The sequence below is a fragment of the Acidimicrobiales bacterium genome (genome assembly GCA_035546775.1).
Taxonomy (GTDB): Bacteria; Actinomycetota; Acidimicrobiia; order Acidimicrobiales; family JACCXE01; genus JACCXE01.
This window is the reverse complement of record DASZWD010000002.1, coordinates 1-83,732: the sequence shown is the minus strand read 5'-3', so window position 1 is coordinate 83,732 and position 83,732 is coordinate 1. Positions and strand designations below refer to the sequence as shown.

Sequence of the window (83,732 nt, the reverse complement as noted above, 5' to 3'; positions counted from 1 at the left end):
GCCGGTGCGGATCCTCGACTGGCGCGAGGTCTACGAGGAGTTCCCGACCGAGGAGCTCCAGCACCAGGCCAGCCGGTGCATGGACTGCGGGATCCCGTTCTGCAACAACGGCTGCCCGCTGGGCAACCTCATCCCGGACTGGAACGACCTCGTGTACCGGGACCGCTGGCGCGACGCCATCGAGCGGCTCCACGCCACGAACAACTTCCCCGAGTTCACCGGCCGCCTGTGCCCCGCTCCGTGCGAGGGCGCGTGCGTGCTCGGCATCAACCAGGACCCGGTCACCATCAAGCAGGTCGAGGTCACGATCATCGACCGGGCGTGGGAGGAGGGCTGGGTCGTGCCCATCCCGCCGACCGTGCGCACGGGCAAGAAGGTGGCCGTCGTCGGCTCCGGCCCGTCGGGCCTGGCCGCCGCGCAGCAGCTCACCCGGGCCGGCCACGACGTCACGGTGTTCGAGCGGGCCGACCGCATCGGCGGGCTGCTGCGCTACGGCATCCCCGAGTTCAAGATGGAGAAGCGCCACCTCAACCGCCGCATCGAGCAGATGGAGGCGGAGGGGACGGTGTTCCGCTGCAACGTGAACGTCGGTGTCGACGTGACCGCGGACGAACTGCGCGCGCAGTTCGACGCCGTCGTGCTCGCCGGTGGCGCCACCAACTGGCGCGACCTGCCGATCCCGGGCCGCGAACTCAAGGGCATCTATCAGGCCATGGAGTACCTGCCGCCGTCGAACAAGGTGCAGGAAGGCGACCTCGAAGATACGCCGATCACGTCCAAGGACAAGCACGTCGTCATCATCGGCGGCGGCGACACCGGCGCCGACTGCCTGGGCACGGCGCACCGTCACGGCGCGGCATCGATCACGCAGTTCGAGATCCTGCCGCGCCCGCCCGAAGAGCGACCGGCGGCCAACCCGTGGCCGACGTATCCGATGATCTACCGCGTCGCCTCGGCGCACGAAGAGGGCGGCGAGCGCCGCTACTCGGTCAACACCGAGTGCTTCCTCGGCGACGACGACGGGTGGGTGCGCGCCCTGCGGGCGCACGAAGTCGAGATGGTCGACGGAAAGTTCCAGAAGGTGGAGGGATCCGACTTCGAGATCCCAGCCGAGCGCGTCTATCTCGCCATGGGCTTTCTCGGTCCCCAGCACGACGGCCTGCTCGACGCCCTCGGCGTCGAGTACGACGAGCGGTCGAACGTGAAGCGCAGCGACGAGTGGATGTCGTCGGTCGACGGTGTGTTCGTCGCCGGCGACATGGGCCGCGGCCAGTCGCTCATCGTGTGGGCGATCGCCGAAGGCCGCTCGTGCGCGTCGGCCGTCGACCGCTACCTCACGGGCGACACCGCGCTGCCGGCGCCGCTGAAGCCCACTGACCGCCCCATGGCATAAATCGCCTGAGTTCCACTCCACTTTGTGGGGGTGTTTTGCCGCCTGCGGGAGCGAATCGCCACCCGAAACGGGCATCAAAGTGATGGCATCGGGCGGCGGCGTGCTTGCTCGATGATCTGCAGCATGCGCCGGCCCGCCCACTTCGGCGCGCGGTAGGCCTCGTGCCACGTCATCCGGTGGCACAACCATCCCGTCGCGGCCACGACCGCCGACTCACGACTGGCGTCGTAGACGGGTTGGCCGCGGTGACCGAGTCCGTCCAGTTCCTTGAACACGCCCAAGTCGGGCCACGAGAGATCCACGCGGGCAACGAATTCGGCGTGTTCGTTGAAGACACGGTGTTGCCTGGTCGGCTCGGGAACGCCTTCGGTGTGTCGCGCGATCTGCACCGCGATCGTTTCGAGCCGGCTCTCGGTTGGTGGCGCTCCGACCGGGCGCAACGCGAGGACGCGCCTCATCCGGGTGACGCCGGGCGTGCGGCGGGCCGACAGGTCACCGAGGAGCGCGACCTCGTCGTCGATCGTGAAGAGCTTCTTGTGCAGCGCCGACTCGTTCGCCTGTTCCCATCGGTCGTCGTCGAGGATGGTCGCCAGGTCGATCATCGTCTGCAGGGGGCTCGCGCACAGGACGCCGTCGACGACGCGGGGTTCGCCGCCGAGGTCCGGCGCGCGACGCCGCCACGGCTCGGGAATCGCCAGATCGTGCACAGCGTCGAGGTCGTAGATGGTGGCGGCGACGAGCCCCCACGCGGGCACGTCGTCACGAATCATGTGCGCCAGCGCGAGCTCTACCGCGGTTCGCTCACCGGGCCCGTCGGCGTAAACCCCGCGGATCACCCGCGGGCATACGCCCCGATCGGTCGCCCATCGCAGCGCCTCGCGGGTGCGACCGCTCGCAATCCAATCGTCGGGCGTAAACAACCTCCGGCGCGGCGCGGGCTCCCACATCTGGTCCTCCTCTAGGACCTATGCCAATTTCCGGGGGTGAATCGCACCCGAAACGGCGGAATCACCACCAGAAAGTGGCGTGAAACGGATGGGGGAAGCGCAGCTGATGACAGCGTACGGACGGGGTGTGACAGCGAAGCCCGAACCGCGATCGCGTCCGTGATCCGGAATGATGGCGTCTCATGACCGACACGTATGTCCATCAATGCCCGGCGTGCGCTGTGATCGACGAGGCCGACGGGGTCGTCGACGGCAACCTGTTCCCGGTGCTCGCCAAGAATCTGGGCAACGAGAACCGCATCCTCGAGAGCCTCAAGCAGACGCAGGACCGCGTTGCCGACGCCATCACCGACTTCGCCGGCTCGCTGAACTTCGTCTACATCCACACCGTCTGGTTCGGAATCTGGATCGCGCTGAACGTCGGTCTCGTCGGCGCGTCGTTGAAGTTCGACAAGTTCCCGTTCGGCTTGCTGACGATGATCGTCAGCCTTGAGGCCATCTTCCTGTCGACGTTCGTCATGGTGAGCCAGAACCGCCAGGCCGCCCGCGCGGACATCCGGGCCGAGATCGACTTCCAGACCAACCTGCGCTCCGAGATCTGGTCGGTCCACATCGGCCAAGCGCTCGGCATTGACACGGCCCACGTCGAGCGCGCCGTGCAGCGCGCCATCGAAGGCGCGAAGCAGAGCCTCGGTTGATCACGTTGCCTGCGTTCACGTTCCTGGCCGACGGCGGCCAGGCCGCGGCGCAAACGCTCGACGCCCTCGTCGGCTTCGTCGACGGCGCGCACACCTCGCTTGACATCGCGGTGTACGACGCCCACCTCGAGCCGCCGTCGCTCGACCGTTTGATCGGCGCCCTGGACGCGGCGGAGGCGCGCGGCGTGCGCATCCGCGCCGTCTACAACGACGAGGCAAAGACGAAGCCCGGCTTCGCGCCACCCGAGGGTCCCTCGGCGTTGCAGCGCCTCGCCGCGTCCGTACCGTCGACGGCGATCCCCGGCGTGCCCGACCTGATGCACCACAAGTACATCGTGCGGGACGCGACCGACGTGTGGACTGGGTCGACGAACTGGACCGAGGACGCCTGGACGCACATGGAAAACGTGATCGTGACGCTGTCGTCGGCTGACCTCGCGGCCGCCTACGCCAACGACTTCGACGAGTTGTGGAACGGCAAGAAGGTGGAAGGCAGCGGCACGGTGGTCGACCAGCCGACCGAGATCGGCGGCGCGTGGGTGCGCGCCATGTTCTCGCCCGGGCGCGGCCGCCAGTTGGGCCAGCGCATCGCCGGGGCCGTCGCCCGCGCCCAGCACCGGGTGCGGATCTGCTCACCGGTGCTGACGTCGGGCCCGATCCTGTCCACGCTCGCCGAGTCGCTCGACGAACGCCGCTGCGACGTCACCGTCACGGTCGACGGCCCGCAGATGGAACAGGCGCTGCGGCAGTGGAGCGAAGACGGACGGGCGCAGTGGAAGGGCCCGCTGTTCGAACGCGTGCGGAGCGCCGGCGTCCTAGCGGAAAAGGCGTCGCGGCCCTACCAAGCCGGCCCACCGCACAACTACATGCACGCCAAGGTCGTCGTGTGCGACGACGTGGTCTTCACCGGTTCGTTCAACTGCTCGCACTCGGGCGAGTTCAACGCCGAGAACGTGCTCGAGATCCGCGACGCCGCGATTGCCGATCAGTGCGTCGCCTTCTGCGACAGCGTGCACGCGCGGTACGCGCCGCCTGCTTAGTGCAGGAGCAGTACCGGATTCTCGGCGGCGTGCACCGCGTGCGTGGCGACGCTGCCCTCGGCCAAGAGATCGAGGCCGGCGCGGGCGTGCGTCGCCATCGCGATGATTGCCGACGGGCGGGCCCGTACGTAGTCGACGATGCCTCGCGCGGGATCGTCGTCGTGCAAGACCTCCCACGACGCCGCGAGGTCGTCGCCGAGCTTGGCCGCGAGCATCGCAACGTGGCCCGTTTCGCGCACGTCGGAGCCCGTGACGTCTGAGGCTTGGGCCTGGAGTACGTCGTCGGGGTCGATCACCTGCACGATCTCCAGCTTGGCGTCGAGCGCGCGTGCCAGCGCGACGGCGGGTTCCATCACGCGCGCCGACTCCGATGACGCGTCGACCGCCGCGATCACGTCGGTGTACGCGTTGACGTCGGTGCGCGCGTGCGGTCCGACGACGAGCACGGGCGCACCAATGCCGCGCACGACCTCCGCGCACACCGCCCCGAACAGCGCTTGACCGAAGAAGCCGAAGCCGTGCGAGGCCATGCACACCAGCGACGGTTCGTGCGCTGACGCCAGCGTGATGATGTTGTCCGGCACGGAACCTTCGGTGGCGATGGTGACTTCGCAGGGGACGAACGCGCTGCGCGCCCAGCCGCGCAGATAGTCGCCCCGCTCCTGGACGAAGTCGGGTTGCACCACCGAGAGCAGCACGACGTGGGCGCCGGTTTGCGATGCGATGGTGAACGCGGGATGGAGCGCGGCCTCGGTGTGCTCCGTGCCGTCGAGCGGGACAACGATTGCGCCGAACATGGTCGTACCGTGCACCGCCGACCGCGCGCCGGCGTAGGGCCGGTCGCGAGTTTCGGTGGGACCTTTGGCAGGCTTACACGCGTGACACGCATTCCGGGTCCCGGCCTCGGCGGGAGCGTCTCGGTGGCGCTCGGCATGGCGCGCGACGCGCCCAACACGCTGCTGGGCCTCCAGCGCCGCTACGGCAACGTCTTCCGCTTCGGCCGCGGCCCGATGGCCTACACCGTGCTCTGCGGTCCGGACGCCAACCGTTACCTGCTGTCCGAGCACCCCGTGAACTTCACGTGGCGCGAGGCGATCAAGGGCCTGATCGTCGTGGACGGCGACACCGCCCTCGTCGTCACCGACGGAGCCGAACACGACCGGCGCCGCCGCCTCGTGCAGCCGGCGTTCTCGACGCGCGCCATCAAGGGCTACGGCGAGATCATGGAGGAGGAAGCCAACCGCACGATCGACGGCTGGCGCGCCGGCGACGAACTCGACCTCTACGACGAGTGGCGGCGCTGTATCCGTCGCATCGCCATCCGCACGCTCTTCGGCGACACGCTCGGCGATCGCGCCGAGGAGTTCGGCGACGCGTTGGGCGAGGCGCTCGAGTACGTCAACCGGCCGCTGTCGATGATGTTCCAGTGGCACGGCCCGGCGTACCGCCGCGCCGTCCGGTCGCGCGATCGCGCCGACGCGATCGTCAACGCGGAGATCGCGCGGCGCCGCAGCCGGCCCGCCACCGACGACGATCTGTTGGACCGTCTCCTGCCGGAGCTGAGCGACCTCGAGGTACGCGACCAGGTCGTGTCGTTGATCGCCGCGGGCTACGACACGACGAGTGGCGCGGCGGGCTGGGTCATGCACGAGCTGCTGCACAACGACGGCGCCTGGGCGCGTGCCGCCGCCGAAGTCGACACGCCCCACCTCGACCACGTCGTCAACGAGACGCTGCGGATGTGGCCGCCCGGGTTCATCAGCGCCCGCAAGGCGACCCACGACTTCTCCTTCGGCGGCTACGACATCGCCGGTGGCTCACTTGTCGTGTACTCGGCCTACGTCACCGGCCGCATGCACGACGTGTGGCCTGAACCCGACGTGTGGGACCCCGATCGCTGGGTCGACCTCGAGGTCGACCCCTACGCCTTCGTGCCCTTCGGCGGTGGCTACCGCCGCTGCATCGGCTTTCAGTTCGCCACCCAGGAGCTCAAGGCGATCACCGCCGCGGCCGTGCGCCGCTGCGAGTTCGCGTCGTTGCGCCGCGATCCAATTGCGCCGGCGGGCGTGGCTTCGATGATGCCGAAGGGCGGCGTGCGCGTTCGTGTTGTTTCCGTGCGCTGATTCGCCACCGCGGGCACAAAATCGCCCAAAACTTTCCAAAGCCGCTAAGGGTTCGCAGGGCACCGCCGATCGATCGTGCGTGGACCAGGCCTTCGTACTCGCACTCGTCGTCTTCGCCGGCGCCCTCGTCGGCACGATCGCTGGTCGCCTGCTGAAAGCGCACGAGCCCCAGCGCGAGGTCCTTGTGCTGCCCGACCCCGAAGCACTCCACGTCGACCTCGAGCGACTGCTGGCGATGTACGACGCGCCCGCCCACGCCTGAGCGCGGGCAATAACGTCAGCGGCCGTGCGCCGCATCGTCTGCTCCGAGTACGGACCGCCTTCTCTCCTGCACGTCGTCGAGTCCGACGACCTCGTACCCCGTGAGGGACAGGTCGTCGTCGACGTCGCCGCCGCGGGCGTGAACTTTGTCGACGCCCTCTTCGTGCAGGGCACGTACCAGATCAAGATCCCGCCGCCCTTCACTCCGGGCAGCGACTACGCGGGAGTGATCTCCGCCGTCGGTCCGGGCGTCGAGGGCTTCGCCGTGGGCGACCACGTGCTCGGGAGTGGCTTCGGCGCCTACGCCTCGCAGCTGGCGGTGTCGCCGTTGTCGTTGACGCGCGTGCCGTCCACCATCGGACTCGACCAGGCCGCCGCGCTGCTGCAGAGCTACTGCACGATGTGGTTCGCGTTCACGCGCCGCATGTCCCTGCGACCCGGCCAGCGCGTGCTGGTGCTCGGCGCCGGCGGCGGTATCGGCCTCGCGGCGATCGACGTCGCCTGCGGGCTCGGCGCCACCGTGATCGCCGCCGCATCGTCGGAGGACAAGCTGGCGGCGGCACGCGGCGCGGGCGCGAGCGAGACGATCAACTACACGACCGAAGACCTCAAAGCGCGCGGCAAGGAGCTCGGCGTCGACGTCGTCGTCGACCCGATCGGCGGCGACCTCGCCGAGCAGGCGCTGCGTGCCAGCGGGTGGATGTCGACCTACATCGTCATCGGCTTCGCGTCGGGGCCCATCCCGCGCTTCCCCGTCAACCTCGTGCTGCTCAACAACCGCACGGTGGTGGGCGTCGACTGGGGCGCGTGGACCGGCCGCGACCCCGAAGGTCAGCGGGCCCTACTCGCCGAGTTGATGACCGCTGTCGGCGAGGGGCGCCTCCACCCACCGATGCCGGCGCGCCGCCCCCTCGACGACGTGGGCGCCGTCCTCCAGGAAGCCCTCGACCGCAAACTCGTCGGCAAGACGGTGCTGGTCCCCTAACCCCCGCGTTTCGGTCCGTCTCAGACAGAAAGACCCTGGCTGAGACGGACCAGAAGACCCGTTGACCGGCCCCAGGGCGGCGCGCGACGCTGCGTTTCCCTTCCCTCTGCAGTTGGCTGACGGAAGGAGTCGGCGTTGTCGACCCTCGACGAACGTCTCGCCGCGGTCGCGGCCAAGCAACACAGTGTCATCACCCTCGCCGATGTGAAGGCCGCGGGCGGGAAACGCCATCACGCGGACACACGCGTCACGGCCGGTCGTTGGGTGAAGGTGCATCCCAACGTGTTCCGTCTCGCGGGTGCACCCTGGACCTACGAAGGAAAGGTGTTCGCTGCGGTCAAGGCCGCCGGGCCCGACGCGGTCGCTTCGCATCAATGTGCCGCGCGCCTGCACGGCGTCGGATTCCGCAAGGCACTGCCCGAGATCTCGGTACCTCGCGACGTACGGATCCGCCCTGCCGGCGCGATCGTGCACCGCTGCCGCGACCTGCGCACGTGCGAGACCGTCCTCGTCGACGGCATCCCGACGACGGACCCGGCCCGCACCATCCTCGACCTCGCCCGCCTGCTCGGTGCCACCTCGCTCCGAAAGGCCATCGAGGACGGGCGGCGGCTCGGGTTGTTCGACTGGCACGACTTGATCGTCTGCCTCGCGGCGCACGCTCGACAGGGACGAGTCGGTGTCACGCGTTTACGCACGGCGATCGCGGCCGGCGCCGTGAACGACGGCATTACCGACACCGACAGCGAACTCGTCGCCGTGGCGCTGATCCGCGAATACGACCTCCCAGAGCCGACGCTGCAGCATCCCGTCCGCGCTCGCGATGGCGAGCTCGTCGCCGAGATAGACATCGCCTACGTCGACAAGCGCGTCGCCTTCGAGATCGACGGGACGGTGCACCTCCAGCCCGAGGTCAAAGCGAAAGACGACGCTCGCGACCACCAGCTGCGGACGGTCTACGACTGGACGGTGCGCCGGATTTGGTACGAGATCCCGCTCTACAAACCCCGCGAGTTCATCCGCATCGTCCGTGACACGCTGCGCCTGCGGCCCTAACCACAGTTTTGGTCCGTCTCAGACAGAAAGACCCTGGCTGAGACGGACCAAAACCGGGGGGGTGGGAGTGGGCCTAACGCAGGAGGGCGGCGCGGGCGACGAAGTCTTCGTCGGTCAGGGCTTGGCCTTCGGCTTCCGCCGCTTCGGCGTCGGCGACGGCGGCGCGCAGGCGCGCGAGCGCCGCGTCGGTCACCGGGGCGTCGATGCCGGTGGTGCCGATGCCCCGGGCGACCGCGGCGGCGAGCACGACCAGTGCGCCGCGGGCGTGGGTGTCGGCGGCGGTGACGGCGAGGCCGTGCGCGGCGGCGTGTTGGAGCGGCACCACGCCCATCGCGCCGGTCATGTCGAAGGCGCGACCGAACGACGCACGCGCGTCGGTGCGGCGCCCGGCGCGGTCGTACACGTCGCCCAGGTTGACGAGGCAGAAGATGGTGCCGACGGCGTCGCCGAAGCGCTCGCGCAGCGCCAGGGATTCTTCGAGGAGCGCCACGCCGGTCTCGAGATCGCCCCGCAGCGCCGCGGCATGACCCGCCATCGCCAGCGCCGGGCCGAGCTGCGCCGGCGAGTGCGTGCGGCGGAGTCGGTCCACCGCGTCCTGGAGCAGCCTCCAGGCTTCGTCGAAGTCACCGAGCGTGAACGCCGCGTTGCCCAGCGCCAGCAGCGCGTTGGCGACGGAACGCTCGTCGTTGCCCTGCGTCGCCAGTTCGAGGCAACGCTCGAGCGCCTCGCGGGCGCTGTCGACCTTGCCGAACATCATGCGCGTGGCGCCGACGGCGTGGAGCGCGGACACGCGGGGCGGCACCGCGTGCTCTTCGAGAATCGGCAACGCGTGCTCGGCCATGCGGCTGGCGCGGAACGGGTCGACGCGCAGCAAGTCGTTGGCGAGGTCCGCCTCGATGACGGCGACTTGCAGGTCGGGCATCTCGGCGAAGCGTTCCTCCAACGCCGCCAGCAATTCGAGGCCGGCCGTCGCGTCACCGGCCGCGAACGCAGCGCGGATGCGATACGCCAGCAAACCGCCCGCCGCGATCGGGATGGCACCTTCGATTTCGGCGATCGATGCGGCGCGTTGCCCCAGCACGGCCCAGGCGCCGTGCGACGTGACCGTCGGTGCGATCTCCAACAGGATGATCGCCGTGCCCGGGTGGCGCACGCGCTCGCCGGCGTCGAGGGCGGCGAAGAACAGCGGCAGGCGTGGGCCGTAGTCGGTCGACGGGCTGCCGTCGTTGTGACGTACCACGCGCTCGGCCATCGCCACGTCGACGGCCCAGTCCACGAGGTTGCGGTCGACGCGCTCGCGTTCGCCCGACGCCTCCAACTCGACCGCGGCGACTTCGCGGAACGTCTCCAGCATGCGGAAGCCGACGTGGCCGTTGTCGTCGTGGCTGACGCGTAGCAGGCCGCGGTCGACGAGCACCTGCAACAGATCGGCGACGTCGCCGCGCTCGACTCCGTCGAGTCCCTCGCCCGTCACAACCGTGGCGATGGCGTCGGCGTCGGCGTGTGCCGCCACCCACGGCAGGCGGCGGAACAGACGCTGCGCCGACGGGCCCAGCAGGCCGTAGCTCCAGCGGATGGCGTCGCCCACCGGATCAGCGCCCGTCGTCGCGGCGTCGAGTTCGGCGACCACGCCGGCCAGGCCGAGTTCGGGCACGCGCGCCGCGGCCAGCTCGATGGCGAGCGGCAACCCGTCGAGCTTGCGGCACAGCGCGGCCGCGGCGACGCCGTCGGCGACGCTGAGGCCTTGTTCGGACACGCCAAGACGATCGAGCAACAACGCCACGGCGTCGGCCGCGCTGTCGATCTCGTCGTCGTCGGGCAGGCCGAGGCCTTCGAGCAGGACGACGCGTTCGTTCGGCGCGGTGAGCGGCCGGCGGCTCGTCACCAGAATGCGGCCCTGGGGACACGCGGCGCGCAACTCCTCCACGACGCGCGCCACACCGGCGGCGACGCGTTCGGCTTCGTCGAGCACGATCAGCCCGGCGCGTCCGGCGGCGACGTCGGACAGCGCCGCCAGCCCGTCGCGGCCGGGCCCGGAGTGCCCGCCGAGGGCGTCGACGACGGCCGCCGCCACCATCCCGTCTTCGCGCAAGGCGCCGAGTTCGACGAACGTCGAGCCGTCGGGCATGACGTCGGCCAGCTCGACGGCGATCTCGGCCGCGAGGCGCGATTTGCCGAAACCGCCGGGCGCCACGATCGTCACGAGCGGTTCGTCGGCGAGCAGCTTCTCGAGCCGGCGACGTTCCTCGCGTCGCCCGACGAAGCGTGTGGGCTGCGGGCGCACGTTGTGGCGCTCGACGCGCATGGCGCGCAGGGCCGGGTGGTCGGTGTCGAGCCCCCCGCCTTCGACCTGGGCGAGCGACTCGGGCTCGTCGAGGTGGCGCAGGCGGAACGCACCGAGGCTGCGCAGCGACAGCGCGTCGGGCAGCACGCCGTCGAGCGCCGCGGCGGTCGCACTCGACACGAGCACCTGACCGCCGTGGCCGGCGCCGGCGACGCGCGCGGCGCGGTGCACGGCGAGGTCGACGTAGTCGCCCGCGATCGCTTCGGCCTCGCCGGTGTGCAGGCCGATGCGCACCCGAACCTTCGCCCCGTGCGGCCACGGCTCGGCGGCCAAGTCGGACTGGATCGCGACCGCGGCGGCGAGGGCCGACTCGGGCCGCGTGAACACCGCAAAGAACGAGTCGCCCTCGGTCTTGACTTCATGGCCGTCGTGGGTCGCCAGCGCCGAGCGCACGATGGCGTGGTGACGCGCCAGCAGCGGGCGGTAGTCGTCGCCGAGTTCGCGGAACAACCGCGTCGAACCTTCGATGTCGGTGAACATGAAGGTCAGTTCGCCGCTGGGCAGTTCAGCGGTCAACGGCAACCGTCCCGATGAAGTCGAGCACCAGCGCGGCGACGCGTTCGGGAACTTCTTCGGGGATCCAGTGGCTCACGCCGTCGAGCACCTCGTAACGGTAGGGCGCGGCGACGTAGTCGCCGGTGCGGTCGGCGGCGGCGCGGCCGAGGGCGATGTCGTCGGTGCCGTACACGTACAGCGTCGGCACCCGCACCACGCCGACCGCCGACGGCGGTGAGAACGGCAGGGCGCGGTACCAGTTCAACGCCCCGCGCGCCGCGCCAGGCTGGCGCAGCAACGCCAGGTACTCGTCGACGAACTCGTCGGGCATGCCGGAGCGCAGCAGCTGGCGGCGGAAGAACGGCCCCCGCACCGCGAGCTCGGGGAGGATCGGCAACTGGAACGCCAGCATGTACCAGCTCTTGAGAAGTTGCCCGCGCAGCAACGACGCGACCATCGCCTTGGGGTGCGGCGTCGCCAGCGACGTCAGCGTGCGCACCCTCTCGGCATGGTTCGCCGCGAGATACCAGGCGACGGCGCCGCCCCAGTCGTGGCCGACGACGTGGAAGCGCTCCACGCCTTCGGCATCGGCCAGCGCCAGGACGTCGCTGGCCAGCTTGTCGAGCGTGTAGTCGCGCCGGCGCGTGGGACGGGCGTCGGCCGCGTAGCCGCGCTGATCCGGCGCCAGCACGCGGTAGCCGGCGCCGGTAAGCAACGGGGTGACGTGGCGCCACGACGCGCTCGACTCGGGGAAGCCGTGCAGCAGGATGATCGTGTCGGTCATCGCTGCCTCTTCACCGGCCGCGCCATGCGCTCGGCCATGTCGTCGGGCACGCCGAAGGGCAGCGCCTGCTCGTGCTTGAGCGCGTCGCGCCGCGCCATCGAGCTCTGCGCCTGCAGCAGCTGCTTGTCGATGCGGTTGGTGCCCGGCGAGTTCGCCGCGATCTCCCGCGCCAGGCCGTCGACGAACGCGTCGAGGCCGTCGTCGCCGACGGCGTGGTCGACGAGTCCGATCTGGCGCGCCACCGCGCCGGAGATCCGCCGCGAGGTGAACATCAACTCCTTCGCCCGCGAGCGCCCGATGCGCTCGGGCAACCGCACCGACATGCCCCACACCGGCACGAGGCCCCACTGGCCGTGCGTGTCGCCGAGCTGCGCCGACTCGGCGGCGACGAGCAGGTCGCAGCCGAGAGCGAGTTCGAGACCGCCGGTGAAACAGTGGCCCTTGATCTTGGCGATCGTGGGCGTGGGCAACTCCTCGAGCTGGATGACGGTGTCGGACTCGTAATGACGCGACGGGGCGCGCTCGTGCTCGGCGATGGCGGTGAGGTCGTGGCCCGCGCAGAACGAGCGGCCCGCACCGGTCAACACGACGCAGCGGACGCTCTCGTCGCCGGCGATGGCCTCGAGGTGCTCGCGCAACGCCATGAACACCGACGGCGTGAGGGCGTTGAGCTTGTCGGGGCGGTTGAGCGTCAGCGTGGTGACGCCGTCAACGTCGGAGCGGAGCACGAGATCGTCGGCCATGCTTCTGAGCATGTCCGCTCAGGCCGTTGCCGTCTACTGCGCTTCGAGTACGGGCTCGGACCCGCGCCACGCGGCGGTCGCCGCCGCGCTCGGGCGCGCCCTCGCCGACCACGCCATCGAACTGGTCTACGGCGGCGGCCACGTCGGGCTCATGGGCGTCGTGGCCGACGCCGCGCTCGCCGCCGGCGGGCGGGTGACGGGCGTGATCACCGAGTCGCTCATGTACGCCGAAGTCGGCCACGCCGGGCTGAGCGAACTGCTCACGGTGCCGACGATGCACGAACGCAAGGCGCTGATGAGCGCCCGCGCCGACGCGTTCGTGATGCTGCCGGGCGGCTACGGCACGCTCGACGAGTTCTTCGAAGCCGTCACGTGGAGCCAACTCGGCATCCACGACAAGCCCTGCATCATTCTCGACCCCACCGGCTACTACGCCCCGCTGATGGCCTTCGTGGACAACGCCATCGCCGAAGGCTTCGTGAAGGAGCGCAATCGCGCCCTGATCACCTACAGCCGCAGCGTGGACGACGTAGTGACGCTGTTGCGGTCGCGCAAGTTGCCGAACGTGTAGCTCGGCGCGGCGCCGAGGTATTCGGGCCGGCTGCGTTCCGACCATTCCTGCGCCGCGGGATCGCGGAACTTGTAGAAGTTGAGCGCAAACCCGTGCTCGTGGACGCGCAGCAGGTGGAAGCCGCCGGGATACTCCTTGACCGCCGCCACCTCCTGGAACAGCACGTGGGGCGCGGCGGGTGAAGAGGCGAGCTTGTTGCGGTGCGTGTGGCCGGCGTGGTGGAGGAACACGCCCGGCGCGTGGCGGTACAGCGCCGTGAGCCGCTTCGCCTGGTCCGCGGGCAGGCCGTAGAGCAGCGGGGGCACGGCGTTGGTGGTGGCGTCGAGCACGACGGGATGGTGCCCGAACACGATCGTGGGTCGCTCGGGATCACTGCGCAATTCGCGGGTCAGCCACGCGAACTGTTCCTCGCCGATCGAGCCATGGAAGCTGCCGTTGCCGATGGTGTCGTAGGTGTCGATGCCGATGACGCGCAACTCGCCGATGCGACGCGAGAAGTACGTCGGCGCGCCGCCGTCGAACTCGTCGCGGAAGCAGTCGTGGCGGTGCGGATGTCCCGGCACCACCGAGCACCCCGCCACCTCGGTGGTGTCATGCGCCCGGTCGTGGTTGCCGCGGGCGACGAAGTAGTCCTGCTCGTAGACGCCGAAGCCGTCGAGCAACTCCTTGGCGCGATGCAGATCGGTGGGCGACGCCTCACTCGACACGTCACCGGCAGCGAGGAGGTATTGCGCGCCGCGCTGGCGCGTCTCGCGGGCCAACGCCGTCGCCATGATCTCGGGGTACGGCGCCTTGCCCGGCAGCTGCGAAATCCCAGGGGGCAAACCCTGCCCGGCCACGGTCTTGACCAAACCCGCGACCGTTTCGCCGAGATGCAGGTCGTTGCACAACGCGATCGTGGTGAGGAGCTTGCCGTGCAAGGCGGCGGAGGTGCGGAAGGTCAGCGCCCCCGGCTCGGCGCTCAGACCGCTGGTGCCGATCGGCGAGCCGTGAAAGCTGTTGGCCGGCAGCGCCGGCACACCGTTGGAGCGGGCGACGACGGTGTAGCGCGTCTGCTCGTCGAGACCCGTGAGCTCGACGTAGTGATACGGCGTCTGGCGGGCGTCGTGGTACACGGTGCGTTCCACGCCGGTGCGCACATCGCGGATCGCCACCTCGGTGTCGGCCGGCATCGGCGCCAGGCGACCGAAGGCGTCGACGCGCGTGGGGTCGCCGGTGAACCACGTGAGCACGACCGAGGACTCAGTCGTGGTGACGATCTCGAGGTTGACGGGCAGCGCCGGGTTGTTCTTGACGGCGTTGGTCAACCCGTAGGCGCGCCCGACGTCTCCGAGCCCGGCCACGATCGGCGTGGCGGCCACGACCGCCGACCAGCGCAGGAACTGGCGACGGCTGAAGTTGCAGCAGGGACGCACGGGTCAGACGGGCTGGCCGTTGCGCAGCACGGCGTACTGCCGGTCGGGCTCGTCGCACGACTCAGCGCCGGTCGGCGCGGCGCCACTCCACCACTCGCCCGTCACCCGCGTCATGCCGGCGGGTCCGTACTGCACGATGTAGGCCTTGCGCGGGGCGTCGGTCACGTTCGGGCCCGTCTGGTGCGGTGTGAGCGACGAGAACACGACGGCGCCCCCGGCAGGGACTTCGGCGGGCACCGCGCCCTCCGGATCGTCAATGCACTGCCAGCCGATCGGGTCGACCCAGCGGTGCAGCAGGGTGCCGTTCACGTGCGCGCCGGGCAGCACCCACGGGCAGCCGTTGTCGACGGTGGCGCCGTTGAGTGACACCCAGATCGTCAGATAGTTCTGCGGCCGCGTGAACGTGTAGCCCGTGTCCTGGTGCCACGGGAACGGGCGGGGCTTTTCCGGCTTCTTGTAGACGGCCTGATCCCAGTACAGGTTGACGTCAGGCCCGAGGAGGTCGTTGCACAGCGCCAGCATCGTCGGGTGTTGCGTGGCGCGGCGCGCCGCCTCGCTGCGCAGCACGCACCACGTGGTGAACGTGATGGCACCGGCCTCGGCGATGTTGACCCGGCCGTTGTCCTGTTTCGCCAGCCAGCGCTCGGTTTGCGCTTCCAGGTCGTCGAGTTCGGCGGTGAGCTGCGCCAGTTCGTCGCCGGCGAAGATGTTCTCGACCACCGTGTAGCCGTCGCGCTCGAACTGGGCGCGTTGGTCGTCGGTCAGCACCGACGCCGCCGGCCGCGGCGGCAGCGCGAAGTCAGAACCGTCGTTCCACGGATGAATCGTCGCCCCAGCTGGAATCCCCACGCCGAAACGGTATTACGCCCAGCGGGCGCGCAGCCGGTCGGCCATCCACTGGCACACGTCGTCGAGGTCGGCAGTGTCGGGGGGTGCGTAGGGCGCGGCGCCGAACTCGGGCACGACCGTGGCCAGGTTGCCCGCTTCGTGGATTTCGTCCCACCACTGCTCGAACGCAGCTAGGGGTGTTCGAGCGACATCCGTTCGAGGATCGGCGACCTGCGGCGCCTCCGGTGTGCCGACGCGGGCGTCGATGTGCAGCACGCGGGGGGCGAAGCGCGTCAACAGTTCGCCTTCGGTTTCGAGATACCGCTCGCACACGACGATCCAGTGGCTGTAGTCGGCGGCGAGCCACGCCTCCGGGAACCGATCGAGCACCCGCGCCGTCACCCACGGCGTGTTGAGAATGCAGCCGCGGTGCGTCTCGTGCGCGATCCGCAGTCCGGACTCGGCCTCGATCTGCGCCGTGGCCGTGAAGTACTCGTCGATCTGCGCGTCGTCGAACCAGTCGGCGCCCGACTGCGCGATCACGAAGGGCGATCCGAACGCCGGCGCCAGTTCGACGACGCGGCGGACCCAGCTGACGTGTTCGGCGACGGTCGCCCCGAACGTGTGGGCGCGAGCCAGCAACCGCAGCCCGTGCTCGTCAAGGACCGCCTTCGCTTCGTCGACCTGCTTGCGCCACAGGAACGGGTTCGTCTCGACTCCGGTGTAGCCCCGCCGTCGGGTTTCCGCGCACACCGCGGGCAGGTCGCTGATGCCGCCGTCGATCGCCATTGGCCCCCACAGCGACCGGAAGAACTCGACGGTCACGCTCGCAATACTTGCAGCCATGCACGCCATCGCCTTCCTCCGGGGCATCAACCTCGGCGGCCACACGGTCAAGAAGGACCAGCTGATCAAGATCTTCGAGTCCGTCGGCTGCGAGGACGTGACGACGTTCATCGCGTCGGGCAACGTCGTGTTCGACGCCAAGTCCAAGCCGCCGGAATCGGCCGCCGAGGACGCGTTCGAACAGGCGATGGGCTACGCGGCGCCCACGTTCATCCGCACGACGGCCCAGCTGAAGAAGATCGTCGACCGCCGGCCCTTCGACGGGCGCGGCCCCGAGACCGGCGGCACGCTCCACATCGGCTTCCTCAAGCAAAAGGCGGCGGCGTCGCTGCTCAAGGCGCTCGAGACCGACAACGACGAACTGCACGTCGACGGCACCACCGTGTACTGGCACACGCACACGCCCCGCATGTCGGACTCGACGATCAACCCGGCCAAGATCGAGAAAGCGCTCGGTCAGCAATCGACGTTCCGGTCGATCAAGACCATCAACAACATCCTCGAGAAGTGGCCGACCTAGTCGCGCAACGGATTCAGGATCTGGACGCCGCCGATGCGGCGCCCGTGTTGCAGGTCTTCCGAATACAGGACCGTGGCGCCGCCCCGACGCGCCGCCTCGACGATCATCGCGTCCCAAAACGAGAGCTTGTGTTGTTCTTCGAGCCGCGACGCCGCGACGACCAAAGTCGCATCGACCTGCACGACTGGCCACGCCGCGTACGAGGCGACGATGGAACGGGCCTCCGCCCGCGACATCGGTGGCGTGAGCTTGCGCGTCGCGACCGCGTAAAACTCGGTGAGTACCTGTGTGCTGACAATGCCGGTTCGGGTCCGCCATAACCCACGCAAGATGAGAGCGGCCCGTTCCTGGCGAACAGAGTCGGCAGCGTCGTGCGCGTAAACCAGGACATTGCTGTCCACGAAGGTCACTCGCGGTTCAGGACCGCGCGGTCATAGATCGCGTCGCGCGTCCAGCGACGACCGCCACGGGGCCTCGCGTTCGACAGCGCCGCTTCCGCACGCTGCCGCGCGGCTTCATACCGCTCGTCGTCGGCGACGAGACGCTGCAGTTCGGCCGCCAACAGGGCGCTCAGCGACGTGCCGCGGCGCGCCGCCAGAACCTTTGCCTCACGGATGGTCTCGCCGTCCAACTGGATGGTGACGTTCTGCTTTGTCATACGTGGAATCCTGTGGAGCACAGTCTAGCACGTGGTCGTCGGCCGGCACCCTGGCTCCGCCGAAGGCGTCACACCCCCTCGCCATACTTGGGCTTAGGAGATGGCGGCTTGCGTCGACTACCATCGCTCGGTCCCATTCGGACCAACTGAATACGAACCACCTGCCCCAGCGTGGGGCTCCGGGCAACCGGATCCAGAGGAGGAGCACCGCCTATGCGGTCTTATGAAGTAGTTGTCATTTTCGACGCCACCCTCGAGGAGGAGGCCATCCGGCCGGTCCTCGACCGTGCGATGGCGCCGATCACGAAGGACGGCGGCAAGGTCACCACCGACCGGTGGGGCAAGCGCCGCTTCGCCTACGAGCTCAAGCACCGCTGGGAGGGCAATTACGTCCTGCTGGCGTTCGAGGCGGAGCCGAGCACGATCGCCGAGATCGACCGTGTCCTTTTCCTCGCCGACGAAGTGCTGCGTCACAAGGTGATTCGTATCCCCGAGAAGGTCGCGGGCAAGGCCCGTTCGACCCGTCCGGTGGAAGCGGCTCCCGAACCGGCGCCGGCGACCACAGGAGCAGAGTAAATGGCTGACAACACGATCACCCTCGTAGGCAACGTCACGCGCGATCCCGAGCTGCGTTTCCTTCCGAACGGCACGGCGAATGCCACCTTCGGCATCGCCGTCAACCGCCGCTGGCAGAACCGCCAGACCAACGAGTGGGAAGAGAAGGTCTCCTTCTTCAACGTCGTCTGCTGGCGTGAGATGGCCGAGAACGCGGCGGCGTCGCTCGGCAAGGGCACGCGCATCCTCGTCACGGGCCGCCTCGAGCAGCGCAGCTACGAGACCCAGGACGGCGAGAAGCGCAGCGTCGTCGAAGTGATCGCCGACGAGATCGGTCCCAGCCTGCGCTGGGCCGAGGCCCAGGTCACCCGCAACGAGCGCCGCGGCGCCGACGGTGGCGGCGGTGGCGAATTTGGCGGTGGCGGCGGGCGAGCGGTCCCGAACGAGGACTTCGCCCCCGCGTACAACGATGAGGAGCCGTTCTAATGGCGCGTGAACAGCGCGACCGCGACCGCAAGCGCAATCCGAAGGATGCCGGTCGCCGCATCAAGAAGAAGGTGTGCCAGTTCTGCAAGGACGGCACCACCTGGATCGACTACAAGGACGTGCACGTCCTGCGGAAGTTCATGTCGGACCGCGGCAAGATCCGCACCCGGCGCGTGAGCGGCAACTGCGTGCAGCACCAGCGCGACGTCGCGCTCGCCATCAAGACGAGCCGCGAGCTGGCGCTGCTGCCTTACGCACAGCGCACGCTGTCCGAGCGCGCCAGCGGGCGCGGCGGTGCCGGCGGCCGCGGCGGCCCGCGTGGGCCGCGGCGTGACGACATCGACGAGGAGACGACGTTCGGCGAGGAAGAGACCGACGTGCTCGACTCGCTGCTCGAAGACGCCGAATCCGCCGGTGATGCCGACGAGGCGGAGGGCGACGAATGAAAGTCGTCCTGCGCTCCGATATCGACAATGTCGGCAAGCGCGGTGACCTCGTCGAGGTTGCCGACGGCTTTGCTCGCAACCTGCTGATCCCGTCGGGCCAGGCCATCGCGGCCACCGCCGGTATCCAGCAGCAGGCCGACGCCATGCGGCGCCGGCGCGACCTGGCCGACGCCAAGGACCGCGAGGCCGCCGAAGTCGTCGCCCGCACGCTCGTGCCCGCCGTCATCCAGATCAAGGCCAAGGCCGGCGCCGAAGGCAAACTCTTCGGCTCCGTCACCCCTGCCGACATCGTCGAAGCCATCAAGGCGCAGACGGGCATCGAGCTCGACCGGCGCAAGCTCGGCCAGCACGAGCCGATCAAGAACCTCGGCACGCACGAGATCCCGGTGCAGCTCCACAGCGACGTGAAGTTCCAGATCACCCTGGAAGTCGCCTCCAGCTAACGAGTCACACCAGCGATTTCAGAGGACCCGGTGCTGCGGCGCCGGGTCCTCTTCGTTGTTACACCCTGTCCGTACATTTGTTCGGCATGGACCTGTGGACGACCGCCGAGTTTCGACACGCCTTTCCACAGGGAAATCCCCGTGTTGTTGTTCTCGTTCCCCACAGGCCCGGTGGGTGAGGATCACCACCCCCATGGTGCAATCCCTCGACGACGCACGCCGTACGCGCAACACGGGGCCGCGCGTGCCCCCGCACGACCTGAGTGCGGAAGCGTCGCTGCTCGGCGCCATGTTGCTCTCACCGATCGCCATCGGGGCGGCCACCGAGGTGCGCCTCACCGCAGCTGACTTCTACAAACCGGCGCACGGTCACATCTACGAGGCGATCGAGGCGCTGTATCACCGCGGCGACCCCGCCGACCCCGTCACCGTCGCCGACGAGCTGCGCCGCGAAGGCCTGCTCGAGGCCATCGGGGGTCCGAACACGCTGGCCGACCTCGCCACCAACACACCGGCGATCTCCAACGCGGCGCGGTACGCCCGCATCGTCGAGGAGTTCTCGCAGCTGCGTCGCCTCATCGGGGTCGCCGCGGAGATCGCGGATCTCGGCTACTCGCTGCCTGAAGACGTGGCGACCGTCGTCGACCGCGCCGAGACGCTGGTGTTCGAGGTCAAGCAGCGCCGCCTGTCCGAAGACATGATGCCGGTGAGCGAACTGCTCACCGACGCCCTCGACAAGCTCGAAGCGCTCTACGACCGCGGCGAGGCCGTCACCGGCGTGCCGACGGGCTTCGATCATCTCGACCACCTGCTCGCCGGCCTGCAGCCGAACAACCTCGTCGTCGTCGGCGCCAGGCCCGCTATGGGTAAGGCCCAGCCGGTCGATACGCCGGTCCTCACACCGAGCGGATGGCGCGCGATCGGCGACATCCGCCCCGGCGATCACGTTGTCGGTGCGGACGGGCGGGCGACCACCGTGCTGGCAATTCACCCGCAGGGCGTCATTCCCGTGTACCGAGTCTCGCTCGACGACGGGACGTCGACTCGGGCGTGCGCCGATCACCGCTGGCACGTGCAGTCCCACATCGACCGCCGCGCCGGTCGCAGCGGCCGCGTTGTGACAACGAAGGAAATTCTCGAGGGCTTGAACGCCGGCCGGACGCGCGACTTCCACATCCCGGTCGTGGCCCCCGTGACGCACGCCCACGCCGAGTTGCCCATTCCGCCGTACGTCCTTGGCCTTCTCCTCGGCGACGGCGGTTTCACACATTGCACGCCGGTGATCACAACGACCGACCCCGAGGTGATCTCGTCAATCGAGACGGCGCTGCCCTATCTGAGGCCGAGCAGCAACGACGGCGTGTCGTACCGCCTCGGGCTCGGGCGACATGGCGGCGCGGTCAATCCGCTGACGGCGGCGTTGCGCGAACTTGGGCTGTGGGGCCACAAGTCCGAGTCGAAGTTCATTCCGACGCCCTACCTTTATGCCAGCGTCGAACAGCGGCTCGCGCTCCTGCAGGGATTGATGGATTCCGACGGGTGGTGCGAGAAGTTCAACAGCTTGCAGTACGCCTCGGCGAGCCCTGCGCTCGCAAACGACCTCTGCATGCTCGTCAGAAGTCTTGGCGGCACGGCGCGTCTTCGCGTTCGCCACACACCTCACCTCGATAGCTACACCGTCACGCTTCGGTTGCCGCGTGAAATGTGCCCGTTCCGGCTTGAGCGGAAGTCGCGTCGATGGAACGGCGATGGCAAATGGGCGCGGCCAGACCGCCGGATCGTTGGCGTGACGGAGGACGGCGAAGCCGACAGCGTCTGCCTGACGGTCGCGGCGGACGACGGCCTCTACGTCACTGAACACCACATCGTGACGCATAACACCAGCTTCGCCCTCGGCATCCTCGCCCACGCGGCGATGGAGGCGGGCGTGCCCACGCTGCTGTTCTCGCTCGAAATGGGCCGCGACGAGATCACGCAGCGACTGCTGTGCATGGAAGCCCGCGTCGACGCCGGCAAGCTGCGCACCGGCAACTTCGACGACCGCGACTGGCAGAAGATCACCGCCGCGGTCGGCCGCCTCGCCGAAGCGCCGATCTACATCGACGACAACCCCAACGTCACGGTGATGGACATCCGGGCCAAGGCGCGCCGCCTCAAAGCCCGCGACGGTCTCGGCCTCATCATCATCGACTACATGCAGCTCATGACGGGCCGCGCCCGCGCCGAGTCCCGCCAGGTCGAAGTCGCCGAGATGAGCCGCGGCCTCAAGATCCTCGCCCGCGAACTCGGCATCCCGGTGATGGCGCTGTCGCAGCTGTCCCGCAACCTCGAACAGCGCCAGGACAAGCGGCCGATGCTGTCGGACCTTCGCGAATCCGGCTCACTAGAACAAGATGCGGACGTCGTGATGTTCCTCTACCGCGACGACGTGTACCACCAGGACTCGGCCGACAAGGGCATGGCCGAGGTGCTCGTGGCCAAGCACCGCTCGGGGCCGACGGGCATGACGCAGCTGGCGTTTCTGCCCCAGTTCACCCGATTCGCCGACATGCCGAGGAACCCGTGACCCGCCGTCGGCCAGCGGCGAGCGCGCACGACGGCTTGTGGACCGCGGGTCTCGGTCGGCGCACAAAAAGCGGTTCCGCGGAACCGCTGTGTCTCGACTGCCACGACGAACCGATCGAGATACCCCCGGCGCCCGAGCTCACGCTGCTGTGGCGCCGCGGCAAGCGCTTCCGCCGCCACCGCACATACCGCTAGGAGCACGTGTGCGACGCCGCGGGCGCCGGTGTGCGTTCGGCGCGTTGCTTGATGCCACGCATCATCTGGCGCGCCATCACGAAGTCGGCGGGGATGAGCAGCCCGCGATACAGCTGGCGCAACCACCACGGCCCGGTGCGCACGCGCGAGCGGAAGTGGAAGCGGGTGCGGCCGTCGCCGAGGTCGCGCAGGACGAAGGCCCACGTGAAGTTGACCCAGGCGCCGTAACGCTGCGCCCAGCCCGGCGGGAGGTGCTCACGCGAGTGCAGCACGAGATGTCGGTTCGGTTCGACCAACGCGACGACGAAGGCGCAGTGCGCTTCCGGTGGGCCGTCGAGCAGACGGTCGCCGACAGCCAGGTGCTGCCATTCCGGCGGACCTCCTCGGCGCTCGGCCCGTTATCAGGAAAGAACAGCTGGTCGACCCAGCGCGCTGTGTACCACTGCCCGCGACCCCAACCCATCTGCGCGAGCCACGGCCACACCGACGCAGGCGGCGCGTCGATGGTGATGGCGTGGTCGGTGACGGCGTGGGGATGCCGGCAGATCTCATCGCCCGGCAGTGGCGTGGCGCGCTCGTCCGGCGTCGAGCCGTAGGTACGTCCAAGTCGGTACAACCAGCCGTACCACTCGGCGGCGATCAGCACGGCGACGAGGCGGCGCGAGCGGCGCATACGGCTAGGCAACGCCGATCACCCGTCGCGCAACAGGGGCGAACGGCCCTGATTGGAAACCGCGGCGGTCGGGTAGTCGGGGGCGATGGACGAACTCGCCGTCGAAGAGCCCGCCGGTGTTCCCGGTGTGGCGTTGCAACGCTCGATCGAAGAGGGCCGCAACCGCCTGCGCCGCACGTGGCCGTCGCTGTTCGCCACCGGCGCGGTCGGTGGCATCGACGTGTTCGTCGGCTTGATCGCGCTGCTCCTGATCGAGTCGCAGACCCACAGCACGCTGCTGGGTGGCTTCGGCCTCGGTGTCGGCTTCATCGCGCTCGTCCTGGCCGGCAGCGAACTGTTCACCGAGAACTTCTTCGTTCCCGTCGCCGTCGTGGTGGCGCGGCGGGCGAGCGTGCTCAGCCTCCTGCGCCTCTGGGTGGGCACCCTGCTGGCCAACCTGGCGGCCGGGTGGGTCATGGCGGCGCTCGTGATGGCCGCGCTGCCCGGGGTGCGGTCGACGGCATTGCATCTCGGCGCGCACGCCAACCACCTCGGCGTCGGCTGGGCGGCGTTCGCCAGCGCGCTGCTGGCGGGCACGGTGATGACGCTCATGACGTGGATGGAGCGCGGCACCGAGTCTGTGCCCGCGAAGCTGATCGCCGCGATGTCGGCCGCGTTCGTGCTCGGCGCCGGACCGTTGCAGCACTCCGTCGTGACGTCGCTCGAAATGTTCTCGGCGCTGATCGTCGGCGCGCCCTTCGGCTACCTCGACTGGGTGCGTACGGCCTCGTGGGCGGCGCTGGGCAATCTCATCGGTGGACTGGGGTTCGTCACGATCCTGCGGCTCGTGCAACTGGGCGCCCGCGGCATCGAAGAGGTCCGCGAGGCCACCGACGCGTCGGATCCGGAGGTGGACACCTAGTCAGGCGTCGAGACGGCGCAACTCCGCCGCGGCTTCGTCGCGCGCGACACGCGCCCGGTCGCGCACCGCCTCCGCCTCCTCGACCGCACGGCGCGCCTGATCGAGGCGTTGCTCGGCGCGCCGCAGACTGTGCGTCGCCTTCTCGAGCGCGGCCTCGAGCTTCTCGACCTGGGCACGCGCCGCGTCGATCGCCGCGTCGATCGCCGCGTCGTCGCGCGCCGGCGCCTCCCTGGGCGCGTCTTCGATCGCCGGACGCGTGAGCACCGGATCGGGCATGTCCTGGAGCCCGAAGCCCGACGGCGACAGCGTGGTCATGAGCCGTCCCGCCTTGAGAACGGCCGCCCACTCGTCGCTGGTGCTCGCAGCTTCGAAGGTGCCGGCGGCGTCGTCGCGGTACTGCTCGCCCGCGTCCTTGGCCACCTCCGCGGCGAGCGACCGGATCTGGCTGCGCCACGCGTCGGTCGCGGTGCGCAAGCCGCCGGCGTCACGACCCTGCACCGCCGCGGCCTGCGCGTCGTGCACGGCGCGCGCCGCAGTGATCAGCGCGTCGACCGCGTCGGGATGGCGCCGCGCCACCTGGTTGACGGCCCACGCCGCCGTGCTCGGCTTGCGCAACGCCTTGACGGCCGCCGCCGTGTCCTTGTCGCCCGCCTGCTTGAGCTCGCGCGCCAACGCGTCGCGGCGCTTCACGAACTCGTCGAGCGCGCCGACGAACAGCGCGTCGACCGGGTCCGTCATGGCAGGCACCGTACCCAGCTACCGTCGCCGGCGTGAGCACGACGGACCAGCCGACGACCACTGACGAGCGCGTCTGTGCAACCTCGCCGCACGCCATCTTCGCCGAGTGCCCGCACTGCGGCGGCGACATGCGCGCCGAGCACGCGCACTACCGCTGCGCCAGCTGCGGCTGGCGCGACTCCTGCTGCGATTGAGCCGCACCCCGTTCGGGGGGTAACCCGTATGCGTGCGAGCCGCGAGAGACAAAGCAAAGGTCGAAGCAAAGACGCGGCGCGAGTCGGGCGTCGAGCGCATCCTGGCGCCCGTCGTCAGCGCCGCGTTGCTCCTGACCGCGCTGATCCAGACCCAGCGTGAGCAGCAGCACGCCGACACGTCGCCGACGCCACCGCCTCCACAACCGAAACAACCGACCGGCATCAAGGCCAAGCTGGCGCGTCTGCCCGTGCTCCGCACGCTCATGCCGATCCAGGACCGCTACGGCGAGGTGAACGGCAACAACCTCGCCGCCACCGTGGCGTTCCAGACGTTCCTCTCGCTGTTCCCGCTGCTGCTGGTGATCGTTTCGGTCGTCGGGTTCTTCGCGTCGAAGGACGCCACCGTCGGCACGCGCATCGTGGGCAACCTCGGCCTCCAGGGCGACGGGGCGCGCATCGTGAACGAGGCGATCACCACCGCGGCGAAGAACCCTGCGGCGACGGGTCCCATCGGCCTCGTCGGCCTGCTGTGGTCGGGACTCGGGCTGGTCGACTCCCTGCAGTTCGCCATGGACCAGGTGTGGCGGGTCGACGAGCGCGGCATGAAGGGCAAGCTCTTCGGCCTCCTGTGGCTCGTCGGCGCCGCGGTGCTCTTCATCGGCGCCGCCGCCGTCACGACCGTCCTGAATTGGCTGCCGGGATTCGTCACACCGTTCGGCATCGCCGTCGGCGTGTCGGTGAACCTGGCGCTGTGGTTGTGGAGCTTCAAGGTGCTGCCCAACCGCAAGCTGCCGTGGCGGGCGCTGGTGCCGGGCGCCATCGTCGGCGCGCTCGGCATGGAGATCCTCAAGTTCGTCGGCGCCTTCTATCTCCCACGCACCATCGCCAGCTCGTCGGCCCTCTACGGCTCGATCGGCGTGGTCTTCGCCGTGCTGGCGTGGTTGCTGGTTTTCTCGCGCCTCGTGATCTACGCGACGGTCATCAACCTCGTGCGGTGGGAGAAGCGGGCGGCGGCGCCGAGCGCCAGAACGCGGCGGCGTAGCTACCGGAACGTCACGGTGCCGTCGAGCACTTCCTCGTCGATGTCGGAGGTGCGCGCCGTCACCTCGATCGTCCACTGACCGCTGAAGGGCACGGTGAAGTTGAGCGACTGGAAGTGGCCCGGCCCCGCGTTCTGCAACGGGACGTCGATCGGCGCGATGCCGCGACCCGGCAAGGAAAGGCTCAGCTTCATCTCGATGACGTTCTCGGGCACGCCCGTCTTCGTCAACGCGTACAGGTGGATCTGGTTGGGACCGGCGCGGCCGGGCGAGGCCGTGTAGTCGAGCAACATCGCCTTGCCGGTCAGTTCGCCTGACTGCGGGCGAGCCGCCAGCGTCTTGGCCGGCGCGGAGTTGACGAGGATCGACGTCACCGCCAGCACCCCGACGGCGATCAGCGCCTCGAGTCCGACCGTTTTCCGCAGCATGCGTGCACTGGCGGGCGACCACCGTTTGTGCACGAAGTTGCGGCTGGCCACCGCGATGCACAGCACGGCGGCGACGAGCAGCGTCTTGATCACGACCAACTTCCCGTAGTCAGTCGACTTCAACGCGTCGAGCGTGCCGATCTGCCGGTAGGCCTGGAACACACCCGTCGCCACGATGGCGGCCACGGCGTACACCGCGTTGCGCGAGAAGCCGCGCACGATGGCGGTCGACTCGTCGAAGTCGACGCGAGGCAACACCGCGGCGAGGAGCACGACCAACCCCCCGATCCACGCGGCGGCGGCACATACGTGGACGACGTCGGCGACCAGCGCGTACGGCTCGTCCGAGCCGATGTAGGCGTGCCCGGCCAACCCCGGCGTCGCCGCGATGCCGACCCCGACGACCAGCGCCGCGGCTTTCCACCACGCTGGTTGCACCGCCCGCCGCAGCAGGACGACCAGCAGCCCGGCGGCGAGGACAAGCAGCGCGAGGCGCAACTCGTAGATGTGACCAAAGCGCGTCTTGAGCACGTCGCCGACCACGGCGCGCGACAGCGAACCGCCGAGGCTCAAGCCGGCGCCGTAGCCGCCCTGCAACACGAGGTTCACGACGGTGGCGAGCGCCAAGACGATCAGCGCGACGACGGCGGTGCGCCGTACCGACCGCTGCTGTGCCCCCGCCGGCCACACCGTGGCCACGAACGCCAGCGCACCGAGGAACACGAGCATCGAGGCGAACGCGATGAAGCGGCCGATGCCGTAGGTGACGCCCACGACGAGACTGCCGCCGCTGGCGCCCAGCAGGCCGGCGACCTCCGTCGCTTTCGCCGGCGCGGCGTTGCCGACGGTGAAGGTGAACGCACCCTGCACCGGATGGCTGTCAGCCGAAATCACCCGCCAGGTCACGACGTAGCCGCCGTCCTTCAGCTTGGGCAGCGCAATCGCGACCTGTGAGCCGACGCCGTTCGGGTGCGAGATGGTGCCGTGGTCGACGCGTTTGCCGGTCGAGTCGAACACCCGAATGCCGCCGAGCGACACCTCGACGCGTTCGTTGAAGCTGAGCACGACCTGCTTCGGCGACGTCTCGACGCGCGCGCCGTTCGACGGGGTCGAATTGTTCAGCGTGGCGTGCGCGAATGCGGGCGTCGCCAGCCCGACGAGCAGGACGAACGCGCCGAGCGACGCGACGACCAGCCGCCGGGCGCGGATCAACCGCGGCGGCCGGAGACCGCGATGCCGGTGGCGACCGCGGAGATGATCACCGCCACGAGGCCAAGCCCGAGTGCGATATCCGCCCGCTTCTTGTTGGCGTTCGACTTCGTCGACGACGCCGGCGTCGTCGTCAGCTTCAGCGTCGGAGCCGGATGCTCGGGCTCGGCACCGCTGGAGGTCGGCACGTCGATCCAGCGCACGACGTCGCCGTTGGCGTAGGTCTGGACCGCCTTGAACACGAGCGACGACGTGTCATCGGGCAGGGCGCCCGCCTCGATGGTGAACTCGGCGAACTGACCGGCGCCGATGGAGCCGCCGTCCCACGTGACCTTCGACACGACGTCGGTGATGTCCCCGTCGTCGGTGTGGATCGCCTTAGCCAGCTTCGTCGTCTCGGTGGTGACGGTCCATCCCGGCGCCGCCTCCACGGCCACACCGGCGATGGGGTGATCGGTCGGCAGGAACAACTCGACCTTACTGGTGGTCGAGTTGTCCTCCTCGTTCGGCACGCGGAACCGCAGCGTGACGTCCGACGCGCCCGACGCGGCGCTCGACGGATCAACCGTGACGTGGGCGAGCGCCGGCGTGGCACCGAGCACCACGAGTCCCAACGCGACGAGACACAAAAGAGATTTCCGCATATCCGTTAGTCGTACGTGGCCCGCTGTCAGTTCCCGAAAATCTGCTCAGACCGCGTCGGCGCGGCGCACCGCGGCCGACAGGTCGGCTCGCGCCCGAGCGACGCGAGAGCGCACCGTCCCGACCGGGCAGTCGAGCGCGACCGCCGCTTCCTCGTAGGAGAGACCGACCAGCTGTGTCATGACAAACGCATCCCGGCGCTGCGGTTCCAGCGCGGCGAGCAGGTCGTCGACGAACTCGGACGGGGCCGCCGCCGGCTCGATCGCGAGGACCCGCAGCCGCTCGAGCACGCGGCGTTGGCGTTGCCGGCGCCGCACGTCGTCGGCGCACACGTTGCGGGCGATTGCCAGCAGCCACGGCAGCACCGGCGCGTCGGCGCGGTAGCCCGCTGCGGCCCGCAACGCCCGCACGTACACCTCTTGGACCAGGTCTTCTTCTTCACCGGGCGAGCCGAGCGCAGCACACAGCCGCCACACCGCCGGCTGCGTCGCGCGGACGAGTTCGGCAACGGCGCGGTCGTCACCCTCGACGGCGGCGTCGAGCAGCGGTCGCAGGGCCTCGTCGTGCACGGGAACTATTCTGCCCCGACCGACGACCAAAAGACGTGTCGTGCGACCCGTGGATCGAAGCGATCTCGGCCCTGGCCGACGGGGAGGACCCCGCCATCGCCCCGCAGCTGGTGCGCCGGCACGTCGCCACCTGCGCCGATTGCCGGGCGTTCGAGCACGACCTGCATGCGACGCGCGCCACGCTGCGTATCCAGGAGGCCGCACCGCAGCCCGACCTGTCGAGCGCGGTCGTCAAGGCCAACGCCGTCGCCGACCGCGCCAGCCGCTGGTTCGTCATACGGGTAATGCTCGGCCTTGTCGCGTGCCAGATCATCGCGTTGTCGATCCCGGCGCTGTTGCTCGGCGACCAGACCGGAGCGTCGCCCCACGGCGCTCGGCACCTCGGCGCCTTCAGCGTCGCCTACGCCGTGGGGCTGCTCGCAGTGGTGGCCCGCCCGGCGCGAGCGCGCACCATGCTGCCGGTGGCGCAGGTGTTGTGTGGCGCCATCGTCATCTCGACGCTCATCGACGTGCTGGACGGGTCAGTAGGCCTACGGCCCGAGATCACGCATATTCCCGAACTGGTCAGCCTGGTGCTCGTGTGGATGCTCGCCGTGCCGCCCCGCAGGGAGCGCGTCACTGGGCGCGGCCTAACGCTGGCGCGGCGGACGGCGGGCGTACGCGACAAAGAGCAGCACTACGACCAGCGCGCCAACTAGCACCGCGGCGATGCCGATGTGGTTGCTGCCGTGGTCGGCGTGGTGCGCCAGCGCTGCGGCCATCACGCCGGCGGGAACCGATCGCGCAGCCAGTCGATGATCGGCTCGCACGCGTCGCGCTGGCGACCGCTGAAGTAGTGCACTGCGCCTTTGATCTCGACGTACTGCTTGTCCGCCGCCGCGCATTGCTCGTACGCGCCGCGGGCCTGATGCAACCGGATCTCCGTGTCGGCGGTCGGGTGCACGAACAACGACGGGATCGTCACCGCCGGCATCGTCTCCACCAGAGCGGCGTGTGAACTGAGTCCCGACCACGTCGACAGCCAGCCGCGCGCCGTCATCACGCGGGCCAGGCCGTAACCGTAGTTGGCGTCGTAGGGGTCCGGGTAGGCGAAGATCGACCCGAGTGGGCGGTCGTCGGGGTCGATCGACGGGTCGAGGTACGCCGGGTCGGCGAGGGTGCGGTACGTCGTGAGGTATCGCACGAAGGCGCGATGACGCCGGTCCTGTGACGTCACTCGATCGTCGAGCGCGGCATTGGCGCGCGCGTCGATGCGCGCCACGCGCGCCCGCTGCGCCTCGCGGTACGTGGCCAACCAGCCGCGGTCGTAGGTGCACGGGTTGGGCCACGGTTGCCAGCCGTTGTCGGGGTTGTACATGTCGAGCGCCGGGTCGCACGAGAACGGATCGTCCTCGTCGGTCACCGAGGGATCGATCACCTGGAGCATGAACACGCCTTCGCCCGGATGCGCGGCGAGGGCGACGAACGCTTCGCCGAGATGCTCACCACGCGCGACCGCCGTCGCCTCGGCCAGCGCCATGAGCGAACCGCCACCGGAGTTACCGAGCAGCACGATGTGGTCCGCGCCGTGCGCGCGCGCCGCCGCGACGAGGGTCTCGACGTCGACGACGCAGTTCTCGTGCAAGCAATCCGAGTCGTTGTTGACGTAGCGCGTGGCGCCGCCCAACACCGCGTAGCCCGCCGCCGCCAGCTGCGGCGCCACGTAGTGCTGCGAAAAGTCGCCCCGCGGATGGGTCAGCACGACGCACGTGTTCCAGTTGCCGACGTGGGGCGTCGACAACACGCCGCGCACCACCGCCCCGTCAGGCGTGACGGCGACGATCGGCTCACGACGCGGCTCGTTGGCTGGTGCCTCCTCGGGGTCGGGCCAGTACCCGAGGAACGGACGCGCCACTACTACGCCGGGCTGTACTCGGCGGCGAGGTGGAAGGAGATCTTGGGGTCGGGATCGTGCGCCGGGATCGCTTCGACGAGGCGCTGCTTCGCCTGCTCGCGGTCGTCGTCGTCGAAGGGACGCGTCGTGCAGCAGAACTCGACCATGATCCCGTTCGGGTCGTCGGTGTAGATCGACACGCAGAACTCGTGGTCGATCTCGGCGACGTCGTAGCCGTTGGCCAGCCAGCGGTCGCGCTTGGCCGCCAGGTCCTCGAGGGTCGGCGCGTCGAAGGCGAGGTGGTTGTAGTGGTGCGCCAGGCCCATGTCGTCGGAGATCGCCGTCTTGGCCTCGACGAGCGCGTTGGCGTCGTCGTGGATCTCCCAGAACGCGATCAGCGAGCCGTCACCGGTGTCGTAGAAGAAGTGCTTGGCCCAGCCGCCTTCGGGCGACGCGCCCACGACGACCTTCTCCAGTCGAAAGCCCATGGCCTCGGTGTAGAAACGATGCGTTGCGTCGGTGTTCCGGCTGGCGAAGGCGACATGATGAAAACCCATGCACCCAACGGTACGCCGACGCGCCACGCTCCTGCTCGCGGCGACGACCACCGGGTGGGGCACCGTGCCCCTCATCGTGCGCAGCGTCCACTTGCCGCCGGCGGCCATCGTCGCCGCCCGCTTCTGGTTCGGCGCTCTCGCCCTCACGGCGGTGCTCGTCTACGAACGCCGCCGCGGCCGGCCCTCCGGGCCCAAGGTGTGGTCGGTCGAGCGGCCGCGCTGCGTCGCCGTGTGCCTCATCCTGCTCGTGCACTGGCTCGCCGAGATCGCGGCGTATCAGCACGCGCCGATCGGTACCGCGCTGTTCATCATCTTCCTCGCGCCAGTCGGCATCGCGGCGTTCGCCCCGAGCGTGCTCGGCGAGCACATCGACCGGCGGACCATCGCCGCGCTCGGACTCGCCCTCGTCGGCTTCGCCTGCATGACGGGCAGCGCCGTGCACGCCAGCGGCGCCGAGGGCCTGGCCCTGTCACTGCTCGCCATGGTGACCTTCATCGCGCTGGTGCTCGTCAACAAGCCGCTCGCCGACACCTACGGCGGCGTACGCGCCGCCCAGATCCAGATGACGGGCGCCGGCGTGCTGATCGTGCCCATCGTGATGCTCGCCGTGCACTTCCCGTCGCCCGAGCCGTCGTGGCTGTGGCTGGTCGTGCTCGGTGTGGTCCACACCGGCGTCGCCATCGCCGTGTACCTCGGTGCGCTGTCGATCGTCGGCGCGACCACCACGGGCGTGCTCGGCTACCTGGAACCGGCCACGGCGGTGTTCTGGGCGTGGCTGGTGCTGGGCGAGTCGCCGTCACGAGGCACGCTGATTGGCGGTGTGGCGATCCTCGCCGCAGGATTACTGGTCGTGAGGAACGAACCGGCCGCGTTGGAGGTAGCGAGTGTTACTGGGTGACGACCTGCTGCCGCTGCTCGTGCTGGCGCTGGGCGCGGCGATGGTGCTGGGCAACGTGATGGCGATCGTGCGACCGCCGAAACGGCACAACGAGGGCGACCTGGACAAGGCGCCGGTCGGGCGCAGCCTGGGCATGGCGACGCTCGGCTTCATCGCCGCCGTCTGGGCCCTGGCCAGCCTGATTAAGGGCTGAGGCGGCGCTTACGCGCCGCCCTTCGGGGCGGCTGAGGACCCGTGCGGCTGCGCCGGTGACGTGAGCCAGGCCCACGCCTCAGCCAGGTTGACGAGCTGGGCAGACGTGGCACCTTCGGCCCGCAACCGGATGGTTTCGAACAACGCGATCCGCGCCTCGAATCCGGCGCGGTTCAGTGCGTCTGCCTGCTGTTCGTCCACCTGCTTGGTCCTCCTTCGCCCTCGCTGCCGTGTCCCCGGATGGATCCACCGGTCAAGAGCGAGCGGGTCATGTTACAAGAGCCCTCAGACGGGATTCACCTCAGATGTGCAATGGGCGCACCGCTTGGCCGCTTTGGGGATGACGCTGAGGCAGAACGGGCAGTCGCGGGTGACCGGATCCTCTTCGCTTTGGCCGCGGTTGCGCCGCGCAATCATCACGTTCATCGGCTTCACCACGAAAAAGAACACCGCGGCTGCGATCAGCAGGAACGCCACGACTTCGTTGATGAACGCGCCGTAGAGGAACGTGCTGTGGCGGATCGTGAAGTGCAGCGCGCTGAAGTCCGACTTGCCGGGAATGGCGATCAGCGGCGTCAGCAGGTCCTTCACCAGCGCGTTGACGACGCTGCCGAACGCCGCGCCGATCACGACGGCAACGGCGAGATCCACGACGTTGCCCTTCAGGACGAACGACTTGAACTCTTTCAACATCGGCTACCTCCAGGTGGGTGGGTGCGTCCCGAGCGGGACGACAGGGGTCGCCCAATGGGCGGGCGTTCTCGAGAGTTGGGTGACGGGGGTCATGTGCACCACCTCGCCGAACGGCGTTGCTTCGGTCGTGAGCCACGAATCGGTGTCACCGAAACCGGTCGCCGTCGACGGGTCGACACACGGACCATCCTGCGCGATCCACATCGCCGTCTGACACAGCGAGACGCGCACGTGGTACGACCCGCCCTCGATGCTGCGGCGGCGCAGCGCCGCCATCACCCCGAGGGCGCCGAGGTACCCGGTCGTGTAATCCGCCGCCGCCGCGGGGATGAGGCGCGGTGCGCCCGGCTCGCCTTGCGCGTCGGCGATGCCGGTCACCGATTGCGACAGTTGCTCCCAGCCGGGGCGCAGCCGCCACGGACCCACGTCGCCGTAACAGTTGATCGTCACGTACACGATGCCAGGCCGCAGCGCGGCCACATCGTCGGGACCGAACCCGCGCCGCGCCAGGGCGTCGCCGCGGTAGCCCTGCGAGAACACGTCGGCGCCGCCGATCAGCGCGCGGAGCGCAGCGGCGTCCTCGGTGCGCCGCAGGTCCAACGCCGCGCTCCGCTTCCCGTGGTTGGTGTCGATGACGAACGCCTCGACGTTGTCGAGGTGCTCGCCGTTGACGTGCAACACGTCCGCACCGTGTTCGGCCAGAACCCGGGCGCACGTCGGTCCCGCGAGCACGCGCGTGAGGTCGAGCACGCGCACCCCGCCGAGCGGTCGCGCACCGGCACCGGCGGGCGTGACGGGTGCATCGCCGATGCGTTCGATCGACACCCGGCCGAGCGGCGCGATCGCGTCGCGCTGAGGATGCGCGACCCACTCGTCGATGCTGCGCACCATGGCGCCGCAGGCGCCTGCGGCGGCGAGCGCGTCTTCGAGTTCGTGGGCGCGGAACTGCTTCACCCGCGCCGCCACCTGCGTGGCGTCGTCGCCGACGGCGCCGCCGATGACGTCGACGGTCAGCTGTGCCAGCTTCGGGAACGCGCCGTGCAGGTGCACCCAGCGGCCGTCGCCACATTCGTACAGCGCGACCAGCGGGTTGCCCTCGGCAGTGCGCAGCGGCATCACCCCGTCGACGCGGTTCAGCATGAAACTCAACAGCGACGTCTCGGCCCGAGTCTGGTCGACGAACACGTCCTGCGACTCGCCGGTGCGGTCGGCGTAAACCGTCGCCGCCGCTACGCCGCACGCCCCGAGAGCCGCGGCGGCACGCGCCCCGATGGGGAACTTCGACGGCAGCACCGGCGGCGCCCCGTCGATCGTCAACGCCGCGGCGTCGCGGGGGAGCCCGACTTCGTCGAGCAGTTCGAACGCGTCGCGCGTCACAGCAGGCCGCCCACCACGTTGACGAGCACGGCGATGAACGCGGTGGCGAACACGAAGGACAGCAACGCGTGGCGCAGCACGGTGCGCCGCAGCGGCCGGCGGGTGATCGCGGTGTCGGACACCTGATACGTCATGCCGATCGTGAACGCCAGGTAGGCGAAGTCGTGGTAGTCGGGCGCGTCGCCGCCGAAGTCGACGCCGTCGCCCGTCTCGTAGAAGAGCCGCGCGTAGCGCAGCGTGTACAGGGTCTGCACGGTGCACCACGCCAGCGCCACGCCGAGCGCACCCAGGCCGGCGACGCCGCCGCGGCTGGCACCGTGGTAGTGGCTCGCCTTCAACAGCACGAAGCCGACGGCCACGAGGCTCGCGCCCGCGGCCGTGAGCAGCGTGGCGTCGGCCAGCACGTGCGAAACGTCTTCGTCGGTAGCGATCTGGCGCGTGCGGGTGGCGTCACAGGTGAGGATCTGCACGCCCACCTGTACGAGAAACGCCGCCGCCCCGGTGATCCAGCCCGTCAGTACCGCGACCTGCCATGGCCCCCGCAGTCCCATCACCGCGCCGAGCACCACCCCGACGAGCGCACTCGCCACCAGGCGGACGTTGGCGGAGTTCACGCTGGGCATCCTCCACCCACGTGGAGCACGGCGCCAGCGTGCGTCAACCCCAAACCCGCGAGCCCACCGACGGGCGTCTCCACCGCGTACGAGAACGGGTCCTTCGCCGCGTACTCCGGACAGTCTTGGCCCGACGGGCACGCCGTCATCGTCGTCGCGTCGACGAGGACACCGGCGGCGTCGTACCACCCGATCGACAGGTCGATCGGCACGAAGTGGTTGGTGAAGTGCACCGTCGTGGCCTCGGGGAAGGCGAACACCATGGCGTCGTAGCCGAGCAACGTGTGCTTGCCCTGCATGCCTTCGACCTGGGCCTCGGGCGTAGCCGCGAGCAACGCGCAGTGCACCCGCGGACTGTCGTCGACGCGAAACCCGACGCGGCCGAACGGGGCCACGGTCGGCAGCACGTTGCGCTCGGCCGGTGTCGCCGCCGGCGCGGACGACGTGAACGACCGGTAGATCACCACCGCAGTTCCGATGACGACGGGCAGGCCAAGCAGCACGGCCAGCCCCAGGGCAATTAGCCGAAGATGTGCGGAGCGCACAGCGCCAAGAGCACCACCGCGGGAGCGAAGCCGGGATCAAGCGGCCGGTTGGCCCCCTCGACGAACCACGCCAGCAAGCCGAGGGCGAACAGCACCCACGCCAACACGCTCAGGAGGCGGTGGTGGGCCGGCGAGAAGTACTTGTTGGTGGCGGGGTCGTCGACCGATGTCACGCCGACATGCTTGCACGCCCGCCGTGGTCCCGTGAAGTGCCGCCGTACAGGCCCAGTTCCTCGGCGGCGTCGCCCGGCAGGCGGTAGCCCTCGTCGGGGCCGGGAAAGGTGCGGGCGCGTACGTCGGCGGCGTAGGCCTTGACGGCCTCGACGCTGTCGGCTTTCACCTGCGCATACCGGCGCACGAACTTGGGCGTGACGCGGTCTTCAAGCCCGAGCAGATCGTGCATCACGAGGACCTGACCGTCACACGCGCTGCCCGCGCCGATGCCGATCGTGGGCACGTCGATGGCGTCGGTCACGATGCGGGCGACGTCGTCGGGCACGCACTCGAGCACGATGGCGAACACGCCGGCGTGCACCAGAGCCTTGGCGTCGTCGATCAGCACACGCGCCGCTTCGGCCGTGCGGCCCTGCACCTTGAAGCCGCCCATGGCGTTGACCGACTGCGGCGTGAGACCGAGGTGGCCCATCACCGGAATCTCGGCGTCGACGATCGCTTCGATGACCGGCACGCGCTTGGCGCCGCCTTCGAGCTTGACGCAGCGGGCGCCGGCGCGAATCAGCTTGGCGGCGTTGGCGACGGCGTCGTGGCGACCCGTGTGGTAGCTCATCCACGGCAGGTCGCCGACCACGAGCGCCCGCGGGTTGGTGCGGGCCACGGCGGCAGTGTGGTGCGCCATGTCGTCGATGGTGACCTGGAGCGTGTCGTCGTAGCCGAGCACGACCATGGCGACGGAGTCGCCGACGAGAATGAGATCGACGCCGGCGTCGTCGGCGATGCGCGCCGTCGGCGCGTCGTAGGCAGTGACCATCACCAGCGGTGTTTGGCCCTTGGACGCGCGGACATCAGGCACGGTGACTGGCTTCAGACCAGACATGAGGTTTCCTCCTTGAGCTCGTCCCGGGCCGGATGGCTCCAGGCGAGTACCGCGATTGTAGATTCGATTCCGTGGACGATGCATCAGCGCCCGACTTTTTGGCCTGTGAGAACTGCGCCCGGTACGAGACGCACGAGGCCAACCTCGTCTCTGTGCATCGCGTTTATCTCGAACTGGACGAGTGGGGCGAAGAGGAGCCAAAAGCCACCGTCGTCGAGGAGGTGGAGCGCTGGTGTATGTCGTGCCGGTCGATCTACCCGCACGAGGTCGTCGAGGCCAGCTAGCGCCGGCTGACTCCGGGCGCCGCTCGGCCCTCGGCCCACAGCACGTCGGCCACCACCGCCAGCACGAACACACCGAGGCCGGCGGCGAGCGAACGCGCCGCGGTGATCGTCGCCGGCGGTAGGTCGCCGAGCGCATGAATGCGATCCGGGGCGAGCGCCAACGCGACCGCCGCGACGGCGCCGAGATACGCGACGGGCGACCCGGCCGTCACCACCAGCGGCACGGTCCGGTTGCGCCACAGCGTCGCGGCGAGAGCCACGACGGCGGCGCCCGCCAGCACCTCACCGCGCTCGCTGGGTTGCGCCGCGACCGTCCCCGCCAACCCCGCCGCCGCCGGGACACACACCAGGGCGTCGAGCAGGACGCGCCAGCGCGCCAGCCCGCGCGCTACCAGCCCGATCTCGGTGCTGACGATCGTGCCGGTGGCGACGAGTAACGGCGCCAGCCCCGCCGGCACCGGGAACGCACCGGCGGCACCGACACCGAGCGCGGCCACGGCCACGCCGCGCTCGTCGAAGACGGCGGCGACGACCGCGACGAGCGACGCCACGGCGACAACCGCCGGACCCTTGTCGGGATTGTGGTGCGCCACCGCGACGCCCGCCGACCCGGCGGCGCCGACGACGAGGGGCAACAGCAGGCGCGTGGCGCCGACGCGCTCAGACAGAGACGCCAACGCCACCCCGCGTGGTCTCGCCGAAGCGGGCGATCTCCTTCGGCAGGTCGAGCGGCTGGACGCCTCGCTCCGCCAGCATCGCGTCGTCGATGAAGGCCGCCGGCACGATCCACGCCACTTCGAACTCGAGGCCGTCGGGATCGTGGGCGTACAGGCTCTTGGTCGTCGAATGGTCCGACGCGCCGACGAGCGCGCCGCGCTGGGACAGCTCCTGCGCCAGCCGGCCGAGCTCGGCGAGCGTGTCGACCTCCCACGCCAGGTGGTACAGCCCGACGGTGCTGCGACCCGCACCGGAGGGGCCCGCCGCCGCGCCGATCTGGAACAGCCCCAAGTCGTGGTCGTTGGTCGACGCCGGCGCTTGCAGAAACGCCGCGCCCGGCATCTCGTTGACCACCTTGAAGCCAAGGGCGTCGCGGTAGAAGGCCACGCTCACCTCCACGTCACGGACGTAAAGCACCGCATGGTTCAGTCGCGTCACAGGCACGACTTAGTGATACCCCGCAGCGATCCCTACGGCCAGCCCGGCCGCGCCCAACACGAGCGCGACGTAGCGCTGCCACGGTCGTCTCTGGTCTCCCGGCGCGGCGACGAGCCCGATCGCCGCGCCCACCAGCGCGCCGAGCACCCAGGTCCCGACGGACTTCACGCCGCCGGCCAGCGACGGCCCGGCAACGAGCAAGCCGGCGGTCAGTCCGAGCACCGCACCGGCGGAGCGCTGGCGAGCCACCAGCACGAGGCTTACGGCGCTGGCCCACGTCGCACCCACGGCGAGCGCCGAGCCGGTGAAGCCCGCGGCACCGAGTACCGCCTGCGCCCCCGCCACGCCGGCCAGACCCGCGGTACCGGTACGGGCGAGTGTCGCGGCCGCGGCGCCCAACACGGCGATAGCGGTGAGCACCGAGCCGTCCGCGACGCCGAGCGCGACGGCGAGGGTCCACAGATCGCCCCGCTCGGTGAGCGCCAGGACCGCGCCGGAAACCAGCGCGCCGTTGGCGATGGCAACGGGAACGGTGCGCGGCGCCGGCCGCGGGTTGCGTCGCGACGAGCGACGGACGTGGGCGGCGCGCGCCGTCAGCGGCGGGGCCGGCGCCCGCCGAGCGGCACCCGTCGTACGAGGTGGTTCCACTTGCACGTCGGGCACACCTCGACGACGTAGCAACTCAGCTCGTCGCCCGACTGGTCCAAGCGGCGCATCTCGGCGGCGGTGTCGACGCAGCGACCCCGCGCCGGTAGGCGCGGCCCGAAGGCGTAGGTGACATGCACGAGCGCGTCGGCCTCACAGATCGGGCATTCCTCGTTCGTCCGGCGTCCGGCCTTCGCCGCCCGCAGCAGCTCCGGGTGGGCATCGCACACGTCCTCGCGCGTGATCCGTTTCGCCCGGTAGTCGGTGATAACCGCGTTGCGGGCCAGGCGGAAGTCGACGGCGGCGGTGCGGTCGTCGTCCTTGCGGGCAACGGACTCAGAACGTGAAGCCATTGGACGCGCACAGTACCGCTCTGTAACAAGGGGCCGAGTCACGACATGATCCAGTCGTGGATGCAGAGGCGCGCTTTCGCGCGCTATACGCGCAGAGCTACGGGCCGCTGCACCGGTGGGCGCAGCACCGCGGCATCACCGGCGCCGACGCCGACGATCTCGTAGCCGACGTGTTCACGATCGCGTGGCGCCGGTTCGCCGACATCCCCGCCGACGCCGCCGTCGCCTGGCTCTTCGGCGTCGCCCGCAACGTGGCGCGCAACCGCGGGCGCGCCGAGCGCCGGCGCGCCGCGCTCCACTTGATGGCGCCGCGCGACGCGTCGACGCCGCCCCCCGACGAGCCATCCGATACGCGCGTGCTGCGCGCCGCCCTCGACGCGTTGCGGTCCGACGATCGCGAGGTCTTGCGTCTCGTGGCGTGGGACGGCGTCGAGCTCGCGGACTTGCCCGTCGCCCTCGGCTGTTCGCCCGGCGCCGCCCGCGTGCGGCTGCACCGCGCCCGCCAACGCTTCGCCGCCGCGGTAACGCGCGCCGAACACGCGACAGGTAGCGGTCGAGACCTACAGGAGGTTCCCGATGTCCGATGAACTGCTCGACCGATTGAGCGCCGCCCGGCCCGTCACCGACGTTGTTGCCCCCGACCCGCAATTGCTCGACGCCATCGTGTCGTCAGCGCCGCGTCCGCCGCGCCGAGTCGTCACGCCGGTGCGCTTGGCGTCGGTCGCGGCGGTGGCGGCCGCGCTCGTCGCCGCTCTCGTCGTCATTCCCCACGACACGACCACCCACTCCCCGTCGCCGTCACACGCCGCGATCGCGCCGAATATGGAGCGCATCGCCGCGTCAACGGCCGCCGCCTTGACGTCGGGAGTCGCCCACGTGACGTACACGTCGAACAACGGCCACTTCGTTCACGACACCGGGACCGTCACGGTCGAGTTCTCCGGTGAGGACCGGTCGTCGTTCGGGACCCAAGACTCCGGCGATATGGGTGATGGGCGCGACAGCTCCTTCGAGTTCGCGAACAAAGTCGTCGACGGCCGGTTTTACCTTCGTGACGGTGTGCCCGGCCACGAAACGTGGCTCGAGGACACGAACGAACACGTCACGGGCTCGGACATCTTCAGCGTCGACCCGCGCAGCCTCGTCACGGACTCTGCGGAGCAAGCGGGCTTCGAAGACGTCGGAACCGCGACCGTCGACGGCGTCACCACGCACCATCTCAAGGCGACGCGACTCGACCAGGTTCCGGCCGTCAATCTCGGTCTCGGCCCAATCGTCGACGCGACGACGAAGGTGACCAAGTTCGACGTCTGGGTCGACACAAGCAACGTCGTGCGCCGGCTCGCCATCACCACGTCGATGACCGAGACCGTCTACCCGCTGGCGCGCACCATCGTCACCACCGACGCCAACGGCAACATCCAGAAGACGCTCGACACGACCGGCGTCGCGCCCGAACAGCGCACGCAGATCAACACGTACTCAGTCACCTTCACCGACATCGGATCGAACATCGTGATCGACGCACCGGCCAACGCCCGCAAAGTCGCCGGCCAGGGGTGACCGGGGTCAGCAGCCGATAGCCGTTACGAGAGCGTCGACGGCCGGGTCGGCGGGCCCGTCGGCGCGGCGGGCGACGACGAGCGAGCGGCGGACGAATGCGTCGCGCCCGACGCGGCGCAACTCGACGCCCGAGCGCTGCACCTGGGCCACCGGCAGCACCGTCCACCCGAGCCCGAGCGCCACCATCTGGGCCAGCACTTCGGGCTGGTGCGACTCGGCCACGATCGTGACGGGCCGCCCGGCGCGTCGCAGGGCGTCGTCGATCAGCGCCCGCGTCTGCGAGCCGACGGGATAGGTCACCCACGGGCCCCACGCGCGGGGCGCGGCGTCGACGGGGGCGTAGACAGCGAGGTCCTCGTCGAGCAGCGGCGCCACGGTAACGCCCTCGGGCACGTCGGCCGGGGCCACGCACACCACGACGTCGAGGCGCGCCGCTGTCAGGTCGCGCAGCAGCTCGCCCGACGGGCTGACCTGGAGCCGCACGTCGACGTCGGGGCGAGCGGCGCGAAACGCCGCCAAGCCCGGCGCGCAGTGGATCGTGGCCGCCGCGTCGATCATGCCGACGCGCACGGCGCCCGCGGTGCCGGCGCGGCGGCGCTGGGCCCAGCGCGCCAGATCCTGTGTGCGGGCGAGCACGGCGTGAGCGTGGTCGAGGACGGTGGCCGCCGCGGCGGTCGGCACCCGCCTCCGGCCGTCGCGTTCGAACAACACGACCCCCAACCGGCGCTCCAGCTCCGCGAGGCCCTGGCTCAGCGCGGAGGGCGTGACCCCGACCGCCGCGGCCGCGTCGCCCCACGTCGGCGCCTCGTGCACGGCGACGAAGTATTCGAGTTGCTGGACGGACAGGTTCGGCAGGTCGCGCATATTGTTTAGTGTTCCTGAACAATCGAACCGAAAGCAACACTTTCGTTTACGCTTGCCGAATGACCGCTCGCACCATCGCTCCCGCCACCGGCAAGCTCGGCGTGCTCCTGCCCGGCCTCGGCGCCGTCGCCTCCACCGTGATCGCCGGCGTGATGCAGGCCCGCCAGACCGGCGTCGCGCCCATCGGATCAATCAGCCAGATGTCGCACATCCGCCTCGGCGAGCGTGCCGAGAACCGCAACCCGTTGATCAAGGACTTCGTCCCGTTGGCCTCGCTCGACGACATCGTCTTCGGCGGCTGGGACCCGATCTCGCCCAACGCCCTCGAAGCGGCTCGCACCGCCGGCGTGCTCGAAGAGCGCGACATCGCGCCGATCTCGGGCGACCTCGAAGGCGTCGTCGCCATGGACGCGGTGTTCGACCACAACTGGGTGAGCCGCCTCAACGGCACCCGCGTCAAGTCCGGCGCCAACAAGATGGAACTGGCGCAGCAGCTGATAGACGACATCGCCCGCTTCAAGGAAGAGAACGGCTGCGACCGCCTCGTGATGGTGTGGTGCGCGTCGACCGAGGCGTACCGCGACGTCACCGCGGTCCATCAGTCGGTCGAGGCGTTCGAGGCGGGCCTCGTCGCCAACGACCCGATGATCAGCCCGAGCCAGATCTACGCCTACGCGGCGATCATGAGCCACGTCCCCTACGCCAACGGCGCGCCCAACCTCAGCTGCGACCTGCCCTGCATGCGTGAACTCGCCGACCGCGAGGGCGTGCCGATCGGCGGCAAGGACTTCAAGACCGGTCAGACGCTGATGAAGACCATCGTCGCTCCCGGCCTCAAGGCGCGCATGCTCGGTCTTCACGGGTGGTTCTCCACCAACATCCTCGGCAACCGCGATGGCGAGGTCCTCGACGACCCGGAGAACTTCCGCTCGAAGGAAGTGTCCAAGCAGGGCGTGCTCGACACCATCTTCCAGCCCGAGGAGTACCCGCAGCTCTACTCGGACATCTCCCACGTCATCCGCATCAACTACTACCCGCCCCGCGGCGACAACAAGGAGGGTTGGGACAACATCGACATTTTCGGGTGGATGGGCTACCCGATGCAGATCAAGATCGACTTCCTGTGTCGCGACTCGATCCTCGCGGCGCCGATCGTCCTCGACCTCGCCCTGTTCATGGACCTTGCCGGTCGCGCCGGCGAGAAGGGCGTGCAGGAGTGGCTCAGCTTCTATTTCAAGGCGCCGATGACGAGCGACGTCGCGCTGCTGCCCGAGCACGACATCTTCATCCAGCAGATGAAGCTCAAGAACACCCTGCGCGAGTGGATGGGCGAAGAAGCCGTCACCCACTCGGAGGCCTAACTCGGTCAGAATCGTTCGGTGCCGACTGACAACGCCGCCGCGTGGGACCGCCACTCCGCCGCGTATCAAGCCGGCGCGCAACTGCCGACCGACGTCGCCCACTACGGCCCCGACATCGGCACCGAGGCCGACTATCGCCTGCTCGGTGACCTGAAGGGCAAACGCGTTCTCGAGCTCGGCTGCGGCGGCGCGCAGTGCTCGATCGCGTTCGCCAAGCAGGGTGCCATCGCCATCGGCGTCGACTTCTCCTCCGAACAGCTCGCGTTCGCGCGGCGCCTGTGCGACCGCGAGAACGTCAAGGTCGAATTGCGCCTCGGCGACCTCGCCGATCTGGCCTTCGCCCGCGCCGAGTCGATCGATCTCGTCTTCAGCGCCTACGCCTTCGGTTATGTCGAGGACCTCGGCCGCGTGTTCCGCCAGGTCCACCGCGTGCTGCGTCCCGGCGCGCCGCTCGTGTTCTCGCTGCCGCATCCCGCCTACGACATGATCGACGACGACTCGGATCAGCCGCTGCTGATCCGTCGCTCGTATTTCGACCGCACGCCGATCGACTACGAGTGGAACGGCATCTCGTTCACCGACTACCGCCACACGATGGCCGATCTCTACATGGGACTGCTGCGGGCCAACTACCGCGTCGACGCGATCATCGAGCCCGAGCCCGTCAGCAACGCTCCCCGCAGCCAGCACTGGCGCGAGACCTACAAGTACGTGCCCCGCACCCTGATCATCCGGGCCCGCAAAGAGGGCATCTAACGCGATAAGCCGGCCCGCCACCGGGTTTTGGTCCGTCTGAGACAGAAAGACCCTTGCTGAGACGGACCAAAACCGAGGGAGGGGCTACCGCGGGGCCTTCACCCACTCGCTGAAGGCGTTGGCGAACAGCGCCGGCATGCCGCCGGTGTGCACGAACACGACCGGACCGTCGGGCAGACGACCGGTACGGGCGTAGTCGACGAAGCCCGCGGCGGCCTTGCCGGTGTACACCGGATCGAGCACGAGGCCCTCGCACGTGGCGAACAGGTGCAGCGCCTCGCGCGCCGCGTCGGTCGGCGCGCCATAGTCGGCGCCGAAGTAGTCGTGGTCGACGCGCACGTCGCCAACCGGCGCGGCGCGTCCCGCCAGCGCGGCGCAGGCCGCGGCCTCGCGGGGCACGACGTCGTCGAGGTCCGGGCGGGTCCCGACGTCGAATCCCACGACGCGCCCGTGATCGCCGAGCCCGGCGACGAGCCCGGCGTGTGTGCCGCCCGAGCCGTCGGCCGTGATCGTCAACGCCGGCGCCTCGCCGAGCTGATCAACGATTTCGTCGGCGGCGGCCAAGTAGCCCAGCGCACCCAACGGCGTCGCCCCGCCGATCGGGATTTGGTACGGGACGCGGCCCGCAGCGCGCTGCTCGTCGCACACCGCGGCGATGCGTTCCTCCAGCGGGTAGTACGCGAGTGGTCCGGCCCACACGAATTCGGGGGCGAGGATGTGGTCGAGCACGACGTTGCCCGACGGCGTCTTCGGCTCGGCGCTCGACAACACGGCGACGGCGTGCAGACCGAGGCGATTCGCCGCCGCGATCGTCATCCGGACGTGGTTGCTCTGGCGTCCACCGCCGGTGACGAGCGTGTCGGCGCCCGCGGCCAGCGCGTCGGCGCACAGATAGTCGAGCTTGCGCGCCTTGTTGCCACCGCCGGCGAGTCCGGTGCAGTCGTCGCGCTTCACGAACAATCGCCCGGCGGGCAAACCGAGCGAAGCGGCGAGCCGGTCCATCGGCTCGAGCGGCGTCGGGCGGTGCGATAGGGCCACGGGTTCGATCACCCAGGCAAGATACGCCCGTGCCTCTCCCCCTCACACCGGCGCTGCGAGCCCTCGCCGACGCGGCCACCGCTGCTCTCGACGCCGACCTGCCGAACGAGCGGGCGCGCTGCGATGCGATGCACGCCGCCATGGCCGCGCTGCTCGCCAGCGGCGACGTACCCGCGGACGCGTGCGCGTCGCTCGACGGCGACGCCGTGGGCAACCTGCTCTACGCCGATCCGGCCGGGCGCTTCCACATCCTCGCCGTCGTGTTTCCCGAAGGCACGTCGTCGGGCGTGCACCACCACGGCTGTTGGGGCGTCATCGGTTATCTGCGCGGCGGCGACGAGGAGACGCGCTACTCCGGCGACGACGCGCCGCACGCCGGCGACGACGCTGAGCTCGCCGAGGTGTCACGCCACGTGTGGCACCAGGGCGACATCACCTACCTCCTGCCCGACGAAGGCGACGGCTGGCACCGCGTGCGCAACCCCGGCCCCGGCGACGGCGTCAGCATTCACGTGCTGTGCATGACGCCGAGCGATCACCCGCACCTGTTCTGGGACCGCACGACGAAGCACATCGCCGGCTACCCCTTCGTCGAGGTCGCGCCCGACCGCTGGCAGGCGACGATCGCTACGAGCGAGTAGCCCACCACTCGTCGAGGCGGCGGTAGGCCTCCTCCTCGCCGAGCGGGCCGTGCTCGAGCCGCAGCTCGAGCAGGAACGCCAGCGCATCGCCGACGGCGCGCGACGGCTTGATGCCGAGGTGTTCCATCACCTGCACCCCGTCGAGGTCGGGACGGATGGCGTCGAGCTCTTCTTGGGTCCGCAGCCGTTCGATCTCGCGCTCGAGCGTGTCCATCCGATCCGACAGCCGCTTCGCCTTGGCCTCGTTGCGAGTCGTGCAGTCGGCGCGCGTCAACGCGTTGAGCCGGTCGAGCAGCGGCCCGGCGTCGCGCACGTAGCGACGGATCGCCGAGTCCGTCCACCCCATCGCATAGGTGTGGAAGCGCAGGTGGAGTTCGACGAGTTTCACCACGGCCTCGAGGTCGTCGGTCGGCCAGCGCAGCGCCATCAGTCGCTTGCGCGCCATGCGGGCGCCGACGACTTCGTGATGATGGAACGACACGCCCTTGTCGGAGAACTGGCGCGTCGCCGGCTTGCCGACGTCGTGGAGCAGGGCGCTCATGCGCAGGATCAGGTCGGGCCGCGTGTTGTTGACCACCGCGATCGTGTGCGCCAGCACGTCCTTGTGCCGGTGGATCGGATCCTGCTCGACCGCCAGTGCCGGCAACTCCGGCAAGAAGACGTCGGCCAAGCCCGTCTGCACGACGAACCACAACCCCGCTGACGGATCGTCGAGCACGAGCAGCTTGTTGAACTCGTCGCGGATCCGTTCGGCGGAAACGATCTCGAGTCGCGGTGCCATCTCTTTCACGGCGGCGACGAGGTCGTCGTCGGGCACGAGGCCATAGCCCGCGATGAAACGCGCGGCGCGCAACATGCGCAGCGGATCGTCGCTGAAGGACTCCTCGGGCGACAGCGGCGTGCGCAACCGTCCGGCGGCGAGATCGAGCAGCCCGTCGAACGGGTCGATCACTTCGACGACCTCGCTGGGCTGGCTCGGCAGCTTCAGCGCCATGGCGTTGACGGTGAAGTCGCGCCGCGCCAGGTCGGCCTCGACATCGGTGGCGAACGCGACGTCCGGCTTGCGCGAATCCGGGTGATACGCCTCGGCGCGGTGGGTCGTGATTTCGTAGGACCGATCGCCCTTTTTCGCCCCGATCGTGCCGAAACGCTTGCCCTGCGTCCACACGGCGTCGGCCCACTTGGCCACGATCTTCTCGGTCTGGTCCGGCAGCGCGTCGGTGGTGAAGTCGAGGTCCTCGGTGTCGTCGAGGCGATTGACGATCGCGTCGCGCACCACCCCGCCGACGAGGTACAGGTTGCACCCGGCGTCGGCGAAGCGCTGGGCGAGGTCGGCTGTAGCCGCGACAAGGCCTTCCAGCCGCTCGGGAATCACCTATCCACCGTATTCTCAGCGCCGGTGACAACCGCGCTCGTAACCGACGGCCCCGAGCGCGCCCGCATTGGGCCCTGGCACGGCGACCCTACGGTCGGCTGCGTCACACCCGCACCGGGCTCGCCGCCGGTGTCGGCGCGGCTGGTGCACAAATGCCTCGACCAGCTGGCGCGCCTCGGCTTTCGCGAAGCCGTCACCGCCGCGATGCCGCCCCAGGAATCGGCCGGCTTCGTCGCCGCGGGATTCCGTGAGTCCGAGCGGCTGCATCTCCTCGAACGTCGCGTGACGGCGCGCGACCGCGACCCCATCGCCATCCCCGACGGCACGACACTGCGCCGAGCACGGCGCGCCGATATCGAGAGCGTCTTGCGCGTCGACTCCCGCTCGTTCGGTGCGTTCTGGCGCCTCGACGCCGACGGAGTGAACGACGCCCGCACCGCCACCACCTATGCCCGCTATCGCGTCGCGCGCGCCGACGGCGCCGTCGTCGGTTATGCCATCACCGGACGCCAAGGTCGCGCCGGCTACCTCCAGCGCCTTGCCGTCGACCCTGACCACCGCGGCGGCGGCATCGGCAGCGCGCTCGTGCTCGACGGCATCAACTGGCTGGCGCGCTGGCGCGCCATCACGGTCGTGGTGAACACCCAGGAGAGCAACGCCACCGCGCTCGCGCTCTACGAATCCCTCGGATTTACGCGCAAACCCGACGGACTGACCGTGTGGTCGACGCGCCTCGACGCGTGAGCGGCCACCGCCGCCTCGCGCCGCGCCTGCTGCTCGTCCTCGGCGCCGTGCTCGGAGGCGTGATGGTCGCGCCCGCGCCCAGCCGGGCGGCAACGGCGAAGACCACGGTCCAATCGTTGGTGCTCCAGAGCCAGACGCCCTGGGTCGGCGCCGGCGGGACCTTCGAGATCCGTATCGCGCCGCCCGCGCCTCAGCGCGACGCGGCCGACGACCTCGAATACGCGGTGTCCGTACACCCGGCGTCGCCGACGCGCAGTGCGTTCACCAACACGCTCACGAGCCGGCCGACGTCCGCCCCTCTAGCGGTCGTGACGACGCCCATGACCGACGCGTCTACCGACGCCGACGGCGCCGTCACCCTTGACGTGGGCGTGCAGGACCCGACGCAGCCCCGCGACCGCACGCGCATCAACCTCCGGGGCGCCGGCGTCTATCCCGTGGCCGTCGAGCTGCGCACCGTGGACGGCGCCGTGCGGGCGCGCCTGCTCACGCACCTGATCTTCGTGCCCGAGACCCCGACGGGCCCGAAGCTCGCCGTGGGCGTCGTCGTGCCCATACGCGCCCCGGTCGCCCTCCAGCCTGATGGCACCGACGCGGTCAACCCACGCGACGTTGCGTCCATCGTCGGCGTGGCGCGGGCGTTGGCGACGCTACCGAGCGCCGGCGTGTTGCTCTCACCCGCACCCGAAACGCTGGCGGCGCTAATGCGGCGTGACACGGCACCGGCCCGTGACGCCGAAGAAGCGCTGCAGGCGCTGGCTCCGACGCACACCATCGTGCCGGCGCCGTTCATGCCGACCGTGGCCGCCGCGACGTCGGATGCCGACCGCGTCGCGTCACGTGATCGCGGCCGCGCCCTCATCGCTGCCACGTTCGGCTCGACCTCCCTCGCCGACTTCGCGTTGGTCGACGACCCCGCGGACGATCGCGTCGCCGGCGAACTACCCAAGCGCCTCGTCGTGCGCGACGACGTGCTGGTGCCGTCGCCGACCCGCCTGACGACAGCCGAACCGATCGCAGTGCGCCACAGCGGCAGTCGCCTCACCACGCCGGCGCTGCTCGCCGATGCCGGCCTCGCGGCCCACCTCCAGAACGGCGCGTCGCCCGTCCTCGCCGCCCAGCACCTCCTGGCCGACCTCGCCACCATCTACTTCGACAGCCCCGGCCGTTTCCGCTCCGTCATCGTGGTGCCGCCGACGACGTGGCGGGCCGACGTGCGCGTGCTGACGCCGTTGCTCGCGGGCTTGAACTCCAGCCCAATCCTGGAGGCTGCCGGCACCGATCGCCTGTTCGAGTTGGCCACGAAGAAGACGGTGCCGCACACGCGCACGCTCCTCACCTCCGCGGCGGCGCCGAGTTTGCCGCGCGCGCTGACGACGACGCGGCACACGATCGACTCGCTGCGCACCGTGATGGCGGACGCGCCCGACGCCCTGCAGTCCTTCGACGACCGCCTCTTCATCGCCGAGTCGACGGTGCTCACCACCGCGCAGCGCCGGAGCTACGTCGACGGCCTCGCCGACGCCGTCGCCGACGAGCGCCACAAGTTCCAACTCCCGACGGGCGGCTCACTCACCCTCACGGCCCGCCGCGGCACCATCCCGATCACCGTGCGCTCGACGGCGGACTATCCGGCGCGCGTCCTGCTCGAGGTCGCCAGCGACCGGCTCCGGTTTCCCGGCGGAGCGACGCGCCACATCCAGCTGACCCGCCACGACACGACGGAGCGCTTTGCCGTGCAGACGCTCGGATCGGGCGCGTTCCCACTCCGGATCCTGCTGAAGTCGCCCGACGGCAAGGTACTGCTCAGCCAAACCCGCCTGACGGTGCGCTCTACGAACGCGTCGGGCGTCGGCATCGGCCTCTCCGTCGGCGCCGGCCTTTTCTTGATCATCTGGTGGTACCGGCACTCCGTTCGCCGGAGAAAGCAGCAGTTACGGTTTGACGCGTCGGCGGGTCCAACCCGTTGACCTTGTGGAGAGGACCCCATGCCAGGCATTCGTATCGTTACCGACAGCGCTTGTGACCTGCCGCCGGCCACCGCCGAGCAGCACGGCATCACGATCGTGCCGCTCACCGTTCGCATCTCCGACACCGAATACGTCGATCGCCGCGACCTGACACCCGACGAGTTCTGGCGCAAGTCCACGGACGCGAAGCAGCTTCCCGAAACCGCGGCGCCCTCCCCCGGCGCGTTCGAGCAGGCCTACCGCGACCTGGCGGCGCAGGGCGCCACGGGCGTCGTCTGCGTGACGATCTCGTCGGAGTTGTCAGCCACCTTCCAGTCGGCGCAGCTCGGCGCCGACGCGGTGAAAGACACGATTCCCGTGCGGGTCATCGACAGCCGCACCGTCACGATCGCGCAAGGACTTCTCGCCATTGCGGGTGCGGAAGCGGCCGCAGCGGGTAAGGGCATTGACGACGTGACCGCTGTCATCGAAGCGAAGATTCCGCACATGCGGGTGTTCGCCGCCCTCGACACACTGGAGAACCTCAAGAAGGGCGGACGAATCGGCGCGGCGCGCGCCGCACTCGGTTCGATGCTCAACATCAAGCCGCTCATCCAGGTCGAGAACGGGGCGGTGGGCGAAGCCGGCAAGCAGCGCACCCGCAGCCGCTCACTTGACCAGCTGATCGAGTTGGCCAAGGAGAACGGCGCCGCCAACGCGAAGTCGCTCGCAGTCATGCACGGCCAGGCACCCGACCTCGACGGGTTCGTCGACAAATTGTGTGCGGCCCTCGGGCGCTCACGCGACGACATCCTCATCGGCGACATCGGCTCGGTCGTCGGCACCCACACCGGAGCGCGCGTCATCGGTATCGCCTACGACGCCGCCGAGGCGTAGAGGAGCGATCGCGACCCGGTGACCAACGACGCGACCATCGTCTCGGGGCGACGGGTCGCAGAGCGCTACCGCCTCGCCGACCCGCGTCCGGACGGCACGTGGACGGCGGTGGACGAAACGCTGCGGCGCACCGTCGTCGTGCACCTGTTGCCGAGCGACGCCGACCCCGCGGCCAAGGAGCACTTCACCGCCGAAGCCCGCTCGCTGGCGCGCCTGAATCACCGCAACATCCTGTGCACCTATGACACCGGCGTCGACGGGGACGGCACGAGCTACCGCGTCGACGAACTCGCGGCCGGCGGTGCCCTCGACCTCGACGCCGTCGGCGACGACCACCGCGTTTCCCTGGCGTTGCAGATCACCCAGGCCGTGGCCGACGCCCACGACGCCGGGCTCGCGCACGGCGCGCTCGGCTCCTCGAGCGTGCTCGTCGACGACACCGGTCGCGTTCAGCTGCGCGGGCTGCGCCTACCCGCCGCCGACGAGTTCGACGCGGCCAAGCAGGCCGACATCGCCGCGCTCACCGACCTGATCATCGGCTTGGCACCGGCACACGCGTCGCCGTTGCGCGACGCCGCCGTGCAGTGGCGCAGCCACCAGCCCGACTCGGCGCGCACGATGTTCGAAGACGTCGCCGCCATCCCCGACGAGGTGCACGCCACCATCCCGCCGCCGTCAAGAGCCCCCGCGACCGGCGTGCCCCAGCCGCGCTCGCGCCGCGGCCAGTTCGTCTTCACCACCGTCATCGTCGGCCTCGTCATCGCCGCGATCGTCATCGCCGTCGTGGTGCCGAGCCGTAAGTCGGCGAACGACTTCCAGGGTGCGCTCGTGCCGATCCACGTCACCGCCAAGTCGTTCGACCCCGAAGCCAAGCCGCCCACCGAGAACGACGCGCTGGCGCACTTCGCGGTGGACGGCAGCACGGCGACGTTGTGGAAGACCGAGCTGTACCACTCGGCGTCGTTCGGCAACCTGAAGTCGGGCGTGGGCCTCGTCCTCACCGCGGAGGGCACCAACGAGTTCGACACCATCACCTTGACCAGCCCGTCGCGGGGTTGGACGGTCGAGGTGTACGCCGCCGCCCAGCCGTCATCGACTCTCGGCGGCTGGGGTCGCGCCCGCGCGTCGCGCAAGGTGGAGACGAGCTCGACGACCCTGTCGCTCAACGGCACGCCCGGCGGGGCCGTGCTCGTGTGGATCACCGACCTCGGGCCGGCCCGCCAGGTCCGTATCAGCGAAGCGACGGTGCGGGGCCGGGTCCCGAAGTGACCGACCGCCCCGACGACGCGGACGTCGAGTCCGCGTTGGCGGGCGACACTGGTGCCCTCGACCGCCTGCTGCGGGCCCATTACGACCGGCTCTTCGCCGTGTGCCGCCGCCTCACCGGCAACGACGCCGACGCCGCCGACGCGTGCCAGGAAGCGCTCATCGCCATCGTGCGCAACCTGCACAAGTTCGATCGCCGCAGCCGCTTCGGCACCTGGGCCTACCGCATCGCGGTCAACGCCAGTCTCGACGAGTTGCGCCGCCGGCGGCGTCGCCCGGCCACTTCGGAGCTCGGCCGCGTTGACCGCGACCGCCTCCCCTACCGACCCGACGGCGCCGCCGACGTCGTGGACCGCCTCGCCCTCGACGCCGCCCTCGCCGCTCTCTCACCCGAGTTCCGGGCCGCCGTTGTCCTGCGCGACGTCGCCGGCCTCGACTACGCCGAGATCGCCCAGGCGCTCGACATCCCACCCGGGACGGTCCGCAGCCGCATCGCCCGCGGGCGCGCCGCGCTCGCCGACACGCTCCGGGAACCAACCCGGCCGCGTCGGACGTCTAAGGAGCAGCAATGAGCCACCCCTCTGACGAGATCCTGAGCGCGCGCCTCGACGGCGAAGCGGTCGCCGCGGCCGACGGCGCCCACATCGACGGCTGCGCCGCCTGCCGCACGCGTCTCGACGAGCTGCGCGCCGTGACCGTGGCGCTGCGGGCGCCGATGCTGCCGCCCGCCCGCCTGCGCGAGGCAGCGGTGGCCTCCGCACTCGTCGAGACGACCGGTGCGCGCGCCGCCGTGCGCCGCCGCCTGGCGAGGCGCCGGCCGCCTGCGACGCGACCGGCGCGTCCCACGCGGCACACGAACGCCGCGTCGGCGGCCGCCGCGCTTGCTGTCGCTGTCGGAGTTGGCGGCTGGCTCGTCAGCCAGAGCGGTAACTCGCCGGCGACCACCACGAACGCCCGCCGGGCGGCGCTGGCGCCGATCGTCAGCGGCCCGCGCGCCGAGTCGGCCAATCCGACACTGGCGAACTCGACGCGGGCCGCCGGGTCGAGGAGCGCCTCGGCGGCCGCCGAGGCGCAGCCCAAGAGCACCACGTTCTTCGACGCCGGAGCCATCGGGGAGTACAACCAACTCGCCGCCATCATCGACAAGGCCAAGGCCGACCTGAGCGCGTCGATTGCGGACGCGCGCGCCGCAGCCGAGGCACCGTGCCCGCCGCCGGCCGGCGAGACAATCGAATGGCACGCGTCGCTTACCTACCGCGGCGTCGCCGCCTTTGCCCGCGTCGTACGGTCTACGAGTTCGGTTCGGGTTCTTGAGGTTCTGGACCAAGCAGACTGCGCATTGGTCGAGAGCCAAACGATCTGACCCACCAGGCCGCGCTCACCAGCGCGCAGAACGAACCGACCCAGCGCATGCCGGCGACGCGACCGAGTCCGTCGCCGGCGTCGATGTAAGCGGCCCACGTCAGACCGACGAACGCGGCGACACCGGCCACGCCCACGAGCACCCAGTCGCTCGTCTTGCCGACGGTGATGGCCGCCTCGGCGACCGCGAGGCCGAACAACACGCCGGCGACGAGCGCCATCACGCCGAGTAACTGGTACTCGCCCATGATGAGACCGCCGAGAGCGGCGACGGCGACAGCAGCGATGGAACCAAGGACTACGCGCACCGAACGGGAGGGTAGCGTCACCGCTCGTGACCGACTCTTCAGTCCGCAAGGACGACTGGGTTACGCAGCTGCTCGACAAGCTCGACGGGTTCATCGAATTCGTTCGCTCGAAGACGACCGAGCCGTTGGCGAAAGTGGCGCGCTATGTGGTGTACCTCGCGCTGTTCGCCGTCGTCGGTGTCGCGCTCCTCACGCTGCTCGTGATCCTGCTCATCCGCGGCGTTGCCTACATCCCAGGCCCGATGTGGACCGGCTATGCCGGAGTCTCCCTGGTGTTTCTGCTGTTTGGAACGTTCTTCTGGCGAAAGGCGATTCGGGCAACCCGATGACTGCACACCGCAACGTCGTGATCGTGGGTTCGGGGCCGGCGGGGCTCACGGCGGCGATCTACACCGCCCGGGCAAACCTGGCACCCCTCGTCATCGAAGGCGAACCGTCTTCGGACAGCGATCAGCCCGGTGGCCAGCTCATGCTGACCACCGAAGTCGAGAACTTCCCGGGATTCCCTGACGGGATCATGGGTCCCGAGTTGATGCAGAACTGCCGGCTTCAGGCCGAGAAGTTCGGCGCCGAGTTCCTCACCGCCAAGGTGACCAAGATCGACGTCAGCCAGCGACCATTCACGATCGAAACGACCGTCGGTGAGACGTTCAGCGCGGATGCCGTCATCGTGGCGACGGGCGCACGCTCGCTCATGCTCGGTCTCGAGGCCGAAAAGCGCCTCCTCGGCTACGGCCTGTCCACCTGCGCCACCTGCGACGGGTTCTTCCACCGGGGGTTCGAGGTGGCGGTGGTCGGCGGCGGCGACTCGGCGCTCGAAGAGGCGATGTTCCTCTCGAAGTTCGCCACCAAGGTCCACGTCATCCACCGTCGCGATCAGCTGCGGGCCTCCAAGATCATGGCCGACCGCGCCCAGGCCAACGAGAAGCTGTCGTTCATCTGGGACACCGTCGTCACCGACCTCGTCGGGGAAACCACTCTCGAAGCCGCGCAGCTCAAGAACATCAAGACGGGCGAAGAGTCCACGCTGCCGATCCACGGCCTGTTCGTCGCCATCGGCCACGTGCCCAACACCGACGTTTTCGTCGGCTTTCTCGACCACGACGACACCGGCTACCTCAAGACGATCGGCAGCTCGACGTTCACCAATGTCGAGGGCATCTTCGCCTGTGGCGACGTCCAGGACCACGTGTACCGCCAGGCGATTACCGCCGCGGGCTCGGGCTGCATGGCCGCCATCGACTGCGAACGCTGGCTGGAGTCCCAGCACTAGCGGAATACCGCGCGTAGCCGAGTCGTTTCACACCCTCGCGGGTACGATCGTCGTACCGCCTCAGGAGGAAACCGTGTCCGACAACCTGCTCACGCTCACCGATTCCAACTTCGACGAGACGTTGGTCGGCGCCGACACCCCGGTGTTGGTCGACTTTTGGGCCGAGTGGTGCGGGCCGTGCAAGACGATCGCCCCCGTCCTCGAGCAAATCGCCACTGAGCGCGCCGACCAGCTCAAGATCGGCAAGCTCAATGTCGACGACAACCTGGCCACCCAGGCGCGCTTCGACGTCATGAGCATCCCGACGCTGATCCTGTTCAAGGGCGGCGAGCCGATCCTCCGGCTCGTCGGCGCCAAGGGCAAGGGCCAGCTCCTCGAGGAACTCGACCGGTACCTCTGAACTGGGATTCTGAACTCCCTCTGACGCTCGGGGCCAAGGGCCCCGCAGTCGAAGACCTGCAACGCCGCCTCCTCGCGCTCGGTTTTCCCGTGACGCTGGAAGACGGCGTGTTCGGCGCCGAGACGGCCGAGGCCCTGCGCGCCTTTCAACGCAGCTGTGGCCTCGAGGCCGACGGCGTGTGCCATCGTTCGACCTGGTCACGGCTGGTGGAAGCCGGCTATCGACCCGGCGACCGCCTGCTGTATCTGCGCACGCCGTACCTGCGCGGCGACGACGTCGTGGACCTGCAGCGACGCCTCAACGCGCTCGGTTTCGACGCCGGGCGTGTCGACGGCATCTTCGGCGCCGACACCGATCGAGCGCTGCGCGGCTTCCAACGCAACGCCGGCTTGTCCGTCGACGGCATCTGCGGGCAAAAGACCCAGCTCATGCTGCAACGGTTGCGCTCGAAGGGGCCCGAATCCGATCCCGCCGCGGTGCGCGAGGCGGTGCGCCTGGCGAACGCGCCGGCGACGCTCCAGGGGCGGCGGGTCGCGCTCGGCGAGCGCGGCGGCACTGCGCCCTTCCTCCGGGAGGTGCAGCACCGGCTGACGGCGTACGGCGCCATCGTAACACTATTATCGCATCCGGACGATGCGATCCTGGCGGCGCAGGCCAACGCGGCCGGAGCGGAGGTCTACCTCGGTATCGCGCTGGCGCCTGCCGGCCACGCCTGCCGCGCCGCGTACTGGGGAGCGCACGGCAGCGTCTCACCTGCCGGTCGCCGGCTCGCGGGCCTACTGCTCGACGAGCTGTCGATTTCGGGCGCCGGCACCGACGGGGCACCCGTGCCGATGGCCACCCCGATCCTGCGCGAAACCCGCATGCCGGCGGTGTCGCTCGAACTCGGACCGCCCCGGTTTGTCGTAGAACGCGCTGCGATCGCGGCCGAAGCCATTGGTCGAGGCCTGAGTCGCTGGGCCGACGGGCCTTGTCTCGATCTTTCCTAGAGACTTGAGACCACGGTCAAGTTAGCCACAGAGTTCTGCACAGCCTGGGGAAACTCGATTGGTGCAGGTTCAACTCTCAAGCAAGGCGGCGTTTACGGCCAGTTCAGGCACGTTTACCCGGCAGATGGCTCCGTAATCCGGCGATAAATCCGCTCGAGGTCCTCGAGGTCGGCGAACTCGATGACGACGCGGCCCTTGTTCTTTCCCATGTCCACCGCGACCTTGGTGTCGAGCAATTCGGCCAGCAACTCCTCGAGTTCCCGGAAGCCGGGCGGCCGTAGCCGACGACTCGCCGCCGTGGGTGCGGCATCGGGTGTCGCGGCCGGACTCTCGGCCTCGGTGTCTGCGTGATCGCGTTGCTGCTGGTTGACTCGCTCACGTACTGCGTCCTCGACGGCGCGCACGCTGAGCGACTCGGCGATCGCCCGCTTCGCCAGCGCTTCTTGAAACGACCGGTCTGGCGTGCCGAGCAGGGCCCGGGCGTGACCCGCCGCCAGCTGGCCGTCGGCGACCATGCGCTGCACGCTCGGCGGCAGCTGGAAGAGGCGAAGCGTGTTGGTGATCGCGGCGCGACTTTTCCCGATGCGCGTGGCCAACTCGTCGTGGGTGAGATGGAAATCCTCGATGAGCTGCTGATACGCCGCGGCTTCTTCCAGAGGGTTGAGGTCTTGCCTGTGGAGATTCTCCACGAGTGCCTGCTCCAGCGAGTGCGTATCACTCGTGGTTTTGACGATGGCGGGAATCGAGACGAGCCCGGCGCGCTTGGCCGCACGCCACCGCCGCTCGCCCGCGATCAGCTCATAGCGCCCGCCTTCGCCCTCGCGCACCAGGATCGGTTGCAGCACGCCCAGCTCGCGCACCGACGCGGTCAACGACGCCAGCATTTCCTCGTCGAAGTGCTTGCGGGGCTGGAGCCGGTTGGGCTCCACGTGGTCGACAGCGACGTCGATGAGGCTGGCGCCCCGGTCGACGGTGACATCGGTAGGAATGAGTGCCGAGAGACCTCGGCCGAGCCCGCTAGGGCGCGCCACCACTGACCTCCTTCGCCAACTCCCGGTACGCCACCGCGCCCCGGGACGTCGGATCGAACGTAAGAATCGGTTGCCCGAACGACGGTGCCTCCGAAAGCCGCACCGTGCGGGGGATCACCATGCGGCAGACCTTTTCGCCGAAGTGGGTGCGCACTTCCTCGGCTACCTGCTCGGCCAACTTTGTACGGGAATCGTACATAGTAAGGACGATCGCACTGACTTCGAGCGTCGGATTGAGGTTGCCCGTCACCAGATTGACGTTCTTCAGCAGCTGCCCGAGACCCTCCAGGGCGTAGTACTCGCACTGGATCGGTACCAGCACCTCCCCCGCCGCTGCCAGGCCATTTACCGTGATCAGACCCAACGACGGCGGGCAGTCGATGATCGTGTAGTCGAACGAATCGTCCAACGCCTCGATCGCTCGCCGCAGCCGCAACTCGCGACTGAACGCAGGCACGAGTTCGATATCGGCGCCGGCAAGGTCGATCGTCGCCGGGGCGACGAACAGGTTGCGGACGGCCGTGGGTTCGACGCAGTCATCGAGCGATACGTCGTGCAGGAGCACGTCGTAGACCGAGTGCTCCAGGTTGCGCTGGTTGATACCGAGCCCCGTCGTGGCGTTGCCCTGTGGGTCGAGGTCGATGATGAGCACGCGAAAGCCCAGCTCAGCGAGCCCGGCACCGAGATTGACGGTCGTCGTGGTCTTGCCGACGCCGCCCTTTTGGTTGGCGACGGCGATCACGCGGGGGAGCGGCCGCAACGAGGACGGATGCGCCTTGCGCACCGGGGCGGTCACCTCGGCCGCGACCGGTTCCGCCACCGCCTCTACGGCCGGCGGCGCCAAGTTGGCGGCCGCCTCTTCGACGATCTCGGAGACCGAGGGCGGATCCGGCACCGGAGCGGGCGCCGGTTCGGCGGTTACGGGTTCGGTGACCACCGACTCGGGCAGTTCGATCACGTCGGCCATCTCGTCACCAACGGCAGGCCCGGCTTCAGAGGCTCCGTCGTCCTCTGATTCTGCGGGCGCCTCGGCGATCTCTTCTGGCGGCCCTTCCGGCGGTGGCGGTGGCGGTGGGGGCTCGGGCGACGCGCCGCGCAGCCGATCGAAGATCGCCTGGCCACGGCGGAGGATGTCTGGCTCGGGCGAACTCATGCCCGCCCATGCTCGCCCGCGAAACCCTCTACGTCAAGCACCTACTCGGACGCCCCATCCGCCAATGATCCACGTGGAACGTCTTTTCCACAGGAATAACCAGGGCTTTCGCTAGAAGAGCGGACGCTTGGCCGCAACTCCTGTCCTTCGCGGGAACTTCGCCGGGCACGGTTCGACCTGCTCTAGGAGCTGCAGGGTCGTGCCCTCGGTGGCGAGGACGCGCCCGCGTCGCATTCCGAGCTGGGCGAGTCCTGCGGCCGGCCAGCGCTCGGGCGCTCCCCCGGGTGGCTCGGCGATGACCGCCACGCCGCCCACCCGCAGCAGCGGCGCGGCGTACTCAGCGGCAACAGCGGGGGCGGCGAGCGAGCGGGCGACGACGGCGTCGGCGCCGGCCCGCCAGCCGGTTTCGGCCGCCAGTTCCTCGGCGCGGCCCTCCACGACCTCGGCGTGCACGCCGAGGTCCTCGACGGCCCACCGCACGAAGGCGATGCGCTTCGCCATGGCGTCGATCAAGACCCAGCGCAGATCGGATCGCCACGTCGCCAGCGGCAACCCGGGCACGCCACCTCCGGTGCCGAGATCCAGCACCGTGCCACCGGCGGGCAGCGCCGCGAGATACGCCCGCGCCTGCTCGATGTGCGCAGCCACCGGTCCGGGGCCGAGAAAGCCCAGCTCACGGGCCCGTTCGAGGACCCGCAGGAGGTCGGTGTCAGCCAACCGCGACGGGCTTGACGATCACCCGGCGGCGAGGCTCCTCGCCCTCCGAGCCCGTCTCGATGCCCTCGACGCCGTTGAGGACATCGTGGACCACCTTGCGGTCCGCCGGCGGCATCGGGTCGAGGCGCACGGCCACCCCGCCTGACTTCACCTGATCGGCGACCTGAAGGGCGAACTTTTCGAGTGCCGCCCGGCGCTTGACCCGGTATTCGGCCACGTCGACGATCACCCAGCCCTCGCGCATCCCCGTCTCACGCAGCACCACCGTCCGCGTCAGGTCCTGGATCGCCTGCAGCGTTGCGCCCCGAGGGCCGACCAGTAATCCCAGATCAGCGCCATCGACGGCGACTTCGACCGCCGACTCGTTGACCGAGCGCACGGCAACGGTCGCCTCGAGGCTGAAGGCGTCGACAAGACCCTTCAGAAACTCAACGGCAACTGCACCCTGCTGTTCCAACGCCTCCACCGACACGGGCTCTCCTCGAGTTTCTTCGTCGTCCGACCGTCGTGGCCGGCGTTCACCATCGCCCCCAGTACCGCCGCGGCCGCCCCGGCCGCGGCCCCCGCGACGCCGGTTTCGGGCACCGCCCTCGCCGCTGCTACCGCTCGCGGGAGCCTCGCCGACCGCACTGACCTGGGCAATCGCCTCCGCGACCGCCGGATCAGTGGCACCGTTGCGGCCTCCACCACGCTGGGCGGGTGCCGTTTCTTCCTCCGCGGTCGCGGTCGCCGTGCCGCGCTCGCCGCGGCCGCCACCGCGTTCGGGGCGCGCCCGGCGCCGGCCGCCGTCCTTCGAGCGCGGCGCAGTCGGGCGGACGCGCGCCCGCACCCGGGCCTCGCCCCGCACGCGACCGAACAATCCGGCCTTTGGCTCTTCGAGGACTTCGAACTCGGCTTCGTCGACGTCGACGCCAAGCTGGTCAAGAGCCAATTCCTTGGCTTCCTCAATCGTTTTCGCGGTGATTTCGACCCATTCCACGGGAGTCTCCTACCGCTTCTTCTTCGATCGCTTGCGCGCTTGGCCTGGTCGCCCTGGTTGCGTGACGCGTCCACTCGCCGGCCGGGTCTGGCCCTTGGGACCACCGGAAGCGCCGTTGCTCGGGCTCTTGCCGTTCGCGTCAGTGCTCGCACGCGAACCCCCGAACAACGACCGGCGGGGCGCCGGCGCCGCCGGCGGCTCGGACGCTGAACGGCTCTGCGCCTCGCGCACCTCTTCCATGTGGGCCTTGAGGTGCGGGTCGTACTTGTACATCAGGCCCTGCTGTGCCACGCGGAACAGGTTCGAGATCAGGAAGTACAGGGTGACGCCGCCCGGCAGCTGCAACGAGATCAGACCGGAGAACAGCGGCATGATGCGATTCATCGTCTGCATCTGCTGGCCCATCTGATTGTTCTGCATCGCGTTCGCGGGCTGGCGGGCCTGCATTTGGCGCAGCTGGTAGTACGAGGAAACGACGACGAGCACGATGAGCAGGTACAACACCGGGGCGCCGCGGCCAGCGTGTGTCGGAATGGCGCCGAAGTCGACGCCGAAGGACTTCATCTTGCCGCCGCTCTTCTCGAGGGCCTGGTACAGCGCGGTGTTGTGGCCGATGTAGGACGGGGTACCGGTCACGCACTTGTTCTTGACCACCTGGCCGACGCATTTGGCCCCCGCCTTGAGGGTGACGGAGTGCGTCTTCACCAGGCCGCGCAACACGCGGAACATCACGAGCAGCACCGGGAACTGGAGCAACATCGGCAGGCACCCGCCGACCGGGTTGATCTGGTGCTCCTTGTAGAAGGCCATCATGGCCTCGTTCTGCGCCTGCCGGTCCCCCTTGTGCATCTCTTGGATGCGCTTCATTTCCGGCTGCAGCTTCTGCATCCGCAGCATGCTGCGGGTGCCCTTGAGCATGAACGGCGTCAGGACACCCATCACTGCGAGGGTCAGCAGCGTGATCGCCACCGCATAGTTCGGGATTAAGTCGTAGAAGAAGGCCAGGACACCGGCCAGCAGAGAGAACACGGGTTTCCTTGTGAGTTAGTCGGGGACGGGGTCCCAGCCGTGGCCCCCCCAGGGGGCACAGCGGGCGAGCCGTTTCGCCGTCAGCCAGGAGCCTCGGGCGGCGCCGTGACGCTCGAGGGCTTCGACTGCGTAATGCGAGCAGCTCGGGGAGTAACGACAATGCGGGCGACGGCCGGCGCTGAGGCCCTGATAGACCCGGATGCCACCGCGCAGGACGCGGGCCGTCCGGCTCATCGGCCGCCATCCTGGAGAGCCGTAATAGCGTTATTTACCGCCAGCTCGAGGTCCGTGAACGGCGCGTGCTCCGTCGAGGCGTCGGGGATGATCAGGTAGAAACCGCTGGTCATGCGGGTAGTTGCCTGGGTGACGGCGGCGCGCAGCCGGCGGCGAATGCGGTTGCGAACCACCGCGTTGCCCGTTCGCTTGCTGATGGCGTACCCCACGGCCGGAAGCCCAGGCGCGGCGAAGTACCGCACGCGGAGGGGACCGCTGCGCACCGTGCGGCCACGGTGGGCGAGATCAGCGAACGCGCGCCGGCCCCGAAGTCGAGCGGCAGTCGGCATGACGCCGAGCCGTCGCTAGGCGGAGAGCTTGGCGCGGCCCTTGCGGCGGCGCGCGGCGAGGATGGCGCGTCCGGCGCGAGTGGACATCCGGTGCCGGAAACCGTGGCGCTTGGCGCGCTTCTGAGCGTTTGGCTGATAGGGGCGCTTCATAGGGGATCCTTGGTTTGGAAAGATCGGCCGACCGGCGATCTCGCCGGCTGGGGCTGGGCAGACGGGGCCCAGCTAATGCAACAGACCGACAAGGCTACGCCGCGCGGCAAGCACGCGCCAGCCGGGGTGGAAACCGGCTGTGGATAACCCGGTTTTCCCAGGTCAAGGGCATATTTCATCCACATCTTGCGCCTGTGGAAAACGGTGCTACGGTCGCCATCTTCTTTTGATCGACGCCGATCCGCAGCTGGCGTCTCCCAACGACAACTCGCTCGCAACACGTCGCCCTTCTTCCCCTGTGCACGGGCCGGCCAGCAGCACCGTCACGGGGGCGACGATGCGTGTCGGCACAGTTATCCACAGGTGTGGAGAGAAGTGTGGACAATCAGGTACCCGGGGAGGCGGAACGGCAGGTGACAGACGCAGAGCGGCTGTGGAAGGCGTGTGTAGACAACCTTCGCGATCGGCTGTCGGAAGCAACGTGGATGGCGTGGTTCGAAGGACTCGCCCCCGTCGCAACCGACGACGTGTCACTCACGCTGGCGAGCCCGAGCTCGATCGTGAAGCAACGGCTCGAAGAGCGGTTCCAGGACGAACTCGACGCAGCAGTGAGCGAAGCAAAGGGCGGGCGCGCCAAGGTTGTGATCGAAGTGCGGGCGGGAGAGGCAGCCATGTCCGATGCAGCGAGTCAGACCCATCCACCAGCGGATACGCCGATCCCGCCGCCGCCGCCCCGCCAAGGCGAACAAGCGCGGCTCGACCCGGAATTCACCTTCGACGCCTTCGTCATCGGTGAGTCGAACAGCTTCGCCCACGCGGCGGCGCGGGCCGTGGCCGAAAATCCCGGACGGGCCTACAACCCGTTGTTCGTCTACGGGGAGTCGGGCCTCGGCAAGACCCACCTCCTGCACGCCATCGGGAATTACGTGCGCCAGAACTTCCCGCACCGTCACGTGCGCTACGTGACGACCGAGACGTTCATGAACGAGTTCGTCGACGCCATCCGTACCAACACCACCAACACGTTCAAGCGGCGCTACCGCGAGTCCGACGTGCTGCTGATCGACGACATCCAGTTCATCGAGAGCAAGGAAGGGCTCCAGGAGGAGTTCTTCCACACGTTCAACGACCTCACGAGTGCCCGCAAGCAGGTCGTGATCACCTCTGATCGTCCGCCGAAGGACATCCCGACCCTCGAAGACCGGCTGCGCAGCCGGTTCGCGGCCGGCTTGTTGACCGACGTGCAGCCGCCACAGCTCGAGACCCGCCTCGCCATCCTGCGCAAGAAGGCCGGCCTCGAGCCCAACGACATTCCCGACGACGTGCTCGAGCTCATCGCCACCCACGTCAAAGACAACATCCGCGAACTCGAGGGCGCGCTCACGCGGGTGATCGCCTACGCCAGCCTCAACCGCCAGCCGATCACCCTCGAGCTCGCCGAGCATCTGCTGACCGACCTCATCTCGGGCGACCAACCACGCCAGATCACACCCAAGGCGATCCTCGACGCCACCGCCGAGACCTTCGGCTTCTCCGTCGAGGACCTGTGCGGGCAAAGCCGGCGCCGGCCGCTCGTCATCGCGCGCCAGGTGGGCATGTACGTGTTCCGCGACGTCACCGACTTCTCCTATCCCGCCATTGCCAAGGAGTTCGGCGGCCGGGATCACACGACGGTGATCCACGCCGTCTCGAAAATCGAGACCCTGATGAAGGAACGCCGCCAGATCTACGACCAAGTGACGGGCCTGATCACGAAGATCAAGACCGGGGGATGACACTCGGGATAACTGTGGGTGAATGGGGAGAACTTCAGCCCGATTCGGCCGGTGTCCACTTTGGCGTTACACCCCTGTGTGATTCTGGGGAAAAGCGGCCGCAAGCTTTCGCCGCTCTGAGCAGCACAAACGGGGTGTTGTCCCCAATCCACAGCACCTATTACTGCTACTGATTTTCTAAACAAAGAGTTAGGTAGGAAAACCGCCTGTGAAGTTTCGCTGCGAACGGGACGTTTTGGTCGAGGCCCTTGCTTCGGCGAGCCGCGCCACCTCGGGCCGTGAACGACTGCCAGTGCTCGCTGGCGCGCGCCTGGCGATCAACGGCGACGAGTTACGCATCATCGCCACCGACCTTGACCTGACCATCGAGGTCGTCGCGACCGTCGCCGGCATCGCCGACGGCGTGTCGGTGATTCCGGCCAAGCTCGCCGCCGACATCGTGCGGTCGCTCGAGCCGGGTGCGGTCACGATCGAATCCGACGAAGAACAAGCCAAGATCGCCTCGGGCCGGTCGCAATTCGCCGTGCGCGTGTTGCCCGCTGAGGAGTTCCCGATGGCCCAAGGTGATGGAGGCAGGGGCGAAGTCGGATCCGACGCCGTCACCGTCGCTTCGGGCGAGTTGGCCGACGCGTTGCGCCAAGTGGTGCGCGCCGCCAGCGGCGACGAAGCCCGCCCGATCCTGACCGGCGTGTTGTTCATGGCGACGGCCGACGGCATGCAGCTGCTCGCCACCGACAGCTACCGCCTCGCCGTGCGCCAGCTGCCGGGCGTGAACATGGTCAAGGGCGAGCAGAAGGTGCTCATTCCCTCGCGTGCGCTCGCCGAATTGCAACGGTTGCTGAACGGGGCACCTGAGTGCGCGGTGCGTCTCGGCACGACCGAGGCGAGCTTCGAGGTCGGCCACGTCCGTCTCACGACGCGGCTCATCGAGGGCGAGTTCCCCAACGTGTTGAATCTCATCCCGGCCAGCTTCCCGAACGAGCTCACCGTGAACCGCGACGCGCTGCTCGACGCGGTCAAGCGCGTCAAGCTCATGGTGCGCGACCAGACGACGCCCGTGCGGTTGGCGCTGCGTTCCGACGGGGTGGAACTCATGGTCTCGAACCCGGCGGAGGGCACCGCCACCGAAGACGTCGAGGCGAAGTTCCTCGGCGCCGACATGACGGTGGCGTTCAACCCGCAGTACCTCACCGACGGCATCGAGGCGATCACCGGCGACGAGCTCACCCTCGAAACCCAAGACACCCTCAAGCCCTGCGTGCTGCGCGGCGTCGGCGCCGAGGAGTACCTGTACCTGCTCATGCCCGTGAGGGTTCCGTAGCTGAGGGTCGACTGGCTGGCGGTTCAGGACTTCCGGAACTACACCGCGGCGCGCTTGGAACTTGCGCCCGACGGGCTCACGGTGGTGATCGGCGAAAACGGCCAGGGCAAGACGAACCTGCTCGAAGCCCTGGCATGGCTGGCGACGCTGTCGTCGTTCCGGGGGGCGCCGAATGAGGCTTTGGTGCGGCAGGGCGCGGCGCACGCCTACGTGCGGGCCCAGGTCGATCGCGACGGTCGGGGTGTGCTCGTCGAGGCGGAACTGCCGCCCCGCGGATCGCCGCGCGTGTTGGTCAACGGCAACGCGTTGCGGCGCAGCACCGACCTGCTCGGCGCGCTGCGCGTCAGTGTGTTCTCGCCCGATGACCTGGCGTTGATCAAGGGTGGCCCGTCGTACCGGCGTGACCTCGTCGACGACGCGCTCGTCGCCACCGCGCCGCATCACGCGCAGACGCGCAGCGCCGTCGAGCGTGTGCTGAAACAGCGCGGCGCACTGCTGCGCCAAGCGGGCGGCAAGGCCACTCCCGAGGTGGTGTCGACCCTCGACGTGTGGGACGCCAAATTGGCCGAACACGGGAACGCCCTGGTGGCCGCGCGGCGCGAGCTTGTAACTCGCCTCGAACCGCTTGTCGCCAAGGCGTACGCCGAGGTCGCGACGGGGGCGGCGGCGATCGCCGTGCGCTACGTACCGTCGTGGGAGGGCGAACTTCACGCCGCGTTGGGCGCGGCGCGCGCCGATGACCTGCGCCGCGGCGTCACCACGGTCGGCCCGCACCGCGACGAGATCGAGTTGCACATCGGCACGCTGCCGGCGCGCACGCATGCGTCACAGGGCGAGCAGCGCTCGCTGGCCTTGGCATTACGACTCGCCGTGCACGCGGCGGTGACCGAGGCGACGGGCAGCGCGCCCATCCTGCTGCTCGACGACGTGTTTTCCGAGCTCGACCCGCACCGCTCCGCGGCGCTCGTCGCCGCCCTGCCCGACGGCCAAGCCGTGCTCACGACGGCCGGAGCACTGCCACCGGGCGCGTCGCCGGCGGCCACGGTGCGCATTCACGACGGCACGATCGAGCCGTGAGCTGGCGACCGCTGCCCGAAGACGAAGCCAACCGCGACCCGGCGCGGCTCGGAGCATCGCTCGACCGTGTCGCCAAGCGGCTCGGGGCGCCGAATGCCAAGGTCCTGTCGGGGTTGTTCCAGCGCTGGGAGGAACTCGTGGGCTCCGGGATCGCGGCGCACGCCAAGCCGGCGTCGCTCAAGCGCGGGGTGCTGATCGTCGACGTCGACTCCAACGCCTGGGTGACACAACTGCGCTACATGACGACCGAGTTGGTGGCGAAGTGCTGCGAGGTGTTGGGCCCCGACGCCGTCAAGAAGATTGAACTACGAGTGGCACGAGGTCGCTGAGCACACCGGCGAGGTCCGGCAAGGCGAGGTCGCTCACCGCCTGCACCGTCGTGTTGCCGACGGTGATCTGCACGTAGGGGCCATCGGCGGTCTCCGAGCTGAATCCGCCGTAGGGCCCGGCGTTGAACAGGCTGCTCGACCCTTCGGGCGGCTGGGCGCACGACGACGGGAATTCGTAGAGGTACAGATAGCCGGCGTCGGGATTCGTCTGGTCCTCGTAGGACAGCGCTGCCTGCGTGCAGCCTTCTTCGGTTTCGCTCGGTGCGAGGACGTCGGTGCCGACGAGTTGCCAGCCGTCGGGCAGCTGCTTGGGCATGACGAGCTTCGTGGACCTCAGCGACGCCAGCTTCAGCTGGGTGACACTCGGGCGGGCGTCGACCTGCGCCGGCGGGGGAGCGGCGACGGTGATCGCCGCGTCGCCCCAGGCGTCGAATGACAGGCGGGTGGTGAGGTCGGCCTCGGCGCGGACCACCAGCGCGGTCGACACCGGCCGGCCATCGTCGGCCACGACTGCTTTGAGCGTGGCCCACTCGACGTGCTGGGCCAGCTTGGAGCCGAACAGGCGCGGCACGTCGACGTCGCCGTCCAGTGTCGTCACACCGCCGTGGCGCCCCAACGTCTTCAGGTCCTGCGCCGCGGCGAAGACCGCGGCGACGTCGAGGGCCTTGGCCTGCTCGGCGCGGACGCGCATCACCCGTCGGAGTTGGGTGTCGGCGCGCACGTAGGACGCCTTGGCCAATGCGTCGGTGGTCGCCGCCTCACGGGCGTAGACGGTGTCGCCGTCGAGCACGACCTCGCTGGTGAGTTGGCTGTCGGCGATCACCGCGTGCGCGCGCCCCATCGCCAGTTCACCGGCGACATCGGCGTGGGCGGTCTGCGCCGAGCCGGTCGTCGTGCGAATGGTCCCGCCCTCCACCGTCGCGGTGCCGTGGAATCGGGCGCGCGGGTGCGCCGCGACGTAGGCGCGGGCGCGTTCGACCATGGCGGTGGCCGACGGTGGCTGGTCGCCGCGCGCGACGACCACGGCAACGGCGATGCCGGTGCCGACCAGGGCGAGCGCGACGCCCGCGGTTACGCGTCGGGTGATTCGGTTGGCGATCGGAGCACGGTACCGATCAACAGCGCCGCGATGGCAACCACCCCGAAGGTGATGGCCAGGGGTAACTGCGGTGCCGGGTCCCAGCCGCGTTCGTGAAATCCGAACAGTCCGATCGATGTGCGCGTAATGCCCAGCGCGGCGAGCGCCGCCACGTGGAGGGCGACGGCCGCGGCGCGTTTGGACTGGCTGAGCGGGCCCGACGCCAGCCACGCCGCCAACACCGCGGCACCGCCCGCTTCGATCACCAGCAGCGTGCCGATCGGTTCGGGGTAGTCGAGAACGAGCCGAAGCTGGAGGTGCAGCGCGCCCGTGGCCAGCGTGGCAGCAACCGCCAGATAGCGCAGCGCGTCGAGTCGCAGGCTTCGCAACACCAGTGCGATGGCGAGCGCAGCGATGAGCGTCGCGCCGACATCGAGGACGACGGGAGGCGGCGCGACGCCGCCGGTGACGCGCCCGGCACTCACCAGTCGCCCGGCGGGATGCACCACATCGGCACCCGTCGCCGGCAGCACCGACACGAACCCGCGCATGAATTCGTGCGGTTCGCAGAAGTACGGGTACACACCGGGCGCGTTGAATTTCACCGAGTACGACTGTCCCTTGCCTATCGAGCCGGACGTGAACTCGGCGCGGCTGGCCGTGACCGTGTGGATCGTGTCGTCGTCGTTGCGCCACACCACGGTGTCGCCCGCATGGATGCGGATGTCGGTTGGCGTGTAGGTGAAGTGCGCGATGTGGTCGGTGCGGCGCGCCGTCACGACACGTCGTCGCGCGGGCGCCATCCGTCGAGCGCCTCACGGAAGCGACCGCTGCGTACGACGACCGCGGCGACGAACGCGTTGAAGGCCAGGGCCGCCAGCGCGCTCGACGCCGGCACGGAGCGATGGTCGCCGGAGCTGCTGTCGCGGATGCGGAACGCGCCCCTGGCGTGGGCCGCCCGACCGGCGAGCACCGACGACGACGTCGAACTGGCCGACGGCGCGGCGTCGACCCGGGCGGCGTCGCCGATGCGGACGCTGCGTCCCGTACCGATCGCGACCGGGCTCGACGTGAACAGTCCGTGGAGCGGCGTGGTGTCGGCGGCGGCGTACAGCGGATCGGGATCGTGCAGCCACGACGTGAGGACGGCTTGGTACACGTGGCGCACGTCGGTCGTGAGCATGAGGTTGTCCGCCGGCGCCGCCGTTGTGCCCAGCTTGGGGTGATCACCGTGCAGGCCACCCACGAGGGTCGACGACTGCGGCGGTCCCACGAGAATGACGGGCGCGGCCGCGCCGTGGTCGGTACCGGCGACGGCCCCCGCGCCGGCTTGCCCGAGGCGCCGCCCGAACTCGCTCACGACCATGACGAGCGTGCGACTCGCCAGCGTCGGGTCGAGCGCGGCCCAGAAGGCGTCGAGCGCCTCGTCGAGGTGGACGAGCAGCGCGCCATGCGTCGACGTCTGCGTCGTGTGCGTGTCGAATCCCGAGTAGCCGACGTAGACGCACTCGACCCCCAGGTTCTGCTCGAGCAGCGTCCGCGCCGTCGCCAGCGAGTCGAAGATCGGCGCCGCGCCCGCCGGCGGCGGCGTGGTGGTGCTCAAGTCGGCCACGACGTCGACCGTCTGGCGCAGGCTGGCGGCGACGCGCTGGCGCAGTGGGTCGCCGGTGCGGGCACCGGCGCCGAGGCTGGGCAGCGCCAGGTGGCGGGTCGTGGCGACGGCGCTCGAACCGTCGCGGTAGCGCATCGTGCCGATGGACGCGATCGACGCACCGGAAACTCCGTGGCCCTGGAGCATCAGCGGCAGGCGGGGGGAGACGGCGACGCCGCGCAGTTCACCTTCGCCCATGCCGACGCGGTCAAGGTGTCGCCCGAGCCAGCCGGTGGACGTGCTCGCCGGGTTACCGGCGTGCCAGATGTCAGACGACGCGAAGTGCGAGTAGTTGTGGTTCGGATAGTCGACGCCCTGCACGACGGCGACGCGGCCGTCGCGGTACGCGGCGTGCAGCCGCGTGAGTCCGGGGTTGAAGCCCAGGAGTTGGGCGTCGTCGTCGCTGGTGCGGTCGAGGGGCAACAGCCGTGACGCGGGGTAGGCGAGGGTCGGGCGCGCTTTGCGGTACACCGACATGCGAGGCGCGCCGGCGACGTCACCCCGGGGCACGACGGTGTTGAGCCCGTCGTTGCCGCCTTCGAGGAAGATCACGACGAGGCGGTTGCGCCCCGCCGTCGCCGGGTCGACCGCCGCGCTGGCAAACGCGGGTCCGGCCACGCCGACGAACGACGCCCCGGCGACCGCGCCGGTGCCGATCAGGAACTGACGACGGGTGATGGTCACAGGGCCATCCAGTCGGGGCTCGTGAGCAGCAGGACGGCGACGCCCATCTGCTTGGCCGACTCGGGCAGCGTGGCGTTGTTGGTCACGTACGCCTCGAGCGCCGCGACCGTCTCGGCGGTCAGCGCGCCCAACCCGGCGCGCCGGGCCCACCCGTCGACGTCGGAGGACGCCGGCAGGCCGCCCGCAGCCCGGGTGCCGACCGTTTCGGCCCACCCGTAGCGGGCGATGACCGTCGACGGCGACAGCCAGCCCATCCCGGCCGGAAAACCGCCGACGTTGGGCGGCACGAACAGGTTCTGCCCCATCGTTCGCAGCTGCAACACGGCGTCGTCGTTGTCGAGCGTGATGCCGAACGCCTTGCCGGCGGCCACCATCGCCTCGACCGGTTGGCGCACCAGGAGCCGCTGGGCGCCGGCGTCGCCGAGGCGGAACTCGTCGGAGAGCAGCAGCGTGCGCATCGCGGCCCGCAGGTCGCCGCCGGTTGCCTGGAGCGTGTTGGCCACTTGGACCACGAGGGGGTCGGGGTTGCGCAGGAGGTCGCCCGTCATCGCGGCGTAGGCGAAGTTCGAGACGAGCTTGGCGGCGATGAAGCGCGCGCTGACCGGCTGGCCGAGGAGCAGGTCGACGAGCTGCGCGTACTCCTGGGCACCGCCGTTGCCGATGGTGGAGCCGAGGACGGTCTTGGTACCCGTGTCGTGTCCGGCGGCGTCGAAGGACACGGTGCGCAGCGAGACGTTGTCGGTCCATCCCGTCAGCACCCGCGCCGCCTGGCGGACGTCTTCTTCCGCGTAGACCTGCGGATACTTGCCGAGCGTGAACAGCTCCATCAGCTCACGGGCGTAGTTCTCGTTGGGCGCCGGGATCGAGTTCCGGGCGCCGTCGAGCCACTCCATCATCGCGGGGTCCACCGTGACCGCCTTGACCAGATCGCCGAGGTTGCCGAGGGCGTGGGTGCGCAGCGTCTGGTTCTGGACCAGGATCATCGCCACGTCGGGATACGGGTAGCGCACGGCGGTGGCGAAATGACCGTGCCACATGAGCGTCATCCGCTCCTCGAGTGGGTAGGTAGCTGTGCGCATGCGTTCGAGCCACCACCGCTGCGCCAGGCGAATCGAGCCGTCGTCGGTTCGCTGCTGGCCTGACTGCACCACCGCCACCCGGCGCGCGTCGTCGGACTGGGCCTTGCGCCCCGATGGCGCCGGGATGTCGACGAGGAAGGACACCGCGTCGGCGTACGGCCGGCCGGTCCAGCGGTCGAGATCGGCCGGAGTCGCGCCGAACGCGGCGCGTCCGAAGAGGCGCGCGATCTCATCTCTGGTGGCCATCGCCGCGCTCACTAAAAGGTTGTTCGCTCCCCGCTTCGAGGCTCCTGCCAGAGGTCAGTAACCGCTACACCCGTCTGGTAAACTTACGTCATTGCGATTCGGGGTTTAGGTACCCGCTGACCAGGACTTTTGCTGGATAGCGGCGCGTCCGGATGGCCTTCGGGAGACCCGGCACACGAACGCCGACGAAGAGAGACGATGACCGACACCACAACGACGAAGCCGCCCGCCAAGAAGGGGGCAAACTCGGGGTACAGCGCCGACAACATCCAGGTCCTCGAAGGCCTCGAAGCGGTCCGGAAACGGCCGGGCATGTACATCGGCTCGACCGGCCTCACCGGCCTGCACCACCTCATCCGAGAGGTCGTCGACAACTCGGTCGACGAGGCGATGGCGGGGCACTGCACCCGCATCGACGTCACGCTGACCGCCGACGGCGGCTGCCGGGTGAGCGACAACGGCCGCGGCATCCCGGTCCAGCCGATGACGTCGGGCAGCCAGAAGGGCAAGTCGGCCCTCGAGGTCGTCCTGACGGTCCTCCACGCCGGCGGCAAGTTCGGCGGCGGTGGCTACAAGGTCTCCGGCGGGCTCCACGGGGTCGGCGTTTCGGTGGTCAACGCCGTGTCGACGCGCCTCGTGGCCGAGGTCGATGCCGACGACGGCAAGCGCCACGTCATGGAGTTTCGCGACGGCGGCAAGCCCACGGGCAAGATCAAAGTCGTCGGCGACGCCCCGAAGGGCCGCACCGGCACCACCATCGCCTTCTGGCCCGATCCTGAGATCTTCAAGGCCGAGGGCATCGAGTTCCGGGCCCAAACCGTCCTCGAGCGCCTCCAGACGTATGCGTTCTTGAACCGGGACCTCGAGATCCGCTTCAAGGACGAGCGGCCGGGGCACACGCAGTCGGTCACGTACCGGTACGCCGGCGGCATCACCGACTACGTCCGGCACCTCAACCAGACCAAAGAGGCGCTGTTCAAGAAGGTCGCCAGTTACGAGTACAAGGGCGAGGACCACGAAGTCGAGATCGCGCTGCAGTGGAACACCGGCTACCACGAGGGCATCCACAGCTTCGCCAACGGCATCGAGACGCCCGAAGGCGGCACCCACGAGGAGGGTTTCCGCAAGGCGCTGACCAACGTGGTCAACAAGTACGCCAAGGCGCGGGGCCTGCTCAAGGAGAAGGACGAGAACCTCCTCGGCGAAGACATCCGTGAGGGCCTCACCGCCATCATCGCCGTGAAGCTGCAGGACCCGCAGTTCGAGGGCCAGACCAAGGGCAAGCTCGGCACGATCGCCATGCGCTCGGCCGTCGAGAAGGTCACCAACGACAAGCTCGCCGAGTGGCTCGAGGAGCATCCGTCCGAGGCGAAGGCGCTCGTCACCAAGGCCACGCAGGCGGCACGGGCGCGCGTCGCCGCCCGCGCCGCGCGCGACACCATCCGGCGCAAGTCGGCCCTCGAGGGCGCGGGGCTGCCGGGCAAGCTGACCGACTGCCGCACCAAGAACGCCGAGGAGGCCGAGCTGTTCATCGTCGAGGGCGACTCGGCCGGCGGCTCGGCCGTGCGCGGTCGCGACCCCGAGAACCAGGCGATCCTGCCGCTGCGCGGCAAGCCGCTCAACGTCGAGCGCGCCCGCATCGACAAGATGCTCAAGAACACCGAGATCCAGACGCTGGTTACCGCGGTGGGCGCCGGGATCGGCGAGGAGTTCGACGCCGACAAGGCGCGCTACGGCAAGGTCATCATCCTCGCCGACGCCGACGTCGACGGCTCCCACATCCGGGCGCTGCTGCTCACGTTCTTCTTCCGCCAGATGCGGCCGCTGATCGAGAAGGGCAAGGTGTTCGTCGCCCAGCCGCCGCTGTATTCGACGACGGTCGGCAAGGAGACCGTCTACCTGAAAGACGACGCGGCCCGCGAGCGCTTCTTGACCGAACGGCCCAACCACAAGGCCGAGTTCGCCCGCCTCAAGGGCCTCGGTGAGATGGACTGGGAAGAGTTGCGCGACACCACGATGATGGCGGCCCGGCGCACGCTGCTGCGCGTCAGCGCCGAGGAGGCGGCGGCCGCCGATCAGGCGTGCTCGGTGCTCTTCGGTGACGACGTGGAGTCGCGCAAGAACTTCATCGTCACCAACGCCAACGACGTGCGGTTCCTGGACATCTGATGAGCGATCTGCCTCCCTCCGACGACCCAGAGAACGTGATCGACGAAGACGAAGACGGCGTGACCGTCGATACCGTGGCCGACTTCGTCGGCGGCGTCGAAGACATCGAACTCAGCGAGGAGATGGAACGCTCGTTCCTCGACTACGCGATGTCGGTCATCGTCGCCCGGGCGTTGCCCGACGCCAAGGACGGCCTCAAGCCGGTGCACCGGGCGATCCTCTACGGCATGCACGACATGGGGGCGCGCTCGGACCGGCCCCGCATGAAGTGCGCCCGCGTGTCGGGCGAAGTGATGGGCAAGTTCCACCCGCACGGCGACTCGTCGATCTACGACGCGCTGGTGCGCATGGCCCAGCCCTTCTCCCTGCGCGACCCCCTGATCGACTTCCACGGTAATTACGGATCGCCCGACTTCCCGGCGGCCGCCGCCCGCTACACCGAGTGCCGGCTGGCGACGCTGGCCAACGAGATGCTGGCGGGGATCGACGAGAACACCGTCGACTTCGAGCCGAACTACACCTTCGAGTTCGAGCAGCCCAAGGTGCTGCCGTCGCGGTTCCCGAACCTGCTGGTCAACGGTTCCACCGGCATTGCCGTGGGCATGGCCACGAACATCCCGCCGCACAACCTCGGCGAAGTCGTCGACGCCACCATCCACCTGATCGACAACCCCGACGCCACCCCCGACGACCTGATGCGGTTCGTCATCGGCCCGGACTTCCCGACCGGCGGGCTGATCCTCGGACGCCAGGGGATCATCGACGCCTACCGGAGCGGTCGCGGGTCGATCCGCATCCGGGCGCGCACGGAGATCGAGGACCGCAAGAACGGTCCGGTCATCGTGGTGCACGAACTGCCGTACCAGGCGTCACCCGCCGGCATCGCGCAGCGCATCTACGAACTCGTGAGCAACCGCGAGCTCGACGGCATCCGCGACGTCGAGGACCTGTCCTCGGGCGAGATGACGCGCATCGAGATCCCGCTCAAGCGCGACGCCAACGCGTTGGTGGTGCTGAACAACCTGTTCAAGCAGACACAGCTCCAGTCGAGCTTTGCCGTCAACATGGTGGCCCTCGTCGACGGCGTGCCGCGCACGCTCAACCTCGTGCAGGCACTCCAGGCCTACATCGACCACCAGGTCGACGTCATCACCCGCCGCTCGCAATTCCGCCTCAAGAAGGCGCAGGACCGGGCGCACATCGTCGAGGGCCTCATCAAGGCGCTCGACCAGATCGACGCCATCATCGCCTTGGTCCGCGCCTCGGAAGATCGCGCCGCGGCCCGCGCCGGTCTCATGGCGAAGCCCTTCGAGTTCTCCGAAATCCAGGCGAACCACATCCTCGACATGCAGATTGTGCGCCTCACCCGTCTGGCGCGCACCGACCTCCAGTCGGAGATGGAAGAGCTGCGGGCCACGATCAAGGAACTCGAGGAGATCCTGTCGAAGCCCGAGGTGCTGCGCGGGGTCATCAAGACCGAACTCGGCGCCGTCAAGGACAAGTACGCCACGCCGCGGCGAGCCGAACTCACCCACGACCCGGGCGAACTCGGCTCCGAGGACCTCATCAGCGACGACCCGCTCGTGTTCCTCATGACGCGGGCCGGCTACGTCAAGACGGTCGCGGCCGGCTCGTTCCGCACGCAGGGCCGCGGCGGGCGCGGCGTCGCCGGCGCCAAGCTGAAGGAAGAAGACCTCGTGTCGCAGGTGATCCACACCTCGGCGCACGAGTTCATCCTCTTCTTCTCGAACAAGGGCCGAGTGTTCCGCCTCAAGGCGCACGAGATCCCGATGAAGGAGCGCACGGCGCGCGGCACGCCCGTCATCAACCTGCTGCCGCTCGAGCCCAACGAGAAGATCCAGGCGGTCATCGCCACGCGCGACTACCCCGAGGACAAGTTGCTGTTCTTCGCCACCAAGAAAGGCGTGGTGAAGAAGACGCCGTTCAGCGAGTACGACAAGTCCCGCCGCGAAGGCTTCATCGCCATCACGCTGAAAGACGGCGACGAACTCGTCAAGGTGATGCCAACGTCGGGCAGCGACGACATCTTCATGGTCACCCGCGACGGCACCACGATGCGCTTCGACGAGTCGACGGTGCGCCCGACGGGGCGCTCCGCCCAGGGCGTCATCGGCATGAAGCTGCGCGCCGGCAACGAGGTGGTGAGCTGCGACGTCGCCCGCGACGACACCGCCATCCTCATCGTCACCGACGCCGGTTTCGGCAAGCGGACCCAGCTCGAGCACTTCCGTCGCACCGGGCGCGGCACGATGGGCGTGCGCGGCATCAAGCTGACCGCCAAGCGCGGCTTCGTGGTGGCGGCGTTCATGGTCGGTCTCGACGACGAGATCATGGTGGCGGCGTCCAACGGCGTCACCGCTCGCATGCCGGTGCGCCAGATCTCCTCGCAGGGCCGCGACGCCACCGGCGTCCGGGTGATGAACCTCGACGACGGCGCGACCCTTGCGACCGCGGCGCCGATCATCCAAGCTGAAGAAGAAGACGCCTGATCGCTTCCCCGCGATTCCTCTGAGCTTGGAGGTGCGCGGGTGCGCACGCAGGAACGTGGGCAGGTGGTGCCGCTCATGGCGGCGTTCGTGGTCTTCGCCGGGCTGGTGATCATCGCCCTGGCCCACCTCGGTGGCGGCGCGGTCGACCGGGCCGAGGCCAAACGGGCGGCCGACATCGCCGCGCTCGCCGGCGCGGTCGACGGGCAACGGGCCGCCGAGGACTATGCGACGCGGAACGGCGCCACGCTCAGTCACTTCGACCAGTCAGGCGACGACGCGACCGTCGAGGTCCACTACGGCGACGCTCGCGCCACCTCGAAAGCCCATCGCGACGGCCGCGCCGGCACACCGAGGCCGGGCGACCCGGCGCCGGCGCTGCGCGCCGCGCTCGCTCGCGCCGCCCAGGTCCTGGGGCATCCGCCGGGAGTCGTGTCGGCCCACGGCTACACGGCGCAGTTCACGCCCGCGGGCTACGCCGAGTTGTCACCGCGCGCCGCCGACGCCGGGTTGTGCCCGAGCGGCGACAACGAGATGAAGGTTTGCGGCGCGACGTAGCCGGTTAGCTTGTCGGTCGCCATGCCGAGCCACCGCCTCACCCTTCGCTCGATCGGCGTGCGCAGCGTGGTGCGCGTGTCGATCGTCATGTACGCGTCGATGCTGCTCGTCTTCGTCGTGGCGTGGGCGATCCTGTGGACGGCCGCGGCCGTGCTCGGTGTCACCGGCAACGTCGAGGACTTCATCGCCAAGCTCTTCGCTCTCGACTCCTTCCACTTCTCCGTCGTCGCCCAGGCGATCGCCATCGTCATCGGCGGCGGCGTGCTGATCGCGCTGGGGACGGGGGCCAACGCCCTGGGCGCGACCTTCTACAACCTCATCGTCGAGTTGCAGGGCGGTATCGATGTCGACGTTGAGACCCACGACGGCTAATTTCTGCGGACCCACGGTCACCACTCTGGCTCGGGGCTATAGCTCAGCTGGTTAGAGCGCAGCACTGATAATGCTGAGGTCCCTGGTTCGATTCCAGGTAGCCCCACCAAACCGCAGAAGCATCAACGATTTCGCCCGTCTCGCGTACTTAGGCTTGATTCCAAACCCACCGGGTAAGGAATTTGGACGGAAATCCGTCAGATGCATGCTGTTTGACCGTTGTACCGAGCAACCAAACCAGGAGCGAGATAACCATGCGTATTCGTCGTTGGGCGACGGCGGGCTTGGGAGCAGTACTCACTGTCCCCATGCTTTTCGTCTTTAACGCGGCACCGGCCCGTGCCGCCACCGGCCCGTACGGCGGTCAAGCCACCGGTGACCTAGTCCACGTCAACGCCGCGGACTTTCCAGGTGTCCTCGACCCCGGCCTGGCTGACGCCCACATTGCGCCGTCCGCCGCGCTGGTGAAGTCCGACGGCCTCGCGGCCCCGTACGCCGGCAAGCGTTCGGCCGCCCGCGCCGCCAACCTCGATTCGTCGCTAATCGGGGGCGCGATCCCGCTGAACAACCTCATCGTCAAGGCGGAGCAGTCGGCGCCGCCCACCAACGCCAACCCCGACGTGCAGAGCCTGACCGGCCCGATCGACCTGTCGCCCATTGCGCAGCTCGAAGCCGCCAAGGCGTCGGCGCACGCGGTGTGGGGCTCGAGCGACACCGCCTGCATTGCCCCCGGCTCGCCGATCGCCACGTCGACCTCGACGGTGCTCGACGCCAGCCTCCTCGGCCTCGGCGCTCCCCTCGGTGACAGCCTCGTCTCGGTCGTGAACGGCAACGGCGGCGCGGCCTTCACGAAGTCCGACGTCGGCCTCGTCAATGTCGCCAACCAGGCGAACAAGGGCCTCAACTCGACGGTCCTCGACCAGGTGACGGGCGTGGTGCTGTTCAAGGGCACGGCGAATGAGATCACGCTGAACGTCGTCGCTCCGCCGACGGTCAGCGCCACCGCCACCGGCACCGCCGCCACGTCGACGGTCAGCTACAACGAGCCCGTCGTCCAGGTCATCCAGGGCGGCTCCGTGACCGACGTGCTCAACGCCTCGAACATCAACACCGAGATCACCATCCCGGGCGTCGTCCTCGACCTCAGCCTCGGTCAGCTCAAGAACGTCGTCAAGACGAACAACGAGGCCAGCGGTACCGCTTCGCTGCTCGAGCTGAAGGTTCTCGACATCACCAAGACCCTGACCCTCGCCGACGTCGCCATCGCCCCGATGGCTGTCAAGGCCACGGTGCCCACCGGCGGCGTGGAGTGCAACGGCGGCACCGATCCGCTGGCCAACCTCCAGGTCGACGCCTCCACTGGCATCGTCCTGCCGAACGGCAGCTTCCAGTACGTCGTGACGGTGCCGAACACCGGCGCCTGCACGCTCGACAACGTCCACGTGACGCTGACGGTCGCCGGCCCCAACGGCACCACCATTACGGCGGCTGAACCGTCACCGAACACGATCAACGGATTGAACGTCGACTGGCCAAATATCGGGTCGATAGCGCCAGGAGCACTGAAAACGTTGAAGGCGACGATCAAGGTGCCATCCAACGCACCGGTCGGCGCCACCTACACGGGCACGGCGCACGCCACCGGTACCTGCGCCGGCGCCCCGGCCGAGCACACGGCGACGTCGGGTCCGATCCCGACCGTCGGTAGCCCCAGCGCCACGAGCTGTGACCTGTCGGCGAGCTCGATCGTGTCGTCGCACAAGGAAGTTCGCATTGGCGACTACTTCAACGAGTACGTCCGCTTGACGAACCTCGGCAAGGGCACCTGCAACACCGTCAAGGTGACCATGCCGTATCCGCCGGACACCACCTTCGTGGCCTGCACCGACAGCTGCACGCACGACGACACCAAGCGCGTCGTCACCTGGACCGTCAGCAGCCTCGGCTCGGGCGTCTCGAAGGACCTCGTCGGCACCTTCCAGGTCGCCAACTCCGCCAAGAGCGGTGAGCACCTCGGTACGAAGGTGACGATCACCTCGGGCGGTCGCACGGTCACCGACTCCACGACCCTCCCGGTCGTCACGTCGTCGAACGTGCTCAACGCCGGTGCGCAGCGGAGCCGGGGCCTGTTGCCTCGCACCGGTGCGAACCTGCCCCTCGGCCTCGCCTTGTCCCTGCTGGGCGCCGGCCTCGCCATGCGGGCGTTCCGCCGCAAGGTGGCCGCGGTCTAACCGAACCACCAAGAATCGTCGGAGGAGCCCGGGCCGTTTGGTCCGGGCTCCTCCGCGTCTTAGGGTGAGGGGATGAAGGCATTGCGTCGTGCGGTCCTGGCCGTTGTCGTGGCGTCCGTCGTCGCGGCGGTTGTCCGCCTGCGCGGGTCGGGGGGCACGCCGCCCACCACCGGCGGTTGGCGCGAAGTGCCCGCTGACGAACTCCGCTAACGCGTTGCGCACCGCGGTCATCGGCACCGGGGCCGTCGGCCTGCGCGCCGCCCGGCAGCTACACGAGAGCGACGGCGTCGACGCCGTGCGCATCGTCGCCCGCAACCCGGCGCGCGCTGAGTGGGTGGCGAACGAACTCGGTGCGCGCGCCGAACGAGCCGAGTGGCCCGCGGTCGTGGGCGACGTCGACGTCCTGGTGCTCGCCGTGCCCGAAGAAATGCAAGCCGATATGGCCCGCGCGGCGGTGGGCGAGGGGACCCACGTCGTGAGCACCGCGGCGTCGATCGAAGCGGTCGACGGGATCGTCGGCCTCGACGCCCGGGCACGCGTCGCCGCACGGTCAGCGGTGGCGGGCGTCGCGATGTCGCCGGGACTGTCGTGCCTGCTGGCGCTGCATGCCGGGCGCGACCTCGACATCGTGGAGGAGATCCACGTCGCCAAGGCGGGCACAGGTGGACCGGCGTGTGCGCGGGCGACGCACGCGTCGTTGCGCGGTCCGGCGGCGTCGTGGCGCGACGGGCGCTGGCAGAGCGAACTGGCGGGATCGGGCCGTGAGCTGTGCTTCTTTCCCGAGCCCGTCGGCGGCCTGGACTGTTACGCCACGTCCTCCGCGGAGGCGGCGTTGCTGACCGCCGCGTTCCCGACGGCGCGCCGGGTGACGGCGCGGCTGGCGGCCACGCGGCGCGACAAGGCCACGAGTTGGCTACCGATGCTGCGCCCGCCACACCCCGAAGGCCTCATCGGTGGCGTGCGGGTCGAGGTGCGGGGCTTCGCCGGCGGCAAGGCGCAGACCCACATCGTGGGAGCGGTCGACCGCCCGGCCATCGTCGCCGGGACGCTAGCGGCGATGGTGGCGGTGGCGTGCGGCAACGCGGAACTGCGCCCCGGCGCCGGCGGGCTCGGCGTCCTGGCGAAGGACCCCGGCGAGCTGCTGGCGCGCCTGGCCGACCGCGGCGTCAAGGTTGCCGCGTTTGTCGGGAGTTAAAGGCCCCGCCTCCTACGCCGATAGGAGGACATGCCGAGCGTTGTTGGTTGGTTTGTTTGTTGTTTCGCGCCCTACATGCGGGCGCGACACGGCCGGTCGCAACGCGGCGCGTCGCTCGTCGAATACCTGCTCCTCGTGATGCTCATCGCCCTCGTCTGCATCGGCGCCGTCACCTACTTCGGCACCGCCAACCAGTCGAAGCTCAGCGACATCGGCTCCCGCATCGGCTGACCCACACCGCCGCCGAAGTTCGGGCGGCGGCTGGCGCGCCGGTAGGCTTGGGCCCCCGTCAGGGGGCGTAGCTCAGTTGGCTAGAGCACTTGCTTTGCAAGCAAGAAGTCGTGGGTTCGAGTCCCATCGCCTCCACCACCAACCAGCAGCCCGGTTTGGATCTACTGGGGTCCGACCGAAGTCGCGTCCGTCGTGCCCGCTCATGGGTCGGCCGAAATCTTACGGGCGGCGACCGACATCCCGTCGAGGATGACGTCGAGCCCGAATTCGAACTGATCGTCGCTCACGAACCCGCGAATCAGCGTCGCAGCGTTGGTGACGCTCTCCCCCGGCTCCCCGAGGTGCCGGCCGCGAGCGGCTTCAAGCGAGCAATAGCCCAGGGTGTAGGTGTGCACGGCCGCGTAACAGCGGACGGCCGCGCCTTCGTCGAATCCCGCCCGCACCAGGACTTCGACTGCGGTCGTGAGGCGGTCGCGCGCGCTGGCGGTGGTGACCGGTTGCCGGTTGTAGAGGCCGATGATCTCGGGGTCCGATCGGAGCAGCTCTCGCAGCAGGAAGGCGAGCGCGCGGAGGTAGCTGCGCCAACCAACGCGCGCCGACGGCAGCCGCTGCGCGCGCAGCCGTGTGTCGGTGACGGCCAGCAGCACCTCGTCCTTGTTGGCGAAGTGGCGGTACAAAGCCATCGGCGTCACGCCGAGAGCGCCGGCGAGCGCCCGCATGCTGACGCAGGACAAGCCTCCCGGCGTGCTCAGGCACAACGCCGCCTCCACGATCCGCTCCCGCGAGAGCGGATTGCTCACGGCGAGTAGACGGTCTGCGCCGGCGGAAGCTGGTCCAACGGCAGTCCGCTCGGACTCGTCACGGAGACGATGCTTAGTTCAACCGTCGAGACTTTGCCGGTCGAACCAGTGCGCTGAAACGGGCCGAGTTCGTCGGTCGCGTTGCCGTTGGCGTCGGTGGTCGTCTGCACCGTCTGCTCCACCCAGTCCCAGCTGCCGCCCGAGAGATGGGTGTACGCCCGCACGAGCAGGGCCACGGTGGCGCCCTCGACGGGATCGCTCAGCGAGTTCTGCACCGCGGCGGTCGTGTCCACCGTCCACGTGTTGCCGTGCCTGGTGGCCTGGGCGTCGAGGCTCGCCGACACGGAGGTTGCCTGCGGCGCTGGCGCCGCGGTTGTCGTCGTCGTCACCGGTGGCGTATCGCCCGCGCCGGACCCGCCGCCGGGCTCGGTGACCGACGGGCCGCTTCCCCCGCCACCGCCGTCGGCGACAACGGCGGCGGCATCGCCGGCTGGGAGGCTGGCGGCGACCGTCGACAGCTTCGAGGAGTTGGAGTGCCCGAGCGCCTTCATGCCCCCCACGCCGACAACCACGATCAGTAGGACGAGCAGCACGTACTCGATGGCCGACGCACCCGCCTCGGGTGCGGCCCTTCGCGCGCCGCCTCGTTGGTCGTCTGTTTGGCCTGTCACCGCTTCGTCCTGACTGATGTGTACGCGTATACATCGGCCCGCGAACCCACAACATTGAGAATTCCGCTCCTACGAGCGCGACATACCGGCGGGTGTTTAGAACTCCGAGGGCACGAGCGCGTGGACGCACACGTTGTGGGTCTTGCCGCGCAGTTCGATGTCGCCGCGGCTGATGGCGCGACAAGGGATCTGGCCGGCGACGTCGAGGGTCGCCTGGGTAACGAGGACGGCGTCGCCGGTGTCGCGGGTCATGCGTTCGAGGCGCGCCGCCACGTTGACCGCGTCGCCGATCACGGTGAACTCGAGGCGTCCGCCGCCGCCGATCGTGCCGGCGGTGACCGCGCCGGTGTTGATGCCGATGCCGATGCGCAGGTCGCCGTCGAAGGCGACGCGCACCTGGCGCTGAATCTCGATGGCGCAGGCGATGGCGCGCCCGGCGTGGTCGGGCAGCGGCGTCGGCGTGCCGAACACCGCCAGCAGCCCGTCGCCGAGGTAGTGGTTGGCGTGGCCGCCGGCGTCCTGGATGACGGGCACCATGATCTCGAAGAGTTGGTTGAGGCGCGCCACCGCGTCGGGCGCGCTCGCCGACTCGACGTAGGACGTGAACCCGCGCACGTCGGCGAAGAACACCGTGACCTCGACCTCTTCGCCGGCGAAGGTCGAGTCGCCCTGTGTCAGTAGGCGCTGCGCCAGCGCGGGGTCGACGTAGGAACCGAACGCGGCGCGTAGCGCTTCGCGTTCGCGCAAACCGGCCTGCATCTCGTTGAAGGCGATGGCGAGATCGCCGAACTCGTCGACGGTGGTGACGGGGACGCGGTGGGTGTAGTCGCCGCGTCGGACGCGCCTGACCGCCGCGCTCAGATCCTCGACCGATCGGGCGACGCGCTGCACGGAGCCGACCTGCGTGACGACGATGAGGTAGATGGCCAGGACACCCGCGCTCACGGTGGCGACGAGGAAATCGCGGGGGGTGGCGCGGGTGCCGAGGGTGATGGCGGTGATGCCGATGCCGGGGAGCGCGGTCGCCGTGCCGAAGGCGAGGGCCTGGCGCGACCGCAGCGTCCAGTCGCGATAGGGCGACGTGAAGGTGATGTCGTAGACCTGCTCGATCTCGTCGGTAAGGGGCCGCAGCAGCACGTGCAGCCCGTCGCCGTACATGATGCCGGCGAAGGCGATCACCGCTCCCATGCCGAGGATGAGGGCGACGGCCGCCGTCCACGTGCGGTGCCCGAAGAAGAGCGCAAGGGGCACACCGATGGAGAAGCTGAGGGCGGTCGCGACTTCCGCCGCCATGCGGGCGGCTTCGGGAGGCGACGACGTCGCCGAGTTCCACGACTCCTGCGGGTCGGAGAAGTCGCCGGCGGCCCAGGCGAACATCGGGGCCAATCGCCGGCGTTCGAGCCAACAGCCGGCGAGCACGGCGAAGGTGTCGAGCGCGGCCATCGACGCCGTCCAGCACAGCGCCTCGTGCCGGTTGAAGTCGAGGAAGAGGCAGGCGGCCAACAACGACGGAATGACGAGGGCGCCGAGCAGGCTCACGATGCACAGGGTGATCAGCGCGGCGGCGTAGTGGTCCCGATGCCGTCGCCACAGCCACTGCGCGAATCCCGCCCCCATTAACGCAAAAGCGTACGGAAGGAACGCTCGCCGTGCTGAGAAACTTTGCAACCGCGGGCGCATGGCACGATGCCCGCGTGGACATCGAGGCGACGCTCGCCATCGCCGCGCCGCCCGACGTTGCCTACGCGGCGCTGGTCGACCTCGGCGATTGGCCGACCTGGAACACGCTGGTGCAGCGCGTGGCTGTAGACCGTGACGCTGATGATTACGCCGCGTGGCGCGTCGACTTCGGGGCCCAGATCGGCGTGGTGCGCTTGACGCGGCACTGGCGCATGGTGCGCGTCGACGCCGAGCCGGCGCGGTTCGTGCGTTACGAACGCTTCGAACTCGCCGACCACGGCGACCACTCCGACGCGGTCATCGAGGCGTCACTCCTCGACGACGGGCGGTGGCGGCTGCACCTGAACTACGGCGGCTTCCTGCCCATTCCGGGGCTGGTGCCCTACGCTCGCAACGAGATCGCGAAGTCGCTGCGCCGCCTCAACGCGCGGCTGACCGCTACGCGCTGAGCATGGCGTCGAGGAACGCCTGGTCCGGCCCGACGAAGCGTTCGGCGTCGGGGACGAGGGCGAGCGAGTCGACGAACACCTTGAGCATGTTGCCCGGTGCCGGCGGGAGATGGCTGCTGCACACCATCGTCGGCTCGAGGGCGCGGAAGTCGTCGAGGCGGGCGTTGAACGTGGCGCGGTCGACGTCGTG

The 83,732-nt window shown here is 69.3% G+C and carries 98 protein-coding genes, 2 tRNA genes and 1 pseudogene; 53 read left to right on the top strand and 48 right to left on the bottom strand.

The genetic code is table 11. The features are described 5' to 3' along the window. Positions 1–1,393 (top strand): glutamate synthase subunit beta (locus VHC63_00810; GenBank protein ID HVV35113.1); only part of this gene is annotated, 1,393 nt, incomplete at its 5' end. 74 nt (positions 1,394–1,467) lie between these two features. Here the strand turns inward: VHC63_00810 and VHC63_00805 are convergent. Further along, positions 1,468–2,229 carry a hypothetical protein gene (locus VHC63_00805; GenBank protein HVV35112.1) on the bottom strand — a complete coding sequence of 254 codons (762 nt, stop codon included), beginning with the start codon at positions 2,227–2,229 and terminating at the stop codon, positions 1,468–1,470. A 293-nt stretch (positions 2,230–2,522) separates the two neighbouring features. Here VHC63_00805 and VHC63_00800 point away from each other — a divergent pair, with 293 nt between their 5' ends. Both VHC63_00800 and VHC63_00795 read left to right on the top strand, forming a co-directional pair. Further along, on the top strand, positions 2,523–3,038 hold the full coding sequence (locus VHC63_00800) for a DUF1003 domain-containing protein (protein ID HVV35111.1): 516 nt from the start codon (positions 2,523–2,525) through the stop codon (positions 3,036–3,038). Further along, the gene (locus VHC63_00795; protein HVV35110.1) at positions 3,035–4,078 is read left to right on the top strand and encodes a phospholipase D-like domain-containing protein; all 1,044 of its coding nucleotides are present in this window, start codon (positions 3,035–3,037) and stop codon (positions 4,076–4,078) included. The genes VHC63_00800 and VHC63_00795 overlap by 4 nt, the downstream gene beginning before the upstream one ends. On the opposite strand, the gene VHC63_00790 is transcribed toward VHC63_00795, so the two are convergent. Continuing rightward, positions 4,075–4,875 carry a universal stress protein gene (locus VHC63_00790; protein ID HVV35109.1) on the bottom strand — a complete coding sequence of 267 codons (801 nt, stop codon included), beginning with the start codon at positions 4,873–4,875 and terminating at the stop codon, positions 4,075–4,077. The genes VHC63_00795 and VHC63_00790 overlap by 4 nt on opposite strands. Positions 4,876–4,956: 81 nt before the next feature. Here VHC63_00790 and VHC63_00785 point away from each other — a divergent pair, with 81 nt between their 5' ends. The 4 genes from VHC63_00785 (at position 4,957) to VHC63_00770 (ending at position 8,503) form a co-directional block, all read left to right on the top strand. Next, the gene (locus VHC63_00785; GenBank protein ID HVV35108.1) at positions 4,957–6,201 is read left to right on the top strand and encodes a cytochrome P450; all 1,245 of its coding nucleotides are present in this window, start codon (positions 4,957–4,959) and stop codon (positions 6,199–6,201) included. A gap of 79 nt (positions 6,202–6,280) precedes the next feature. Then, the gene (locus tag VHC63_00780) at positions 6,281–6,463 is read left to right on the top strand and encodes a hypothetical protein (protein HVV35107.1); all 183 of its coding nucleotides are present in this window, start codon (positions 6,281–6,283) and stop codon (positions 6,461–6,463) included. Between the two features lie 24 nt (positions 6,464–6,487). Next, positions 6,488–7,447, top strand: coding sequence for an NADPH:quinone oxidoreductase family protein (locus tag VHC63_00775; GenBank protein ID HVV35106.1), 960 nt, complete (start codon positions 6,488–6,490; stop codon positions 7,445–7,447). Positions 7,448–7,582: 135 nt separating this feature from the next. Then, positions 7,583–8,503, top strand: a complete 921-nt coding sequence (locus VHC63_00770; protein HVV35105.1) for a hypothetical protein — start codon at positions 7,583–7,585, stop codon at positions 8,501–8,503. Between the two features lie 73 nt (positions 8,504–8,576). Here VHC63_00770 and VHC63_00765 read toward each other — a convergent pair whose 3' ends face one another. Genes VHC63_00765 through VHC63_00755 form a run of 3 tightly spaced genes read right to left on the bottom strand, consistent with a single transcriptional unit; the run spans position 8,577 to position 12,869 of the window. Continuing rightward, positions 8,577–11,363, bottom strand: coding sequence for a tetratricopeptide repeat protein (locus VHC63_00765; GenBank protein ID HVV35104.1), 2,787 nt, complete (start codon positions 11,361–11,363; stop codon positions 8,577–8,579). Then, positions 11,353–12,126, bottom strand: coding sequence for an alpha/beta fold hydrolase (locus tag VHC63_00760; GenBank protein HVV35103.1), 774 nt, complete (start codon positions 12,124–12,126; stop codon positions 11,353–11,355). Before VHC63_00760 ends, VHC63_00765 begins: the two co-directional genes overlap by 11 nt. Then, complete coding sequence (locus VHC63_00755; protein HVV35102.1) at positions 12,123–12,869, bottom strand: enoyl-CoA hydratase/isomerase family protein; 747 nt, start codon at positions 12,867–12,869, stop codon at positions 12,123–12,125. Before VHC63_00755 ends, VHC63_00760 begins: the two co-directional genes overlap by 4 nt. Before the next feature lie 10 nt (positions 12,870–12,879). On the opposite strand from VHC63_00755, the gene VHC63_00750 reads away from it, so the two are divergent. Then, positions 12,880–13,440, top strand: a complete 561-nt coding sequence (locus VHC63_00750; GenBank protein HVV35101.1) for a TIGR00730 family Rossman fold protein — start codon at positions 12,880–12,882, stop codon at positions 13,438–13,440. Here the strand turns inward: VHC63_00750 and VHC63_00745 are convergent. From VHC63_00745 to VHC63_00735, 3 genes are read right to left on the bottom strand one after another with little or no spacing between them, the layout of a single operon-like run. Beyond that, the gene (locus VHC63_00745; GenBank protein ID HVV35100.1) at positions 13,377–14,855 is read right to left on the bottom strand and encodes a metallophosphoesterase; all 1,479 of its coding nucleotides are present in this window, start codon (positions 14,853–14,855) and stop codon (positions 13,377–13,379) included. The genes VHC63_00750 and VHC63_00745 overlap by 64 nt on opposite strands. A gap of 3 nt (positions 14,856–14,858) precedes the next feature. Then, complete coding sequence (locus VHC63_00740; protein HVV35099.1) at positions 14,859–15,704, bottom strand: phytanoyl-CoA dioxygenase family protein; 846 nt, start codon at positions 15,702–15,704, stop codon at positions 14,859–14,861. Between the two features lie 12 nt (positions 15,705–15,716). Continuing rightward, a complete protein-coding gene (locus tag VHC63_00735; GenBank protein ID HVV35098.1) occupies positions 15,717–16,529 on the bottom strand; it encodes a TIM barrel protein in 813 nt (270 codons plus the stop codon). On the opposite strand from VHC63_00735, the gene VHC63_00730 reads away from it, so the two are divergent. Further along, on the top strand, positions 16,528–17,049 hold the full coding sequence (locus tag VHC63_00730) for a DUF1697 domain-containing protein (GenBank protein HVV35097.1): 522 nt from the start codon (positions 16,528–16,530) through the stop codon (positions 17,047–17,049). The genes VHC63_00735 and VHC63_00730 overlap by 2 nt on opposite strands. On the opposite strand, the gene VHC63_00725 is transcribed toward VHC63_00730, so the two are convergent. Further along, a complete protein-coding gene (locus VHC63_00725) occupies positions 17,046–17,459 on the bottom strand; it encodes a PIN domain-containing protein (GenBank protein ID HVV35096.1) in 414 nt (137 codons plus the stop codon). The two genes, VHC63_00730 and VHC63_00725, sit on opposite strands and share 4 nt — an antisense overlap. Continuing rightward, positions 17,456–17,707 (bottom strand): hypothetical protein, encoded by a 252-nt coding sequence (locus VHC63_00720; GenBank protein ID HVV35095.1) that lies wholly within the window; start codon positions 17,705–17,707, stop codon positions 17,456–17,458. The genes VHC63_00725 and VHC63_00720 overlap by 4 nt, the downstream gene beginning before the upstream one ends. Positions 17,708–17,920: 213 nt before the next feature. Here VHC63_00720 and rpsF point away from each other — a divergent pair, with 213 nt between their 5' ends. From rpsF to VHC63_00690, 6 genes and pseudogenes are all read left to right on the top strand, one after another. Then, positions 17,921–18,283, top strand: coding sequence for a 30S ribosomal protein S6 (gene rpsF / locus VHC63_00715; protein ID HVV35094.1), 363 nt, complete (start codon positions 17,921–17,923; stop codon positions 18,281–18,283). Further along, positions 18,284–18,748, top strand: a complete 465-nt coding sequence (gene ssb / locus VHC63_00710; GenBank protein ID HVV35093.1) for a single-stranded DNA-binding protein — start codon at positions 18,284–18,286, stop codon at positions 18,746–18,748. Next, positions 18,748–19,005 (top strand): annotated as a pseudogene (gene rpsR, locus VHC63_00705) (30S ribosomal protein S18). The gene ssb and the pseudogene rpsR overlap by 1 nt, the downstream one beginning before the upstream one ends. A gap of 185 nt (positions 19,006–19,190) precedes the next feature. Beyond that, positions 19,191–19,637, top strand: a complete 447-nt coding sequence (rplI, locus tag VHC63_00700; GenBank protein ID HVV35092.1) for a 50S ribosomal protein L9 — start codon at positions 19,191–19,193, stop codon at positions 19,635–19,637. 193 nt (positions 19,638–19,830) lie between these two features. Then, positions 19,831–22,203 carry a replicative DNA helicase gene (gene dnaB, locus VHC63_00695; GenBank protein ID HVV35091.1) on the top strand — a complete coding sequence of 791 codons (2,373 nt, stop codon included), beginning with the start codon at positions 19,831–19,833 and terminating at the stop codon, positions 22,201–22,203. Further along, positions 22,200–22,397: a hypothetical protein gene (locus VHC63_00690; protein HVV35090.1), complete on the top strand. Its 198-nt coding sequence runs from the start codon at positions 22,200–22,202 to the stop codon at positions 22,395–22,397. The genes dnaB and VHC63_00690 overlap by 4 nt, the downstream gene beginning before the upstream one ends. Here VHC63_00690 and VHC63_00685 read toward each other — a convergent pair. Further along, entirely contained in the window at positions 22,394–22,669 is a 276-nt protein-coding gene (locus VHC63_00685) for a hypothetical protein (GenBank protein HVV35089.1), read from the bottom strand. The two genes, VHC63_00690 and VHC63_00685, sit on opposite strands and share 4 nt — an antisense overlap. Positions 22,670–22,672: 3 nt before the next feature. Between VHC63_00685 and VHC63_00680 the strand changes: the two genes are divergently transcribed. Together VHC63_00680 and VHC63_00675 are read left to right on the top strand one after the other, a co-directional pair. Continuing rightward, a complete protein-coding gene (locus VHC63_00680) occupies positions 22,673–22,993 on the top strand; it encodes a hypothetical protein (protein ID HVV35088.1) in 321 nt (106 codons plus the stop codon). A gap of 162 nt (positions 22,994–23,155) precedes the next feature. Then, a complete protein-coding gene (locus tag VHC63_00675) occupies positions 23,156–23,971 on the top strand; it encodes a formate/nitrite transporter family protein (GenBank protein ID HVV35087.1) in 816 nt (271 codons plus the stop codon). Here VHC63_00675 and VHC63_00670 read toward each other — a convergent pair whose 3' ends face one another. Further along, a complete protein-coding gene (locus VHC63_00670) occupies positions 23,972–24,709 on the bottom strand; it encodes a hypothetical protein (protein ID HVV35086.1) in 738 nt (245 codons plus the stop codon). It abuts the gene before it with no gap. A gap of 32 nt (positions 24,710–24,741) precedes the next feature. Here VHC63_00670 and VHC63_00665 point away from each other — a divergent pair, with 32 nt between their 5' ends. Continuing rightward, on the top strand, positions 24,742–24,903 hold the full coding sequence (locus tag VHC63_00665) for a hypothetical protein (GenBank protein ID HVV35085.1): 162 nt from the start codon (positions 24,742–24,744) through the stop codon (positions 24,901–24,903). Between the two features lie 32 nt (positions 24,904–24,935). Continuing rightward, the gene (locus VHC63_00660) at positions 24,936–26,024 is read left to right on the top strand and encodes a YihY/virulence factor BrkB family protein (protein HVV35084.1); all 1,089 of its coding nucleotides are present in this window, start codon (positions 24,936–24,938) and stop codon (positions 26,022–26,024) included. Here the strand turns inward: VHC63_00660 and VHC63_00655 are convergent. Genes VHC63_00655 through VHC63_00645 form a run of 3 tightly spaced genes read right to left on the bottom strand, consistent with a single transcriptional unit; the run spans position 25,946 to position 28,791 of the window. Beyond that, positions 25,946–27,583: a copper resistance protein CopC gene (locus tag VHC63_00655; protein HVV35083.1), complete on the bottom strand. Its 1,638-nt coding sequence runs from the start codon at positions 27,581–27,583 to the stop codon at positions 25,946–25,948. The two genes, VHC63_00660 and VHC63_00655, sit on opposite strands and share 79 nt — an antisense overlap. Then, entirely contained in the window at positions 27,580–28,224 is a 645-nt protein-coding gene (locus tag VHC63_00650; protein ID HVV35082.1) for a YcnI family protein, read from the bottom strand. Before VHC63_00650 ends, VHC63_00655 begins: the two co-directional genes overlap by 4 nt. Positions 28,225–28,269: 45 nt before the next feature. Continuing rightward, complete coding sequence (locus VHC63_00645) at positions 28,270–28,791, bottom strand: sigma-70 family RNA polymerase sigma factor (protein HVV35081.1); 522 nt, start codon at positions 28,789–28,791, stop codon at positions 28,270–28,272. A 35-nt stretch (positions 28,792–28,826) separates the two neighbouring features. On the opposite strand from VHC63_00645, the gene VHC63_00640 reads away from it, so the two are divergent. Beyond that, entirely contained in the window at positions 28,827–29,489 is a 663-nt protein-coding gene (locus VHC63_00640) for a zf-HC2 domain-containing protein (GenBank protein ID HVV35080.1), read from the top strand. Between the two features lie 62 nt (positions 29,490–29,551). Here the strand turns inward: VHC63_00640 and VHC63_00635 are convergent, their stop codons facing one another. Both VHC63_00635 and VHC63_00630 read right to left on the bottom strand, forming a co-directional pair. Further along, on the bottom strand, positions 29,552–30,685 hold the full coding sequence (locus tag VHC63_00635; protein ID HVV35079.1) for a hypothetical protein: 1,134 nt from the start codon (positions 30,683–30,685) through the stop codon (positions 29,552–29,554). A 2-nt stretch (positions 30,686–30,687) separates the two neighbouring features. Further along, complete coding sequence (locus VHC63_00630) at positions 30,688–31,221, bottom strand: VOC family protein (GenBank protein ID HVV35078.1); 534 nt, start codon at positions 31,219–31,221, stop codon at positions 30,688–30,690. Here VHC63_00630 and VHC63_00625 point away from each other — a divergent pair. Together VHC63_00625 and VHC63_00620 are read left to right on the top strand one after the other, a co-directional pair. Further along, positions 31,220–32,119: a DMT family transporter gene (locus VHC63_00625; protein HVV35077.1), complete on the top strand. Its 900-nt coding sequence runs from the start codon at positions 31,220–31,222 to the stop codon at positions 32,117–32,119. The genes VHC63_00630 and VHC63_00625 overlap by 2 nt on opposite strands. Beyond that, a complete protein-coding gene (locus tag VHC63_00620; GenBank protein HVV35076.1) occupies positions 32,106–32,312 on the top strand; it encodes a hypothetical protein in 207 nt (68 codons plus the stop codon). Before VHC63_00625 ends, VHC63_00620 begins: the two co-directional genes overlap by 14 nt. Before the next feature lie 8 nt (positions 32,313–32,320). Here VHC63_00620 and VHC63_00615 read toward each other — a convergent pair whose 3' ends face one another. From VHC63_00615 to panB, 7 genes are all read right to left on the bottom strand, one after another. Beyond that, the gene (locus tag VHC63_00615) at positions 32,321–32,512 is read right to left on the bottom strand and encodes a hypothetical protein (protein HVV35075.1); all 192 of its coding nucleotides are present in this window, start codon (positions 32,510–32,512) and stop codon (positions 32,321–32,323) included. An 84-nt stretch (positions 32,513–32,596) separates the two neighbouring features. Then, positions 32,597–33,004 carry a large conductance mechanosensitive channel protein MscL gene (mscL, locus tag VHC63_00610; protein HVV35074.1) on the bottom strand — a complete coding sequence of 136 codons (408 nt, stop codon included), beginning with the start codon at positions 33,002–33,004 and terminating at the stop codon, positions 32,597–32,599. Positions 33,005–33,007: 3 nt separating this feature from the next. Continuing rightward, positions 33,008–34,381 carry a CoA transferase gene (locus VHC63_00605; GenBank protein HVV35073.1) on the bottom strand — a complete coding sequence of 458 codons (1,374 nt, stop codon included), beginning with the start codon at positions 34,379–34,381 and terminating at the stop codon, positions 33,008–33,010. Then, positions 34,378–34,995 carry a DUF1345 domain-containing protein gene (locus tag VHC63_00600; GenBank protein HVV35072.1) on the bottom strand — a complete coding sequence of 206 codons (618 nt, stop codon included), beginning with the start codon at positions 34,993–34,995 and terminating at the stop codon, positions 34,378–34,380. Before VHC63_00600 ends, VHC63_00605 begins: the two co-directional genes overlap by 4 nt. Then, positions 34,992–35,498, bottom strand: a complete 507-nt coding sequence (locus VHC63_00595; GenBank protein ID HVV35071.1) for a DUF192 domain-containing protein — start codon at positions 35,496–35,498, stop codon at positions 34,992–34,994. Before VHC63_00595 ends, VHC63_00600 begins: the two co-directional genes overlap by 4 nt. A 17-nt stretch (positions 35,499–35,515) precedes the next feature. Beyond that, positions 35,516–35,713 carry a hypothetical protein gene (locus tag VHC63_00590; GenBank protein HVV35070.1) on the bottom strand — a complete coding sequence of 66 codons (198 nt, stop codon included), beginning with the start codon at positions 35,711–35,713 and terminating at the stop codon, positions 35,516–35,518. Beyond that, positions 35,710–36,570, bottom strand: coding sequence for a 3-methyl-2-oxobutanoate hydroxymethyltransferase (gene panB / locus VHC63_00585; protein HVV35069.1), 861 nt, complete (start codon positions 36,568–36,570; stop codon positions 35,710–35,712). The genes VHC63_00590 and panB overlap by 4 nt, the downstream gene beginning before the upstream one ends. Before the next feature lie 95 nt (positions 36,571–36,665). Here panB and VHC63_00580 point away from each other — a divergent pair, with 95 nt between their 5' ends. Continuing rightward, complete coding sequence (locus tag VHC63_00580) at positions 36,666–36,878, top strand: hypothetical protein (protein HVV35068.1); 213 nt, start codon at positions 36,666–36,668, stop codon at positions 36,876–36,878. Here VHC63_00580 and VHC63_00575 read toward each other — a convergent pair. The 4 genes from VHC63_00575 to VHC63_00560 are packed head-to-tail and all read right to left on the bottom strand — an operon-like array spanning position 36,875 to position 39,031. Then, positions 36,875–37,555 carry a hypothetical protein gene (locus VHC63_00575; GenBank protein HVV35067.1) on the bottom strand — a complete coding sequence of 227 codons (681 nt, stop codon included), beginning with the start codon at positions 37,553–37,555 and terminating at the stop codon, positions 36,875–36,877. The two genes, VHC63_00580 and VHC63_00575, sit on opposite strands and share 4 nt — an antisense overlap. Then, on the bottom strand, positions 37,539–38,033 hold the full coding sequence (locus tag VHC63_00570; protein ID HVV35066.1) for a VOC family protein: 495 nt from the start codon (positions 38,031–38,033) through the stop codon (positions 37,539–37,541). The genes VHC63_00575 and VHC63_00570 overlap by 17 nt, the downstream gene beginning before the upstream one ends. 9 nt (positions 38,034–38,042) lie before the next feature. Next, the gene (locus VHC63_00565; protein HVV35065.1) at positions 38,043–38,681 is read right to left on the bottom strand and encodes a hypothetical protein; all 639 of its coding nucleotides are present in this window, start codon (positions 38,679–38,681) and stop codon (positions 38,043–38,045) included. After that, positions 38,627–39,031, bottom strand: coding sequence for a DUF5318 family protein (locus tag VHC63_00560; protein HVV35064.1), 405 nt, complete (start codon positions 39,029–39,031; stop codon positions 38,627–38,629). The genes VHC63_00565 and VHC63_00560 overlap by 55 nt, the downstream gene beginning before the upstream one ends. A gap of 56 nt (positions 39,032–39,087) precedes the next feature. Between VHC63_00560 and VHC63_00555 the strand changes: the two genes are divergently transcribed. Beyond that, positions 39,088–39,618: a sigma-70 family RNA polymerase sigma factor gene (locus tag VHC63_00555; protein ID HVV35063.1), complete on the top strand. Its 531-nt coding sequence runs from the start codon at positions 39,088–39,090 to the stop codon at positions 39,616–39,618. Further along, positions 39,608–40,594 (top strand): hypothetical protein, encoded by a 987-nt coding sequence (locus VHC63_00550; GenBank protein HVV35062.1) that lies wholly within the window; start codon positions 39,608–39,610, stop codon positions 40,592–40,594. Before VHC63_00555 ends, VHC63_00550 begins: the two co-directional genes overlap by 11 nt. Positions 40,595–40,600: 6 nt before the next feature. Here the strand turns inward: VHC63_00550 and VHC63_00545 are convergent, their stop codons facing one another. After that, complete coding sequence (locus tag VHC63_00545; protein HVV35061.1) at positions 40,601–41,458, bottom strand: LysR family transcriptional regulator; 858 nt, start codon at positions 41,456–41,458, stop codon at positions 40,601–40,603. A 59-nt stretch (positions 41,459–41,517) separates the two neighbouring features. Here VHC63_00545 and VHC63_00540 point away from each other — a divergent pair, with 59 nt between their 5' ends. After that, the gene (locus VHC63_00540) at positions 41,518–42,819 is read left to right on the top strand and encodes an inositol-3-phosphate synthase (protein HVV35060.1); all 1,302 of its coding nucleotides are present in this window, start codon (positions 41,518–41,520) and stop codon (positions 42,817–42,819) included. An 18-nt stretch (positions 42,820–42,837) separates the two neighbouring features. Further along, positions 42,838–43,575 (top strand): class I SAM-dependent methyltransferase, encoded by a 738-nt coding sequence (locus VHC63_00535; protein HVV35059.1) that lies wholly within the window; start codon positions 42,838–42,840, stop codon positions 43,573–43,575. Between the two features lie 84 nt (positions 43,576–43,659). Here VHC63_00535 and VHC63_00530 read toward each other — a convergent pair whose 3' ends face one another. Beyond that, positions 43,660–44,625: a D-cysteine desulfhydrase family protein gene (locus VHC63_00530; protein ID HVV35058.1), complete on the bottom strand. Its 966-nt coding sequence runs from the start codon at positions 44,623–44,625 to the stop codon at positions 43,660–43,662. A gap of 17 nt (positions 44,626–44,642) precedes the next feature. Here VHC63_00530 and VHC63_00525 point away from each other — a divergent pair, with 17 nt between their 5' ends. Beyond that, the gene (locus VHC63_00525) at positions 44,643–45,254 is read left to right on the top strand and encodes a cysteine dioxygenase family protein (protein HVV35057.1); all 612 of its coding nucleotides are present in this window, start codon (positions 44,643–44,645) and stop codon (positions 45,252–45,254) included. On the opposite strand, the gene VHC63_00520 is transcribed toward VHC63_00525, so the two are convergent. Beyond that, entirely contained in the window at positions 45,241–46,629 is a 1,389-nt protein-coding gene (locus VHC63_00520) for a CCA tRNA nucleotidyltransferase (GenBank protein ID HVV35056.1), read from the bottom strand. The two genes, VHC63_00525 and VHC63_00520, sit on opposite strands and share 14 nt — an antisense overlap. Positions 46,630–46,653: 24 nt before the next feature. Here VHC63_00520 and VHC63_00515 point away from each other — a divergent pair, with 24 nt between their 5' ends. Genes VHC63_00515 through VHC63_00490 form a run of 6 tightly spaced genes read left to right on the top strand, consistent with a single transcriptional unit; the run spans position 46,654 to position 52,848 of the window. Next, positions 46,654–47,373 carry a GNAT family N-acetyltransferase gene (locus VHC63_00515; protein ID HVV35055.1) on the top strand — a complete coding sequence of 240 codons (720 nt, stop codon included), beginning with the start codon at positions 46,654–46,656 and terminating at the stop codon, positions 47,371–47,373. Further along, positions 47,370–49,343 (top strand): DUF6049 family protein, encoded by a 1,974-nt coding sequence (locus VHC63_00510; GenBank protein HVV35054.1) that lies wholly within the window; start codon positions 47,370–47,372, stop codon positions 49,341–49,343. The genes VHC63_00515 and VHC63_00510 overlap by 4 nt, the downstream gene beginning before the upstream one ends. Before the next feature lie 18 nt (positions 49,344–49,361). Further along, the gene (locus VHC63_00505) at positions 49,362–50,219 is read left to right on the top strand and encodes a DegV family protein (GenBank protein ID HVV35053.1); all 858 of its coding nucleotides are present in this window, start codon (positions 49,362–49,364) and stop codon (positions 50,217–50,219) included. Between the two features lie 18 nt (positions 50,220–50,237). Next, the gene (locus tag VHC63_00500; protein HVV35052.1) at positions 50,238–51,488 is read left to right on the top strand and encodes a protein kinase; all 1,251 of its coding nucleotides are present in this window, start codon (positions 50,238–50,240) and stop codon (positions 51,486–51,488) included. Then, positions 51,485–52,057, top strand: a complete 573-nt coding sequence (locus tag VHC63_00495) for an RNA polymerase sigma factor (protein ID HVV35051.1) — start codon at positions 51,485–51,487, stop codon at positions 52,055–52,057. Before VHC63_00500 ends, VHC63_00495 begins: the two co-directional genes overlap by 4 nt. Beyond that, positions 52,054–52,848, top strand: coding sequence for a hypothetical protein (locus tag VHC63_00490; GenBank protein HVV35050.1), 795 nt, complete (start codon positions 52,054–52,056; stop codon positions 52,846–52,848). The genes VHC63_00495 and VHC63_00490 overlap by 4 nt, the downstream gene beginning before the upstream one ends. Here the strand turns inward: VHC63_00490 and VHC63_00485 are convergent. Continuing rightward, positions 52,775–53,155 carry a hypothetical protein gene (locus tag VHC63_00485; protein HVV35049.1) on the bottom strand — a complete coding sequence of 127 codons (381 nt, stop codon included), beginning with the start codon at positions 53,153–53,155 and terminating at the stop codon, positions 52,775–52,777. The genes VHC63_00490 and VHC63_00485 overlap by 74 nt on opposite strands. A gap of 26 nt (positions 53,156–53,181) precedes the next feature. On the opposite strand from VHC63_00485, the gene VHC63_00480 reads away from it, so the two are divergent. From VHC63_00480 to VHC63_00465, 4 genes are all read left to right on the top strand, one after another. Continuing rightward, a complete protein-coding gene (locus VHC63_00480) occupies positions 53,182–53,484 on the top strand; it encodes a hypothetical protein (protein ID HVV35048.1) in 303 nt (100 codons plus the stop codon). After that, on the top strand, positions 53,481–54,428 hold the full coding sequence (gene trxB / locus VHC63_00475; protein ID HVV35047.1) for a thioredoxin-disulfide reductase: 948 nt from the start codon (positions 53,481–53,483) through the stop codon (positions 54,426–54,428). The genes VHC63_00480 and trxB overlap by 4 nt, the downstream gene beginning before the upstream one ends. Positions 54,429–54,513: 85 nt before the next feature. After that, the gene (gene trxA / locus VHC63_00470) at positions 54,514–54,828 is read left to right on the top strand and encodes a thioredoxin (protein HVV35046.1); all 315 of its coding nucleotides are present in this window, start codon (positions 54,514–54,516) and stop codon (positions 54,826–54,828) included. Further along, positions 54,825–55,817: a peptidoglycan-binding protein gene (locus VHC63_00465; GenBank protein ID HVV35045.1), complete on the top strand. Its 993-nt coding sequence runs from the start codon at positions 54,825–54,827 to the stop codon at positions 55,815–55,817. The genes trxA and VHC63_00465 overlap by 4 nt, the downstream gene beginning before the upstream one ends. Positions 55,818–55,930: 113 nt before the next feature. Here VHC63_00465 and VHC63_00460 read toward each other — a convergent pair whose 3' ends face one another. The 8 genes from VHC63_00460 to rpmH all read right to left on the bottom strand — a co-directional run bounded on the left by VHC63_00460 (position 55,931) and on the right by rpmH (position 61,439). After that, positions 55,931–56,848 (bottom strand): ParB/RepB/Spo0J family partition protein, encoded by a 918-nt coding sequence (locus tag VHC63_00460; GenBank protein HVV35044.1) that lies wholly within the window; start codon positions 56,846–56,848, stop codon positions 55,931–55,933. Further along, positions 56,835–58,001, bottom strand: a complete 1,167-nt coding sequence (locus VHC63_00455) for an AAA family ATPase (GenBank protein ID HVV35043.1) — start codon at positions 57,999–58,001, stop codon at positions 56,835–56,837. Before VHC63_00455 ends, VHC63_00460 begins: the two co-directional genes overlap by 14 nt. 111 nt (positions 58,002–58,112) lie before the next feature. Further along, complete coding sequence (locus VHC63_00450) at positions 58,113–58,718, bottom strand: RsmG family class I SAM-dependent methyltransferase (GenBank protein ID HVV35042.1); 606 nt, start codon at positions 58,716–58,718, stop codon at positions 58,113–58,115. Continuing rightward, the gene (gene jag / locus VHC63_00445) at positions 58,711–59,697 is read right to left on the bottom strand and encodes an RNA-binding cell elongation regulator Jag/EloR (protein HVV35041.1); all 987 of its coding nucleotides are present in this window, start codon (positions 59,695–59,697) and stop codon (positions 58,711–58,713) included. Before jag ends, VHC63_00450 begins: the two co-directional genes overlap by 8 nt. A gap of 9 nt (positions 59,698–59,706) precedes the next feature. Further along, complete coding sequence (locus tag VHC63_00440) at positions 59,707–60,726, bottom strand: YidC/Oxa1 family membrane protein insertase (GenBank protein ID HVV35040.1); 1,020 nt, start codon at positions 60,724–60,726, stop codon at positions 59,707–59,709. Between the two features lie 15 nt (positions 60,727–60,741). Further along, a complete protein-coding gene (yidD, locus tag VHC63_00435) occupies positions 60,742–60,960 on the bottom strand; it encodes a membrane protein insertion efficiency factor YidD (GenBank protein HVV35039.1) in 219 nt (72 codons plus the stop codon). Next, on the bottom strand, positions 60,957–61,289 hold the full coding sequence (gene rnpA / locus VHC63_00430) for a ribonuclease P protein component (GenBank protein ID HVV35038.1): 333 nt from the start codon (positions 61,287–61,289) through the stop codon (positions 60,957–60,959). The genes yidD and rnpA overlap by 4 nt, the downstream gene beginning before the upstream one ends. A 15-nt stretch (positions 61,290–61,304) precedes the next feature. Beyond that, positions 61,305–61,439: a 50S ribosomal protein L34 gene (gene rpmH, locus VHC63_00425; GenBank protein HVV35037.1), complete on the bottom strand. Its 135-nt coding sequence runs from the start codon at positions 61,437–61,439 to the stop codon at positions 61,305–61,307. Positions 61,440–61,852: 413 nt separating this feature from the next. Here rpmH and dnaA point away from each other — a divergent pair, with 413 nt between their 5' ends. From dnaA to VHC63_00405, 4 genes are all read left to right on the top strand, one after another. Further along, positions 61,853–63,214, top strand: a complete 1,362-nt coding sequence (gene dnaA, locus VHC63_00420) for a chromosomal replication initiator protein DnaA (GenBank protein HVV35036.1) — start codon at positions 61,853–61,855, stop codon at positions 63,212–63,214. A gap of 208 nt (positions 63,215–63,422) precedes the next feature. Then, a complete protein-coding gene (dnaN, locus tag VHC63_00415) occupies positions 63,423–64,535 on the top strand; it encodes a DNA polymerase III subunit beta (protein HVV35035.1) in 1,113 nt (370 codons plus the stop codon). Beyond that, on the top strand, positions 64,536–65,612 hold the full coding sequence (locus tag VHC63_00410) for a DNA replication/repair protein RecF (GenBank protein ID HVV35034.1): 1,077 nt from the start codon (positions 64,536–64,538) through the stop codon (positions 65,610–65,612). Beyond that, positions 65,609–65,941, top strand: coding sequence for a DUF721 domain-containing protein (locus VHC63_00405; protein ID HVV35033.1), 333 nt, complete (start codon positions 65,609–65,611; stop codon positions 65,939–65,941). The genes VHC63_00410 and VHC63_00405 overlap by 4 nt, the downstream gene beginning before the upstream one ends. On the opposite strand, the gene VHC63_00400 is transcribed toward VHC63_00405, so the two are convergent. The 4 genes from VHC63_00400 to VHC63_00385 are packed head-to-tail and all read right to left on the bottom strand — an operon-like array spanning position 65,904 to position 70,679. Beyond that, positions 65,904–66,965 carry a hypothetical protein gene (locus VHC63_00400; protein HVV35032.1) on the bottom strand — a complete coding sequence of 354 codons (1,062 nt, stop codon included), beginning with the start codon at positions 66,963–66,965 and terminating at the stop codon, positions 65,904–65,906. The genes VHC63_00405 and VHC63_00400 overlap by 38 nt on opposite strands. A gap of 47 nt (positions 66,966–67,012) precedes the next feature. Further along, complete coding sequence (locus VHC63_00395) at positions 67,013–67,822, bottom strand: cupredoxin family copper-binding protein (protein HVV35031.1); 810 nt, start codon at positions 67,820–67,822, stop codon at positions 67,013–67,015. Continuing rightward, positions 67,795–69,354 carry a DUF1501 domain-containing protein gene (locus tag VHC63_00390; protein ID HVV35030.1) on the bottom strand — a complete coding sequence of 520 codons (1,560 nt, stop codon included), beginning with the start codon at positions 69,352–69,354 and terminating at the stop codon, positions 67,795–67,797. Before VHC63_00390 ends, VHC63_00395 begins: the two co-directional genes overlap by 28 nt. After that, positions 69,351–70,679 carry a DUF1800 domain-containing protein gene (locus VHC63_00385; protein ID HVV35029.1) on the bottom strand — a complete coding sequence of 443 codons (1,329 nt, stop codon included), beginning with the start codon at positions 70,677–70,679 and terminating at the stop codon, positions 69,351–69,353. Before VHC63_00385 ends, VHC63_00390 begins: the two co-directional genes overlap by 4 nt. 198 nt (positions 70,680–70,877) lie before the next feature. On the opposite strand from VHC63_00385, the gene VHC63_00380 reads away from it, so the two are divergent. From VHC63_00380 to VHC63_00335, 10 genes are all read left to right on the top strand, one after another. Beyond that, the gene (locus VHC63_00380) at positions 70,878–72,848 is read left to right on the top strand and encodes a DNA gyrase subunit B (GenBank protein ID HVV35028.1); all 1,971 of its coding nucleotides are present in this window, start codon (positions 70,878–70,880) and stop codon (positions 72,846–72,848) included. Further along, positions 72,848–75,358 carry a DNA gyrase subunit A gene (gene gyrA, locus VHC63_00375; protein ID HVV35027.1) on the top strand — a complete coding sequence of 837 codons (2,511 nt, stop codon included), beginning with the start codon at positions 72,848–72,850 and terminating at the stop codon, positions 75,356–75,358. The genes VHC63_00380 and gyrA overlap by 1 nt, the downstream gene beginning before the upstream one ends. A 39-nt stretch (positions 75,359–75,397) precedes the next feature. Then, positions 75,398–75,913: a hypothetical protein gene (locus VHC63_00370; GenBank protein HVV35026.1), complete on the top strand. Its 516-nt coding sequence runs from the start codon at positions 75,398–75,400 to the stop codon at positions 75,911–75,913. Positions 75,914–75,934: 21 nt separating this feature from the next. Continuing rightward, positions 75,935–76,285, top strand: coding sequence for a DUF3566 domain-containing protein (locus VHC63_00365; GenBank protein ID HVV35025.1), 351 nt, complete (start codon positions 75,935–75,937; stop codon positions 76,283–76,285). A 32-nt stretch (positions 76,286–76,317) separates the two neighbouring features. Then, positions 76,318–76,394 (top strand) — tRNA-Ile (locus VHC63_00360). A 199-nt stretch (positions 76,395–76,593) separates the two neighbouring features. Continuing rightward, positions 76,594–78,516, top strand: a complete 1,923-nt coding sequence (locus VHC63_00355; protein ID HVV35024.1) for a hypothetical protein — start codon at positions 76,594–76,596, stop codon at positions 78,514–78,516. Positions 78,517–78,588: 72 nt separating this feature from the next. Then, entirely contained in the window at positions 78,589–78,726 is a 138-nt protein-coding gene (locus tag VHC63_00350) for a hypothetical protein (protein HVV35023.1), read from the top strand. Between the two features lie 4 nt (positions 78,727–78,730). Next, positions 78,731–79,711 carry a Gfo/Idh/MocA family oxidoreductase gene (locus tag VHC63_00345; GenBank protein HVV35022.1) on the top strand — a complete coding sequence of 327 codons (981 nt, stop codon included), beginning with the start codon at positions 78,731–78,733 and terminating at the stop codon, positions 79,709–79,711. A 75-nt stretch (positions 79,712–79,786) separates the two neighbouring features. Next, positions 79,787–79,942: a hypothetical protein gene (locus VHC63_00340; protein ID HVV35021.1), complete on the top strand. Its 156-nt coding sequence runs from the start codon at positions 79,787–79,789 to the stop codon at positions 79,940–79,942. A gap of 61 nt (positions 79,943–80,003) precedes the next feature. Next, positions 80,004–80,080: transfer RNA gene (locus VHC63_00335), tRNA-Ala, on the top strand. Between the two features lie 62 nt (positions 80,081–80,142). On the opposite strand, the gene VHC63_00330 is transcribed toward VHC63_00335, so the two are convergent. The 3 genes from VHC63_00330 to VHC63_00320 all read right to left on the bottom strand — a co-directional run bounded on the left by VHC63_00330 (position 80,143) and on the right by VHC63_00320 (position 83,030). Beyond that, positions 80,143–80,712, bottom strand: coding sequence for a TetR/AcrR family transcriptional regulator C-terminal domain-containing protein (locus VHC63_00330; protein HVV35020.1), 570 nt, complete (start codon positions 80,710–80,712; stop codon positions 80,143–80,145). A gap of 26 nt (positions 80,713–80,738) precedes the next feature. Next, positions 80,739–81,413 (bottom strand): hypothetical protein, encoded by a 675-nt coding sequence (locus VHC63_00325; protein ID HVV35019.1) that lies wholly within the window; start codon positions 81,411–81,413, stop codon positions 80,739–80,741. A gap of 96 nt (positions 81,414–81,509) precedes the next feature. Next, positions 81,510–83,030, bottom strand: coding sequence for an adenylate/guanylate cyclase domain-containing protein (locus VHC63_00320; GenBank protein ID HVV35018.1), 1,521 nt, complete (start codon positions 83,028–83,030; stop codon positions 81,510–81,512). Positions 83,031–83,107: 77 nt separating this feature from the next. Between VHC63_00320 and VHC63_00315 the strand changes: the two genes are divergently transcribed. Continuing rightward, on the top strand, positions 83,108–83,542 hold the full coding sequence (locus tag VHC63_00315) for an SRPBCC family protein (GenBank protein ID HVV35017.1): 435 nt from the start codon (positions 83,108–83,110) through the stop codon (positions 83,540–83,542). Here VHC63_00315 and VHC63_00310 read toward each other — a convergent pair. Beyond that, positions 83,532–83,732 (bottom strand): hypothetical protein (locus tag VHC63_00310; protein HVV35016.1); only part of this gene is annotated, 201 nt, incomplete at its 5' end. The genes VHC63_00315 and VHC63_00310 overlap by 11 nt on opposite strands.

Excerpts from the sequence above, each read along its gene's own strand:
- VHC63_00800 (HVV35111.1), top strand. The coding sequence starts at position 2,523 with ATGACCGACACGTATGTCCATCAATGCCCGGCGTGCGCTGTGATCGAC.
- VHC63_00790 (HVV35109.1), bottom strand. The coding sequence starts at position 4,875 with ATGTTCGGCGCAATCGTTGTCCCGCTCGACGGCACGGAGCACACCGAG.
- VHC63_00760 (HVV35103.1), bottom strand. The coding sequence starts at position 12,126 with ATGACCGACACGATCATCCTGCTGCACGGCTTCCCCGAGTCGAGCGCG.
- VHC63_00755 (HVV35102.1), bottom strand. The coding sequence starts at position 12,869 with ATGGCCGACGATCTCGTGCTCCGCTCCGACGTTGACGGCGTCACCACG.
- VHC63_00750 (HVV35101.1), top strand. The coding sequence starts at position 12,880 with ATGTCCGCTCAGGCCGTTGCCGTCTACTGCGCTTCGAGTACGGGCTCG.
- VHC63_00730 (HVV35097.1), top strand. The coding sequence starts at position 16,528 with ATGCACGCCATCGCCTTCCTCCGGGGCATCAACCTCGGCGGCCACACG.
- VHC63_00735 (HVV35098.1), bottom strand. The coding sequence starts at position 16,529 with ATGGCTGCAAGTATTGCGAGCGTGACCGTCGAGTTCTTCCGGTCGCTG.
- VHC63_00720 (HVV35095.1), bottom strand. The coding sequence starts at position 17,707 with ATGACAAAGCAGAACGTCACCATCCAGTTGGACGGCGAGACCATCCGT.
- rpsF (HVV35094.1), top strand. The coding sequence starts at position 17,921 with ATGCGGTCTTATGAAGTAGTTGTCATTTTCGACGCCACCCTCGAGGAG.
- ssb (HVV35093.1), top strand. The coding sequence starts at position 18,284 with ATGGCTGACAACACGATCACCCTCGTAGGCAACGTCACGCGCGATCCC.
- rplI (HVV35092.1), top strand. The coding sequence starts at position 19,191 with ATGAAAGTCGTCCTGCGCTCCGATATCGACAATGTCGGCAAGCGCGGT.
- dnaB (HVV35091.1), top strand. The coding sequence starts at position 19,831 with ATGGTGCAATCCCTCGACGACGCACGCCGTACGCGCAACACGGGGCCG.
- VHC63_00680 (HVV35088.1), top strand. The coding sequence starts at position 22,673 with ATGTCGGTTCGGTTCGACCAACGCGACGACGAAGGCGCAGTGCGCTTC.
- VHC63_00675 (HVV35087.1), top strand. The coding sequence starts at position 23,156 with ATGGACGAACTCGCCGTCGAAGAGCCCGCCGGTGTTCCCGGTGTGGCG.
- VHC63_00670 (HVV35086.1), bottom strand. The coding sequence starts at position 24,709 with ATGACGGACCCGGTCGACGCGCTGTTCGTCGGCGCGCTCGACGAGTTC.
- VHC63_00650 (HVV35082.1), bottom strand. The coding sequence starts at position 28,224 with ATGCGGAAATCTCTTTTGTGTCTCGTCGCGTTGGGACTCGTGGTGCTC.
- VHC63_00625 (HVV35077.1), top strand. The coding sequence starts at position 31,220 with ATGCACCCAACGGTACGCCGACGCGCCACGCTCCTGCTCGCGGCGACG.
- VHC63_00630 (HVV35078.1), bottom strand. The coding sequence starts at position 31,221 with ATGGGTTTTCATCATGTCGCCTTCGCCAGCCGGAACACCGACGCAACG.
- mscL (HVV35074.1), bottom strand. The coding sequence starts at position 33,004 with ATGTTGAAAGAGTTCAAGTCGTTCGTCCTGAAGGGCAACGTCGTGGAT.
- VHC63_00560 (HVV35064.1), bottom strand. The coding sequence starts at position 39,031 with ATGGCTTCACGTTCTGAGTCCGTTGCCCGCAAGGACGACGACCGCACC.
- VHC63_00550 (HVV35062.1), top strand. The coding sequence starts at position 39,608 with ATGTCCGATGAACTGCTCGACCGATTGAGCGCCGCCCGGCCCGTCACC.
- VHC63_00545 (HVV35061.1), bottom strand. The coding sequence starts at position 41,458 with ATGCGCGACCTGCCGAACCTGTCCGTCCAGCAACTCGAATACTTCGTC.
- VHC63_00540 (HVV35060.1), top strand. The coding sequence starts at position 41,518 with ATGACCGCTCGCACCATCGCTCCCGCCACCGGCAAGCTCGGCGTGCTC.
- VHC63_00505 (HVV35053.1), top strand. The coding sequence starts at position 49,362 with ATGCCAGGCATTCGTATCGTTACCGACAGCGCTTGTGACCTGCCGCCG.
- VHC63_00490 (HVV35050.1), top strand. The coding sequence starts at position 52,054 with ATGAGCCACCCCTCTGACGAGATCCTGAGCGCGCGCCTCGACGGCGAA.
- trxB (HVV35047.1), top strand. The coding sequence starts at position 53,481 with ATGACTGCACACCGCAACGTCGTGATCGTGGGTTCGGGGCCGGCGGGG.
- VHC63_00455 (HVV35043.1), bottom strand. The coding sequence starts at position 58,001 with ATGAGTTCGCCCGAGCCAGACATCCTCCGCCGTGGCCAGGCGATCTTC.
- yidD (HVV35039.1), bottom strand. The coding sequence starts at position 60,960 with ATGAGCCGGACGGCCCGCGTCCTGCGCGGTGGCATCCGGGTCTATCAG.
- rnpA (HVV35038.1), bottom strand. The coding sequence starts at position 61,289 with ATGCCGACTGCCGCTCGACTTCGGGGCCGGCGCGCGTTCGCTGATCTC.
- rpmH (HVV35037.1), bottom strand. The coding sequence starts at position 61,439 with ATGAAGCGCCCCTATCAGCCAAACGCTCAGAAGCGCGCCAAGCGCCAC.
- VHC63_00395 (HVV35031.1), bottom strand. The coding sequence starts at position 67,822 with ATGGCGCCCGCGCGACGACGTGTCGTGACGGCGCGCCGCACCGACCAC.
- VHC63_00385 (HVV35029.1), bottom strand. The coding sequence starts at position 70,679 with ATGGCCACCAGAGATGAGATCGCGCGCCTCTTCGGACGCGCCGCGTTC.
- VHC63_00380 (HVV35028.1), top strand. The coding sequence starts at position 70,878 with ATGACCGACACCACAACGACGAAGCCGCCCGCCAAGAAGGGGGCAAAC.
- gyrA (HVV35027.1), top strand. The coding sequence starts at position 72,848 with ATGAGCGATCTGCCTCCCTCCGACGACCCAGAGAACGTGATCGACGAA.
- VHC63_00365 (HVV35025.1), top strand. The coding sequence starts at position 75,935 with ATGCCGAGCCACCGCCTCACCCTTCGCTCGATCGGCGTGCGCAGCGTG.
- VHC63_00355 (HVV35024.1), top strand. The coding sequence starts at position 76,594 with ATGCTTTTCGTCTTTAACGCGGCACCGGCCCGTGCCGCCACCGGCCCG.
- VHC63_00350 (HVV35023.1), top strand. The coding sequence starts at position 78,589 with ATGAAGGCATTGCGTCGTGCGGTCCTGGCCGTTGTCGTGGCGTCCGTC.
- VHC63_00340 (HVV35021.1), top strand. The coding sequence starts at position 79,787 with ATGCGGGCGCGACACGGCCGGTCGCAACGCGGCGCGTCGCTCGTCGAA.
- VHC63_00320 (HVV35018.1), bottom strand. The coding sequence starts at position 83,030 with ATGGGGGCGGGATTCGCGCAGTGGCTGTGGCGACGGCATCGGGACCAC.